93 protein-coding genes, 1 tRNA gene and 1 pseudogene are annotated in these 97,664 nt (G+C 61.4%); 36 read left to right on the top strand and 59 right to left on the bottom strand.

Going from position 1 to position 97,664, the window contains the following annotated elements; translation table 11 throughout:
- From ACH6CV_RS07855 to ACH6CV_RS07780, 16 genes and pseudogenes are all read right to left on the bottom strand, one after another.
- Positions 1 to 390: pseudogene (locus ACH6CV_RS07855) on the bottom strand (hypothetical protein); the annotation flags it as partial.
- Positions 387 to 1,739 (bottom strand): ATPase, T2SS/T4P/T4SS family, encoded by a 1,353-nt coding sequence (locus ACH6CV_RS07850; RefSeq protein ID WP_456357625.1) that lies wholly within the window; start codon positions 1,737 to 1,739, stop codon positions 387 to 389. The pseudogene ACH6CV_RS07855 and the gene ACH6CV_RS07850, both read right to left, overlap by 4 nt.
- Positions 1,736 to 2,551, bottom strand: a complete 816-nt coding sequence (locus ACH6CV_RS07845) for an AAA family ATPase (protein WP_456357624.1) — start codon at positions 2,549 to 2,551, stop codon at positions 1,736 to 1,738. The genes ACH6CV_RS07850 and ACH6CV_RS07845 overlap by 4 nt, the downstream gene beginning before the upstream one ends.
- Positions 2,552 to 3,385, bottom strand: a complete 834-nt coding sequence (gene cpaB, locus ACH6CV_RS07840) for a Flp pilus assembly protein CpaB (RefSeq protein ID WP_456357623.1) — start codon at positions 3,383 to 3,385, stop codon at positions 2,552 to 2,554.
- 33 nt (positions 3,386 to 3,418) lie between these two features.
- Positions 3,419 to 3,544, bottom strand: a complete 126-nt coding sequence (locus ACH6CV_RS07835; RefSeq protein ID WP_456357622.1) for a hypothetical protein — start codon at positions 3,542 to 3,544, stop codon at positions 3,419 to 3,421.
- A gap of 13 nt (positions 3,545 to 3,557) precedes the next feature.
- Positions 3,558 to 3,980: a prepilin peptidase gene (locus tag ACH6CV_RS07830; protein ID WP_456357621.1), complete on the bottom strand. Its 423-nt coding sequence runs from the start codon at positions 3,978 to 3,980 to the stop codon at positions 3,558 to 3,560.
- On the bottom strand, positions 3,970 to 4,200 hold the full coding sequence (locus ACH6CV_RS07825) for a DUF6133 family protein (RefSeq protein WP_456357620.1): 231 nt from the start codon (positions 4,198 to 4,200) through the stop codon (positions 3,970 to 3,972). The genes ACH6CV_RS07830 and ACH6CV_RS07825 overlap by 11 nt, the downstream gene beginning before the upstream one ends.
- Positions 4,201 to 4,242: 42 nt before the next feature.
- Positions 4,243 to 4,584 (bottom strand): SpoVG family protein, encoded by a 342-nt coding sequence (locus ACH6CV_RS07820; protein ID WP_456357619.1) that lies wholly within the window; start codon positions 4,582 to 4,584, stop codon positions 4,243 to 4,245.
- 45 nt (positions 4,585 to 4,629) lie between these two features.
- On the bottom strand, positions 4,630 to 5,178 hold the full coding sequence (locus tag ACH6CV_RS07815) for a YodL domain-containing protein (RefSeq protein ID WP_013273718.1): 549 nt from the start codon (positions 5,176 to 5,178) through the stop codon (positions 4,630 to 4,632).
- A 13-nt stretch (positions 5,179 to 5,191) separates the two neighbouring features.
- On the bottom strand, positions 5,192 to 5,752 hold the full coding sequence (locus ACH6CV_RS07810; RefSeq protein ID WP_013273717.1) for a hypothetical protein: 561 nt from the start codon (positions 5,750 to 5,752) through the stop codon (positions 5,192 to 5,194).
- Positions 5,753 to 5,755: 3 nt separating this feature from the next.
- The gene (locus ACH6CV_RS07805; protein ID WP_013273716.1) at positions 5,756 to 6,040 is read right to left on the bottom strand and encodes a division/cell wall cluster transcriptional repressor MraZ; all 285 of its coding nucleotides are present in this window, start codon (positions 6,038 to 6,040) and stop codon (positions 5,756 to 5,758) included.
- Positions 6,033 to 6,461 carry a hypothetical protein gene (locus ACH6CV_RS07800; protein ID WP_456357618.1) on the bottom strand — a complete coding sequence of 143 codons (429 nt, stop codon included), beginning with the start codon at positions 6,459 to 6,461 and terminating at the stop codon, positions 6,033 to 6,035. The genes ACH6CV_RS07805 and ACH6CV_RS07800 overlap by 8 nt, the downstream gene beginning before the upstream one ends.
- 14 nt (positions 6,462 to 6,475) lie before the next feature.
- Entirely contained in the window at positions 6,476 to 7,420 is a 945-nt protein-coding gene (locus tag ACH6CV_RS07795) for a DNA adenine methylase (protein WP_456357617.1), read from the bottom strand.
- A gap of 62 nt (positions 7,421 to 7,482) precedes the next feature.
- On the bottom strand, positions 7,483 to 8,073 hold the full coding sequence (locus ACH6CV_RS07790) for a DUF1281 family ferredoxin-like fold protein (RefSeq protein WP_456357616.1): 591 nt from the start codon (positions 8,071 to 8,073) through the stop codon (positions 7,483 to 7,485).
- The gene (locus ACH6CV_RS07785; protein WP_013273712.1) at positions 8,073 to 8,591 is read right to left on the bottom strand and encodes a hypothetical protein; all 519 of its coding nucleotides are present in this window, start codon (positions 8,589 to 8,591) and stop codon (positions 8,073 to 8,075) included. The genes ACH6CV_RS07790 and ACH6CV_RS07785 overlap by 1 nt, the downstream gene beginning before the upstream one ends.
- A gap of 281 nt (positions 8,592 to 8,872) precedes the next feature.
- Positions 8,873 to 8,949, bottom strand: a tRNA-Arg gene (locus ACH6CV_RS07780).
- Between the two features lie 230 nt (positions 8,950 to 9,179).
- Here ACH6CV_RS07780 and ACH6CV_RS07775 point away from each other — a divergent pair.
- The 4 genes from ACH6CV_RS07775 to ACH6CV_RS07760 all read left to right on the top strand — a co-directional run bounded on the left by ACH6CV_RS07775 (position 9,180) and on the right by ACH6CV_RS07760 (position 12,527).
- Positions 9,180 to 10,103 (top strand): ROK family protein, encoded by a 924-nt coding sequence (locus ACH6CV_RS07775; protein ID WP_456357615.1) that lies wholly within the window; start codon positions 9,180 to 9,182, stop codon positions 10,101 to 10,103.
- Positions 10,100 to 10,906 carry a site-2 protease family protein gene (locus ACH6CV_RS07770; RefSeq protein ID WP_456357614.1) on the top strand — a complete coding sequence of 269 codons (807 nt, stop codon included), beginning with the start codon at positions 10,100 to 10,102 and terminating at the stop codon, positions 10,904 to 10,906. Before ACH6CV_RS07775 ends, ACH6CV_RS07770 begins: the two co-directional genes overlap by 4 nt.
- 9 nt (positions 10,907 to 10,915) lie before the next feature.
- Positions 10,916 to 11,635, top strand: a complete 720-nt coding sequence (locus ACH6CV_RS07765; protein WP_456357613.1) for a segregation and condensation protein A — start codon at positions 10,916 to 10,918, stop codon at positions 11,633 to 11,635.
- A gap of 253 nt (positions 11,636 to 11,888) precedes the next feature.
- Complete coding sequence (locus tag ACH6CV_RS07760; protein WP_456357612.1) at positions 11,889 to 12,527, top strand: SGNH/GDSL hydrolase family protein; 639 nt, start codon at positions 11,889 to 11,891, stop codon at positions 12,525 to 12,527.
- A 136-nt stretch (positions 12,528 to 12,663) separates the two neighbouring features.
- Here the strand turns inward: ACH6CV_RS07760 and ACH6CV_RS07755 are convergent, their stop codons facing one another.
- Positions 12,664 to 14,247, bottom strand: a complete 1,584-nt coding sequence (locus ACH6CV_RS07755) for an ABC-F family ATP-binding cassette domain-containing protein (RefSeq protein WP_456357611.1) — start codon at positions 14,245 to 14,247, stop codon at positions 12,664 to 12,666.
- 75 nt (positions 14,248 to 14,322) lie between these two features.
- Entirely contained in the window at positions 14,323 to 15,225 is a 903-nt protein-coding gene (locus tag ACH6CV_RS07750) for a tocopherol cyclase family protein (RefSeq protein WP_456357610.1), read from the bottom strand.
- 138 nt (positions 15,226 to 15,363) lie between these two features.
- On the opposite strand from ACH6CV_RS07750, the gene ACH6CV_RS07745 reads away from it, so the two are divergent.
- Complete coding sequence (locus tag ACH6CV_RS07745; RefSeq protein ID WP_456357609.1) at positions 15,364 to 15,825, top strand: YbhB/YbcL family Raf kinase inhibitor-like protein; 462 nt, start codon at positions 15,364 to 15,366, stop codon at positions 15,823 to 15,825.
- Between the two features lie 129 nt (positions 15,826 to 15,954).
- Positions 15,955 to 18,102, top strand: a complete 2,148-nt coding sequence (locus ACH6CV_RS07740) for a Tex family protein (RefSeq protein WP_456357608.1) — start codon at positions 15,955 to 15,957, stop codon at positions 18,100 to 18,102.
- Positions 18,103 to 18,302: 200 nt separating this feature from the next.
- On the opposite strand, the gene ACH6CV_RS07735 is transcribed toward ACH6CV_RS07740, so the two are convergent.
- A complete protein-coding gene (locus tag ACH6CV_RS07735) occupies positions 18,303 to 18,737 on the bottom strand; it encodes an OsmC family protein (protein WP_456357607.1) in 435 nt (144 codons plus the stop codon).
- Positions 18,738 to 19,011: 274 nt separating this feature from the next.
- Here ACH6CV_RS07735 and tdh point away from each other — a divergent pair, with 274 nt between their 5' ends.
- Genes tdh through ACH6CV_RS07710 form a run of 5 tightly spaced genes read left to right on the top strand, consistent with a single transcriptional unit; the run spans position 19,012 to position 23,606 of the window.
- Complete coding sequence (tdh, locus tag ACH6CV_RS07730) at positions 19,012 to 20,043, top strand: L-threonine 3-dehydrogenase (RefSeq protein ID WP_456357626.1); 1,032 nt, start codon at positions 19,012 to 19,014, stop codon at positions 20,041 to 20,043.
- A complete protein-coding gene (locus tag ACH6CV_RS07725) occupies positions 20,040 to 21,221 on the top strand; it encodes a glycine C-acetyltransferase (RefSeq protein WP_456357606.1) in 1,182 nt (393 codons plus the stop codon). Before tdh ends, ACH6CV_RS07725 begins: the two co-directional genes overlap by 4 nt.
- Positions 21,218 to 21,937 carry a pseudouridine synthase gene (locus tag ACH6CV_RS07720; protein ID WP_456357605.1) on the top strand — a complete coding sequence of 240 codons (720 nt, stop codon included), beginning with the start codon at positions 21,218 to 21,220 and terminating at the stop codon, positions 21,935 to 21,937. Before ACH6CV_RS07725 ends, ACH6CV_RS07720 begins: the two co-directional genes overlap by 4 nt.
- Positions 21,934 to 22,536 carry a class I SAM-dependent methyltransferase gene (locus tag ACH6CV_RS07715; protein ID WP_456357604.1) on the top strand — a complete coding sequence of 201 codons (603 nt, stop codon included), beginning with the start codon at positions 21,934 to 21,936 and terminating at the stop codon, positions 22,534 to 22,536. The genes ACH6CV_RS07720 and ACH6CV_RS07715 overlap by 4 nt, the downstream gene beginning before the upstream one ends.
- Positions 22,533 to 23,606, top strand: a complete 1,074-nt coding sequence (locus ACH6CV_RS07710) for a M24 family metallopeptidase (RefSeq protein WP_456357603.1) — start codon at positions 22,533 to 22,535, stop codon at positions 23,604 to 23,606. Before ACH6CV_RS07715 ends, ACH6CV_RS07710 begins: the two co-directional genes overlap by 4 nt.
- Here ACH6CV_RS07710 and ACH6CV_RS07705 read toward each other — a convergent pair.
- Both ACH6CV_RS07705 and ACH6CV_RS07700 read right to left on the bottom strand, forming a co-directional pair.
- Entirely contained in the window at positions 23,596 to 24,666 is a 1,071-nt protein-coding gene (locus ACH6CV_RS07705) for an NAD/NADP octopine/nopaline dehydrogenase family protein (RefSeq protein ID WP_456357602.1), read from the bottom strand. The genes ACH6CV_RS07710 and ACH6CV_RS07705 overlap by 11 nt on opposite strands.
- Entirely contained in the window at positions 24,663 to 26,309 is a 1,647-nt protein-coding gene (locus ACH6CV_RS07700; RefSeq protein WP_456357601.1) for a cobalamin B12-binding domain-containing protein, read from the bottom strand. The genes ACH6CV_RS07705 and ACH6CV_RS07700 overlap by 4 nt, the downstream gene beginning before the upstream one ends.
- A gap of 269 nt (positions 26,310 to 26,578) precedes the next feature.
- On the opposite strand from ACH6CV_RS07700, the gene ACH6CV_RS07695 reads away from it, so the two are divergent.
- Positions 26,579 to 27,556, top strand: a complete 978-nt coding sequence (locus tag ACH6CV_RS07695; RefSeq protein ID WP_456357600.1) for a 2-hydroxyacid dehydrogenase — start codon at positions 26,579 to 26,581, stop codon at positions 27,554 to 27,556.
- 69 nt (positions 27,557 to 27,625) lie between these two features.
- Here ACH6CV_RS07695 and ACH6CV_RS07690 read toward each other — a convergent pair whose 3' ends face one another.
- From ACH6CV_RS07690 to ACH6CV_RS07665, 6 genes are all read right to left on the bottom strand, one after another.
- Complete coding sequence (locus ACH6CV_RS07690; protein WP_456357599.1) at positions 27,626 to 28,102, bottom strand: aminoacyl-tRNA deacylase; 477 nt, start codon at positions 28,100 to 28,102, stop codon at positions 27,626 to 27,628.
- 54 nt (positions 28,103 to 28,156) lie between these two features.
- Positions 28,157 to 30,409: a ribonucleoside-triphosphate reductase, adenosylcobalamin-dependent gene (nrdJ, locus tag ACH6CV_RS07685; RefSeq protein WP_456357598.1), complete on the bottom strand. Its 2,253-nt coding sequence runs from the start codon at positions 30,407 to 30,409 to the stop codon at positions 28,157 to 28,159.
- 96 nt (positions 30,410 to 30,505) lie between these two features.
- A complete protein-coding gene (locus ACH6CV_RS07680) occupies positions 30,506 to 31,591 on the bottom strand; it encodes a GerAB/ArcD/ProY family transporter (protein WP_456357597.1) in 1,086 nt (361 codons plus the stop codon).
- 23 nt (positions 31,592 to 31,614) lie between these two features.
- Positions 31,615 to 31,839: a hypothetical protein gene (locus tag ACH6CV_RS07675; protein WP_456357596.1), complete on the bottom strand. Its 225-nt coding sequence runs from the start codon at positions 31,837 to 31,839 to the stop codon at positions 31,615 to 31,617.
- A complete protein-coding gene (locus ACH6CV_RS07670; protein WP_456357595.1) occupies positions 31,836 to 32,993 on the bottom strand; it encodes a Ger(x)C family spore germination protein in 1,158 nt (385 codons plus the stop codon). Before ACH6CV_RS07670 ends, ACH6CV_RS07675 begins: the two co-directional genes overlap by 4 nt.
- Positions 32,986 to 34,524: a spore germination protein gene (locus ACH6CV_RS07665; RefSeq protein WP_456357594.1), complete on the bottom strand. Its 1,539-nt coding sequence runs from the start codon at positions 34,522 to 34,524 to the stop codon at positions 32,986 to 32,988. The genes ACH6CV_RS07670 and ACH6CV_RS07665 overlap by 8 nt, the downstream gene beginning before the upstream one ends.
- A 453-nt stretch (positions 34,525 to 34,977) precedes the next feature.
- Here ACH6CV_RS07665 and ACH6CV_RS07660 point away from each other — a divergent pair, with 453 nt between their 5' ends.
- Complete coding sequence (locus ACH6CV_RS07660; protein ID WP_456357593.1) at positions 34,978 to 35,262, top strand: hypothetical protein; 285 nt, start codon at positions 34,978 to 34,980, stop codon at positions 35,260 to 35,262.
- Positions 35,263 to 35,451: 189 nt separating this feature from the next.
- Here the strand turns inward: ACH6CV_RS07660 and ACH6CV_RS07655 are convergent, their stop codons facing one another.
- From ACH6CV_RS07655 to ACH6CV_RS07645, 3 genes are all read right to left on the bottom strand, one after another.
- Positions 35,452 to 36,951: a DUF4832 domain-containing protein gene (locus ACH6CV_RS07655; protein ID WP_456357592.1), complete on the bottom strand. Its 1,500-nt coding sequence runs from the start codon at positions 36,949 to 36,951 to the stop codon at positions 35,452 to 35,454.
- Positions 36,952 to 36,974: 23 nt separating this feature from the next.
- On the bottom strand, positions 36,975 to 38,468 hold the full coding sequence (gene thrC / locus ACH6CV_RS07650; protein ID WP_456357591.1) for a threonine synthase: 1,494 nt from the start codon (positions 38,466 to 38,468) through the stop codon (positions 36,975 to 36,977).
- A 188-nt stretch (positions 38,469 to 38,656) separates the two neighbouring features.
- Positions 38,657 to 39,079: a hypothetical protein gene (locus ACH6CV_RS07645; protein ID WP_456357590.1), complete on the bottom strand. Its 423-nt coding sequence runs from the start codon at positions 39,077 to 39,079 to the stop codon at positions 38,657 to 38,659.
- A 158-nt stretch (positions 39,080 to 39,237) separates the two neighbouring features.
- Between ACH6CV_RS07645 and ACH6CV_RS07640 the strand changes: the two genes are divergently transcribed.
- From ACH6CV_RS07640 to ACH6CV_RS07605, 8 genes are all read left to right on the top strand, one after another.
- Positions 39,238 to 39,798 (top strand): NUDIX hydrolase, encoded by a 561-nt coding sequence (locus tag ACH6CV_RS07640; RefSeq protein WP_456357589.1) that lies wholly within the window; start codon positions 39,238 to 39,240, stop codon positions 39,796 to 39,798.
- Between the two features lie 14 nt (positions 39,799 to 39,812).
- Entirely contained in the window at positions 39,813 to 41,591 is a 1,779-nt protein-coding gene (locus ACH6CV_RS07635) for a hypothetical protein (RefSeq protein ID WP_456357588.1), read from the top strand.
- Positions 41,592 to 41,610: 19 nt separating this feature from the next.
- Positions 41,611 to 42,198 carry a GNAT family N-acetyltransferase gene (locus ACH6CV_RS07630; protein ID WP_456357587.1) on the top strand — a complete coding sequence of 196 codons (588 nt, stop codon included), beginning with the start codon at positions 41,611 to 41,613 and terminating at the stop codon, positions 42,196 to 42,198.
- A 121-nt stretch (positions 42,199 to 42,319) separates the two neighbouring features.
- Positions 42,320 to 43,189: a diadenylate cyclase CdaA gene (cdaA, locus tag ACH6CV_RS07625; protein WP_456357586.1), complete on the top strand. Its 870-nt coding sequence runs from the start codon at positions 42,320 to 42,322 to the stop codon at positions 43,187 to 43,189.
- Complete coding sequence (locus tag ACH6CV_RS07620) at positions 43,179 to 44,465, top strand: CdaR family protein (protein ID WP_456357585.1); 1,287 nt, start codon at positions 43,179 to 43,181, stop codon at positions 44,463 to 44,465. Before cdaA ends, ACH6CV_RS07620 begins: the two co-directional genes overlap by 11 nt.
- Before the next feature lie 23 nt (positions 44,466 to 44,488).
- A complete protein-coding gene (locus ACH6CV_RS07615) occupies positions 44,489 to 45,424 on the top strand; it encodes a hypothetical protein (RefSeq protein ID WP_456357584.1) in 936 nt (311 codons plus the stop codon).
- Positions 45,425 to 45,432: 8 nt separating this feature from the next.
- Positions 45,433 to 46,143 (top strand): cobalamin biosynthesis protein CobQ, encoded by a 711-nt coding sequence (locus ACH6CV_RS07610; RefSeq protein WP_456357583.1) that lies wholly within the window; start codon positions 45,433 to 45,435, stop codon positions 46,141 to 46,143.
- Positions 46,131 to 47,396 (top strand): mannosyltransferase family protein, encoded by a 1,266-nt coding sequence (locus ACH6CV_RS07605; RefSeq protein WP_456357582.1) that lies wholly within the window; start codon positions 46,131 to 46,133, stop codon positions 47,394 to 47,396. The genes ACH6CV_RS07610 and ACH6CV_RS07605 overlap by 13 nt, the downstream gene beginning before the upstream one ends.
- 4 nt (positions 47,397 to 47,400) lie before the next feature.
- Here ACH6CV_RS07605 and ACH6CV_RS07600 read toward each other — a convergent pair whose 3' ends face one another.
- The 13 genes from ACH6CV_RS07600 to ACH6CV_RS07540 form a co-directional block, all read right to left on the bottom strand.
- The gene (locus ACH6CV_RS07600; protein ID WP_456357581.1) at positions 47,401 to 48,618 is read right to left on the bottom strand and encodes a glycosyltransferase family 2 protein; all 1,218 of its coding nucleotides are present in this window, start codon (positions 48,616 to 48,618) and stop codon (positions 47,401 to 47,403) included.
- Between the two features lie 17 nt (positions 48,619 to 48,635).
- Positions 48,636 to 50,174 carry an aldo/keto reductase gene (locus ACH6CV_RS07595; protein WP_456357580.1) on the bottom strand — a complete coding sequence of 513 codons (1,539 nt, stop codon included), beginning with the start codon at positions 50,172 to 50,174 and terminating at the stop codon, positions 48,636 to 48,638.
- A gap of 31 nt (positions 50,175 to 50,205) precedes the next feature.
- Positions 50,206 to 51,300: an FkbM family methyltransferase gene (locus ACH6CV_RS07590; RefSeq protein WP_456357579.1), complete on the bottom strand. Its 1,095-nt coding sequence runs from the start codon at positions 51,298 to 51,300 to the stop codon at positions 50,206 to 50,208.
- Positions 51,287 to 52,120 (bottom strand): radical SAM protein, encoded by an 834-nt coding sequence (locus ACH6CV_RS07585; protein WP_456357578.1) that lies wholly within the window; start codon positions 52,118 to 52,120, stop codon positions 51,287 to 51,289. Before ACH6CV_RS07585 ends, ACH6CV_RS07590 begins: the two co-directional genes overlap by 14 nt.
- A 15-nt stretch (positions 52,121 to 52,135) precedes the next feature.
- The gene (locus tag ACH6CV_RS07580) at positions 52,136 to 52,945 is read right to left on the bottom strand and encodes a radical SAM protein (protein ID WP_456357577.1); all 810 of its coding nucleotides are present in this window, start codon (positions 52,943 to 52,945) and stop codon (positions 52,136 to 52,138) included.
- Positions 52,929 to 53,837 (bottom strand): glycosyltransferase family 2 protein, encoded by a 909-nt coding sequence (locus ACH6CV_RS07575; protein WP_456357576.1) that lies wholly within the window; start codon positions 53,835 to 53,837, stop codon positions 52,929 to 52,931. The genes ACH6CV_RS07580 and ACH6CV_RS07575 overlap by 17 nt, the downstream gene beginning before the upstream one ends.
- On the bottom strand, positions 53,834 to 54,619 hold the full coding sequence (gene rfbF, locus ACH6CV_RS07570) for a glucose-1-phosphate cytidylyltransferase (protein WP_456357575.1): 786 nt from the start codon (positions 54,617 to 54,619) through the stop codon (positions 53,834 to 53,836). The genes ACH6CV_RS07575 and rfbF overlap by 4 nt, the downstream gene beginning before the upstream one ends.
- Before the next feature lie 395 nt (positions 54,620 to 55,014).
- Positions 55,015 to 56,463 carry an Ig-like domain-containing protein gene (locus ACH6CV_RS07565; protein ID WP_456357574.1) on the bottom strand — a complete coding sequence of 483 codons (1,449 nt, stop codon included), beginning with the start codon at positions 56,461 to 56,463 and terminating at the stop codon, positions 55,015 to 55,017.
- 342 nt (positions 56,464 to 56,805) lie between these two features.
- Entirely contained in the window at positions 56,806 to 57,786 is a 981-nt protein-coding gene (locus ACH6CV_RS07560; protein ID WP_456357573.1) for an ABC transporter permease, read from the bottom strand.
- A gap of 10 nt (positions 57,787 to 57,796) precedes the next feature.
- Positions 57,797 to 58,747, bottom strand: a complete 951-nt coding sequence (locus tag ACH6CV_RS07555; RefSeq protein WP_456357572.1) for an ABC transporter permease — start codon at positions 58,745 to 58,747, stop codon at positions 57,797 to 57,799.
- 15 nt (positions 58,748 to 58,762) lie between these two features.
- Positions 58,763 to 60,244 (bottom strand): sugar ABC transporter ATP-binding protein, encoded by a 1,482-nt coding sequence (locus ACH6CV_RS07550; RefSeq protein WP_456357571.1) that lies wholly within the window; start codon positions 60,242 to 60,244, stop codon positions 58,763 to 58,765.
- Between the two features lie 87 nt (positions 60,245 to 60,331).
- A complete protein-coding gene (locus ACH6CV_RS07545; RefSeq protein WP_456357570.1) occupies positions 60,332 to 61,276 on the bottom strand; it encodes a sugar ABC transporter substrate-binding protein in 945 nt (314 codons plus the stop codon).
- Between the two features lie 38 nt (positions 61,277 to 61,314).
- Positions 61,315 to 62,430, bottom strand: a complete 1,116-nt coding sequence (locus ACH6CV_RS07540) for a hypothetical protein (RefSeq protein WP_456357569.1) — start codon at positions 62,428 to 62,430, stop codon at positions 61,315 to 61,317.
- A gap of 260 nt (positions 62,431 to 62,690) precedes the next feature.
- On the opposite strand from ACH6CV_RS07540, the gene ACH6CV_RS07535 reads away from it, so the two are divergent.
- A complete protein-coding gene (locus tag ACH6CV_RS07535) occupies positions 62,691 to 63,701 on the top strand; it encodes a LacI family DNA-binding transcriptional regulator (protein ID WP_456357568.1) in 1,011 nt (336 codons plus the stop codon).
- A gap of 54 nt (positions 63,702 to 63,755) precedes the next feature.
- Here ACH6CV_RS07535 and ACH6CV_RS07530 read toward each other — a convergent pair whose 3' ends face one another.
- Complete coding sequence (locus tag ACH6CV_RS07530; protein ID WP_456357567.1) at positions 63,756 to 63,998, bottom strand: hypothetical protein; 243 nt, start codon at positions 63,996 to 63,998, stop codon at positions 63,756 to 63,758.
- Between the two features lie 176 nt (positions 63,999 to 64,174).
- On the opposite strand from ACH6CV_RS07530, the gene ACH6CV_RS07525 reads away from it, so the two are divergent.
- The 12 genes from ACH6CV_RS07525 (at position 64,175) to ACH6CV_RS07470 (ending at position 74,574) form a co-directional block, all read left to right on the top strand.
- The gene (locus ACH6CV_RS07525; protein ID WP_456357566.1) at positions 64,175 to 64,879 is read left to right on the top strand and encodes a helix-turn-helix transcriptional regulator; all 705 of its coding nucleotides are present in this window, start codon (positions 64,175 to 64,177) and stop codon (positions 64,877 to 64,879) included.
- Positions 64,880 to 64,960: 81 nt separating this feature from the next.
- On the top strand, positions 64,961 to 66,262 hold the full coding sequence (locus ACH6CV_RS07520; protein WP_456357565.1) for an ABC transporter substrate-binding protein: 1,302 nt from the start codon (positions 64,961 to 64,963) through the stop codon (positions 66,260 to 66,262).
- Between the two features lie 90 nt (positions 66,263 to 66,352).
- A complete protein-coding gene (locus ACH6CV_RS07515; RefSeq protein WP_456357564.1) occupies positions 66,353 to 67,231 on the top strand; it encodes a carbohydrate ABC transporter permease in 879 nt (292 codons plus the stop codon).
- Positions 67,228 to 68,070: a carbohydrate ABC transporter permease gene (locus ACH6CV_RS07510; protein WP_456357563.1), complete on the top strand. Its 843-nt coding sequence runs from the start codon at positions 67,228 to 67,230 to the stop codon at positions 68,068 to 68,070. Before ACH6CV_RS07515 ends, ACH6CV_RS07510 begins: the two co-directional genes overlap by 4 nt.
- 12 nt (positions 68,071 to 68,082) lie before the next feature.
- Positions 68,083 to 68,538 (top strand): RidA family protein, encoded by a 456-nt coding sequence (locus ACH6CV_RS07505; RefSeq protein ID WP_456357562.1) that lies wholly within the window; start codon positions 68,083 to 68,085, stop codon positions 68,536 to 68,538.
- A gap of 12 nt (positions 68,539 to 68,550) precedes the next feature.
- On the top strand, positions 68,551 to 69,336 hold the full coding sequence (locus ACH6CV_RS07500) for a creatininase family protein (protein WP_456357561.1): 786 nt from the start codon (positions 68,551 to 68,553) through the stop codon (positions 69,334 to 69,336).
- Positions 69,323 to 70,417, top strand: a complete 1,095-nt coding sequence (locus ACH6CV_RS07495; RefSeq protein WP_456357560.1) for a mandelate racemase/muconate lactonizing enzyme family protein — start codon at positions 69,323 to 69,325, stop codon at positions 70,415 to 70,417. The genes ACH6CV_RS07500 and ACH6CV_RS07495 overlap by 14 nt, the downstream gene beginning before the upstream one ends.
- 16 nt (positions 70,418 to 70,433) lie before the next feature.
- The gene (locus ACH6CV_RS07490) at positions 70,434 to 71,330 is read left to right on the top strand and encodes an SMP-30/gluconolactonase/LRE family protein (RefSeq protein WP_456357559.1); all 897 of its coding nucleotides are present in this window, start codon (positions 70,434 to 70,436) and stop codon (positions 71,328 to 71,330) included.
- Positions 71,331 to 71,359: 29 nt separating this feature from the next.
- Entirely contained in the window at positions 71,360 to 72,127 is a 768-nt protein-coding gene (locus ACH6CV_RS07485) for an SDR family NAD(P)-dependent oxidoreductase (protein WP_456357558.1), read from the top strand.
- Positions 72,128 to 72,396: 269 nt separating this feature from the next.
- Positions 72,397 to 73,047 carry a bifunctional 4-hydroxy-2-oxoglutarate aldolase/2-dehydro-3-deoxy-phosphogluconate aldolase gene (locus ACH6CV_RS07480; RefSeq protein WP_456357557.1) on the top strand — a complete coding sequence of 217 codons (651 nt, stop codon included), beginning with the start codon at positions 72,397 to 72,399 and terminating at the stop codon, positions 73,045 to 73,047.
- Complete coding sequence (locus ACH6CV_RS07475; protein WP_456357556.1) at positions 73,047 to 74,069, top strand: PfkB family carbohydrate kinase; 1,023 nt, start codon at positions 73,047 to 73,049, stop codon at positions 74,067 to 74,069. The genes ACH6CV_RS07480 and ACH6CV_RS07475 overlap by 1 nt, the downstream gene beginning before the upstream one ends.
- A gap of 46 nt (positions 74,070 to 74,115) precedes the next feature.
- Positions 74,116 to 74,574, top strand: a complete 459-nt coding sequence (locus tag ACH6CV_RS07470) for a YhcH/YjgK/YiaL family protein (protein ID WP_456357555.1) — start codon at positions 74,116 to 74,118, stop codon at positions 74,572 to 74,574.
- Between the two features lie 352 nt (positions 74,575 to 74,926).
- On the opposite strand, the gene ACH6CV_RS07465 is transcribed toward ACH6CV_RS07470, so the two are convergent.
- From ACH6CV_RS07465 to ACH6CV_RS07405, 13 genes are all read right to left on the bottom strand, one after another.
- Positions 74,927 to 75,895 (bottom strand): ABC transporter permease, encoded by a 969-nt coding sequence (locus tag ACH6CV_RS07465; RefSeq protein WP_456357554.1) that lies wholly within the window; start codon positions 75,893 to 75,895, stop codon positions 74,927 to 74,929.
- Positions 75,896 to 75,908: 13 nt separating this feature from the next.
- On the bottom strand, positions 75,909 to 77,435 hold the full coding sequence (locus ACH6CV_RS07460; RefSeq protein ID WP_456357553.1) for a sugar ABC transporter ATP-binding protein: 1,527 nt from the start codon (positions 77,433 to 77,435) through the stop codon (positions 75,909 to 75,911).
- A gap of 12 nt (positions 77,436 to 77,447) precedes the next feature.
- Positions 77,448 to 78,473, bottom strand: a complete 1,026-nt coding sequence (locus ACH6CV_RS07455) for an ABC transporter permease (RefSeq protein WP_456357552.1) — start codon at positions 78,471 to 78,473, stop codon at positions 77,448 to 77,450.
- A 351-nt stretch (positions 78,474 to 78,824) separates the two neighbouring features.
- Positions 78,825 to 79,880 carry a sugar ABC transporter substrate-binding protein gene (locus ACH6CV_RS07450; RefSeq protein WP_456357551.1) on the bottom strand — a complete coding sequence of 352 codons (1,056 nt, stop codon included), beginning with the start codon at positions 79,878 to 79,880 and terminating at the stop codon, positions 78,825 to 78,827.
- 118 nt (positions 79,881 to 79,998) lie between these two features.
- On the bottom strand, positions 79,999 to 81,504 hold the full coding sequence (gene xylB, locus ACH6CV_RS07445) for a xylulokinase (protein WP_456357550.1): 1,506 nt from the start codon (positions 81,502 to 81,504) through the stop codon (positions 79,999 to 80,001).
- Between the two features lie 370 nt (positions 81,505 to 81,874).
- A complete protein-coding gene (locus ACH6CV_RS07440; RefSeq protein WP_456357549.1) occupies positions 81,875 to 82,831 on the bottom strand; it encodes a sugar-binding transcriptional regulator in 957 nt (318 codons plus the stop codon).
- 15 nt (positions 82,832 to 82,846) lie between these two features.
- On the bottom strand, positions 82,847 to 83,896 hold the full coding sequence (locus ACH6CV_RS07435) for a hypothetical protein (protein ID WP_456357548.1): 1,050 nt from the start codon (positions 83,894 to 83,896) through the stop codon (positions 82,847 to 82,849).
- Between the two features lie 9 nt (positions 83,897 to 83,905).
- Positions 83,906 to 84,970: an L-ascorbate 6-phosphate lactonase gene (ulaG, locus tag ACH6CV_RS07430; RefSeq protein WP_456357547.1), complete on the bottom strand. Its 1,065-nt coding sequence runs from the start codon at positions 84,968 to 84,970 to the stop codon at positions 83,906 to 83,908.
- A gap of 64 nt (positions 84,971 to 85,034) precedes the next feature.
- Positions 85,035 to 86,501: a xylulokinase gene (locus ACH6CV_RS07425; protein WP_456357546.1), complete on the bottom strand. Its 1,467-nt coding sequence runs from the start codon at positions 86,499 to 86,501 to the stop codon at positions 85,035 to 85,037.
- Positions 86,502 to 86,523: 22 nt separating this feature from the next.
- Positions 86,524 to 87,561 (bottom strand): ABC transporter permease, encoded by a 1,038-nt coding sequence (locus ACH6CV_RS07420; RefSeq protein WP_456357545.1) that lies wholly within the window; start codon positions 87,559 to 87,561, stop codon positions 86,524 to 86,526.
- Positions 87,562 to 87,564: 3 nt separating this feature from the next.
- The gene (locus tag ACH6CV_RS07415; protein ID WP_456357544.1) at positions 87,565 to 89,076 is read right to left on the bottom strand and encodes a sugar ABC transporter ATP-binding protein; all 1,512 of its coding nucleotides are present in this window, start codon (positions 89,074 to 89,076) and stop codon (positions 87,565 to 87,567) included.
- Positions 89,073 to 90,089, bottom strand: coding sequence for an ABC transporter permease (locus tag ACH6CV_RS07410; RefSeq protein ID WP_456357543.1), 1,017 nt, complete (start codon positions 90,087 to 90,089; stop codon positions 89,073 to 89,075). The genes ACH6CV_RS07415 and ACH6CV_RS07410 overlap by 4 nt, the downstream gene beginning before the upstream one ends.
- Positions 90,090 to 90,216: 127 nt before the next feature.
- A complete protein-coding gene (locus tag ACH6CV_RS07405) occupies positions 90,217 to 91,182 on the bottom strand; it encodes a sugar ABC transporter substrate-binding protein (RefSeq protein WP_456357542.1) in 966 nt (321 codons plus the stop codon).
- Between the two features lie 335 nt (positions 91,183 to 91,517).
- Here ACH6CV_RS07405 and ACH6CV_RS07400 point away from each other — a divergent pair, with 335 nt between their 5' ends.
- Positions 91,518 to 92,732: an MFS transporter gene (locus tag ACH6CV_RS07400; RefSeq protein ID WP_456357541.1), complete on the top strand. Its 1,215-nt coding sequence runs from the start codon at positions 91,518 to 91,520 to the stop codon at positions 92,730 to 92,732.
- A 491-nt stretch (positions 92,733 to 93,223) separates the two neighbouring features.
- Here ACH6CV_RS07400 and glpK read toward each other — a convergent pair whose 3' ends face one another.
- Positions 93,224 to 94,714, bottom strand: coding sequence for a glycerol kinase GlpK (glpK, locus tag ACH6CV_RS07395; protein WP_456357540.1), 1,491 nt, complete (start codon positions 94,712 to 94,714; stop codon positions 93,224 to 93,226).
- A 12-nt stretch (positions 94,715 to 94,726) separates the two neighbouring features.
- Positions 94,727 to 96,706, bottom strand: a complete 1,980-nt coding sequence (locus ACH6CV_RS07390) for a hypothetical protein (protein ID WP_456357539.1) — start codon at positions 96,704 to 96,706, stop codon at positions 94,727 to 94,729.
- A 477-nt stretch (positions 96,707 to 97,183) separates the two neighbouring features.
- Between ACH6CV_RS07390 and ACH6CV_RS07385 the strand changes: the two genes are divergently transcribed.
- Positions 97,184 to 97,429: a hypothetical protein gene (locus tag ACH6CV_RS07385; protein ID WP_456357538.1), complete on the top strand. Its 246-nt coding sequence runs from the start codon at positions 97,184 to 97,186 to the stop codon at positions 97,427 to 97,429.
- Positions 97,430 to 97,664: the final 235 nt, after the last annotated feature.

Genomic DNA, 97,664 nt, shown 5'->3' with positions numbered 1-97,664 from the left:
GTCTTTTTTGAAATGGCTGGCGGTGAGTTGCACATACCAAAAGGGCAGCATCATAAAGCCCACCGCCATCACCGGTGCTAAAAAGAAATTGCCCATCACAATGGCGATAGCGGCACCGATGGCAAACAGCACCAGAGAGCAGGCGCAAACCAGAGAGAACCGATTGCTCCTGCCGGTCATGGCCAGCACCTCCTGCGCCATCTGGATTTGCCGTTTCAGAAATCCCGGTTTTTGGCGGCGCTGTGCCGCCTTGATTTCATCCCTAATGGACTTCTTTTCTCTGGTGAGAAAGGAAAACAGCCCATCGGTGAATTCCATCGGCTTTAGGCCGAGTAAAAGAAAAAAGCCTGTAATCATACCGATACAGGCCAGAAGTTGAATGGTTGTCATACGGCTATTTGCCCTCCTTTCTTCAGAAGATTGATGCGTTCCTGCGGCATTCCGTTTTCCAGCAGCCGTTTGCACAGGCTGTCGGAGATGGGATTCTCCGTTACATGGTGTCCGGTAATGAAAAACTGGTTGTCCTCATAGCGGTTTTCAGTAATCTCATACCGGAACAGGGTACGGTAATTACGGCTGTTATCCGGCAGAATTTCACATTCCATGATTTCCATAAGCCGCCTTTGTTTATTTTCCAGCTGCTTGCAGAATACCACAATGGGATAGGCCTCCGTCACATAGCCCATCAGGGTTTCATCCGACATATCCACGGCTCGCTTGCACAGAGAAACCATGCGGCGGTAGGTGGATTCGCAGGAGTTGGAGTGGATGGTGGTCACTACTGCCACACCGGTTCGGGCGACCTCTTGAGCGGCGTTAGCCTCCTCACCACGCATCTCGCCGACCACAACAATATCCGGGTTGAAGCGCAGGGAGATGTCCACAAGGTCGATCTGCTCGATGCGGTACAGTTCGTTCTCGCTGTTGCGGGTGAGGGTATGCACCACGGAATTGGTGACCCTGCCATCCTGTTCCCGGATAAGGGAAAGCTCCCGGCTGCCGTTTTCAATGGTGAAAATGCGCTTGTTATCGGGGATGGTGGTTAAGAGCCAACCTGCCACCGTGGTCTTACCGCTGCTGGTAGCTCCGGCAATGCACACCGAAATGCCATAGCGGATGAACTCCGAGAGCAAATCCAGCATTTGGGCGGTAGCCGTGCCGCCGTCTATAAAATCTTCCTTTTCCATGTGGTTGGGATTGACGATACGGATGGAGGCGGCAGCGCCGACATTGGCATCCACAATGGGGCTTTTCATGACGGCAATTCGGATATTTTCTGCAAGAGTGCCGACCACCAGCGGGGACTGATCATCCAGAATCGTGCCGGACACATGGAGCATCCGGCGCAGCACGTTGATGCAGTGTTCAGGACTGTCAAAGTGTTCCGTGAGCTTTTCGCAGCGCCCACCGGCGTACTGGATTTCAATATCCCGCCAGCTGTTGATGTCAATTTCTTCGATGCCGTCCGCAAAGATGTACTTGGTGAGAAAGGAATACTCGGCCATTTCCGTATACAGGGCATCCACCAGCTGCTGCTGTGTCATGCCTTTGACAGCCACACGGCTGTCCTGCACAAATTTGGCGATATACCGCTTGATATTGGCCTTGGCTTCGGCGGCGTTTCCGTCCGACAGCAGCTCGCTGTGCTGACCGGCGATATATTCCTGCACCTGCTGCAGCACGCTGTGAAAATCCCCGGTTGCCTGCTCTGGAGTAAAGAATAAATTATGTCTGCTCATACGCCGAACACCTCCTCCGAGATTTTCTGTATCTCTTTTCGGAAGCCCCGGCTGTCTTTCAGGGATAAATCGGCGAACAGATTCCCGGCCAGCACCTGCGCCTCCAGCTCCGGGGAATGCGGGAGGGTAAATACAGCGCTGCCCAGCACCTGCTCCATGTTCTGGCTGGCTTCGTTGGATTTCACATTGCTGACCGCCTTGTACAGCTTGTCAAAATCAAAGCCTGCCATCCGCAGATATTCCTGCTGGCTGGACAGGTAGCTCACCGATTTGAGATCACAGTTTATGAGCCGCAGCACCGCATCGGCCTCCAGAATGGCGATGGTGGACAGCTCGTCAAAATAAATGGCGCTGCCGCAGTCGATGATGACATGGCTTTCCATATCACGCAGCACGCCCATCAACTCCCTGAGTAGCTTCTCATTCACAGGAGGATAGCAGTTCTCGTTTTCGCCCTTTTGTAGGCCGATGACCGCCAGATGGCTCATCCGCTTATGGGTGTTGCAGTTGTTTTTCACCAAGGACTCCGTGATGGAATTGGCAGCCAGAATGCTACGTAGGGAATGATCGCCCTCCAGCTCACCGGGCGGACAGATGCAGGGAAGCATTGGCGTGGTGCAGTCGCATAAAAGCAGTACCACGTTCTTTTTTCTGTCTGCCAGATATTTGGCCAGCTTCACCGCCACGGTGGTCTTGCCGCAGCCGGGACTGCCCCAAACCGCCAGCACCTGTGCGCCGTTGTCTGGTTCTATTTCCTGAGGTTCGGAATCGTTTTTGCGGCTGAACAGGCCGCCCTTTTTGAAGTTCAGCATTTACTCAGCCCCGCTTTCTTCCGGTGGTTCCGCAGGCATTTCCGGCTGACTGGCATCCTCGCTTTCCTGAGATTCTGATTTTTCCGAATATAATTTAGAAAGCACCGAATCCTGCGTTTCGGTAAACTTTGACGCATTCTCTTTGCTGCCACGGTAAACGAGGGACACATGAAGAGTTCCGTCTGCTTCCAGCTCGGCAAGGAGTTTGCTCTGCTCCGGTGTGACCAACAGCGTAACGGTGGCAGGCAGCTCCTTTTCATCCGCATCTGCCTGCTCCGAAGACGGATCGGATTTCCCATTCTGCTGGTTGGCATCATAGCCGGTTTCTGCGGTGACGGCGATGACCTCCACATACTGCAGCTCAGGCGGGATCACCGTCACGCCCTGCTTTTTGTAATCCGGGGCAACGATGGACACGATATCCCCTGAGATTAGCTTACCAGACAGCCCTGCGGCAAAGCTCTTGACCGATACGGAGATGGCCTGTTTTTCTCCGGTCAGGTTGTAGAGATAGGCGTTCTCCGCAGCAGGGGCATCGGCGATTTTGGAGGCGATGATATAATCTCCCGGCGCTAAGTCTGCGGAGGCAAATTTACCGATGACGGTATCCATCTGCCTGACTACATCCTCCGGCAGATTATAGCCGCCCACCTCCACAGTCTGCACCATGTCCTTGGTGATGGCCTCCCCAATTTGGATGGGCTGTATTACCCGCACAATCTCGGTTTTCTGGCTGATGCTTTGGTTAAAAAGCGGCGTAACCGCAAAACAAATCAGAAGCGACAGCACAATGCAGATCACACCGATAACCGTTCTATTCTTAAAAAAGCTCATGGATTCGTTCCTCCTTTGATTGATAAAAAATCATTACTGTACAGCATATTTTCTAATCTTGTGCCTGCGGATAACGTGTGGAACGCCGACAGCCACAGCTGCAAGCGGCAGCACCACGCACAACAGCTTCAGAACAGTTCTTTTATTTGATTTCTTCATATCATCCATCCTTTCACGAAATGAAATAGGCGAGCAAGCAGCCCGCCGATAAAAAAGGCGCAAGGGGGAAAGCTTTTTTTGCCTCCCGCCTTTGCACCCTGCAAACAATCCGGTATATAGCTACATAGATGAGCAGCAGGCTGAGTCCGGCCATCGCCGCAAGCAGTCCTTTCGGCAGACCCAGCACCAAGCCGCAGGCTGCCATCAGCTTGATATCGCCTCCACCAATGCCGCCAAGGAACACGGCGGCCAGCAGGAACGGCAGGGCAATCAGAATTCCCAGCAGCTTGACCGGTGTAAATCCGATTACGGAAATGCCTGCGATTCCAAGGCAGAGCCAGTTTGGAACCATGCGTTTTGTCAAGTCCGTTACCGATGCCGCACACAGCAGTAGGGTAAAAAAGACCGCCTGCACAGCGGCCAGCTTATCCGGCATAGTTGAACATATCCTTAATGCGCTGTACGAGAGTTGGCAGCACAGTTTTGTCGAAGAGCATATACAAACCGGCCAGCACCAAAGCGCCGATGACTACGGCCATCAAAATCTTAATTGCTGTATCCACGAAGCCCTCGGCGTGGTTGTTGGTGAGCGCCATTTTTGCCTTAATTGCCAGCATATTGGCCTTATGAGTTACCTTGTTCATGATTTTTTTCATGGTGTTTTACCTCCAAATTTTTTTGTTGGGTTGATAGAATTCTTACATCCCGCCCATCTGCATGGGCGGCTGGGACTGCTCCGGTGCGGTTTCCTGCGGCTGCGCCGGGACTTGATTCATGGCTACGGCCTGCTGGTAGCTGTCCAGCACCGCCTTATGGAGCTGCTCCCGGAACTCTTTGGTCACCGGGAAGCAGATTTCTTTGTAGCCGTTTTCTGTCTTACGGCTTGGCATGGAAACAAAGAGACCGTCACGGCCTCCCTCTACTACCTTGATGCCCCGGATACCGAGGCAGCCGTCCACCGTTGCCGAAGCGTAGGCACGGATGCCACCGCTGGCTCCGGGCGGGTACATGGAATTGATTTTTACTTCTACATCAGGCATGATTTCTTTCTCCTTTCGCATTTTGGCAATAAAAAAACAGCCCCTTTAGAGCTGCATGGTCTGTGTCTGTTCTGGTGGCATGAAGCCGATTTCTTGAAATCCGAAGCGGTCACAGTAGAAGAAGCTGCTGCCGTTCTCATCGTACAGCTCCAGCACATCCGACATGGACAGGGAATGCCCCGCATAGCCGGGAGGATGGTCTACATTGAATTTGGTGTACAGCGCCTCCAAATCGTTGGTTTCCACCTCTCCATCATAGACGGTTTGATAATCGGATATTTGTGGTTCTCCGAACTCCTTACAAAAATTCGCAAGGCTGATGAAGCGCATCCGGAGATCTGATTCGGGCTTTAGCTGCCATACCCGGCAGCTTTTCAGCAGCGTGAGTTCTTGAGTATCTCGCTGGCCATTGACAAGGCGGTCATACACACCGTCCGTCCACTTCACCTCGCCGATATCCTTTTGGCGGCTGAGAAAGGCATTCAGTTCCTCCGACTGAAAGAGGGGGTCAACCACCGCCTTGCCGCCGCTGACATACCCGGCAGGGTTGTTGTAGTACAGAATAATGTCTTTTTCCATCCGGATATTTCGCATGAGGTTACCTCCTTTATGTCATGGTCATGCCTCCATCCTGAGAATTCTGTTGAAGGGCTTCTATTTCTTTCTCTGTGGGATGAATGAGCTTACCATCCTGTAGCTCCAGCACACAGAAGTCATCCCGGTCGCAGAGCATGATGCGGTGCTGGTAGGTCTTCTGCATCTCCACATAATCAAGCGCCTCCTGCTCGGTGCAAAGCCATACGCCGGAAGCATAACGGCCATCGGGCAGAAAGCTGTAGCCGCTGTATTTCGGCTCATGATTCTTCAAATCCAATGCGCCCACCGGCCTGATTTGGGAGAGCTGCAGTTTGGCGCTGTCCGGCAGAAGCTCCGGCTTCAAAATGCCGATGACCTCGCTGCGGTTTTTCAGGGCAAACTCTCCGGTACGCAGGGACACCAAAAAGACAGCAGAGCCGCTGGGGTTGGCACCGGCTCCGTTTCCGCAGAGGCAGAAATACAGCTGTCGTTCAGGGTTATCGTGGCTCAACACGACAACCTTTCCCTGAATATTGCAGCCCAAGCCGGTTGCCGAACAGTCTGCTGCTGTATATGTCGATCTTCTTTCCATCCGTCAGACCTCCTTTTTCTGCTGCAGCAGGGCGGTCAGGTCGGAAATGAGGGAGAGCCTTGTATCATCCGGCATGGTCTTGAAAGCAGCACGGACATAGGCCTCCACCGCCTCCGGGGACTGGTCGCCGATTTCGATGATATCCACCTTTTGTACGCTGACCGTACCGTTTGACAAGCCGAGCCGCACAATATCGCCGTAATCCATGCCGCTGGCGGTGCGCAGCTCCTTGGGAATCAGCACCCGGCCTTTGCCGTCAATGAGTTTGTAGAGGGGCTTCTTATTCATCCTCCACACCTCCCTCCAGCACACAGCGGATGGTATCGTGGCTCATGCCGAGGCTGTCGAACAGCTCCATGAGCTGGGGCGGCAGCTGCTTTAAGGGATCGGCGCTGCCGATGATGATGGCACCGTCCTCGCAGCGGATATCCAGATTGTCATCCAGCGGAATGCCTGCCGCCTCCAAAAGCGCATGAGGCACCGACAGCTCTGCGGAATCCGGTGACTCTACGGTTTCGCCGATGTTGTCAATGCCGTCCTTGGTGAGAAAAAACTCGCCATAGCTGTTGATCTGCTTCACCGGGTGGTGGGACAGGTACGCCAGATGCACGGTATCTCCTGCAGTGACGCACATGGTTTCCAGCACACCGGGCGGCAGGATGATGCTGCCGTTATCGGCAATCCGACCTTTCGTTTCAATGATTTTCATAGTGTAAGCCTCCTTTAATTTTCTTGGTCGATCCTGTATTCCGGGGAATTGTCCTCATCCATGCTGATTCCATAATCAAATAAGTTTAACTGACATGAGGAATTTTCCCGCTCCTTGGGATCGTAGTTGGTAATGATGACCTCCGGGTATTCGCAGCCGCCCTCATACCGCTGCGCCAGATTGCTCAGGCGGGTAACAGGGGTGATGGTGTACTCCTGATACAGCCCCCGGATGAAATCGCAGTCGTTATAGCTGACCATCCATTTGCCCTTGCAGCGTGCCAGCGTATCCCGGAGCCGCTGATGGTCGGTTTTCAGGAATTCCACCGCATAGTGACCCTCGGTCATATAGTAGGGCGGATCGCAATAAAAAAAGGCATCGTCCCGGTCGTACTGCCGGATCAATGCCTCAAAGTCTTTGTTTTCCACCACGGTATCCGCAAGCCGCCTTGATGCCTGCCATATTACGGCGAACACCTTTCGAATGTCAAAGGGCTGGCAGCCGTAGGAGGTGCAGCCGCTACCGTAGCTGTAGCGGATGAGCTTGAAAAATGCTGCCGCTCTCCACACATCACTTGGTTCGGCCTGTTCCATAAGAATGGCCTTGATTTCCTCAAACTCAGGCGGCGGGAGATTCTGCTGTGCCAGATCCAGTTCTTTTCCAAGATATTCATTATCGAATTCGCCTTTCTCAAAGAACCGGCGCAATACATTGAATTCATGCCGGGAGTTGAGGGGCAGAAAGCCCAGCTCCTTGAGAAATGCCAGCGTCCTGTTTTTTACGCAGTAGAACAGGTTGGTCAGGTTGCCGTTAAAGTCGTTGTAGACCTCCATGCCCTTGCAGTCCGGCGGCCTGCCGAACAACACCCAGCCCCCACCGCCAAAGACTTCGATATATCTGCCGAAGTCCTTAGGGAAGAGCCGGTAAATGATATTGCGGAGGGCTTTCTTGCCGCCCACCCAGCTGATAAAGCTATTGATATTCCATCACCTCCCCCTAAAAAGAGAAGAGCCGATGATCACTACATTTTCAGTGACATCGACTCGTCTGGATTACAGAATTCGTATTCGCCGGTTTCCTCGTTAAGCAAATAGCCAATCTCTGAGAGGTTTAAGCCGTGAACCTCGGAGGCCAGCTCCAGTGCTTCCTTGGAACCACCGGGAGGGACATGACAGAATGTTTCCTCGCCGTTTTCGTATTCCTTTTTCCCTGTGTTGTACCCGAAGTCCTCGTCTGCCCATATGACTTCAAATTGGAGATTAGGATATTGTTTTGACAGTGCCACAATGAGCGGATCGGGATAGCTCCATGCGGTCTGAAATTTGATATGCTCCCCGTCAAATTCCTTTGGGGTATAGACAGGATCGTAGCCGTAGCTGTTCCATTTGGTTCCCCAATTGGAAATCGACCAGTCGTACCAGTTGTCTTTTCCGTACTTTTCACGCTCGGCCATACCGAGATTTCCACGAAAGATATGCTCAGGCATCGGAATGACCTTGTTGAAGTCAATGCTGCCGAGGCCGATCTTATCATCCTTGATGGCCTCAAACATTGCCCTTATCTGTTCCTGATCGCCGGATACTCTTAAAATGTTGGTTACATGATTTGGCATTACCTCATTCCTCCCATCGTCATGCCAAAGCCGAAGGATTGGCTGCCTTTCAGCTCATCCTCCGGCTTGATAAAGAAGCGGTCACTGCTATCCCAAAAGCTAAGATACAGTTCACCGTCATCCACCTTGATTTCCCGCTGCTCCATCCCCTCGCCCCAGCCATCACTAAATTGAGAAGAGAGCCATTCGGTAAGCTCCGCAAGCTCAGAGGGGGAAAGCGTGCCATGAGTTTGCACCTCGGTCACGCCCCACAGCTCGCCGTTCCATTCCTCTACGGTAGGATTGATGCTGTGTACCTTCTGACTGAGATCATCATTGAGGTAAACGGCGAGACCACGCTCACCCTCATCGGGCAGCTTTTCTTTTTCGATACGGTCAAGAATGACATCTTCGTATTCTAAAAGCTCGGAAGCATCCAGATCCTCCGACTCGTTTTCATAATCGCCCCATTCGTTTCTCCTGTAGATGTGCGGGAAGAGAGGGCTGAACAACCGCAGGGTTTTCAGTTCGTTTTTCATGGTGCATTCATCCTTTCTTTTTGATTTTGGGCGCAAAAAAAGCGGCTGTGTTTTTCAGTTACGAAGAACACAGCCGCTTCAAAATTGCCCTGTAGCGTATTGGCTTTATGAAATTGTTTACCGGACTGATTCCGGTCAAAAACAAGAAACACCCCGCTTTCTTGTTAAAAAGCAGGGTGCATCTATGAAAAACGAGGGTCTTGATTTTTTCATTCAAAACCCTCGTCAGGCCGCATAAACACTGGCTTTTTCAGCCCTGTATCTATTTTGACCTAATCTTCTGGCGTGCCTGGAGGGATTCGAACCCCCGACCTTTTGGTTCGTAGCCAAACACTCTATCCAGCTGAGCTACAGGCACACATCGCTTAGCGCCTATGTATTATATCGCGCCCGCCCTCTCGTGTCAAGGAGGAATCGCTGGATCGGCGGGGAATGCAGGTTAATTTTATCTGATCCGGCAGATATGGTCATCTGACCTTTTGGACGCAGTCAAACACTCGATCCGGCCGAGTTACGGTTAACTTTGAAATGCTCGCACGGGAGGGGCTCATGTGTTATAATGAAGGGGTATATTGGGGAGGGTTGCGCATGGGATCGGTGGTTGCGTTGGACGTGGGCGGGACGGACGTCAAGTATGCGGTGGTGGATTCTTCGGGCGCGCTTTCGCAAGAGGGCAGCTTTCCGACCCGCGCCCACGAAGGCGGCGAGGCCTTGGTTCGGCGGATGGCCGAGCGGGTGAATGAATTGCGCGCGCAGGACGCAAGCATTCGGGGCGTGGCGGTGTCCACCGCCGGGCAGGTGCTGCTCGACCACGCGACCGTCAGCTTTGCCAGCAACATACCGGGCCTGAGCGGCCTGAACCTGGGCGAGGCGCTAGGCGAGGCGACCGGCCTAAGGTGTCACGTGGAAAACGACGTGAACGCGGCGGCGCTGGGCGAGCAGTGGTTGGGCGCGGGGCGCGGGGCGCGCGCGTTAATCATGCTGACGCTGGGCACCGGCGTGGGCGGCGCGGCGATCATGGACGGTCGGCTGTTCACCGGCGCGCGGGGCTCGGCGGGCGAGTTCGGCCACATGACGCTCTATCCGGGCGGCGACCCCTGCCCCTGCGGGCAAATCGGCTGCTTTGAGCGCTACGCCTCGGCGGGCGCGCTTGAGCGCGCCACGCACGCGCTGCCCGATACGCATCCTGCGCACGGCAACCTCAGGGCGTTGTTCGACGCCTGCCGCGCGGGCGACGCGGACGCGCTTCGCGTGCTCGACCATTGGGTGGACGACTTGGCGAGGGGGCTTGCCAACCTGGTGCACGGCTTCAACCCCGACGTGATTTTGCTGGGCGGCGGGGTGTCGGCGCAGGGAGCCTATCTGTCGGAACGAGTGTATGCGCGGCTGACCGCGCGTGCGCTGCCCTCGTTTATGGAGGGCGTGCGGGTGGAGACCGCGGCGCTGCACAACAGCGCCGGGCTGCTGGGCGCGGCGCGCGCGCTGTTTGAGAAAGAGAGAATGCCATCATGATTTGGGACCTGTTCGGGGGCGGTTTTGATGCGCGGGCATTCCTGATCGACCTGCTGCTCCGCCTGCCCGCGTTCCTGCTGGCGATCTCGCTGCACGAGGCGGCGCACGCCTATGTGGCCGACCGCTGCGGCGACCCGACCGCCCGGATGCTGGGGCGGGTGACGGTCAATCCGATCAAGCACCTCGATCCGTTCGGGCTCATGATGATGGTGGTCGTCGGCGTGGGCTGGGCCAAGCCGGTGCCGGTCAACCCGCGCAATTTCCGCAAATACCGCCGCGACGACCTGCTGGTGTCGATCGCGGGCGTGACGGCCAACCTCTTGCAATTCGTGGTCGGCTGCCTCGTGATGTACGCCGTGGTGGCGGTGGCGTTGCGCCAATTGCCGGCCTTGACGGGCGGCGGCTACAGGGTGACCGTGGGCGGCGAGGACTTTCGCCTCATGGCGCGCGACGCTTTTCTGTTCGCGCCCGGGATGCACACCTACCTGATCGAGCCGGTCATGGGCATCACGGCGGGGTACGCGTTCCAGATGCTGGTGAACTACGTGGTAATCAACATCTCGCTCGCGGCGTTCAACCTGCTGCCGGTGCCGCCGCTGGACGGCTACCACGTGGTGAACGACCTGCTATTCAAGCGGGCGCTGTTCACCTCGCGCCAGATGGCGGGGCTGGGCATGGTGCTGTTGCTGGTGCTGAGCCGGACGGGCTTACTGAGCCGCGCTCTGTCGTTCGTTGTAAACCACGCCCTGGACGGCGCGGCCGTTACCGCCCACGCGCTGTTCGGCGCGCTACATATCGTATAGGAGGACGGCATGTCCTACGTGGTGTCGCTCAAACAATTTGACGGGCCGCTCGATTTGCTGCTGACGCTGATTACGCGGGCGAAGATCGACGTCGTGGAGATATTCGTGTCGCAGATCACCGAGCAGTACCTGGAATCGATGACGGGCGTGGACGACCTGGATATGGACGCGGCGAGCGAATTCTTGCAGATGGCGGCGACGCTGCTCGAGATCAAGTCGCGGGCGCTGTTGCCGACGCCGCGGGCCGAGCCCGAAGAGGGCGAGGAATCGCCCGAGCAGGCGCTGATCCGCCAGCTGACCGAGTACAAGGCGTTCAAGGAGCTGTCCAAGCGGATGCAGTCGCTCGAGGGCGAGGCGCGCGCGCTCTTGACCAAGCTGCCCGAGGAATATCCGCTGCCGCCGCCCGCATTCGAGCTGACGGGGCTGACGCTCGACGCGCTGGCGCGCGCGTTCGCGCGAGTGCTCAAGCGGCTTGAGGATACGAGCGAGGTGGCGGAGCCGCCCCGACGCGAGATTGCGCGCGACAGTTACACCGTGCAGAGCTGCATGGTGCGCATCCGGTCGCGGCTGCGCAAGGGCGAAACGCGCTTCTCGCAGCTGTTCGAGGGCGTACCCGGCAAGAGCGAGGTCATCGCGGTGTTCCTGGCGCTGCTGGAGCTGCTGAAGCTGGGCCGCGTCCGCGCGCAGCAAAAGGGCGTCTATGCGGACATTCTGCTGACGGCGGCGTGAGCGGGGGCATTCAATGTGGACGCCAAACCTTGCGTAGGGGCGCGTGTCAAGCCCGACATGGTTTACACCAACCGAAACCATTCATGCGTTCATCAGGCAAGTGAATTTTTTGCCCTGGCGTAGCCTTACGGCGCAGGCGTAGCGGCGCTGCGCCGGGGCTTTCAGGCGACGCCGGGGCGGAAAGGACGCCGCCGGCGGATGCGGGAATGGTTGAGATCGGTATAAGGCGCGATGGAACGGGAGGATGAATTTTATGCGGCGAATTTTGGTTTTTGGCGACTCCAACACCTGGGGCTACCGTCCGGACAACGCGCCGGGCGAGCCGCCCCGGCGGTACGACGACGCGGTGCGCTGGACGGGCGTGTTGGGCGCGCTGCTGGGCGATGGGTACTGCGTGCTGAACGAGGGGCTCAACGGGCGCACCACGGTGTGGGACGACCCGATCGATCCGTACCGCCGCGGTAGAGATCACATCGTGCCGCTGCTGGAGACGCATGCGCCGTTCGACCTCTTGATCGTCATGCTGGGCACCAACGACCTGAAACAGCGCTTTGGCGCGACGGCGCGCGACATCGCAGGCGGCGCGCAGGTGCTCGCGGAGATGGCGCTCGCGCGGGCGTGGGTCTTTGTTGGGAATCAGCCCCGGGTGCTGCTGATCTGTCCGCCGCCGCTCGGGTCGATCGAGCCCGACAGCAGCTTCAGCGGCGGCGGGGAAAAGTCGCGCCGGCTGGCCCCGCACTTCCGCGCCGTGGCGCGGGAGTCGGGCGTCGATTGGCTGGACGCGGGCGAGTTCGTCGCCTCGGCCGAAGCCGACGGCGTACACCTGACCCCCGAAGCCCACCGCGCGCTGGGCGAAGCCGTCGCGCGGAAGGTGAAGGAGATGCTGGGGTAGGGGATTTGGGCGGGCCCCCTGTCTCCCTCGCCGGAGGGAGCCGAGACAGCCTCTGTAGCAGGTCAGGGGGCCTGCCCTCAGGTTCGCCACCCCGGCGCTTCGCGCCACCCCTCCAAGGAAGGGAATTTCTGCTGCGTCAGCGGTTCGCCAAATACTCTTCGAAGCTCCCGCGCCGGTCGATCAGCCCGTCCGGCGTCAGTTCCATGATGCGGTTGGCGACCGTGTCCACCAATTGGTGGTCATGCGATGAGAACAGCACGGTGCCGGGAAAGTCGTTCAGGCCGTCGTTGAGCGCGGTGATGGATTCCAAATCCAAATGGTTGGTGGGCTGGTCGAGCAGCAGCACGTTCGCGCCCGACAGCATCATGCGCGACAGCATGCAGCGCACCTTCTCGCCGCCGGAGAGCACGTGCACCGGCTTGAACACGTCGTCGCCCGAGAACAGCATGCGCCCCAGGAACTGGCGCAGATAGCTCTCGTGCTGGTCGGTCGAATACTGGGCCAGCCACTCGACCAGCGGCACGTCCAGCCCCTCGAAGTAGGCGGTGTTGTCCTTGGGCAGGTAGGCCTGCGAGGTGCTGACGCCCCACTTGAAAAAACCGGCGTCCGGCTTAAGCTCCTCCATCAGGATCTTGAACAGCGCCGTGTGGGCCAGCTCGTGCTCGCCCACGAAGGCCACCTTGTCGCCCTTGTCGAGGATGAAGCTGATGTTGTTCAGCAGCGTCACACCGTTTTCCGACTTGCTCAGACCCTCGACCTTGAGGATGTCCTTGCCGGCCTCGCGGTCGGGCTTGAAGCCCACCCAGGGGTAGCGCCGGGACGAGGCGGGGAGCTCGTTGAAGGTCAGGTTTTCGAGGAGCTTGCGGCGCGAGGTGGCCTGGCGCGCCTTTGACTTGTTGGCGCTGAAGCGCGCGATGAAGGCCTGCATCTCCTTGGCCTTTTCCTCGGCCTTGCGGTTCTGGTCGCGCAGCATCTGCTGCATCAGCCGGCTGGACTCGTACCAGAAGTCGTAGTTGCCCACGTACATGCGCACCTTGCCGAAGTCGATGTCCACGATGTGGGTGCAGACGGTGTTCAGGAAATAGCGGTCGTGCGACACGATAATCACCGTGCCGTCATACTCGAGCAGGAAGTTCTCGAGCCAGGTGACCGACGGATAGTCGAGGTTGTTGGTGGGCTCGTCGAGCAGGATGATGTCGGGATGCCCGAACAGCGCCTGCAAAAGCAGCACCTTGACCTTCTGCCGGCCGTCGAGCTCAGCCATATCGGTCTGATGCAGCGCGACCGGGATGCCCAAGCCCTGCAGCATCTTCGACGCGTCCGACTCGGCCTCCCAACCGTTCATCTCGGCGAACTCGCCCTCGAGCTCGGCCGCGCGCACGCCGTCGGCCTCGTCAAAGTCGCTCTTCTGATACAACGCGTCCTTTTCGCGCATCACTTCATACAGGCGCGCGTTGCCGATCAGCACCGCGTCCATCACAGTCAGGGCGTCGTATTTGTTCTGATCCTGCTTGAGCACCGACATGCGCACGTTTTGCTTGACGTATATGCTGCCGGTGGTGGGGGCGAGCTCGCCCGAAAGCAGCCTCAAAAACGTGGACTTGCCCGCGCCGTTCGCACCGATCACGCCGTAGCAGTTGCCTTGGGTGAAGCTCAAGTCTGCGCCCGCAAACAGCCGGCTCGCGCCGAAGCTCAGGCTGACATTGTCGACGGTAATCATGGGTGTTGGTTCTCCTTATCGCTGAATCACCCCACAGTATAGCGCATTTGATCCCCCGATGAAAGGCGATTCGTGTTATATAGATTGTGCGCGCTCAAACCCCGCGCACCGGCCCGGCGCGTCCAGCAGCGTGCGACCGTCGAGACTCAGCAGCGCATGCGCCCTGCAGCTTGGGTATTCGGTGATCGTGCGGTCCATGCGCCCGAGCACCGGCGCGCGCAGCGCGCCGCCCCGGTCGTAGTCGACCGCAAGCTCTAGCCGGTAGCCGTCCTGGATCAGCGCGATCTCACAGCGGCCGGGCATGTCGACGCTGCGCTGGACGCGCGCGCCGCGGTAGGTGGCTACGCGGTGCTGACGCCCGTCCACGCGGCACACGGCGATGATGCCGGTGAAGTGAAGCCCGAGCATCGGAATCTCGGCCACCGCCAGCATCAGCGAGTCGCCGGGCCGGCCCTCGAAGTCGTGGCATTCGAACCAGGTCCAGTCGCGCGGGAACGAGCGGCCCCAGTCCATCTCGAGGTAGCCGCTGCCGCCGTCGAAACGGTGGACCGCGCCGCCCAGCTCGACATAACCGTCCACCGGGTGCTTCAGGCTGATCACGCTGTGATTGCACTCCATGAACGGCACGAAGCGGAACGGCCCCATGATGTCGCCGCCGGAAAGCTTCGTCATCGCCCCGTAGGTGAGCTCCGCGCGCAGGCCGGGCAGCGCGAGCGACACGCCCCGGTCGTCAAACCGGTTGGCCCCCACCTCGACCGACAGCCGATCGGCCCGCGCGTGAAACGCCTTACAAGGGAACGCATGGAACGCCGCGCCTTCGTTCGAGATCACCTGCACGAACGCCTTGCGCCCGCCCGCGCCGTCCGACGCCAATCCCGGGATCACCGCCAGCACCCGATCGCCGATCCGGTGCTTGAAATACCAGCCCTCAAACGACGCCCGCCGTCCGTCCTGCCCGCCGCCGTGATACATGCGCATGTGCTGCCCCCCCTTGCATTTGTTTTAGTATGGATCGCGCGGGCGGAATTATTTTGTAGAAGCCTTCGTGTTTTTGTGCTATACTATGCGGAAAATGGAAATCCGGCGGGCGGATTGCCAAATAAAGGGGCGAACAACATGAACGAGCTCGTTGTGAAAACTCCGGCCTTTGAAAACGAAGGCCTGATACCCAAGGAATATACGGGATACGGCGAGGATATATCGCCTGAATTGCGCTTGACCAATATAGACGAACGCGCAAAGTCCATCGCCATCATCATGGACGATATGGGGCATCCCGTGCCCGCGTACAATCACTGGATTATATGGAACATCCCTGTCATGCCCATAATACCGGCACGTATACCGCACGGTAAAACGGTTGAAACGTTGTCAGGCGCCGTACAGGGACGAGGGTATGGCAAGCACCGGTACAGGGGGCCAAAGCCACCGTTTGGCTGGTCGCACAGATATCGGTTTCATGTGTTTACAATGGATTGTGTGTTGGATCTGCCAAGCACTTCGAAAAAGCGCGCTCTGCTTAAAGCAATGGATGGGCACATACTCCAACAAGCGGAGTTAATTGGTCATTACAAATAAATGCTTCATGCGATTTGGCTTTCTCCTATGTAACCAAGGGGCATGGCATGAAGCTGATAATTTCCCGTTTAGCGCTGACAATAGGAGCGGTCGACATGCGCCGCAAACAATTGACGAAAGGACGCATCTATGAACATCACGCAATCGCTGGCCCGCGCGTTTTCGATCGGCGAGGCGCAGGTACAAAGGACCGTCGAGCTGATCGACGCGGGCAATACCATCCCGTTCATCGCGCGTTACCGCAAGGAAGCGACCGGGGGCCTGGACGACCAAGTGCTGCGGGAACTGGGCGAACGGCTCGCCTATTTGCGCTCGCTGGACAAGCGCCGGGGCGAGATCGAGGCGGCGCTTACCGGGCAGGGCGTGCTGACCGAGGAACTGACGGCGGACCTTGGGCGCGCGGGAACACTTTCCGAGCTCGAGGACATCTACCGCCCGTTCCGGCCCAAGCGCCGCACGCGCGCCACGATCGCGCGCGAGCGCGGGCTCGAGCCGCTGGCGCTCCGGCTGATGCTGCAGGATCCAAGCGACGGCGCGCCCGAGGCGCTGGCGCAGGGCTTCGTCGATCCCGAGAAAGAAGTGCCCGACGCGCAGAGCGCGCTGGCGGGCGCGCGCGACATCCTGGCCGAGACGATCAGCGACGACGCCGCGTCTCGCGCGCGGCTGCGCAATCTTGCGCGCGCCACGGGCCGGCTGGTCTCGGAAAAGACGGGCGACGAGGACAGCGTGTACCGGCTCTATTACGCGCACGAGGAGCCGCTATCGCGCATGCCCGGCCACCGGGTGCTGGCGGTCAACCGCGGCGAGCGCGAGGGATTTTTGAAGGTATCGGTCGCGGTGGATGAGCGGCGGGCGACGGACGCGCTGATTCGGGCGTTCGTGCGCGCGGACACGCCCGCCGGCGCGCAGGTGAGGCTGGCCTGCGAGGACGCGTGGGCGCGGCTGATCGAGCCGTCGCTCGAGCGCGAGATGCGCGGGGAACTGACCGAGCGCGCGGAGGATGCGGCGATCCGCGTGTTCCGCGACAATCTGCGCCAGTTGCTGATGCAGCCGCCGGTCAAGGGCCGGGTGACGCTGGGCGTCGATCCGGGGTTTAGGACCGGCTGCAAGCTGGCGGTGGTCGATCCGGGCGGCAAGCTGCTCGCGACCGGCGTCGGCCACTTCACGATCCCCGGCCAGACCCGGCTGATCGCGGAGGCCGAGCAACTGGTGCGCGCTCTGATCGAGCGCTACGGCGTGACCGCGGTCGCGATCGGCAACGGCACCGCCTCGCGCGAGGCCGAGGCCTTCATCGCGCGGCTGATAAAGGATACGCCCGGCGTCAGCTACATGATCGTGAGCGAGGCGGGCGCGTCGGTGTATTCGGCGTCGAAGCTGGCGGCCGAGGAGTTCCCGGATTACGACGTGTCGCTGCGCAGCGCGGTGTCGATCGCGCGGCGCATGCAGGATCCGCTGGCTGAGCTGGTCAAGATCGACCCCAAGTCGATCGGCGTGGGCCAGTACCAGCACGATTTGAAGGGCGCGGCGCTGGACGCGGCGCTCAGCGGTGTGGTCGAGGGCTGCGTCAACTCGGTCGGCGTGGAGCTGTCCACCGCGTCGGCGGCGCTGCTCGCGCACGTGGCGGGCATCGGGCCGCATCTTGCGAAGAACATCGTGGCCTACCGCGAGGAGCACGGCATCAAGAGCCGCGCGGAATTGAAGAAGGTACCCAAACTCGGTCCGCGCGCGTTCGAGCAGTGCGCGGGGTTTCTGCGCTTGGCGCTCTCGAAGCAGCCGCTCGACCGGACGGCGGTGCACCCGGAATCCTACGCGGCCGCGGAAGCGCTGCTGAGGCGGCTGGGGCACGGCGTGAAGGAGCTGGGCCGGGATACGCTTTCGGGGCTGGGCGAGCAGGCTCAGGCGGCGGGGTTGGGCGCGCTGGCCGGGGAGATCGGCGTGGGCGAGCCGACGCTTAAGGACATCCTGCGCGAGCTCATGCAGCCGGGGCGCGACCCGCGCGACGATCTGCCGGAGCCGCTGCTGCGCAAGGACGTGCTGGATATAAAGGATTTGAAGCCGGGGATGGAGCTGACGGGCACGGTGCGCAACGTGGCCGATTTCGGCGCGTTCGTGGACATCGGTGTGCACCAGGACGGGCTGGTACACGTATCGCGGCTGGCGAACCGCTTCGTGCGCCACCCCTCGGAGGTGGTCAAGGTGGGCGACGTGGCCCGGGTATGGGTGATCGAGGTGGACGAGAAGAAGGGGCGCATCTCGCTAAGCATGGTCGCGCCGTAACCCGCCGTACGCGTTCGCCGAAGGGATTCTTGAGGGCGAAGCCCGTAAGCCGCTTGGCGGCGAGGGAGGCATGCTCTGCTTGCGCAATGCGAAGAGGCCGCCTTTCGCAGCCTCTTTGATGAAGTTCCGCATCCGGCGGCGGCGGGCTGATTAACCGATCCGACTAACGCTCAGCCGCCTTACAAGCCGCCTCAAAGGAACTACGCGAGGGTGATCGAGACCGGAGTGACGTTGCTCAAGTTGTCGCTCACAGGGCAGCGGTCACTGATGGTCGCCCTCCACTTCTCGAGCGTCTGTTTGTCAACATTCGCTTCAGGCTTAAGCTTGATATGAATCTCCTTGTAGCCGGCGCGTTCGTTGTACGATGTTCCCTGGAACCGCGCGGGGTCAAGGACACCTTCGGCTTCAATGGCGAGCCCTTTCAACTCAAATCCCATCTCGGACGCTACGACATGTCCGACCACGTTCAGACATCCTGAAACGGAAGCCAGTACATACTCGACTGGATTGGGGCCGTTATCAGAACCGCCCAGCCCTTTTGGCTCATCGACGACGATCTTGAACTGCCGCGCGGTTACAAGTGTTCTTGTGGGGGTCTCGGCTATCGCTGATGTGGTAAATTTCACATTGGCCATGGTCACTGCTCCTTTCACCAAATAGAATCGGCTACCTTCTCTGAGGGTGTAATCCGAGATTTGCATCTCACATATAAAATGCCCGGATTTCGCCGGCTTTATCAATCCTCTTCCGACGAAAGACCCATCGGTCATCCAAATCTGCCAATCCCACCAAGACCGATCCTTTCGTTGAAAATCTCCTCTCTCCGCTTTCATGATCGGCCGCGTTGTGTTATAATCGATGCGTCCGAATCAACCCATCTGACATGGAGGGACGGCTATGACAGGCATGATGGACGCGCTCGTCAAGGCGCGCGCGGGCGTGGGGCTCACGCTTTCTCGGGTACCGATTCCGCAGCCGCGGCACAACGAGGTGCAGATCAAGATCCATAAGACCGCGATTTGCGGCACCGATCTGCACATCTACAACTGGGACGCCTGGGGTCGGCAGCACATCGCGCCGCCGCTTACGATCGGGCATGAATACGTGGGCGAGATCGCCGAGCTCGGCGAGGAGGTAGAGGGCCTTAGAGTAGGCCAGCGCGTGAGCGGCGAGGGGCACCTGGTGTGCGGCCATTGCCGCAACTGCCGCGGCGGCAACGCGCAGTGGTGCTCGCACACGCTGGGCGTGGGCGTCGGGCGGGACGGCGCGTTCGCCGAGTACCTGTGCCTGCCCGCCAGCAATGTGGTGCCGCTGAGTGAGGCGCTGCCCGAGGACCTGGTGGCCTTCTTCGACGCCTACGGCAACGCCACCCACACTGCGCTGCAGTTCGACGTGGTGGGCGAGGACGTGCTGGTCACCGGCGCGGGCCCGATCGGCATCATGGCGGGCGCGATCTGCAAGAAGAACGGCGCGCGGCAGGTCATCATCACCGACATCAATGAATATCGGCTGGACCTGGCGCGCAGCATGGGGCTGTTCGGGGTGAACGTGGCCCGGGACGACTTGGCCGCGGTGATGCGCGAGAACCACATGGTCGAGGGCTTCGATGTGGCGCTCGAGATGTCGGGCAGCGATGCGGCGCTTACTCAGATTTTGTCGCACATGCGCAACGGTGGCAAGATCGCGATGCTGGGCCTGTTCAAGAGCGCCGCCGCGATCGACTGGAACGAGGTGGTGCTCAAGGGCCTGACGCTGACCGGCGTGTACGGGCGCAAGATGTACGAGACCTGGTACAAGATGGTCGCGATGGTCGAGGGTGGGCTGGATCTGATGCCGCTTGTGACCCACCGGCTGCCCTACACCGAGTTTGAGAAGGGTTTCGAGGTCATGAACAGCGGCCGGAGCGGCAAGGTCGTGCTGGACTGGAGGAAGGAACAATGAAGCAGGCGCTGACCTATTTTGAAGCGCAGCTCGCGGCCATTCGCGCGGCGGGCACGGCCAAGGACGAGCGGATCATCGTGACGCCTCAGCGCGCGCGGATCGACACCACCGAGGCGCGCGGCGTGCTCAACCTGTGCGCCAACAACTACCTGGGCCTGTCCGACCACCCGGCGCTGATCGAGGCGGCGAAGGCGAGCTACGATCAATGGGGCTTCGGGCTGTCGAGCGTGCGGTTCATCTGCGGCACACAGCAGCTGCACAAGCAGCTGGAGGGGCAATTGGCGCGCTTTTTGAAGATGGACGACGCCATCCTGTATTCGAGCTGCTTCGACGCCAACGGCGGGCTGTTCGAGACGCTGCTGGACCCTACCGACGCGGTGATCTCGGACGAGCTCAACCACGCCTCGATCATCGACGGGATCCGGCTGTGCAAGGCCCGGCGGCTGCGCTACCGCAATAACGACATGCGGGATCTGCGAGCGAAGCTCGAAGAAGCGGGCGACGCGCGCATCAAGCTGATCGCGACCGACGGCGTGTTTTCGATGGACGGGTTCATCGCGAACCTCGCGGCGATCTGCGACCTGGCGGACGAGTTCGGCGCGCTGGTCATGGTGGACGACAGCCACGCGGTCGGGTTCATGGGCGAGCATGGGCGCGGCACGCCCGAGTACGCGGGCGTAATCGGTCGGGTGGACATCCTGACCGGCACCTTCGGCAAGGCGCTGGGCGGCGCGTCGGGCGGCTACACCGCGGCGCGCCAGCAGATCGTCGACCTGCTGCGTCAGCGCTCGCGTCCCTATCTGTTCTCCAATACGGTCGCGCCCGCGATCTGCGCCGCGACGGCCAGGGTACTCGACATGCTCGAAGAAAGCACGGCGCTCAGGGATCGGCTGGAGGACAACACGCGCCACTTCCGCGAGGCGCTCGCGCGGCTGGGCTTCACCGTGCCCGAGGGCACGCACCCGATCGTGCCGATCATGCTGGGCGACGCGCGCGTAGCCCACGAGATGGCGGCGCGTATGCTTGCCAAGGGCGTCTATGTGGTCAGCTTCAGCTACCCGGTCGTGCCCGAGGGTAAGGCGCGCATCCGCACCCAGGTCAGCGCCGCTCATACGCGCGAGGACCTCGATTTTGCCGTCCGGTGCTTCGCCGAGGTCAAGGCGGAGATGGGTATTTGACGCGGCTGGACAAGTACCTGGGCGCGGCGGGGTTTAGCCGGAGCGAGGCGCGCTCGGCGATTGCGCGCGGGCGGGCCGCGATCGACGGGCGGGTGGAGGCGGATGCCGCAGCCAAGGTGCCGGAGGGCGCGCGCGTTGCGCTGGACGGCGTGGTCATCGGGCAGCCGGGGCATGTGCATCTGATGATGAACAAGCCCCCGGGCGTGATAACCGCCGGTTCCGACGCGCGCCACCGCACGGTGTTTGATTTGCTGGACGCGCGCGAGCGCCATCTTCCGGGGCTGTGCGCCGTGGGGCGGCTCGACCGGGATACGACGGGGCTTTTGCTGTTTACCACCGACGGCCAACTGGCGCATCGGCTGATCTCGCCGCGCTTTACCGTCGAGAAGGTGTATTTGGCGCGCGTAGACGGCGCGCTCGACGAGGCGCATGTGCGCGCCATGGCCGAGGGCATAAAACTCAAGGATTTCACCGCGCAGCCGGCGCGGCTGCGCATCATCGAATCCGACCTCGGCGAACTGACGGTGACCGAGGGCAAGTACCACCAGGTCAAGCGCATGTTCGCGGCGCTCGGGCGCGAGGTGATCGCGCTTAACCGCGCAAGCCTGGGCGGGGTTGCGCTCGACGCAGCGCTCGCGCCCGGCGCGGTTCGGGCGCTGACGGGCGGGGAAGCGGCGCTGCTGTACGCCATTACGCGGCTGGAGGAACCATCGTGAACGATCACTATTTCACCCCCAACCCGTCCGCGCGCAGCGACGAGCGGCTGCATAGTTACCAGGCGCTGGGGCGGACGTTTGACGCCTACACCGACGCGGGCGTCTTCTCGAAGCAGGGGCTCGACGAGGGCAGCGCGCTGCTGCTCGAGTCGCTGCCGAAATTCACCGGCCGGGTGCTCGACCTCGGCTGCGGCTGGGGCGCGATGGGCATGGCGCTGGCCGCGGCCAATCCGCTCGCGCGCTTCATCCTGTCGGATGTCAACGAGCGCGCGGTGGCGCTGTGCCGGAAAAACCTGCTGGCGAACGGCATCGCAAACGCCGAGGCCGTGGTGAGCGACGGCCTTGAGCGGGTCGAGGGCGCGTTCGACGCCATCGTCACCAACCCGCCGATCCGCGCGGGCAAGCATCTGATCTACCGGCTGTTCGAAGAGGCGTACGGCCGCCTGAATCCGGGCGGCGCGCTGTACATCGTCATCCGCAAGCAGCAGGGCGCGCCCTCGGCGGGGAAATTTTTGGAGCGGCTGTCGGGCGATGTACAGCGGATCGCCCGCGGCAAGGGTTACTGGGTGCTCAGATGCGGAAAGGGAGAGGCACAATGAAGCAAAACCGGCTGGAGCGCGTGCTGCGGGGCATGGAGCGGATGGGGCTCGATCAACTGCTCGTCACGGCGACCGATTCGGTCTACTACCTGACGGGGCTGTGGGTAAACCCCGGCGAGCGGCTGTTCGCGCTCAAGGTCGACCGGAGCGGCGCGTGCGCGCTGTACGTCAACCGCATGTTCGCGCTGGGGGCGCAGCAGGGGCTTGCGCTCGTCGAATTTGACGACCGCGACGACGCGCTCCGGCTGCTGGCGGGCGACCTCGCGCCCGGTTGCGTGGGCGTCGACAAGCTGTGGCCCAGCCACTTCGCGATCCGGCTGATGGAGCTGCAAAGCGATGTGCGGCTGGCCGTCGGCTCGAAGCCGGTCGACGAGGCGCGCATGCTCAAGGACGAAGAGGAGCTTGCGCGGCTGCGCGCCGCCTCGCGCGCAAACGATCAGGCCGTGGCGGCGGTGGCGCGTTCGCTCGCCTCGGGCGACAGCGAGCTTTCCGTGGGCCGGCGCTTCGCCGACGAGGGCGTGCGGCTGGGCGCGCAGGGCGTAAGCTTTACGCCGCTCGTGTGCTTCGGCGCAAACTGCGCCGAGCCGCACCACAGCTCGGACGGCACGCGGCTCAACAGGGGCGACGCGGTCATCCTCGACCTCGGGATCGACGTGGACCACGCCATGAGCGACATGACGCGCACGGTGTTTTTCGGCACACCCACCGACGAGCAGCGCCGGGTGTACGAGCTGGTCCGGCGCGCGAACGCGGCCGCGAAGGCGGCGGTCAAGCCGGGCGTTCCGCTCAAGGACATCGACCGGGCCGCGCGCGCGGTGATCGAGGACGCCGGTTACGGCCCCGCGTTTTTGCACCGCACCGGGCACGGCGTCGGCTTGGCGGTGCACGAGCCGCCCGACGTCAGCGCCTCGAGCGAATACGTCGCCCAGCCGGGCATGGTGTTCTCGATCGAGCCCGGCATCTACCTGCCCGGCAAATTCGGCGTGCGCATCGAGGACCTGGTCGCGGTCACCGAGGACGGGTGCGAGGTGCTGAACGAGTTGAGCCGCGATTTAATGGTCATCGAGTGACGCCCCGCACGTCGGAAAGCAATTTGCCGATGTCGAGCAGCCGCTCGTTTCGGCCTTGCGCGTAGAAGTCGTAGTTGTAGACGCAGCTCGCCCACTGGATCACCGAATCGATGATCGGCGCCTTTACACCCAGCGCCTTGCCGACGCAGCTGACCGGCACGCAGCCGGTCAGGATGTCCTCGTAGATGTAGCGCGTGTCGATGTCGGTCGGGGCCAGCACGTCGCGGTAGGCCGCGGTCGATTGGATGCAGCTGTACAGGTCGTCTCCCTTCGAGCCGTAATGCAGTTTCAGCCAATCCATCGCGCCGAGCACCCGCGCGCCCGCGGCGCGCGCCACCTGCACCCGCTCGGCGTCCAACCGCGTGAGGATGTTGGCGACCAGCGGCGATATGCCCTCGGTGTAGAAGTGAAAGCCCTCCTTGGCCTCCACGCGCGTGATGTTCATCAGGATCGGCAGCGGGTGGAACACCATGCCGACGTTGGAAAACCCCGTGTCGAACACGCTTTGCGCCGCGATCACCTCGGGGAACAGCGCCTTTATGCGCGCGGTCGCCTCGGCCGTGCGCGACGGATCGTGCGCGGCCAGCTGCACGCGGCGCTTCTCGGCGTACAGGATAGGCCGGCCCGGCACGACGCAGCGGCAGGTGAACAGGAAGGTCTCCAGCTCGCACAGCGTGATGTCGGCCGCGCAGCCGCACTCGCGCAGCACCTTGTCGAACACGTAGGTGCCCAGCGTACGGCCCGGATTGAGCGACACGATCTGCCCGTCCGCGAGGTGCGGCGCCATCGCGCGTGCCACGATCGGATGGTACTGCGCGGGCGTGGTCACCAGCACCAGCGCGGCGTCTTTCACCACCGCGCCCATGTCGCAGCTAATCAGGTCGAGCTCGGCCTCGCCGCGCACCGCGCCCGTCAGCGCGAACCGCGCGGATGGGAACATGTCCACGCGCTCCTGCTCGCGGGCGTACAGCGACACCCGATAGCCCTTGAGCGCCAGGTAGGCCGCCATCGTCTGCCCGCCGTTGCCGGTGCTGATTACCGCCACCTTTGTGTCGGTCATACGGCCCCCTTTCGCGCCGCGAGCCGCTCAAGCCGCTCGGCTTCGTTCATGGGCCGGCCGGCGTCCGCGTCCCAGGCCACGCACCTACCGTCCGCGATGCGCGTCTTGAGCGTACCGCGGAACCGGTCGTTCTTGAGGATGTGCGGTGCGTCCAGGATGCCGCGCCGGATGGCGTCCTCAATCACCGCCGGGTCTGCGAGCGGGTCCGGGCTGGTCGCGCGGTAAGTCGATTCGATGAAGTCAAGCAGTACGCGCGCCTCACTTATGAGTTCCTGCTTGCGCGCCTGCACCTTCGGATCGCTCCCCATGTCGGCCGCGCCGTCCAGCACCGAGCGGATCACCCCGCGCGTTATCTTGCAGCTCTCGATCACCACATCGCTCGTGGCCGCGTGCTCGGCCTCCGAATAGCCGACCACGTGGATGATGTGGGGCTTTACGGTCATTTGCAGCATCGTGGACGCCGCCAGCTGCCCCTTCGCCGCGTCCAGGTCGCTGCGCAGAAACGGCAGCCCCGCGCGCGTCTGGCGGTACAGCCGGAACGTGGGACTCGCCAGCGACTCGGCCAGCTCGATCTGCGCCAGCACCTTCGCCAGGTCCATCGAGAACCTAAGCGCGCCCGGGATGTTGAACATATACTGCGCCACGTAGTCGGTGAGGCCGCACGCCCTGGCGTTGTAGGCCGATAGGTAGGCCATCGCGACCGAGATCACGTCGTGCGCGTCGCGCAACCCCCAGTGATGCGGTTCGTTGAGCTCGACCGGCACGCCCCGTTTGTCGTGCAGCCGGATCAGCGCGTGCGCGTCCGACACCGTCTCGGCGACCGTGCGCTCGCCCCGCCCGTCCAGTTCGTTAAACCAGCACAGCGGCGTCGCGCACCAGGCGTTGTCGATCGTCTCGAGCAGCATCTCGCCAAAGCGCAGCACGTCCGCCGTGCCGCAGTAGCAGCGCATCAGCGGGCAATTGCCCCGCTCGGACGCGCGCTTGAGCCGCCGGAACGCCTCGGCATTGTGGACCGGCACCCCACCCGCGCCGTCCATCTTGGGGTCGCGCCGCTCGGGGTGGAAGAAGTGCTGCTGTGTGTTCTGGTCGATACCGAGCGAGATGACGTCGAGCACGTGCGCCTCGGCGATCGCGGCGATGCCCCGCTCGGTATCGGCCGGGGAGGGCAGCCCGAAGTGGTGCCGCAGCAGCGGGTAGGGCGATTTCTGCCCGATGCGCGCGATCAGCCCTTGGGCCGGGCGTTCGACGCCCTGCGCGCGCGCCTCGCCGCGCAAAAACGCGATCGCGTCGTCCACATCCTCGCTGCCGTCGTAGACGGTGTCGAAGAAGCCCAGCGCCCGCACCGCCTCGGCGACCGGGCGCGTGCCCCCGAACAGCCAGTGCGGCCGGAACGTAAGCGACTGCGCGCCCCGCATCAGCCGCTCGATGAGCGGGATCACATTGGCGGCCGTCAGCCGGTAGCCGAGCGCCACCACGTCGGGCCGCGCTTCCGCCACCGCTTCGAGCACTTTTTCCACCGGCACCGCCGGCCCGAGGAACAGGGTCTCCCAGCCCTGCCGCTCGGCCAAATCCAGAAAATGCTGTACCCCCGCGACGTGCACGCAGTTGCCCATCGACGCGCCGATGATGCGCCTTACGCCCATGAATGCCTCCTTCCAGCCGGACGCCGGCGCGCTCGTGCGGCGTCCCCCCCCAACAAAAATAGGCTCCGTGTCTTTGCGCGGAGTCGTCATCTGTAAAACGCAGATAAATTCATTATAGGGCGCGTGCCCCACGCTGTCAAGCGCGCTCTTAACAATGGACGGCGATCCCTTTACACAACAAATCCCGGCTGCCGACGGCGGAAATTTATCAATTTTGGCGCATCGGGGCAAACTGCTCCCGCGCGGCATCGCCGCGCGGGAGGTTTTCGATGATTAAGGTGGGGGTTTTTGACGCCAAGCCCTACGACGTGGCTTCGCTCGACCGGGTGCGCGGGACGCAGATCGATTTTCGCTACCACGAATACCGGCTGGGCCGCGACACTGCGCCGCTGGCCCGCGGGCTGGACGCCGTATGCGCGTTCGTCAACGACGACCTGGGCGCGCCGGTGCTCAAGACGCTGGCCGAGCTGGGCGTCAGGCTGGTGGCGCTTCGCTGCGCCGGGTTCAACAACGTCGACCTGGCCGCCGCCCGGGGCAGGATCTCGGTGGCGCGCGTGCCTGGCTACTCGCCTTACGCGGTGGCCGAGCACGCGCTGGCGCTGCTGATGACGCTCAACCGCCGGGTGCACCGCGCCTACAACCGTACGCGCGAGCACAACTTCAGCCTCCACGGCCTGACCGGGTTTGACCTCAACGGCAAGACCTGCGGCGTGCTGGGCGCCGGCCGGATCGGGCAGGTGTTCGCCGCGATCGCCCGGGGGCTGAACATGAACGTGCTGGTCTGCGACCCGCGCCCGGATGAGGCGCTGGGGCTTCACTACGTGCCGCTCGACGAGCTGCTGGCCCTAAGCGATGTGCTGTCGCTGCACTGCCCGCTGACCGCGGACACCCGCCGCATCATCGGGCGCGAAGCGCTCAAAAAGATGAAGCCGGGCGCGCTGCTCATCAACACCTCGCGCGGCGCGCTCATCGACAGCCGCGCGCTGCTCGAGGCGCTGCGCAAGGGGCGGCTGGGCGGCGCGGCGCTCGACGTATACGAGGAAGAAGAGGGCTACTTTTTCGAGGATTTTTCGGGTGAGGTGCTGACCGACGCAGTGCTGTCGCTGCTGCTCACCCTGCCCAATGTGCTGATTACCTCGCACCAGGCATTCCTGACCGAGGAGGCACTCGGGCAGATCGCCGAGACGACGCGGGACAATCTGCTCGATTTCTTCGCCGGCCGGGCGATGGAGAACGCGCTGACCTGAGGGGACGCGGTACGGGGCAGGGCTTCTCTCTCCAAGCACCGGCCAACGGGCCGCCCGGACGTCCTTCGCCTACACGAGCGGCGCGAAGGCCGCGTTCAGGTAGTGCGCGAGGGCGTTGGGGTTCACTTCGAGCGACACGCCCTTCTGCCCGCCGCTGATGCGGATGCGCTCGAAATCGGCGGCCGACCGGTCGATGAAGGTCGGGTAGCGCTTCTTCATGCCCACCGGCGAGACCCCGCCGCGCTCGTAGCCGGTGAGCGCGTTCAGTTCCTTGACCAAGGTCAGCGACACCGCCTTGTCGCCGAGCGCCTGCGCCGCCAGTTTCAAATCGAGCGCGCCCGAGATCGGCACCACGAACACCGCCACACCCCTGCGCTCTCCGCGCGCGCACAGCGTCTTGAAGCTCGCGCGCTCGTCCGCGCCCAGCGCGCGGCACACCGCCTCGCCCGAGAATTCCTCCCCGCCCAAGTCGTAGTAGAGCGGCGTGAATGGGATTTTGGCCTGCGCGAGCAGGCGCATGGCGTTGGTGACTTGCGGCTTGGACATGGGGATACCTCCGGTCGTTTATATGGGCACGATTTTACACGGCGGGGAAGCGCCCTACCGCACCGGGCACGCCCCGTTGACGCAGTCGTCGTCCTCGGCGTCCGACGGGATGCTGACGCTCTCGTACTTGGTCAGCACCGCGGGATCGAACGGGCTGTATGCCTTGCTGAGCGCTTCGTAGTGTTCCCGAGTGATCTCCTCGTACGGCGCGAGCTGATAGGTGCCGCCGTCGTAGGCCAGGAACGCCACGCCCACGAAGTCGTCCCACACCTCGGCGATCGCGCGCTCGATGGGCGGCCATTCGTCCGGCTTGACCGTGATCGTGTTGCTCGAGTTGTGCTGGGTGTAGTGGCGCTGGAACTGGATGTAGCGCGCAAGCTGCGAAAGCGCCGGCACGTCGCCCTTGGTCACCCGCGAGCGCGACTTAACCGGGAAGTCCAGCACCAGCGTGCGCGCGTTCTCGATCCCGCCCACGGTGCCCACCTCGGGCTGCAGCTTCCAGTTAAACTCGAGCGCCGCCTTGGCCAGCGCGTCGTCGGAGGAGACGCGGATGCGCCGGATGAAGTAGGGCGCGTGCGCGTTGTGCAGCCCCGCCGACACCCCGCCCGCGACCAGCGATAGCGTACCCTCCGGCTTGATCGTGGTGACCAGGAGCGGGGAGGGAATGCGCAGTTCGTGCGCGTACTGCGCCGCCGCCTCGCGCGCGACGCTTGACAGCGATTCGAGCGCCGCGTCCTGCCCGGCCTCGTCCATGCCGGCAAACGCGTCCTGCACGCCGGTCAGGCTGCAGCCGGTCAGCCGGTCGCGCTTGTGCTTTTCGTTCCATTCGTTAAGCTCCAGATCGATCAGCGTCATGCGCAGCCCTGCGCGCGCCGACAGCGCCTGCGCGCGCCGCGCGGCTTCCAGATCGAAGCCGTCTTCCGTACGGAAGGCGCACAGGTTGACCGTGGTCAGGTTGCACTGCTGCTTGGAGTCGAGCAGGATCTCGCCGCAGGGGTTCACGCCCTCGGCATTGTCGCGCCGCCGGCGCGCGGCCTCGAGGTTGATGAAGCCGGGCTCGCCGTCGAGCTCGATCATCAGGAAGATCAGGTGCAGCATGTCGGGCGAGGGCTTTGAGGTCAGCGCCATCGAGTTGTTGGACAGCCGCCTATGTCCGATGCCCGGCCGGCCGGGGTTGAACGGCGCGCCGCCGCCCACTTGCGGGTCGACGTGCCGCTCCGACAGCGCCCCGAACCAGGCCGGCGGCTCGATGCCCATCTTTTCAAGCTGCCGCTTGACCTTTTCGTGCTGCGCAAAGTGGCGCTCCGACCAGAAGCCGTTGACGCCGTACTTGGCGAACAGGCACTCCATGTCATCGGGGTCGAACAGGAAGATTTCCGCCGTGCGCCGCACGCCGCCCGCCACCACGTTGTTGCCGATCAGGTTGCCGATGTCGAGGATGTGGATGGGCCGCACGCGTCCGTAGCCGCGCGCGTCGTGCTCAATCGGCGCAAGGCTTGCGTCGATCTGATTTTTCAGCACCGCGTCGATGCCGGCGAACATCTCCTTGAGCGGCTCGGGGCCCGACGCCGTGCCGCCGAAAGTTTTTAACCGCTCGCCCTTGGGGCGCACGGAATTGAACGACACCTTGATCGTGTGCACGTGCTCGTAGCGCGGGTCGGTCAACAGCAAAAGGTACTGCCCCAACGCGTCGCGCCAGCCCTCCTTGCTGTCGCCTACGTAGATCTTGGCGAACCCGTTTTCGAGGTGGCGCACGTCGGTGTGCTCGAGCCGGTAGTCGACCGGCACCGGGTTGTAAGGAGACAGAATCAGCCGGGTATTGACGCGGATCGGAGAGAGGCGCTTCGCCATCTCGGGTGTGCACTTGAAGCCCACGCCGCTGCCCAGCATCAGGAGATAGAACAGCTCGCACAGGTCGTCCCACTTTTCGATGTTGGTGAAGCTGCAGTTGAAGTTGGCCATCGGGTAGTCGCGCGCTACCTGCGTGCCGCCCACCCATAGCGTGCGGCCCGACGGGAACTGGCGCAGGTTGAAAACATTGTCAAACAGCGAGCGCGCCTCCTCCGTAAGCCGGGCGCGGGGGATGGGCAGGCCAAGTTTCGCCCTGTGAATCTCGTCCAGGCCCACGTTGTACTCGACGGCGCGCGCGACCGTCTCCTTCCACGTCTCCCGCCGCCCGCGTTCCGGCAGGAAACGGGCGTAGGTGCGGTAGAAGGTAAACAGGCCCAGTTGCGTCATGTGGGCGGGATGATCGGGGTATCGTTTCAGGAAGTCGTTGCTGAGCAGCTTCACGGGCGCATCCTCCATTCGTACTTCGCATGCCAACCGTCGAAAAACGGCACATATAGTATGCGCCGATTCTCATGTGCACAATATATATTATATAAACCGGCGGACCATCCGTCAAGCAGTCTTTGTGCGCCTCGCGCCGATTTCGGACGCAATCCACAAAATCGCCGGCAGCAGCAACTGGAACAGCGAGGCGTACAGCGGGTAGTATTTGATGAACGCAAACATCTCCATGGTGTTTTTGTAAAGGATGAAGGCCAGCGCCATCGCCAGCAAGGCCGTGGGAAGCGCCACTTGGCGGTAGTCCCCGGTCCCAAACAGCTTTGATATGCCCTTGCTGGCGGCGATCAGGCACACGGTGATCTTGACGATGCCGGCCAGGATGAAGTTGACGGAGATCGAGCCCTCGATCCGCGACAGAAAGTCGCCCAGATTGATGATGCGCGCCGCCACATAGGAGGGAAAGTATTCGATCGCTATCATCGACGCGCCCAACACAAACAGGTTGCGCAAGATGATGATGTGCAGCACAATGCTGCTGAGCAGCATGCCGGACAAGTAGATGTTCCTGGGTTCGTCGCCCTTGCGCAGGCAGTCGGCGAAGCTCATGAACAGCACCGTCTCGCAAAACGGGAACGCAAAGATGCCGAACGCGTCTTGTGCGATCTCGACGAATGAGTGTTCGAATACGGGCAGGATGTTGTCAAAGCGCATCACGTTGAGCGACAGCAGCACGGTCAGCAACACGATGCCCAGCACCACCTGCACCATCACCACCGACCACTTGCCCAGCGCCTTGCAGCCGTAGCGGGCCAGGAAGCATACCGTGATCACCAAAATGACCAGCACCGGCAGCTGCGGTGTGTCGAGCAGGCTGGAGATCTTGATGAACTCCGAAAAGTTGCGCATGACCAACGCGCACAGGTGCAGCGCATACCACGCCATCAGCATGGTGACGATCTTGCCGGCGACCTTGCCCAACCGCGCCTCGATGGCGTCAAAGAGGTCTTGACCGGGATTGAGCTTCAGAATCCGGGCGTACATCAGAACCGCCGGGATCATGAGCAGGGTGGCGAGCAGCAGCGAGAGCCAGTTATCCTGCCCCACCGTGGTGCTCACGCCCATCACGACGCTGCTGCCGAAATTGAATAAAACGATCACCGAGATGGCCTGGCGGCTGGTCAGGGGTTGTTCAAGCAAGGGACATGCTCCTTTCCGCGGGGTCACGAGGCGCCAAAGAGCGATTGCACGGCCTTTACCGCTTGCACAATGGGCTTGGCGGGGGACGGCAGGGTCACGCCCAGCTCGCTTAGCATGAGCGCCGCGAAGCTTATGACCAGCAGCGACAGGTACAGCACCTTCATCCCCGGCGCGCAGGTCTTGCGGATGGACCCAAAATCGATGAACAGCACGCACAGATACAGCACGATCAGAATGGCGATCGTCATGAGCGGAGGGCCTCCTCGGATTTGATGAAGGCGCTGTTCTTGATGTTGACGCGGCAGGACACCTCGACACTCACCGTAGGAAAGATCGATGCCCAGTTGGATTCCAGCTGTTTCCACAGGCGCACGTCGCGCTGGTATACGCGGCGCCCGAGGCCCAGAATGTCGCTCTTGAACTCGGACTGGGCCTTGCGCACCAGGCGCTCAATGGCGTCGTTCAGCTGCCGGCCGGCCTCGCGCTCTACCGACTCAATCTGCGCGGCATCCATGACGTCGATCTCGGACTGAACCTCGGCCAAATAGACATCGGTTTCGACTTCGATGCGGAAGGCGGGCTGCCGGTCCCGAACCGAAAAAGAGGTTTTGGCTCGGTTTCCCGCGATTTCGAGCGCGATGTCGGGCGCGCCCGAGCCGTGCCAGTCGAGCGGCAGCACACCGCCCTTGCACTGATCGGTGGCGATCAGGAAGGCCTTGCTCTCCTCGGGCGTCAGCAACCCGACCAGCTTGTCGCCGGCAAAGGCGGCGATGCCGTTGGATTCAAACGTGGGCTCGCCGTCGTTATCCACGATATGGAACACCGGCAGGGTCAGCGATATACCCGGGCATTTCAGCGTATCGTAGATGCGGTACAGCTCGATGTAGGCGGTGGACGAGGTCAGGCTGTGATCTTCACCGACGATTCGGTCCATTTCAATCGATGTGATGCGCTGGTCGATGCCGGGTATCGACAGTATCTCCTGGGCGCTGACGCCTTGGGCGAGGACAATGTTGAGGGTCTCGCGGCTTTCGCCTTCGCGCATGAGCCAGTCCACCAAAGGCGCGACGCCCACGGTGCGCGCCACATCCTCGCTGATCACCACCATCTGAATGTTGCCGATGTAGAGCCGGTTGAGCAGCCGTCGCTTGGCGTTTCGGGCGGCATCGAACAGCGTCTTGCCCGTGGACACCACCACCTTCGAGCTCGGCGCGCTGCTCTTGGGCGGCTTGGTCAAGTCCAGGATCTCCGACGACAGCCGGTAGTCGCCGGTGGCCGCGTCGCGATCCACACCCATGCCCACGACCAGCGCCAGCTCGCTCAGGCTGCGATAGCTCCAGCAACCGCTGAGCAGCAGCGCGGGCACGAGGCAAAGCGCCGCAATGCTCAAGACTCTACGCATGGCCGCCTCCCCCCGGCTTCATTCGGGTGCGGTTGTCTGTCAGGGCCTTCGGGCGAAGGATCATGGTCCACCAGGGTGCGCGAATCGCGATGTCCTTGGTCTGCTGAAGCCGCGTGCCGCCGTCGAGGGAAATGAGCGGAACGCCGAACGAGTCGAGCGCGATCAGGTGAACCAGGATCAGCGACAGACTGATGGTCAACCCGAAGAAGCCGAACATCGACGACATCAGCAGCACGAACAGGCGCAGGTAGATGACCGGCGCATTGAGCTTGGGCACCAGCAGGTTGGTGATGCCGGTGACCGCCACCACGATAATCATGGGCGCGGCCACCAGCTTGGCCTCCACAGCGGCCTGGCCGATGACCAGCGCGCCCACGATGCTCAGCGCCTGGCCGATGTTGGTGGGCATGCGCACCCCGGTTTCCCGCAGAATGTCAAACACGATCAGCATCACAAACGACTCGACCGCCGCCGGCAACGGCACGCTCTGCCGCTCGGCGGCGACGTTGATGAGCAGCGGCGTGGGCAGCATCTCGTGCTGGAATGCCACGATGGCGATGTAGAGGCCGGGCACGGTGATCGTCATGAGAAAGCCCAGCATGCGCAGTATGCGCGAGAACGAGCCGTAGTAAAAGCTCATGTAGTAGTCCTCGCTGCTCTGAAAGTTCTCGACGAACAGGTAGGGCAGCGTCAGCGCCATGGGCGTGCCGTCGAGCACGATCGCCACCCGCCCCTCGAGCAGGCGGCCGATGACCGTGTCCGGGCGCTCGGTATAGCCGATCGTCCGGAACAGCGAAAAGCGGTGCTCGCGGATCAGCTCGGCCAGGTAGTTGGTGTCCAGCACGCCGTCGATGTCGATTGCCTCGAGGCGCTTGAGCAGGTCGTCCAGCACGCGCCGGGTGACCACGCTGTCAAAATAGCAGATGACGGCGGAGGTACGCGTCTTCTTGCCAAAGCTCATCTGACGGATCTTGAGGTCGTTGGTGCGGGCCCGGCGGCGCAGCATCGACACGTTTTGCATCATTGATTCGGTAAAGCCTTCGCGCGGGCCGAGCAGGCTCTTTTCGCTGTCGGGCTCGTCGATCGAGCGCAACGCGAAGCTCTTGGTGTTCAGGATGGCGGCTTCGGCGCAACCGTCGGCGAACAGCACGGTGTCGCCGTAGGTCACCGCGCCCACGATCTTCTTGAAGTCACCCGTCAGCTCGGCCTCGCTGATCTGCACCACCTCGGCCGTCAGCCGCTTCATCAGGTCCTTGTCCCTGATCTGCGCGGGCGCGCTCATCAGCGGCTGGAGGATGTGCTCGTTGATGATGGTCGCGTCGACCATGCCGTCGGAGAAAACGATGGCGTACGCCCGGTCGCCGTCCTTGGCGACGAACCTGTAGCGCATGATGTCCACGTTTTCGAACAGTCGCTTCATCAGATCCACGTTGTCATCCACCGCGTCCGAGACGGGCAAGGCGGTCAGACCCTGATTGAATGCCTCGACCGCTTCTGAGAAGTCGGGTTCTTTTTTCGCCCTTTTAAACATGTTGCACCGCCCTCTTGGCTGGCATACCGAATCCCAGTATTGCATGTTCCGGCGGAAATTATTCGGCGGACCGGATCAGGTTTATTTCACTCAATACGGCTCAAAATTCCGCGATTTAACACTCAAAACTACTTCGGGAGTATTGACACCGCCACAAGACCGCGGTAGTATGCAGCCGTGAGCCACACGACTGTGGCAGTTAGCTGGAGGTATCTCCTGTGAAGCGGTTTGATTCTGAGCTGAAAGTCATTGAAGCGGCTCAAGCGGATGCTCAATGCGCTGGAATGCGGTGACGAATGCGGGCCGACCGAAGCGCTTTTCGCGCAACGGAACACGCTATGCCCAAAAACGGCGGCGCAGCCCCTTCGTTCCTTTCGATAACCCGAAACCCTTGACCGCCGAAAGGCGGCAAACAAGGGGTGCGTTTTGCTGAGAAGGAAAAGAGAGGAATGAATGATGAAGATTCTGCTATGGCCTAAAGCAACGGCCGGAAGGTGGGCGGCTGGTTTAACGCTGACTTTTATCGTATGCATGGCCTTAAAATTTGCGGATCCAGCGGTTCCGATCAGATTCCCTTTGCCAACTCCATTCATCGCGGGTTTGGGCGTAATCGGCTTTGTAATGGGGGTCATATCGGCAATAAAGAACAAGGACAGGGCTTTATTGACATGGTTGTCCATCCTGATCGGACTGCTGGTTATTATTTGGGTGGCGGCGGAAATAGCATTCCCTCACTAGGTAACCGCCGATCAAATCCCACGCGCGGAGACGGATGCTTTTCCGCCCCGGTGCGCCTGCAAAAACACTTGAATTAGCGCTGCTAGTCCCGCGGTTTTTGCAGGCACACCGGAACGAAAAATCACCTCGCCATCGCACGCGTACTTTAATCAGCGCTTACCTAGGTAAGCGCTGATTTATTCAGGCGCCTCATGGCGGCGTCACTTCGATCTCGCCCAGCAACGTGCGCAGCCCGATGCGCTTCGCGTTCATCGCAAGTTCCACCGCGGGCTCGCCGCTCGTCGGGTCGAGTATGGCGATCGCGAGATCGTACCGCCCGGCGGGCAGCGCGCGGGGGAGGTCGATCGTCGCCGCGGCGCGCGTGACGCCGGGCGCGAGCTTGCGCACGTCGAGCTCGGTCTCCTGAGCGTAGACCTTTTGCCCCGCGTCAAACAGTGAAAGCTCCACCGGCCAGGGTTGGCTGAACGCCTGCGCGCCGTCGTTGTGTACGTCGAGATCCACCTTGAGCCGGTAGCCGGCGCGCACCGCGCGGGGCCAGGCGGCCTCGCGCACCCACAGCCGGTAGCCCATGGCCGACAGCGCCACCGCCATGTTATTGCGCATGGCCTCTGTGAGGCCGGTCGCTTTGACGCCGCCGACGTAGGTGGTGTGGCTCTCGCTCAGTGCGCGCAGCAGCGCGCCCATGCCGCGCCCGAACAGCACCTGCTGGTCGATCGAGCGGGGGATGTGCGCGCCCGACGGCGCGGTGCGCCGCTGCGCGCCCACGCCGCGCAGCTGGGCGCCCACGGCCTCGTCGTAGCCGCCGTATTCCAGCGTGTCCAGCCAGTCCCAGGTGGCGCCTTCGTCGCCCAGGCGGTCGTTGTACAGCCCGATGCCGGTCAGCCGCACCGGCTGGTAGGGCGCGCTGGCCAGCAGAGGCGTGCGCTCAAACGCGCCCGTATAGGCCCCGACCCAGGTCTTGAGGTCGGTGCTGGGCGGCATGTCCCAGTCGCTGTCCACGTGTTGCGTGGTCCAGCCGCCGTTGTGGCCGAGGCTGCCCAGCTCCACGAACGCCACGCCCTGATGGCCGTCGTAGCGCGCGCCCAGCGCCCGGATCGCGGCATTGTGCCTCTCGATCAGCAGCCAGTCGGCGTAGTTGGGCGAGAAGCCGCGCCCGAGCGCGTTCTCGTAGTATTGGCCCGCATTCTCGCCCATGGCTTCGTAGAGCCAGTCGGGGATGTCCCGGTGCCGCTCGGGCCCCGGCGCGTCCATCACGAACCGCAGCACCACCCGCTTGCCCGCGCGCCACCAGCGTTCAAGCCGGTTGCGGCGCTCGAAGCCCTCGAAGTCGAAGACGCCCTCCTCGCGTTCCAGCTCCTTCCAGGTCAGCCGCGCGTACACCAGCGAATGGTCGATTTCCACCTGGTCGGGATCGGTGGCGGCGTCCACCGCCCAGCCCATCAGCGGGTTCACCCGCGTGAGCGCCGCCGGACGGAAGCGATGCACCGCGCGCCCCGGGTCCTTGCCCCAGGCCGCGAGCGCGATCATAATCAGCAGGACGGGAATGAAGAACAGGTAGCGTTTTTTATTTACGCCAAAGTCGCGCATCCGGCCGCGGTGCTCGCGGCGCGGCCGTCGCGCGCGCGTCGCGCGCATCCGCCGGCTGAGGGCGCTCAGCTTTATCTTGTTGATGATCGACGAGCCGCCCATGCGCTATCCCCTCTTGGCCTGATTCATCGGTCCACCAGCGGCTGGAGCGCCTGCCACAGTCCGTCCGCCGCGCAGACATCCCGGTGCAAGACCGGCTTTGACTTCAGCGCAGCGATGGCCTCGGGCACCTGCTGAGCGGTGATCTCCGCCAGGCGCTCGCAGCAGGCGAAGTCGTCCGTGCCCGAAACAGGGCCGGTCAGCGCCTCGAGCACCGTGCGCCCGAACTTGTAGGGGCTGGCGGTGGACACCACGAGCATCGGCCGCCCGGCCCCCTCGCGCGCGCGAAAGGCGCGCGCCGTGCGCATAGCCACCGCGGTGTGGGGGTCGAGCAGGTAGCCCTCGCGCGCCCAGGTTTCCCGAATCTCCCCGGCGACCGCGTCCTGCCCGGCCCAGAGAGCGGACATGGTCGCCTGAAGCCGTGTAAACGGCTCGCCAACGAGCCGGTAGCGGCCCTCGGCCGCAAGCCGCGCCATCCAGGCGCGCACCTGCGCGTCGTCCCGGCCCGACAGCTCGAACAGCAGCCGCTCGAGGTTGGACGAGATCAGGATGTCCATCGAGGGCGAGCTGGTCAGGTGGAACGGCCGGTTTCGGTCGTACACGCCGGTCTCGATGAAGTCAAAGAGCACGTTGTTCTCGTTGGACGCGCAGAGCAGCCGCCCGATCGGCAGGCCCATGTCGCGCGCGTATTCGGCGGCCAGGATGTTGCCAAAATTGCCGGTCGGCACGCAGACGTCGATCGCCTCGCCCATCGCGATCGCGCCCGAAGATACCATGTCCACATAGGCCGAGCAATAGTATGCGATTTGGGGCGCGAGCCTGCCCAGGTTGATCGAGTTGGCGCTCGACAGCACCACGCCGCGCGCGTTCAGCGCCTCGGAGCACTTGGGATCGGCGAAGATCCGCTTGACGCCGGTCTGCGCGTCGTCGAAGTTGCCGCGCACGGCGACCACGCGCACGTTGCCGCCCGCCTGGGTCACCATTTGCAGAAGCTGCGCCTCGGATACCCCGTTTTCGGGGTAGAACACGCAGATTTTTACGCCGGGCACATCGGCGAAACCCTCGAGCGCGGCCTTGCCGGTATCGCCCGAGGTGGCGACCAGGATGCAAATCTCGCGCCTCTCGCCGGTTTGCCGCGCCGACGCGGCCAGCAGATGCGGCATCAGCTGCAGCGCCATGTCCTTGAACGCCAGCGTCGGGCCATGCCACAGCTCGAGCATATACAATCCATTCTCGAGCGCTACGACCGGGGCGACCGCCGCGCTGTCAAAGCGCGCGTAAGCCGCCCGGCACATGGTTTCGAGCGCCTCTTCCGGGAAACCGGTCAGCCACGGCGCGAGCACCCGCGCCGCGCGAGATGGATAATCGAGCCCGATCAACGCCTCGAGCGCCCCCGGCGCGAACGTCGGAATGCGCTCCGGCACGAACAGCCCGCCCCCCGGCGCGAGCCCCGACACGATGGCCTGAGCGGGGGTAAATCTAACCGATGCGTCGCGGGTGGAAAGGTATTTTATTGACATATGCGCACATGCTCCTTGCCTTTAAGGGAAGGGATTTGGGGGATTCCCAATTCCCCTCCAAGGAGGGATGCCCGCAGTCGGGGTGGCGAACCCTTTGGCCGCACCCGTGAGGCCTCGCCGGGTTCTGCAACCGGGTCACCGCCTCGCCCCTTGGGCACCCCTCCAAGGAGGGGAATTGGGCTGCGCGGTTATACCGCGTACCGGGTGATGAATTCGGGCAGCGTCTCCGGGTCGCCGCTGACGCTCAGCACCAGATCGGCCTTGTGCTGGTTGCTTAAGCCTTCCAGCCGCTTGAACAACGCTTCCATTTCGCGCCAGTCGGTGTTGTTGATGAGCTTGGCAAACGCATCGACGTAGACGCGCGTAATATCAAAATTAACCGCCAGCATGCCGCCCAGCAGCCCGTAGAACCAGTCGGCCGAGCGATGCTCGCCCAATGCGAACTCGCCCGCGTTCACAAACCGGATTTCATGGCGGAGGTCATACATGTAACGCGCATCATCGTCGACAAACACGATGACGCCGTGCTCGGTCTTGAGCGCCTCGTTGGCCAGGTCGATGAGGCGCTTGGTCTTTCCGCTGCCCTTCTTGCCCAGAACCACCTGTATCATGGCGATGAACCCCCCTTGTCATTGAGTCTGCCCTCATTATACATCATTTCGATGGGGTTGACAATTCAAAAAACATGCGCGCTATAGCAGGATTGCGGCGGCCGCGCGGCGAATTATATAGAGTTTAAACAGAATTGGCGGGGAAGGCGGCGCGAGGCATGGACGATCGGGCACTGACGGAGCAGATCATCTCAAAAGAAGTCCTCTTTGACGGCAAGGTGGTGCACCTCGAGCGGTGGCAGGTGCGCCTGCCCAACTTGAAGACGGCCACCCGCGAGGCCATCGCGCATGTGGGCGCGGCGGCGGTGGTGGCCGCGGACGACGCGGGCCGCATCGCGATGGTCCGGCAGCACCGGGTGGTCGTGGGCGAGGTGATGCTCGAGGTCCCGGCCGGCAAGCTGAACTTCAAGGGCGAGGACACGCTCGTGGCCGCGCAGCGCGAGCTGCGCGAGGAGACCGGCCTGACAGCCGAGCACTGGACGCGCCTGGCCCATGTCGTCACCACGCCCGGCTTCTGCGACGAGCGCATCGCGCTGTACCTGGCGACCACGCTCACGCAGGGCGAGCTGTGCCCCGACGAAGACGAGTTCCTGAACGTGCGGCTCTACCCGGCTGCGGAGCTCTACGGCATGGTCTATCGCGGCGAGATCGCCGACATGAAGAGCGTGGCCGCGCTGCTGCTCGCCAAACCCATACTTGAAGAGATGAAACTGATCTGAGCGGAGGGTACATCGTGGCATATCTGAAAACGCTATCGGAGAATTGGACGCTGAAGGGCGGCGTGTTCGACCCCTTTCCCATCGAGGGCGCGCTCGAGGTGCGCCGCGCATTGATCCGGCAGGGGCTGCTGCAGCCCCGCCCGGTCGGCCTGGACGCGCTGGCGGAGGCGTGGATCTACCGCTGCCGCTGGGTCTACGAGACGGCGTTCGACTGGTCGGACGAGGACGAGCGCTGCCAGCTCGAATGCGAATACATGGCGGGCGCGGGCAAGGCGGTCCTGAACGGGCGGGCATATCCGTTTGAGGCGGGGAAGCTGCTGATCGACTGCTCGGAGGCCGCGATCCCCGGCGAGAACCGGCTGTCGATCTCGTTCGAGCCGGCGTCTCCCGGTCAGCGTCGCATTGGCCCGCTGGGCGCGGTCAAGCTGCGCGCCGGCGTCGGCATGACGCTCGAGGGCTTCGAGCTGACCGCAAAGGACGAGGCGATTATCTCCGTCGTGCGGCTGCGCGCGCATGCCGCCGGACGCTACCAGTTCCGGTACGTGGTGGCGCTGGCCGACGAGGCCGTCGGCAACTTCGAGTTCGCGCAATCGCTCAGGCCGGGCGCGGCCGAGGTCAGCCATGCGCTGAGCGTCCCCGGCCCGACCGCCTACGACCCTCAAAAGGCGGACGACACGCTGTACACCGTGCGGCTGTCGATCGAGCGCATGGGCGTCGGCTGTCAGCTGGCGTTCGGGCAGGCGGCCTTTGACCCGCCGGGCCCGACGCGCATCGTGCGCGTACCTGCCGACATCACCCGCGAAGAGATCGAGGCGCGCCTGCCGCTGCTTCGGCAGTTGGGCGTGGACGGCCTGGCGGCGTCGGACGGCCGGGCGCTGCCCTACGCGCCGTCGCTCGGGTTCTGCGCCTATGCCGGGGACGGGGAGGCGCGCGAGGTGGACGCGTCCGCCCCGCTCGAGGGCGAGGACATGCACCTGCTCTCGGGCGGTGAAAAATACTGGCCGCCGGGTGGCCCGGTATGGCGGCTGACGGACAGCCGCTGGCCCGATGAATGGGACTTTGAGGCGCTGTTCGGTACGAACGCGCTGGGCGACATGGCGCGCGCGGCGCGCCTGGCCCGCTTTTTGCAGGCCGAGAAAGTGCGCCGCCAGGCGTATGCGGCGCGCATCGCGGACAAGCCCGCTTTGATCGACTGGCCGTTTGAAATGGAACCGAAATTTGCGGGCAACGCGCTCGTCGAGTTCAGCGGCGAGGCGCGTCCGGCCTACGACGCGCTGCAGGAGGCGTGGGCGCCGATCGCCGTGTGCATTGCGCTGCCCGACGACATGCAGTGTGTACGGCCGGGCGTACAGCTGAACATCGGCGCGATGCTGCTGGGCTCGCGCGGCCTGCGCAAGGAGACGCTGAAGGTCGAGATCGCCTGTCGCGACGGACGCGGCGCGCTTCTGGGCGCGATCACATTGCCCGCGATGCTGGGCGCTTCTCCGCGCGCGGGCTCGCTGGCGGTCACGATGCCCAAGGAGGAAGGCGTGGCCGTGGTGCGCGTCGTTGCGTCGCGCGAAGGCGAGGTCGTGGCACAGTCCGACTGGACGCTGTCGGTCTGCGCGGCGCTCGCTCCGCTCGCGCCGCTCATGACGCTCAAGGCCGCGCAGCTTACGCAGAAGCACGGACGGCTGGTCAACGAGGGCGACGAAGTGGCGCTGGGCGTATGTTCGCTCGGCTACCGGGCGCTGCTGCCGGGCGAGGAGATGCGCGCGGGCGACACCTACGAATGCTTAAACGGTCTACTGTAGGCGTGTGGGGGGTTTTTGCTTGAGGATCGGCGGCGACGAAATCTTTGACCGGCTGACCGCGATCGCGACCGAACGTGTGACCATCCGCCGGATGACCATGCGCGACGTAGGAGACATCTTTGAATACTCAAAGGACCCCGAGGTGGCGCGCCATGTGCTGTGGGACGCCCACCGCACGATCGGCGAGACGCGCTCCTACGTCCGCTACACGCTGCGCAAGTACCGGATGGGCGAGCCGGCGAGCCTCGCCATCTGTTTGAACGCAACCGGCAAGGTGATCGGCACGATCGGCTTCATGTGGTACCAGAGCGACCACGCCTCCGCCGAGGTGGGCTACTCGCTCTCGCGCGACTACTGGAACTGCGGACTGATGACCGAGGCGCTTGGCGCGCTCATCCAGTTTGCGTTCACCGAGCTCATGCTGCACCGCATCGAGGCGCAGCACGAACTGCAAAACCCGGCCTCGGGCGCGGTCATGCGCAAGGTGGGCATGCAGCGCGAGGGCACGCTCCGGGGAAGGCTGTTCAACAAGGGCAAATATGTGGACGTCGAGCTGTATGCCATACTTCGCGAGGATTTCTTTGCGAATTCTTCAAAAACAAAATAGCCATTGGCCGCGTCCAAGAAAAGGTAGGCTTTTTCGGGCGCGAATTAACACGCGCCCATCTGGAAAAAGCTAGCTCTTGCTATATAATGTTAATTGGGGCATCATGTCGGGAGGTGGTCGTTTGGCGGGACTTCGAAACGCGGGCGTTACGATCGCCTCGCTGTTCGCCAACCTGTTCGACCTGCCTGATTGGCGCAACGTGCTCGACATCCTGATCGTGGCCGTCGTGATCTACCAAGTGCTCAAGATGTTCAAGCACACGCGCGTAGGCTCGGTGGTCAAGGGTGTGGCGATCGTGCTGCTGTTCACCTGGCTCAGCGAGGTGCTGGCGCTGAACGCCATCAACTGGCTGCTCCAGCAGGTGCTGGGTACCGGGGCGGTGCTGCTGATCGTGCTGTTCCAGCCCGAGCTTAGGCGCACGCTTGAACAGATCGGCCGCCGGCGCGACTGGTCGCGGCTGGTGGGCTCGGGCAGTCGGGAGAACCGTCGCATTTCCGCGCTGGTCGAGGAGTTGGTGAACGCGCTGATGGAGCTGTCGCGCAAGCGCATCGGGGCGCTCGTGGTGGCGGAGCGGCGCACCGGCCTGTCCGACATCGTGGAGAGCGGCACGCGCCTGGACGCCGAGATCTCGGCGGCGCTGGTGGAAAACATCTTCGAGCCCAACACCCCGCTGCACGACGGCGCGGTGATCCTGCGCGACGACCGGATCGTGGCGGCGGGCTGCATCCTGCCGCTGACCGACAACAACGCGCTCAGCCGGGAGTTGGGCACGCGGCACCGGGCGGCGCTCGGCATATCGGAGATGACCGACGCCGTTTCGCTGATTGTGTCGGAGGAGACCGGCATCATCTCGACCGCCCGCGACGGGCGGCTGACGCGCCATCTCGACCGCAAAACGCTGACGGCTCTGCTGACCGAGCTGTTCCAGCCTACGGAACTGACCGTCCGCCAACTGCTGGCCCGGTGGAAGGAGGGACAGCGTGAGGAATAACCTTGAGCAGATCGTGCGCGCGACCCTTCACTTCCTCAAGGCGCTGTGGGGCCTGTTCTCCCAGAACCTGGGCATGAAGCTGCTCAGTTTGCTGTTCGCGCTGTTTCTGTGGAGCTATGTGATTACCTCAAACCCCTCGATCACGCGCGAGAAGGCCCTCTCCAACCTCGACGTGATCGTGACCGGCCAGGCGGTGCTGACCAGTCGGCGGCTGGCGGTGCTCAAGCTCGACGAGCTGCGCGAGGCGCAGTTGCGTGTGCGGGTGTCGCAGTCGCTGTTCCCGCAGGTGACAAACGACAGCGTGCGGGTGGAGCTCGACCTGTCCAGCATCCGCACCTCCGGCCGACAGCAGGTCAAACTGCGCGGCATCACCACCTACGGCTCGGTGGCGCAGGTGCTGCCCGAGTACGTCGAGGTGGAGGTCGACGCGCTCGACGAGCGCGTGGTGCCGGTCAACGTGGCGCTGCAAAACGCCGATCCGGCCCGCTGGTACGCCTACGCCCCCAACCCCTCTCAAATCACGGTATCCGGGCCCGCCTCGGTGGTCAAGCAGGTGTCGAAGGCGCTGGTCGCCCCCGACGTGACGGGACGGTTGGAGTCGTACAACAGCACCGCCGAGCCGTTCATTCTGGTGGACGCGCAGGACCAGGAGGTGGCGTCGTCGCTCTCGGCCTCGACCAGCTCGATCACGGTGGGGCTGTCGATTTACCCGACGCGGCTGGTGGACATCACCGACAATCCGGCCGAGCTGATCCGCGGCAATGTGGCGCGGGGTTATGAGGTGACCTCTGTCGAGGTGTCGCCCAAACAGATTCGGGTGGCGGGCGAGCAGTCGCTGCTCGACGGGCTGACGGAGCTCGCGATCGAGCCGGTGGACGTCACGGGCCGCAACCACACCTTCCCGGCGGTGGCGCGGGTGACCGCGCTCAAGGGCGTGCAGAACCTGTCGAGCGTGGAGGTATCGGTGACGGTCGCCATCGACGAGATGAAGGAGACCCAGCGGTTCAAGAACATCCCGATCGACTTCATCAACGAACCCGGCGGCAAGCGCGTCAGCTACTCTGCGCAGGCGGTGGACGCGCTGCGGGTAACCGGCCCGGCTTCGGTGGTGCAAAAGCTGCGGCGCGAGCATGTGCAGGCCACGGTCGATTTGAGCGGGCTGCTCTCGGGCCAGTACGAATTGCCGATCGTGTTCCAGGTGGCCAGCCATCCGGAGCTGACCTTCGAGACCAAGGCCGCCACGGTGTCGGTGACGGTAGAGGATATTACCGGCTAACATATGTAAGGTGAGGATCATCCATGGGACAATCTGGCTACGCCGAGGGGTTTATCAACGCCATGCTGGGCTGGATTCGCGGCCTGGCCGCTTCCGTCGCGGCGGGATTTCAATCGACGGGCAGCGGCGCGTCCGGCGGCGCGGCCTTCTTGAGTTGGCTCGGCGCGCATTGGCTGAGCCTGCTCGTGGTGCTGATCGCGATCGGCATCGCGATCGACTGGCTGGTGTGGATGCTGCGCTGGCGGCCGTATTGGCTGTGGGTGGGCAAGCGCCGCATCGTGCTCGACGACGAGCTTGAGGATGACCGCGAACCCCCGCGCCGCTTCCGCAGCGCCGTGCTGCACCGAGACGAGGAATACGCCCGCGAATACGACCGGTACGACGCGGAAGACCGCGACTACGCGGACGATTATTACGATGGCCTTGACGGCGACGCGTTCAACAACGCCTTCGACTTGGCCTTTGACGAGGCGGCGGGCGACGATGCGGACGACTGGGCCGAGCTTGAGGGCGACGCCGTGGAAGACGGGCGCGAAGACCTCTTCCCGGACTACGACGCGGGCGAACCGGACGCGGCCTTTGAGGAAACGCCTGCCTTCGCCGATTTTGCCGATTTCGACGAGGAATGGGACGACGCGCCGCGCAAGCCGCGCGAGCGCAAGTCGCGCCTCCTGTCGCTCAGCCGGCGCAAACGCGCCGAGGACGAGGACCCGTTTGCCATGAACGACGCCGACCTCGGCGACCTCGACGACGACTTTTATTCGGTGCTGTCGGGCGCGCCCGGCGACGATCCCCTCATCCCGACGGACAAGGACGACGCGCCGGCGGCGACGCTGCTGCCGCTTGACGACGACATGGACGGGGGCGATTACGACGAGCGAATCGGCTACCGCTCGAGCTACGCGCCCAAGACCGGTACGCCGCTCAGCCGGAAAGCGCGCAGAAAAAGTCATTCGTGAGGTGCACAATGACAAATCGGTTTGAACCCTGGCGCGCGGGGCCGCGCATCCAGGTCATGGTGGGCCACTACGGCAGCGGCAAGAGCGAGATCGCGCTCTCGCTCGCGATCGGCGCGCGCGCGGACGGGCGCGCGGCGGCGGTGGTAGACCTTGACATCGTGAATCCGTTCTTCCGCAGCGCCGAGCAGGGCGCGCTGCTGAACGAACGCGGCGTGGAACTGATCGCGCCGCCCTACGCGCTGACCGGCGTCGACCTGCCGGTGCTCGCGCCCGATGTGATGGGCGTGTTCGCGCGGCCCGAGCTGTTTGCCGTGCTCGACGTGGGCGGCGACGACGCGGGCGCGGCGGCGCTCGGCGGCTACAAGCCCTACTTCGACGCACAGAGCGCCGCGCTGAACTACGTCGTCAACCCGTTTCGACCCTATTCCGCCACGCTTGACCAGATCATCCGCCTGATGGGCCGCGTCGCGGGCCGGGCGCGCATGAAGGTCACCGGCCTGATCAACAACGCCAACCTCGGCCGGGAGACCGAACCCGCTCACCTGATCGAGGGGCAAAAGCTGCTCGAACAGGTGTCGGCCGCGGCCGGGGTGCCGGTGGTGTGCGCGTGCGCCTTGCCCGCCGTGCTGGCCGAAACGCCCGACCTCGGCGTGCCGGTGCTCGCCATCGAGCGGCGGCTGATGCCCGAATGGCTGGAGGACGCGGCGTGGCCAAGCTGATCGCGCTGTGGGCCGTGCCCGCACTGGCCAGCGTGCTGATGGGCCTTCTCACGGTCGTGCTGCTGGCGCGCTACTTCGTATTGCCGTTTCGCGCCGACGTGCTGCCCCGCCTGGCCGGCCCGCCGCCCGCCAAGCGCCGCGCGCGCAAGCGCGCCCCCGTCCGCGACGTTCTGATCTCGGTGGGCGCGGCTTTTTTGCTGTCGCGCTCGCTGATCCTGCTGGTCGCGGCCATCGCCACGCGCGGCGAGGCGCTGAGAAGCGCCGAGCTATGGTCGCGCTGGGACGCCAACCACTACCTGGGCCTGGCGCGCTCGTGGTACGTCAATGAGGGCGACGCGCGGCTGCACCTGGTGTTCTTCCCGCTGTACCCGCTGATCCTGCGCGGCTTCGTCGCGCTGGGCATCGACGCGTTCGCCGCGGGTGTGCTGGTGTCGAACGCCTGCCTGTTCGGCGCGGGCTGGGCGTTGTACCGCCTGGTCGAGCTGGACGGCGGCGCGCAGAGCGCCGCGCGCGCCGTGCTGCTGATGATGCTCACGCCGCTGTCGTTCTTCTTCTCGATCCCTTACAGCGAATCGCTGTTTTTGCTGCTGACGCTCGTCAGCGTGTTGATGGCGCGCCGCCGCCGCTTCGCGCCGGCGATCGCGCTGGCCGCGCTGGCGTCGAGCGCGCGGCTGCTCGGCCTGCTCGCCGCGGTGCCCATCTTCTACGAGATGCTGCTCGTCGTACGCGAAAAAAAGGGCGGCGAGCTAAAGCGCGCGCTGATCTGCGCGCTGCGCTGCCTGCCGGTGGCGCTGGGTTTTCTCGCGTACCTGTACCTAAACTTCAGCGTGTCGGGCGACCCGCTCCGGTTTTTGACCTACCAGCGCGAGCATTGGTCGCAGCAGATGGGCAGCCTGTCGGGTACGCTGCGCTACACGCTGAGCAACGCGATCCACTACCGCGACGCCACCCTGCAATGGGGCACCTGGATCCCGCAGCTGCTCTCGATCCTCGCCTCGATCGGCATGCTGACGGCGACCTACCGCAAGCTAAACGCCGGCGACGCCGCCTATGCGCTGCTGTACATCTACCTCGCCATCTCCCCCACCTGGCTGCTCTCCGGCCCCCGCTACCTGACCGCGATGTACCCCCTCTACCCGATGCTGACCGCGCTGACCGAGGACAAGCGCGCGGAGGCGTCGGTCATGGCGCTGAGCGTTGTCGCGACTTGCGGGATGGTCTATCAGTATTTGGTTTGGGGGGGAGTGATGTAGGGGACTATTGAGACAGTTGTGCCCGAAAAGCCGCCAGATCGACATCTCCGGGCAAGACTTCCTCAAGCTCGCCGAGCTTCGCGCGCCCTTCCTCGGCGCGCCCCTGGTCGATCAACAGCCGTATCCGCAGCTTATTGAAGAACACCCATCCATCGGCATGCTCGGCAGCGGCACAAGCGAATTCGCCCATATCGCAAAAGCTTTCTACCTGCTCGTCCGGGACTTCTTGTAGGGAAAGCAGCCAATCTGCCACGTTTGCGAACAAATCCTTTCGCCCTTTTGTCGACGACATAGCATCGCCGAACGAGGCACCAAAGTTCTCCTTTGCCGCGAGCTGCTTTGTGTACTCATGCGAAAGAATGCCGAGTACCCCACTAAGTTTCTCGTCCACCGGCACCCTTGCATTCAGCACCACATTTAGCGTGTCTTTAATGGCGTTCATGTAGACCAGCAGCAAAAATTCTTCGTTATGCGCGGTGACATACCCGCACTTCTCAAGCAAAAAACCCCTTGCAATTTTATAAAGGCATCGATCTGCTTCAAAGCGGGCAGGGTCATACGTGTAGGAATCGGATTTCGGGTTTACATAGTATTTGTAGTACGAACCCGCCAATATGCCGAATCTATCGCAACGCTTCGCCACATCAAGGCAGAATGCCGTATCCGCGCCATATCTGATATCGTACAAATAGCCATAATCTATCTGCCTCAAGATATCCAGCGAAAAGAACTTTGCCCATACCGGTCGAAGCAAGCCATAATAGGCTTCGAGATACGAAAATCCCGTCTCGACGCATATCACATGCTCAGAGAATGCCCTGTTCCCCAAATGGCTTCCGTCTGTGGCACTGATGAACTCATTGCCAGTAGTCGCAAAATCCAAATTATGTTCCTGCACAAAGCAAAGCATATCTTTGAGGAAACTCGGTTTGTATTCGTCATCGCTGTCAAGAATGGCCAAATAGTCACCCGCATCGGCCCTCGCAATATCTTGAATTATATCATAACTTCTATAAACATAATTTTTATCGTAGTTCCACTGGACAATTCGTGCATCTTCTTGCGCATACTCCGCGATAATCTCTCTGGTATCATCAATCGATCCATTGTCAATGATATAATATGTCCAATTGTGGTAGGTTTGCTTTAGTATGCTGTCCACTGCGCGACGCAGCGTTTTTGCAGCATTGTAGGCTACGGTCAACACAATCAACTTGCTCATGTTACGATCTCCCTTTCCTAAAACACCCATGGCACATCGTCCGGGCAATGCAACTTCTCAATGTGGATACCATCCCGCTCATAGCACTTTATCGTGGCATATATTTCATCCTGATAGATGTAATTGCTGACAACAATGATCTCAGGCTGCAATGCCGCGATCTGGTCCGGCGGGTAGACTGGAATGCCCTCATTTGAGGAGTGCCACAGTTTGGGGTTGCTGTCAAAGAAGATGATCTTGAAATCCGGCTGCCCGAAGAAGCTTTTATATAAGCGGACGACCTCGTTAGAGTATCCCGCTCCGGGATAGAAGCCCACCAGTTTGTACCCTTTGTTATGCAGCAAAGCCCCTAGCCGTTCTTTGCGCGCGTCTTGGCAGAAGGCCCTTCTTTGCATATTGGCATGTATTTCTTCCAATGCCTTCATGATCTTTAACCCCTGCGTACAGCGCTTTTCGCATCTCCCGCATTGGATGCAAGGATTGTCGCTGCACTCAGGCAAAATGTGAAAGTCCAGGTACAGCTTGCGGAACAACTGGATACTCTTCAGGAGTTCTGGCTCCGATCGGTTGTATGCCGGAGTTGGCTGAAACAGTCTGGCATTGTTGCTCTGCATATAGGACGAAATCGGAATCCCAACCGGGCACCCATCGCAATATCCGCATCCGGTGCAAAAGCCATCCAACCCGCGCAAACCCGCGTACACGCGCTTAATCCTGTCGCAATCACTCTCTGCGTTGTCCGCCTGAAACGCGCGTAAATTGTGCCGAAGCTCTTCCATGGTGCTCATGCCAGACAATACGACCTTTACCGCCGGATGCGCCGCTACAAATCGGAGCGCAGCGGTGGCCACATGATCTTCATCGGCGTTCTTCAAGAAGGAATAGTACTCACTGTTTTGCGGCACGATACCCCCGCCCAGCGGATTCATGACCACAATGCCGACATCGTTTCGGGTGGCACATTCCAGAACGGGTTGCATCACACTGCTGTTCAGTACGGAAAGCGATATGGTCGCGCCCTCAAAAGCGCCACTCTCGATGATTTTAACAATCTCCGCTGCGGGAGCATGGGTAGAAAAGCAGATATGGTCGACCAAGCCACGCTCCTTGGCCTTCAATGCGCCTTCATACAAAGCACCTTTACGCATGATTGCCCCAAACTGCGCATAGCTTTCGATGTTCCAAACGACAAAATATGCGGCATGGTCGATCTCCATATGGGAAAAGGAGGTCTCCACCCTTCTCAGAGCGTCATCCGCCCTCATATCCGCGATAAAGGAAGACTTGATGGTTACATTCCGCTTCGCTTTTGTGCGCTTGAAAGCAAGCTTACAAACTGTTTCGGCCATTCCCCTAGAATAACTATACCCTACGTCAACATAGGATACACCGGCATCCAGTGCCGCCGCCACGATGGCCGCAGCGGACTCAACACCTCGCTCGTCATCGGGGCCATCAATCTTAAATCGATTGGTGCCCATGCCAAGCGGAAAAATACCATCAAATATCGTCATAGTTGTTCCGCTGCTGGGAAGCGAGGTGCGTTTTTGTTTCAAAACCCATAAGTCCCTCCAAATATTTTTCAGCTCATTTCACCCACGCAAACAGCTTTTCCCACTTATGTACAACATGATATTTCGGATTTGCTTCCCTGATGATCTCCTCCAATACCTGTAGATCATCCGGTAAATGATAGGTGCATATGGCAAGCTTTGGCGAAAATCTCTTAAGCGTCTCCTTTGCCCCGGCAAGCATTAGGCGCTCAGCGCCTTCTATGTCCGCCTTAATAAAGTCAACCCTGTTCAGCCCTGATTCCTCAACAAAGCGATCGATTGTCGTAACCTTCACCATTTCGGTAGATTCAGCATGATCAGCACTGACTAAGGATGCACTAACATCGGGAGAGGGGGCCACGTTGATTTCCATTTGACCTATACGATCAGCGAGCGCATATGGAACCGGTTTGATTAGTGGGTCATAAAGACGAGCGTGCTGTTTGAGTATCGTTGTCAAATTTCCTACCATAGGTTCAAACGCATAAGCAGTACACCCCCTGGAAGCGGCGCAGCAACTAAACAAACCGATATTTGCGCCGCAATCCAGCACAATATCTCCTTCTGTCAGCACGACATTGTCATACTCGTAAGTTCCCTCAGTCAAGAAATCATAATTGTTGAAGATTGCAGGCAACATCAAATCTCCAGCTTCCAGAAAAAAGCTGGTCATATTGGAATGTATATACGGGTTCAATTGGCGATAGTTTCCTATTTCTAGCAATTCTCCAGACAAGTCAATCCCATTTTGCTCAAATAGACGAGCAAATACATCGGCAAAAAAGTAATACTGAAACTCGACAAAGCTATCGTCGATGCATGTGATGCCCCTGCTGCGCAGTGACGATATCACTTGCTCATGATACATCTGGTTCAGCGTAAGAACAACAACGGTATTTTTAGCCGGTACTTCCGGAAGATCGTCAAGACCATATATCGGTATACCGTTCATATACCCTTCTTTAGGCGTCTTCCCAGATACGATATACCCCATCACCCCGACATGGTAATGCTGCAGAAGCTTATGGGCAATTCTCCCCATATTCTTTGCGCCATATAAGAATATACATTTCCCTTCAAACTCTTTGAGCTTTGCTTTTAACAGTGCCTTATAGTCATTTATGTGCATAAATACTTGCCCCTCGTTTTTGCTTTTGTCTTGCCGCTGGATAGCGTTGTGCATTCTCGCTGTCAAATCCTTTACAGTAATGGCAGGCTTGAATTGGTTTATCACAAAAGCTCGTCGCAATTCCCTTCTTTCGTGTAAGCGCTATTGCATCGTCCATCAAATCGATATACTCGTCTTCTTTGGGCAAAATTCCTTTCACCAAATATAAAGACATAGCATAGCAACACGAAAATGCTTTCCCATCATTTACGCAAGTAAACGCATTCTTCGGCGCGATACACCGCTGGAATACACCGTCTACCTCTTCTGCAGAATAGCCGTACTCCTCGTAATCACCAAAGTGTATCCATCCATTGTAGCGCTGATCTTCACCATGGTATACATCCACACGATAGGGTATAGCATATCGCTCCAGCTTCTCTATGAGTGGCCTCAGATTTTTTGAATGCTCACCATAATCGTCCACAATAAAGTCAAAATACTTCCCGCAGCTGCGCGCCAGTTCTAACAAATCATCCTTTGGTACAATGGTGGCATTGGTCGTGATTCTTAGACGATCAAACTGATCGCGGTATTTTAGGGTCTCTTCGACGATCTCGAGTATTTGAGGATGCATCAAAGGCTCCCCTCCGATAAACTCAACCCGCTCGGCAAAGTCCCAAATTTGAAAAAACTCTTTGATTTCCCGAAAAGCACGCTCCTTTGGGGTATGGCAAGGATTGGGGTTGTACGGGACAGCCGCCGCGCAGAGTTCGCAGTTCATTGTGCATTTCGTGGTGATAAAGAAATCAAATATCTTCGCCGTCAGTTTTTCTGCCATTGCTGCACCCTCCGCTCAAAGCTGTTCCGCCGCCGGGTAACGCTTTTCGTGATCCGACGTGCCCGCATCGCCGCTGCAGCAATCGCAGGCAGAAATGTACTTGGCATTCTCGATCTTTGCAAATTTTGTACGCTTGACCTCACGGCTTTCGGATCGATCCAGCAAATCCACATAGTCGTCGGGGTTGTCGGGGAGCAAGCCCAATTCCATGCCGCGCTGGGAACGCGTGCACCAATGCACCTTGCCGTCCCGGGTGCGCCAATTCCCTTGAAGCACTTGCGTCACCGAACAGGTGTGAAATACTCTTTCTAGTTCTTCCGGCGTTCTATGGCGCGGCTCCCATCCGCCAAAATCCACCCAGCCCCCGAAAGACTGGTCGTCGCCATAATACTTTTCTACCTTGCAGGCTACGCCGTTTTCGGTCAACAGCTTCAACGTCGCTTCTTCCCGATCGGGTTTGACGTGGTACAAGGACGTTTGCACGAGGATCTTCTCTCTATAACGCTTCATCACGCCCAGCAACTCATCGGGAATCGGGATAGTGCTGTTGGTGAACAGCATCAATCGATCAAATCGATCCTGATATTCCATCGACGTTTCGATCAATTGAGCCAGTTTCGGATGCAAGAAGGGCTCGCCGCCACCCGTGAGATGCAGCGTTCCAATTCGATCGATCACGGCAAAAGCGGATGACAATATCTCCTTTGCTTCTTCGACCGTCATATCGGGGAAAGGCTTGTTTTGCGGCACATACTCGCAGCACAGCCTGCACCGCAAATTGCAGCGGGTTACGATGACCAGAGAGAACTTAGCCAACTTTAGCATACATTTCCATCCATTCGCTTTCAAAGGTTTGAATCCATTCGCCGGAACAGAATTCATCTCTGTTTTGGGTAAGCGTCCGCAACATCTCACTCAGTTGTCCATTACAACCCTTGATCCCCAACCGGCTGATTTTCTCCACCATCGAAATCATAAACGACCACTCAAAATAGCGCCAAGCTGCTGCGCTTTCTGGAAAGCGCTCCGATAACCACTCCGTCCGCGACCGGTAGGCGCGCAGATATTCATCGAGCGTCGCGCTGTCCAGCAATTCGTGCGCAGTCGTCCATGCAGAATTGTTGCCCTCGTGCCGATGTGCGGTGTACTTTGGCAGTCCATGGTAGGCGATGCGATTCGCAAGAGCCAGCAGCCAGTGCATTTGCGAGATATCATCGTATTTATCGCCTTCGGGAAATCGAATCTGTGTCGCAAGTTTGCGCGCGAGCATCTTCGTCGGAAACCCCATGTTGTACCGCTTGCGCCACATGAGCTCAATCAGTGCTTCTTCGGCGGTCATGATCTTCTTCTCGTCAAACGCCTTGTCGGCCGCGCCGCAGATGGCCACGTCGGCGTCGTTCCCAAGCGCAAGGTTGTAAAGGAATTCCAGGAAATCCGGCGTGCAGGTATCGTCGTCATCCACAAAGGCGATATAGTCTCCCCGCGCTACATCAAGCCCCGCGTTGCGCCCGCTGCCGATATTCCCACGCTCACGGTGAATGACGCGAATACGGCTGTCTTTCGCAGCGTATTCATCGGCGATCGCGCCGCTACGGTCGGTTGAGCCGTTGTCCACGATGATAAACTCAAAATCGCGGTGCGTCTGGGCGAGGACGCATTCGATCATGCGTCCCACCATATGTTCCCGGTTATAGGTCAGCATGATGACGGAGATCATGCGTCCGCCCACAATTTCCACGGCGCATGGCCGCTGTTCCAGTGGTGTTCCAGCGCGGCTTTGTCGCGCTGGGTATCCATGCACTGCCAGTAGCCGTAGTGGAGGTATACGCCCAACCGACCGGCGGCGCTCAGGTCCATCATGGGTTCCCGCTCGAAGGGGGTGGCGTCCCCTTCTATGTAGTCGAAGACGGTCGGTTCCAGCACCATGAAGCCGGCGTTGATCCAGTTGGAATCCTCTTTGGCCTTCTCCCGGAAGCCGACGACGCAGTTCTTGTCCTCGTCCAAATCCAACACCCCGTAGCGACCGCTGGGCTGAACGGCGGTGAGCGTGGCCGTCATGCCGGAGGCCTTGTGCTGATCGAGCAGGGCGTGAATGTCGATATCGCCCACGCCGTCGCCGTAGGTCATCATGAAGGTCTCATTGCCGATATAGGACCGGATCCGCTTGATGCGACCGCCGGTTTGGGTTTCGAGCCCCGTGTCCACCACGGTCACCTTCCACGGCTCGGCGACGTTGCTGTGCACGGTCATGCCGTTGCCGTTGGCGAAATCGAAGGTGACGTCGCAGCGGTGCAGATAATAATTCGCGAAGTATTCCTTGATGATATGACCCTTGTAGCCGCAGCAGATGACGAACTCGCTGAGGCCGAAATGGGCGTAATATTTCATGATATGCCACAGGATCGGCGCACCGCCGATCTCGATCATGGGCTTGGGCCGCAGGTGGGATTCCTCGGAGATGCGCGTGCCCAGCCCGCCAGCCAAGATGACCACCTTCACCGGGCATTCACCCCATCCATTGTTTCATTTACCTTTATATCGGCTCAAATTACAAAAACTTAAGCTCCGGCGCAGCCGATTTGGGGCCGGCAGTTCTTCATCCGGGGCGAGCGATTACAGAATCCCGGGAAGCTTGGATGGCCGCGGGGCCAGGTTGGGATAACCTTCGAAGACGAATTCTGAGCGGAAGCCGGGGCTACGGTGCTGCATCCCTTGTGTCATGCGACGGGAACGGGCCCGTCCTGAAACATAGAAGCGCCGCCTGTCGGCAACGCGCAGAGCGCTGACAGCTTTGTCAGCGCTCTGGCGTCGCGCCGCTAAGCCTGCGCTTTCGGGCTTGGCCAGTACGAAGAACCCATCCGTCCGATGAACGTGGTGGTGATTTCGATGGAAAGCTACCCAATCCGCGCAAAGATGGGGAACGCGTCGTTTGCGGACCAGGCCATCATGTTTTGCGGATCGGCACCTTCCTCTCGGGTCCAGTTCAAGATGCGGGGAGCGGCGTAGTCGTAGGTCTCCCTGAGCGACAGGCGGCCGTCGCGGTCGCTGTCGCCCGGCATGTAGCCCATGTCTTTGAGCGACCGTTCGCCCGTGATGCCCGCCGCCTCGCACAGGAAATAGGTGAACACGCCGTATCCGGCGCCGGACGACCAACTCGACTGGCGCGGTCGGGACGCGGCCAGCACCATGTACTTGCCGGGTTGGTTTTCGAACAGCGGCTGGTCGGCCTTGGACCGCGCGCCCGAGGCCGTACTGCCCGGCCGAAACGCGTCGATCACGGCTTGGCTGTAGGCAATCCAGTCCCGCTCCCCGGCGTTCTTGGGCTCAATCGACTGACCGGACAGGCAGCTGTCCAGCATCACCACCACCGTGCCCGGTACCTTGTCCAGGTGGCCGCGCAGCTCATCGAGCGAAACCACAGCATCGTCGATGCCGACCAACGCGCCGCGGTAACGCCGGGATTCGCTGTCCGCGCCGTGCCCGGAGTAATAGAAGAAGGTGATGTCGTCATCGGTCATGCCCATCGCCGACAGACTTTGAAGCGCCGCGCGCAGGCGGCTGCCCGTCAAATCTTGCAGCACCCGGCCGGATGCGAAGGTCGGAGGCCGGCCCGGCGAGGCGGTATCGATCGTCTTCTTGAACCGTTTCACATCCTCCCGGGCATCGGGCAGCGCCTTGTCTGCGCGGTAGCCGGCTTGCCCGATTGCCAGATAGTACACATCGGGCGTATCGCGCCCGGCAGGGCGCACGGTTACATTGCAGTACGCCGTGAGCTTGCCCGCGAGCGTCCAGGCGGCGATCGTGGCGCTGCCCGCCTTGACGCCCGAGACCACGCCGTCCGCCGACACGCGGGCCACGGCGGGCTGCGAGCTCAGGAACATCACGCGCTGGTCGTAGGCGTTGTCGGGCGACAGGGTCCAGCCGAGCGGTTTCTGCTCGCCGGGGGCCAGGGTCATCGAGGGTTCGGACAGCGTAAGGGCGGTGGGCACGAGCGGCTTGACCGTCACCTTCACGGTGCGCTTCAAACGGCTGCCGTCGAGGGTCCTGCAGGTAATCACGGCCTTGCCCAATTTGAGCGCCGTTACCATGCCCTGACCGTCCACGCCGACCACGTCAGGCTTGTTGCTGCTCCACCGAAGCGCGCCGTCCGCCCCGCTCGGCGCAACCGATGCCTGCAGTTGCGCGCCCTGCCCGGTGCCGACCGCGCCGAGGTACAGCGTCAGCGCCTTGTGCGACAGCGTGAGCTTGCGCGCGCGCGGCGACGCTTTCGCCCAAGCGGGTGCGCAAAGCAACGTCAGCGCCATCAGCAGCGCGCCCATCCGGTGCATCAGGCGAATGCTCATGTCGATGCATCCCCTTCCATAATTAAAGTAACGACAGCAGACAGTATCCGTTTTGGAAGGTTTCGGTGTAAGGTACGCCACGGCGTCGCCAGCGCCAAAGGCCAGGCGGCAAATCAGGCTTGGCAAAGGGAAGCTTTCGGGGTTCTATGATTATATCACCAAAGGCGTGTATGTACAATATGGAAATAGAGCGCGCTGTTGCTGTCGGCGCTACTTGTCGGCGCGCGCTCCGGGCGGTCGTCCGGGCGCGGCCGGATAAGCGCTGGGCGGGGGCGCGGTCACGGTCGGTTTGGCGGAGATGAGCTATGCGTGATGGGTTATGGCGGGTCGGTGGCCTTCTGTTTATACCGCCTCGCGCTTGCGCTTTCTGCCGAAGCAGTCCGACCAGATGATGGCGATGATGATTGCGCCCTTGCAGACCTGCTGCACATAGGCGCTGATGCCGAGCATGTTCATGCAATTCTCCAGCAACTGGATCGCCAAGAGACCGACAAAGGTCTGCGGTACGCCGCCGACGCCGCCCGCGAACGAGGTGCCGCCCACGACGCAGCCGCAATTGACCGTCAGCGCGGTGGCGTCGCCGTAGAGCGAGGAGCCGGTGTTGAGCTTCGAGGACAGCAGCACGCCGCCGACCGCCGCGATCATGCCGCACAGCACATAGGTGACCCACTTGATGCGCACGGCGTTTATGCCGGAGTTTTGCGCGACGGCATAGTCGCCGCCGATCGCGTAGCAATTGCGCCCGAAGGCGGTGTAGCGCAAGAGGCCGTGCACCGCGATGAAGCACAGCGCCATAATCACGACCAGGTTCGGGACCGAGCCGATGAGCTTGCCGTTGGCGAGCTTCATAAACGCAAGATTCGGCGCGGAGATCGGATGGGCGTCGGTCAGCTGCTGGCCGATGCCCTTGAGCAGCATGCCCATGCCCAGCGTGATGATGAACGGCTCCGTCCGATGCCGCGCGACAAAGAAACCGTTGACGAACCCGATCAGCGCGCCCGCGAGCACCGCGGCCGCGATTGCCGCCCACAGCGGCAGCGCGCCCATCATGAGGATCGTCAGGATGCCCGCGAGGCTCATCGTGCCGCCGATTGAAAAATCACAGCCGCCGCAGAGGACGGGCATCGTCACGCCAAACGCCAGGATCTCCACGATGGCCGCCGATTTCAGCATGTCCATCAGGTTGTAGGGCGTGTAAAACTTCGTGTCGAAGAACAGCATGCCCACGAGCATCGCGCCGATCGCGACGACGGCCTTCTGCCGGGTGAGATGGCGCCAAGCGCGCGCCGCGAGGTGGGCTTGTTCCCTCAAGCGGATATCCATACGCACGAGCCTACCTTTCTCTGCGGTTGTCCAGCCAGATCGCGACGATCAGCACCGCGCCCCGCAGCACCGACTGCATATAGGTTGACACGCTCAGCAGGTTCATGCAGTTGGACAGCAGCGTGACCAGCATGACGCCGAGCATCGTGCGCACGACGCTGCCCTTGCCGCCCGCCATCGGCGTGCCGCCGACGACCACCGCGAGGATGGCGTTGGTCTCGTACCCCTGCCCGAGCAGCGGGGAGGCGGTCGTGATCCGCGAAAACAGCACGATCGAGCCGATGGCGCTCATCGCGCCGGAAATGGCGAAGACCGTCGCGATCGCCCGCTTGACCGGGACGCCGGCCAACGCCGCCGCGACCTTGTTCCCGCCCGTCAGGCAGATTTCCCGACCCCGGCGCGTGCGCGTCTGGAAGAAAAAGAGCGCCGCCATCATCGCGAGGAACAGGAGAGACGATACCGACAGGATGCCCACGCCGCCGGAGCCGATCGCCTCGAAGACCGTCAGCTTCGAACTGAGCCATGACATGTGCCGCGTCGCGCCGTCGGTGTAAAGCAGCGCGGCCGCGCTGTAGACCGAGCTCATGCCGAAGGTGATGAACAGCGCCTCCGCGCTCGTGAGCGCCCCGCAGCTCAGGATCAGCAGGCTGTTGAGCAGGCCCATGCCCGTCCCCGCCGCGACGCCCACCGCGAGCGCGCCGACCTGCCCGATGGGGTCGATCAGCGAAATTGTCACTACCGCGACCAGCGATATGATGCCCGCGACCGAGAGGTCGATGAACCCGCCGATGATGACCATCGTCATGCCCAGCGCGACGAAGCTCAAGGGGCCGAACTGCCGAAGGATGTTGACGAGGTTCGCGGACGACAAGAAGCCCGGCTCGACGATGGCCGTGACGGCGGCCAGCAGCACGATCGTGAGCAGGACCAGGTTGTCCTGAAGCAGTCTTTTGATGCGCATGCGTCCGCCTCCCTCCTAGCCGATGGCCCGGCTCATGATCTCCTGCGCGGTGGCCCGTTCGGGGTCGAACTCGCCCGTAATGCGCCCGCCCGTGACGGTCAGCACGCGGTTGCTCATGCCCAGCACCTCCGGCAGCTCCGACGAGATCAGGAGGATCGCCCCTCCGCCCTCGGCGATGCGCTTCATCAGCAGGTAGATTTCGTACTTCGCGCCGACGTCGATGCCGCGCGTCGGCTCGTCCAGGATCAATATGTTCGGCTCAGTCTCCAGCCACCGGCCGAGCACGCACTTTTGCTGATTGCCGCCGGACAGACTCTCCACGCGCGTCAGCTGCGAGGGCGTCTTGATCGCGAGGCTCGCGATGTGGCGGTCGGCGATCGTCCGCTCCCGCGCCATGCGCAGCACGCCCCGCGGGCCGATCTTGCCAAGGCTTGCCATCGAGATGTTGCTCCGGACCGAAAACGGCAGCACCAGCCCCTGGAGCTTGCGATCCTCCGGCACGAAGCCGATGCCCAGCCGCTTTGCGTCGACGGGCCCCCGGATGCGCACGCTCCTGCCGTTCAGCGTGACCTCGTGCCCCCGCACTTTGTCCGCGCCGAACAGCGCGCGTACGATCTCGGTGCGCCCCGCGCCGACGAGCCCCACGAGGCCCAGGATCTCGCCGCGCCTCAGCGTGAAGGATATGTCGTGGAGCTTGCGCGTGTTGAGGTTGCGAACCGTGAGGATCGCATCGCCGACGCAGCGCGGCCGCTCCGGGTATTCGCTTTCAATGGGACGGCCGACCATCATGGCGATCAGCTCGGCGCGGCCCAGGTCGCGGGTGTCCCGCGTGTCGATGACGCGCCCGTCGCGCATGACCGTCACCCGGTCGCAGTATTCAAAGATTTCGTCCAGCTTGTGGCTGATGTAGATGATTGAGATGCCCTGATCGCGCAGCGTGCGGATGATCGCGCCCAGGCGGCTCAGTTCCTCCTCGGTGAGGCTGCTGCTCGGCTCGTCCATGATGATGAGCTTTGAATTGTACGAAAGCGCCTTGGTGATCTCGACCATCTGTTTTTCCGAGCAGCTCAACTCCGAGACCAGCCGGCGCGTGTCGATGGTGCTGCCGATGCTGTCGAGCAACGCCCGGGCGCGGCGGTGGGTGCCCTTCATGCCGCCCACCTCATGGAAGCGCCCGAGGAAGATGTTCTCCCCGACGCTCATCGAGTTTACGAGGTTGAACTCCTGGTAGATGATGCTGAGCCCGCGCCGAATCGACTGGATGGGCGTCGTAAAATCGACGCTCTCGCCTTCGAAGACCACGGTGCCGGCGTCCTTCTCATAGACGCCGGACAGGATCTTCATCAGCGTCGATTTGCCCGCGCCGTTCTCCCCGACGATGCCGTGCACGTCGCCCCGGCGCACGCAAATGGAGACGTCGCTCAGCGCCTTGACGCCCGGAAAGGCCTTGGAGACGTTCTCAACGGACAGGATGATTTCGGACGGGTCGTGCTTCATCGTCTCGCTCCTTCTCCCGTAGGGGCCGATTTAAGCATCGGCCCCTACGAAATGTTGCGTCGTCTCACCTTGGCGCGGCGGGGTCTGCTACCACTCCGGATAATCGAAGGTATCGATGTTCTCCGCGGTCACGACGTCGAGCGGGATGAAGTTGACGGCCTCGAAACTCTGTCCGTCGGCGGCCGAGCGGATGCACTCCAGCGTGCGGATGGACATGTTCTTAAAGCTCTGGCTGATGCAGACGCTCTGTGTGCCGGCCTTGACTTGGTCGAAGCCCGCGCGGCAGCCGTCAACCGCCACGACGTACACGCCTTCCATCTTGGCGTTCTTGAGCGCCTCGATGACGCCGGTCGCGCCGTTGTCCCAGTGGCAGAACACGCCCTGGATCTGATCGCCAAACTTGACGATCATGTCCTCCATGATGGCCATGGCGCTCGCGGTCGCCCAGGCGTCGCACGCCTGATACGACAGCACGTTGATCTTCGAGCCGGCGGTTGCGGCGCCAAAGCCGTCGTGCCGGCGGTTCTGGGCGTCGGTTCCGGCCTGGCCGCCGATCTCCACGACGTTCGCCCCATCCGGGAAGCGCGCGACGAACGCCTTGCCGGCCTCCTCGCCGGCGCTGTTGTCGTTGACGCCGCAGAAGATGTCGCGCAGCGACTGGTACTCCTCGGCGAGATCCGCCGCGTACAGCGCGACGATCAGGCCCGCTTCCTTCGCTTCCATGACCGCGGGGATCACGGCGTTGATGTCGCTCGGGCACAGGATCAGCGCGTCGTAACCCTGGCCGATGCAGTTGGTGATCGTCGCGACCTCGACCTGCGCGTTGAACTGGCCGTCGAAGGCCGTCACCTCGATGTTATAGTCGGCGGCGTACTGCTGAAGCATCTTGAAACCGTAGGCGAGCGATTCGTTGGACATCGAGTTAGGGATGTAGGCGACCTTCAGGGCCTTGCCCTCTTGCGCGAGCGCGGCGCCGGGCAGCATGCCAAGCGCGAGCAGCAGGACGAGCGCGATACCGAGGATCCTCTTCATGGTTCTTCTCCCTCCATCAATTAACAGATTTTCATCTGTCAGGATACGCTGTGATGCCTTGCCGCGATGCGGTCAATCATGCCGTCCTCCATGCGCAGCACGTCCCACGAAAGCACGACCGACGCGCAGCGCGCGCTCTCCGAGCGGGCGATCAGGTCGAGCGCATATTCGGGCGTCGCGTCGCAGATGCCGTCTATACGGTTCACGTCGATGCCGGGCGCGGCGTTGCCGCGCACGCCGTTTAGCCATTGCGTCTGCCGCTCGAACGCCTCGGTCCCGCCAGGGCATACGCCCCAGAGCTCGCTCAGCCGTCCGGCGACGGCGCTTCCCAGTGCGTCCAGCTCGAACGAAACGCCCGCGGGCGCGTAGGTCCGAAGGTACATCATGGGCTTGATGAAATCGGCGCGCCGAGCCAGCTCGAAACTGTCTTGCCCGACGAAGTCCGAGACCACCGGCGCGAAGGTGTCGATACCGAGCTTTGCGCCGCGCCGTCCGAGGGCTTCGCGGAGGAAGTCGACCGCCTCGAGCACCGTCCGGCGCTTGACGGCGAACAGCGCGTCGACATCCGCGTCGGCAAACCGGCAGCGCCCCGATTCCAGGCGGTCGGGGACGAATGGATCAAGGCCCTCCGCCGCGAGCGCCTCGATCCGCCCGGCGTCGATTCCGGCCGATTCGCAGCGCGCGCGGCAGCGGTCGCACCAGCACCCATAAAGCGCGGACGCGGAATGCGCGGCGGACGCGTAGCGGATGCGGTCGATGAACGCGCCGTCGATGGGCAACGCCGCCGTGAGCATGTCGAACGTCGCCACCGCGGCCTCGAGGTTGGCCTTCGAAGAGGGGCACACGAAGTCGAACGTCTCCCCGTCGCAGACGCGCATCGGTCGGTCGTTTCCGCCGCGGATCGGCAGGAGCGGTTCCGCCCCCGGCAGGTCGCGGACCTCGGAAAACACCGGGAGCCAAATGTACTTCTCGACGCCCTTATCGGTAAGCGCGCTTATGATCGCCTCGTTTACCGCGCGCTCCGGCGACCAGCCGAAGATCACGCGCTCCACGTCCAGCGCGTCCAGGCAGCGCCGGAACTTGTCCAGCGAATCCCCCCGCAGCGCGGAGGGGCGGATGAAGGACCCCGTGTTGATCTGCAACGTGTATCGCATCGCTCAAACCCCGGCTCGTATGGATTGATGGTCAATGGGTTTCTGAAATAATTATAGTATATTGCTGAAAGCAAGTCAAGGGGATTTGAGCCGTAAATAAAAATACATAGGTTGCACAAATTTTAAAAATAATATTGGTGCAATACGCGCATATACATAATGAAACCAAGAAATATCGCTGAAAGTGCTTGAGAATTTCATGAATTGCTGTATAATGGACAGCAGGGTGTGCGCAGTTCATACGACGGAGGTCGTTTCGGTTGGGAAAGAAGATGGGTTTTTCCGCCGCGGAAATCGCCCGGCGGGCCGGGGTGTCGAGCGCGACGGTTTCGCGGGTGCTCAACAACAAGGGCATCGTGCGCCAGGAGTTGGTCGACCGGGTCGCGGCGGCGCTCCGGGACATGGGCATCGAGCCGCACGACGCGATCAGCCAGAGCCCGCCGCCGGGCAAGCTGATCCTGTTCACGCTGCCGTTCGACTTCAATTCGTTCTTCAACGAGATCATCCGCGGCGCGAAGGCGTCCGCGGTGCTGCACGGCTATCAGCTGCTGATCCTGCAGGAGCACATCAACCAGAATACTTTCCCGGCGTTCAAGAAGCTGTTGCGCGACGCGAAGATATCGGGGCTGATCGCGCTTAACCATATCGAGAGCGACGTGCTCGGCAAGATCAATGCGCTCGCGCCGCTGGTGCAGTGCTGCGACTACGATCCTGCCAGCCGCCAGGTTTCGTCCGTGAGCCTGGACGACGTGAAGGCCGCCAAGCAGGTGATGGACTACTTCGCCTCGCTTGGACGCAGGAAGATTGCGTTTCTGTCGGGCTCGCTCAAGTACAAGGACAACCGCTGCCGCAAGCAGGGGTATCTGATGGGGCTGAGCGACATGGGCGTCGAGCCGAACGACAGCTGGATGGTTCACCTGCCGGAGATCAACTACAACATGGCGCTGTCGACCGCGACGCAGATATTGTCCCAACCCAACCGGCCGGAGGCGTTCTTCGCGATCTCCGACCTTTTCGCGAGTGCCGTCGTCAACGCGGCGCGGCGGCTGAACATCCGCGTGCCGGAGGATCTGCTCGTCGTCGGCTTCGACAACGTAGACTATTCGGAGATATCCTCCCCCACGATTACGACCGTCAATACGCCCAAGTTCCAGTTCGGCTACGCCGCGTGCGAGTTGCTGATCGAGAAGATCCAGAACCCGGACGCCTACACGCAGCACATCTTCCTGCCGTCGGAGCTGATTGTGCGCGAGTCGACCGCCGCGCGGTGATGTCTGGGGCGCGAAACCGCAACAAAGAAATCAGATTGCAAGTCGGCTGCAAGGCTACAAAGTAGCTTCCTTCACATCATAGAGCACCTCGTTCGCCTTTTCCGCCGTCAAAGCGCGATCCAGCGCGTAGATGATCACCGAGTCCCGGCGATTGCGGGGGTCGAGCTGGGCGGTCTGCGCGATTCGCAGCAGCAGCTGCGCCTCGGCGAGGGTCAGGCCCATGCCAAGGGCGATGGCCAGCAGGATATCGCGGCTCGCCTTGCGCTTTCCCGCAAAAACCTTGTATACGTAATGCATTGGGCGTGCCACCTGCCTTTTTTCGCTCCGGACTTTGCGGGAACGGCGGGGCGGGCAGGCTCTTGGGTTACTATTCCAAATTTATTTTAATTTCGGGTATTTACATCAGACAAAAAGTATGTTATAATGCGGTCGAAAAACAAAAAAATAGTTTGGACTAGGGCGGGGGTAACCATATGAAGAGCATTCACGATGAAAGCGCGTTTTTCGCCCAACTGCTGGACATGCTGGAATCCCAGTTGAGCAGCCACAACGAGATTCTGTTGCACGATCTGACAAACGGATATGAGCACACCATTGTCGATATCCGCAATGGGCACATCACCAACCGGAAGATCGGTGACTGCGGAAGCAACCTCGGACTGGAAGTGCTGCGCGGCACCGTGGAAAACGGGGATCGCTATAACTATGTCACGCATACGAGGGATGGAAAGATTCTGCGCTCCTCCACGATGTTCATCAAGGGCGACGACGGGCGCGTCATTGGCGCGCTTTGCATCAACAAGGACATCACCGCCTCCGTAGAGATGGAAAAATACCTGCATGAGCAGAACAATTATCCCTTGCTGTACGAGCAAGGGGAGAACGACGGGCATGTGATCAAGGAAGTGTTCCTAAACAATGTTGGGGAACTCTTGGATTACCTGCTGCAGGAGGCGCTTCGCTTTGTCGGCAAACAGGCCGCCCTCATGGATCGGGAGGACAAGTGCCGCTTTCTCAAATACCTGGATGACAAGGGCGCCTTCGTCATCTCCAAATCCGGTGACCGCGTCTGCGAGTTTCTGGGCATCTCAAAATATACGCTATACAACTACCTCGACGCGGTGCGCAACCAAAACGGGGGCGGCAAGCCCTCGGGCGACGCGCAGAGCATTAGCTGAAAACCAGTGCGGATCAACGCTGGCGCAGATAGCGCGCATTTGCGTCGGCTTGAGTTGTATACTCGAAAGGGAGGAACCAAGATGAAGAGGATTATGCGAAACCTGGCTGTGCTGTTGGCTGTGCTGCTCATTCCCTCCTGTGCCTTTGCGACCGACTCCGATCCCCGGAAGGCTTATTCGGGCACCGAGTTGAACATCCTGCTCAAGACTGGCTACGAGACCTCCGCCATCACCGAATTCAAGAGCGACTTTGAAGAGGCTACCGGCATTACCCTGAACATCGAGATTTACGACGAAGCCACGATGCGCAACAAGTTCATCCTCGACTGCAACGCGCAACAGGGCAACTACGATGTTGTGGCGACCCAGTTCTGGTACATGCCCGAATACATCAACGCCGGCTGGCTGGAGTCGCTGGACGACTACAACCAGACCAAGTCCGACGCGGACTGGAACTCCCTTCCCAACATCCCGGAGAACGCTCTGGGCATGTTCCGCGGCAGTGACGGCAAGCTGTATTCCATCTGCGTGTCCTGCACCGGCGGCGTGCTGATGTACCGCACCGACCTCTTTGAAAAGCACGGCATCGCCGCGCCCAAGACAATGGCGGATGTGCTGGAAGCGGCGAAGGTTATCAAGGCCAACGAGCCGGATGTCTATGCCTTTGTCGCAAGGGGCGATTCCTCCAGCGGTTCCTTCGGGACTTCCGCGGGCATCGCCTGGGCCTACGGCGGCCGCGTACTGGACGATCAGGGCAACGTGACCGTCAATACCCCGGAAATGACCGCCGGCGTCGCCGACTTTGTCACATTGATGCAGGAATACGGCCCGGAGGACGCGGCTGCCATGGGTTGGGATACCATGTCCGAGATCTTCCGCGCCGGCAAGGCGGCCATGTGCTTTGACATGAACGGCTTCGTGAGCGTGTTTTCAAGCGCCGAAGTCTCGACTGTCGCCGATAAAGTGGGTTGCGCCGTGATCTCCGGCCCCGACCACTACGCCCAGTGGATGTACGGTGAGGGCCTGGGCATCAGCGCCTTCTCCCGCAACAAGGAAGCGGCCTGGCTGTTCCTCCAGTGGCGCAACAGCCTGGATGTCATCCAGGAGGAAGCGGCCCAGAGCATCCGCTTCGACTTCCCGGACATGCGCATCTACGAAACCGACGCATACAAGGAAAAGACAGCAAGCATCAGCTTCTTCACGAATCAGCTGCCGGACATTTTCAAGTCCATCGACGCCTCTTACTGGCCCAAGACCACGCTCTTTGAGAAGGTGGGCGCCGCCTTCCAACAGCAGATTTCCCTGGCCATCGCCGGGAAGGCTACCGTTGAGCAGGCTTTGGCCGGCGCTCAGGCCGACATCGAAGGCGTTGTGAAGAAATAGCGCCCGCACATCGGCGTTTTCGTTTTCGGGTACCTTGCCCTCATGCGGGGTACCCGAAAGCCATTTTACGGCCCGCAAGGAGGCTATACGATGCAAGAGAAAAAGTTCATGCGGCTGATGACGCTCCCTGCGCTCCTGATCTTTCTGTTCATGGGGGTTTACCCCACGCTGCAGGCCATCATCAACAGCCTGACTTCCTACAACATGACCAGCACCGACCCCAGGGCGTTTATCTGGTTTGACAACTACATTCACATGGTTACGGAGGTTCGGTTCTGGGAGGCGCTGGGCAGGACGGCGGTCTTCGTCCTGTTGAGCGTGACGCTCAGCTGCGGTATTGGCCTCATGATCGCGGTTCTCCTCAACAAGGTGGACAAGCTGCGCAACACCTATCGCATCATTTACCTGATGCCCATGGTCATCGCGCCCACGATCACCGCGTTGAACTTCAAATTCATGTACAACTACAACTTCGGGATCATCAACCACATTCTGAATTCCTTTAACGCGGCCAGCATGGATTTTCTGGGCAACCCCGCCATCTCGCTGTATTCCTGCATGGCGGTGGACGTGTGGCTTGGCACGCCGCTGGCGATCCTGGTGCTGCTGGCGGGCCTGGAAGCCCAGCCGGAGTCCCTGTACGAAGCCGGCATGATAGACGGCGCCAACCGTTTTCAGATTTTCCGGCATATCACGCTGCCCCTCCTCAGGAAATTTGCGATCATCGTAATTATGCTTCGCACCATGGACGCCCTCAAGGCTTACGAGGTGATTCAGCTGCTGACCACGGGCGGCCCCGGCACGTCCTCGGAAACGCTGAACATCTACATTTCAAAGGTGGGATTCAGCTGGTTTGAGATGGGCTACGCCTCGGCGCTGGGGATTTTTACGCTGTACTTCATTATGTTCCTCATCAAGTTCGTCCTGGACAAGGCGAAGATCTTCCAGGCAGAGGAGGCAAAAGCATGAAAGTCACATCCGGCTGGATCATGAAAAGGGTGAGCGCGGGCGTCCGCCATCTCGTCCTCGTCTTCTTCGCGGTTGTGTGCCTGTTTCCGCTGTACTGGCTGCTGACCACCTCCTTCAAGCCGCCCGCGGATGTGTTTTCCACGGAACTTTTGGGCTTTTTCAAGCCCACGCTGGAGAATTACAAGACCGTGCTGGTCAAGGACAAGTTCCCCCATTACCTTCTGAACAGCGCCACAATCAGCGTGCTGACGGTTCTGGTGACGGTCCCCTTCGGCAGCATGGCGGGCTACGCTTTTACACGCCTCAGGATGAAGCGGAAGAACAGCTGGTTTTTTATGATCCTCACGACGCGCATGGCGCCGGCCGTGACGTTCGCCGTGCCCATCTACCTGATGATGGTCGGGCTGAAGCTCATCGACAACTTCCTGGGGATGGTCTGCGTATACACCTTCTCCAACCTGGCGCTGGCCACATGGCTCAGCCGGAGCTTCTTCGAGGACGTCCCCAAGGAGATCGAAGAGGCGGCCATGGTGGACGGCGTGTCCTACTTCGGTGCGTTTATCCGCTTTGCCGTACCCATCGCCAGCGGCGGCTTAGTGGCCACGGCAATTCTCGTGTTCATCTTCACCTGGAACGAGTTCTTCTTTGCATCGATCCTTACGCAGCGCAGTGCAAAGACGTTCACCATCCACCTGACGTCGTTTTTCGGCTCCAAACGGATCCTGTGGGGCGAACTCTCCGCCGCCTCGGTGGTGGGGTCCGCGGCGCCGATCCTCTTTGCGCTGATTATGAAAAAATACATCATTCGCGGCCTGACAATGGGCGCCGTGAAGGAATAGAGGAAATAGAAAATGACTGCTGAACAAATGTTGGACGCCATGAATCTGAAACTTCCCGAGCCGGTGCCCCCCATTGCCATGTACGTGCCCGTAAAGCGCGCGGGCAACCTGCTCTACGTTTCCGGGCAAGCGGCCATCCGGGATGGAGCGCTTGTCTATGAAGGGAAATTGGGGCGCGAGCTGACGGTCGACGAAGGTTATCAGGCCGCCCGCATCGCGGGCCTCAACATACTGGCGATTCTGCGGGCGCACCTGGGCAGCCTGGACCTGGTGAAATCGGTTGTCAAAATCAACGGATATGTCGCCTGCACCCCCGATTTTGTGGATCAGCCCAAGGTAATCAACGGTGCGTCTGATCTTATGACACGGGTGTTTGGCGAAAACGGGCGGCACGCCCGCTCCGCCATCGGCCAGAATGTGCTCCCCCTGGATACGCCGGTGGAGGTGGAAGGCATTTTTGAGGTCTGAGGAGGACTGGAAATGAAGCAGCTTTATTGGGGCGACTATACGACAAACGAGCTCGAGGAGCTCGTCCGGCAGGACCCGGTCGTTCTGATCCCGGTGGGGGCCTATGAACAGCACGGCCCACACCTGGCCCTGAATACCGACATGCTCATCGCAACAAAGCTGTGCGAGGGCATTGTAGCCGCTTCCCAGGTGCCCTGCGCCATGCTCCCGTGCATTTGGTGCGGGATCTCCGAGCACCACATGAAGTTTTGCGGGTCCCTGACGCTCAGGCACGAGACCATGGCCGCCCTGATGTTCGACGTGCTGGACGGCCTCGCCCGCTCCGGCGTACGCAAGGTGCTGGCCGTCAACAGTCATGGCGGAAACGCGGTGGCCGCCAACGAGGCGCTGACAAAGGCGGCCTACAAATACGGCGGCACCTTCGCGCTGCTCACCTATTGGAGCCTGATCGGCGAGGAGGTGGCCAGACACCGGAAGTCCGAGTTCGGCGGCATCAGCCACGCGTGCGAGATGGAGACGTCCCTGCAGCTGTACCTCGCGCCGGCCAACGTCCGCCCGGACAAGCTGCCCCCGGCCAACAACCTCAAAGGCGGGCGCTTCTGGAGCCCCGCCATGTTCGCGGCCAACAAGATCACCATGTACGTTCCCTACGATCAGCTCTCCAAGCAGGGCCATATCGGGGATCCGCGAAGCGCCACCCCGGAGTTTGGGAAAACCATCTACGACGCCGTCGTCGGCAAAGCTGCCGAACTCGTCGCGCAGATACAGAAAGGGGAATTGCTCGATGAAGATCACTGACGTCAGGGTATATCCCGTCCGCGTTCCGCTGCTGCACGTATTCAAGGCGTCCTATGGCGTCCGGAGCACCGCGGATTTTGTGCTGGTGGAAGTCGTCGGCGAAGGCGTAAGCGGCTGGGGCGAAGCCTCTACCATTCCGATCTACGACGAGGGCAGTCAGGCGGACGTGGCCTTCGTCATCCGGCATTACTTCAAACCTCTGCTCCTCGGCCAGGATCCCACCGACATCGCCTCGCTGATGGCCAGGCTCGCGGGCGCCGTCAAGGGCTCCCGCTATGCCAAGTGCGCGGTGGATTTCGCGCTGCACGACCTGGCCGGCAAGATCTACGGCCTGCCCGTTTACAAGATGTTGGGCGGCGGAGCCAGGGTACTGCGCGTCTGCTGGGTGCTCAGCGCCAAATCCCCCGAGGACATCACCCGGGAGGCCGGCGAAAAGGCGACCGAGGGATATCGGGACTTCAAGCTGAAGGTGGGGACGGACGCCCGGGCCGATCTTGCCAACCTCAAGGCGCTCCGAGCCGTTGTGGGCGATGAGGCGGTGATCCGACTGGACGGCAACGAGGGATGGAACCCCAAGGAAGCCCTCGCCATGATCTCGAGGTTTGCCGAGTACAGGCCGGACCACGTGGAGCAGCCCGTGCCCGCCTGGGATCTGGAGGGCCTCAAATTTGTGCGCAGCCATGCCGATATCCCCATCGTGGCCGATGAATGCATCCTGACCCCCAAGGATGTGATGCGCGTGGCGCGCCTGGAGGCGGCGGACCGCATCAACATCAAGGTCTCCCGGGATGGCGGCATTCTGTTGTCCCGGAAGATCGCCGCGGTGGCCCAGGCCGCCGGACAGACGCCCTTTGCCGGCAGCAACCTGGAGCTGGGCGTGGGCACGGTCGCCAGCGCGCATCTGTTCAGCGCCCTGCCTGAGTTGACGCTGACCACGGAACTGGTGGGCCCGCTGCTGCTTAAGGAGGACATTTTGAGGTCGCCCGTGGAGTACAGGGATGGGAGCCTGTTCCTTTCCGATGCACCTGGCTTCGGCGTGGAGCCGGACATGGAGCGAATGGAAAAATACGCGGCGCAATAGAGAAAGGAGAAAGCCCATGCAGGACATCGCTCGGGATATGACAGAGATCGTCGCGCCGGATTCTCCCGTGGAAAAGGTCAACGATGCGCCGTTTGTCTTTCTGGAGGGCCCGGTCTGGGACGCGAGGCGCGCCCGGCTCTTTTTTACCGACCCGCTGGCGCAAACGGTTCACGCGCTGCGGGAGGACGGCACGTTTGCCACCGTGATGGAGAACTCCGGCTACGCCAATGGCATGTGCCTGTGTCCGAACGGAAACCTGGCCATCTGCAAGATGGACACCGGCAGCCTCAACGAGCTGGATCCCGACACGGGAAGGCTCGTGCGGGTGATCGCCGACGGGTACGAAGGCCGGCCGTTCCAGGCCACCAACGACGTCGTCTGCGACGCGGGGGGCGGGTACTACGTCACCGATCCGATCTTCCGGTATGGGCCGCGGGGGCAGTCCGTGGAGGCGACCTATTACTGCGCGCCGGACGGCCGCGTCCAAATCGCCGCCCGGGACAGCCTCAAACCCAACGGTCTGGCATTCTCCCCGGATGGAGGAACCCTATACATCGACGACACCGGCTCCGCCAGGGTGTGGGCTTATACGGTGGGCGCGGATGGAACGCTGACGGATCCCCGGGTGTTCTGCGAGCTCGTCCTGCCCGAGAATGCCACCAATCTGCCCCCTGTCCAGCGATATGGCGAGGCGGACGGCATGAAGGTGGACAGCCTGGGCAACGTCTATGTGACCACAATCAGCGGCATACAGGTTTTCAACGCGCTGGGCGGGTACCTGGGTATAATCCGGATGCCGGGCGAATACAGCCCCGCCAACATCGCCTTCGGAGGCGGCGACCTCAAGACTTTGTACATCACCGCCCGCATCTGGCTCTACGCCGTGCGCGTGCGGATTGCGGGGCTGGCCTGAGGCGGCTCCGGGAAGAGGGGAGATTGCTTATGAGACTCAAGGACAAGGTGGCCATCGTAACCGGTGCCGGCAGTGGAATCGGCCGCGCCATTGCGATTCTGTTCGCCGCGGAAGGCGCCAAGGTCGTCTGCGCTTCGCTTCAGGAAAACAACTGCCGCCAGACCCGGGACGACATTCTTGCGGCGGGCGGCGAAGCCATCGCCGTGCCGACGCAGATCGCTGACAGGGCCGACGTGGAGCGCATGGTAGACGCGGCCATCGAGGCCTATGGAAGGATCGACATCTTGGTGAACAACGCGGGCATCATCAACTGCTTTTGCAAGGTGGGCGAGGTCACCGACGAGCAGTACGACGCTATGTTCAACATCAACGTCAAAGGCCAGTTTCTGGCCGCCCGCGCCTGCATCCCGCACATGATTAAAAACGGCGGCGGCGCGATCGTAAGCACCTCTTCCGCCTCCGCCATGGTCGCCCAGTACGGCACGGGCGTCTACAACGCCACCAAGGCGGCCGTCATGTTCCTCACCAAGAACATCGCCGTGGATTATGCCATGGACGGCATCCGCGCCAACTGCCTGGCGCCGGCGCTGGTGGACAATACCGTGATGAACAAGGATGTGTTCTCCCATGCGGAGGCTGACCCCGAAGATTGGCAAAAGACCCTGGAGAAATATCCCATGGGCCGGATCGCCCGACCCGAGGAGGTTGCGCAGGCGGCGCTGTTCCTGGCCTGCGACGAGTCGTCCTTTATGACGGGCACGTCCCTTGTAATCGACGGTGGCTTTACGTGCCTGTAGTTCCTGTGATACCAATCTCAACCGTTTTTGCGCCCATCAGGCGGCGCCTTTCCCCCCGCCGCATCATGCGGTATGCGGTGCCGAACGACCGGGCGGCGCTGAGGTTCCGGCCCGGCGTCGCCTGAAGGCCTCGGCGTAGCGCCGCTGCGCCTGCGTTGTAAGGCTACGCCGGGACAAAAACCCGCTCGCCTGATGAACGCATGAATGGTTTCGATTGGTAAGACACACGGTACCGAGCGGGCCACCGGGCTTGAAAGGAGAAAATGACAATGGTCAAAGACGTCATGGAGCGCGTCGGGAAAGACCGGGTGATCGTCATCGTGCGCGGCCTTGAGCCGGAGCATATGCTCCGGCTGGCCGAGGCGTTGCATGCGGGCGGCATGCGTTTGATGGAGGTGACCTTCAACCAGGCCAGACCCGAGACCTGGAAGGATACGGCGGCGGCTATCCGGGCGGTCGGTCGGCATTTTGACGGGGAAGTGTTGACCGGCGCGGGCACGGTCATGGACATGGAGCAGTTGCGCATGGCCGCGGACGCGGGCGCGCGGTACATCGTCACACCCAATACGAACCCCGCCATCATCCGGGGGATCAAGGACCTCGGTATGGCGGCCTTCCCCGGCGCGCTGACGCCCAGCGAGATCGCGGCCGCCCATGAGGCGGGTGCGGACGCGGTGAAGGTGTTTCCCGCGGGCAGCCTGGGTCCGGGCTACATCAAGGCGGTCAAGGCGCCGCTGTCCCACATCCCGTTAATGGCGGTGGGGGGCGTGAGCGAGAAAAACGCGGCGGATTTCCTGCGCGCAGGCGCCATCGGCGTGGGCGTGGGCGGGAATATCGTGAACAAGGAATGGATTGAAGCCGGTGAATGGGACAAGATTACGACACTGGCGAAGGAATACGTAAAGGCGGTGCGCGTGTAATGGGCAAGGTCGTCTGCTTTGGTGAAATCATGATGCGTCTTAACCCGGAGGGATACCTCAGATTTGTGCAGGCCGAACGATTCGAGGCCAGCTACGCGGGCGGGGAAGCCAACGTGGCGGTGTCCCTTGCCAACTACGGAAATGACGCCTGCTTCGTCACGAAGCTCCCCGCCCACGGAATCGGCCAATGCGCCGTCAACGCGCTCCGGAAGTTCGGCGTGGACACCTCGCGCATCGTGCGCGGCGGCGACCGGCTGGGCGTGTACTTCGTGGAGAAGGGCGCGTCGCAGCGGGGCAGCAAGGTGATCTATGACCGGGCACACTCGGCCATCGCCGAAGCCCGGAGGGCCGATTTCGATTGGGCGGAGATTTTCAAGGGCGCGGACTGGTTCCATTTCACCGGCATCACGCCGGCGCTGGGAGGAGAATTGCCCGAAATCTGCCTGGAGGCACTCCGAGTAGCCAAGGAGCAGGGCGTCATGGTCAGCTGTGACCTCAACTACCGAGCCAAACTCTGGTCCCGTGCGGAGGCGGGCGAGGTGATGGCAGAGCTTATGCCCTTCGTGGACGTGTGCATCGCCAACGAGGAGGACGCCAAGGACGTGTTCGGCATCGAGGCTGAAGGCAGCGACATCCAGGCGGGCAAGCTCAACCATGAGGGCTACGTCAGCGTCGCCCGGCAGCTCAAGGCGCGCTTTGGCTTCAAGCGTGTGGCCATCACGCTTCGCGGCTCGATCTCGGCCAGCGACAATGACTGGGCGGGTATGCTGTTCGACGGCGAGGCGGCGCATTTTTCGAGGAACTACCGCATCCACATCGTCGACCGGGTCGGCGGTGGCGACAGTTTCGGCGGCGGCCTGATCCACGCGTTGCGAGGCGGGCTTTCCGCTCAGGACGCCATAGAGTTCGCGGTGGCCGCCAGCTGCCTCAAGCAGAGCATTGAGCACGATTTCAATCTGGTCAGCGAAGCGGAGGTCATTGCTCTGGCCGGCGGCAACGCCTCAGGGCGCGTACAGCGGTAGCCCGGCATCCCCCTTGCCGGGCGCGGGAAAAGGAGGAGAGCATCCAATGATTCTGGATCAATGCGTTTCCCTGCACAGGTACATGGGACTCGGCCCAAACTTTGAAACGGCCATCCGGTTCTTATACGGACGGGCATTGGATTCCTTTGTTCCCGGCAAACTGGCCATTGATGGCGAGAAGGTATATGCCACCGTACGCGAAGCCGACCTGACGGGCCGCCCTGAGCGCTGGGAAACGCACAGACGCTACGCGGATATCCAAATTCTCCTTGAAGGGAGAGAAGCCATCCTCTACGCACCGCCGGCCGAGGCGCTTCAGCCGTCTACCCCGTATAACGAGGACAAGGATGTCGCATATTACGAGGCCATTCAGGGGATACGATGCCCGCTGAGGCAAGGCGATTTCATGGTTTTCTTTCCGGGTGAGCCGCACGCGCCCGACCGTCCCGACGGACCGTGCGGCAATTCGAAGAAGCTGGTCATCAAGGTAAAAATGGAGAAGTAGCATCGCTTTTCTGTTTTGACTCGGGGAGCATTTCGTCGATGCGCACTACCGGGCGGAACCATTTCCCCATCCATCAGGCGGCGCCTTTCCCCGCCGCACCATGCGGTACCGGACCGCCGGCCGGCGCTAACGTGCCCGCTCCGGCTAAGCCAGAAAGCCCGGGCGCAGCGCCGCTGCGCCCGGGCTTTCTGGCTGCGCGGTGGCGCCCCCCTCGCCCGATGAACGCGTGAATGATTTCGATCGGTATGATGGCAGTGAGGGCTTGTTTCAATATCGGGCGTGCGGGCGCACAGGTGATGGATTCCGATGACCGCTCCCATGTTCTGCTTCTCCCGATGTTTGTTTATCCAGACTACTTGATGATAAGATCCCGGCCGCCCTTGTCGGAGTTGATGGCGACGGCGAAGATCAGCACCAGGCCAAATACGACGTCCTTCCACAGCGGATCGACGCCGGCCATGTTCATGCCCGACGAGATGGAGATTACGGCGATGACGCCGATTAAAGTGCGAAGCGCGCTTCCCCGACCGCCCGAAAACAGCGTGCCGCCCAGCGCGACCGAGGAGATGGCCATCATGAACAGGCCGTCGCCGATGGTCGGGACGCTGCTTTTCAGCTTGTAGGCGTACATGACGCCGCTGAGCGCTGCGCCAAGGCCGCACAGGACAAACGCCAGCATCTTGGCCCTGTCGGTGTTGACGCCGGTGAGCCGGGAGGCTTTCTCGTTTGCGCCGGTCGCGAAGATGGACTTGCCCAACTCAGTCTTGCGTTCAATGAACACGCACGCGAGGACGAGCGCCAGCGAGATCCAGATCATCAGCGGAAACTCAAGTACCTTTGCCGAAGCCCAGTTCACGATGACGCGCCGCTTCAATGGGATGCTCGCGGAACCGCCCCCCGACAGAATGATGGCCCCCGCCCGCCAGACGCTTTGCGCGCACAGCGTCACGATGAAGGACGGCAGTTTGAGCTTGGCGACCAGAAACCCGTTGACGAGGCCAGCGACCACGCCCAGAAACAGCATATAGGGGATCATGATGTTGCCGATATCGGCGATGAACATGCCTGTGATGACGCAGGTGATGGACGCGACCGCACCGATGGACAGGTCGATGCAGCCGGTGTACAGGACAAAACCGATGCCCAGCGCCATTGGCAATAGCGGCGCGATCTCCAGCGTGATGTTCTGAATTGAGTAGAGCGACAAAAAGCTCGGGTTGATTAGGAAAAACGCCGCAATGACGATTACCGCGCTAAAAAGATAGATGTTGTCGATGAGGAAGTCCCTTAGAGACAGTCCGGATGGCCGCGCGTTCTGCATGGTAGCACCTCCCTCAAAGCATCCGCTTGACAACATCCACCTGATCGGGCTTATTGTCAACCGGACAGTCATATTCCCCGCACATCAGCCCGTCCTTCATCACGATGATCCGGCTGGATAGGCCGATGCATTCATCCAGCGTGTCTCCCATCAGCAGGATGGAAACGCCCTTTTCAGTGATATCGCGGATCAGCCGGTAGATGTCCTCCTTGGAGCCGACATCCACGCCGCGCGTTGGATGATCGAGGATCAGGATGGGGCACTCACTGTCGAGGACGCGCGCGAAGATCACCTTCTGGGCGTTGCCGCCGGACAGGTTGTTGGTGCGCTGGCTTACGCCGGAGCACTTGATGCCCACATTTTTCACCCATTCGCGGGCGTTTCGATCCTGCCGCCGGTTTGAGATTACGCGCATTCTGGCGTTTTTCTGGTAGTTTGTCACGGAGATATTCTCGCTGATGGAGAGGATGCCGATGATGCCTTCCTCGCGGCGGTTTCTCGGGACGGACAGGATGCCCGCCCTGCGCGCCTGCGTCGGCGAAGAGAATTCGCGGTTCTTGCCTTTGACGGTGATCGTGCCGGACGACTTGGCTTCGTCGCCTGAGAGCACCGCGCAGACGTCTTCCTTGCCGGATCCCTCCACGCCCGACAGGCCGAGGACTTCTCCTTTCCGGAGTTGGAAGGATACGTTCTGGAAGGACCCGAACATGCTCAGATTGTCTACCGCCAGAACGACTTCGTCCGTTGGCACCGTCTGGCGCGCGGAGACGTAGTACTCGCCGTCCGTCTCGCGGCCGACCATCTTTTCGTAGAGCAGAAACTCGTCCGCTTCGCTGGTCAGCACCTCCGCGGTCTGGCGGCCGTCCTTGAACACGTAGATGCGGTCCGCGATTTCGAGCACCTCCGCGAGGCGGTGGGATACAAAGATGACCGAGTTACCCTTGTCCCGCATGCTCCGGATCTTGTCAAACAGCACCTTGATCTCCGCGTCGGACAGCACCGTCGTCGGTTCGTCCAGTAGGATCATCGCCCGGCCGTTCGCGGTTTCGGAGATGATGTCCAGAACCTTTGTGATTTCCACCATCTGGCGCATCGAAAACGAGATGTCGCGCACCTTGGCCCGGGCGGAGATGTGCTCGAGGCCCATGCCGGCCAAAACGCTCCGCGCGCGCTGATTCATCTTGCGCCAGTTGATGAGCTTTCCGACTTTAAATGCCTTTTCGCGCCCCAGATAGATGTTCTGGGCAACAGTCAGGTTATTAATTAGCGACTGTTCCTGGAACACCATGCCGATTCCGAGGCGGTTGGCGTCCATCATTGACGAGGCGCGGAAGGTCTCTGCGTTCATCTCCATGGTGCCTGTGGACGGCTTCTCCACCCCCGCAATGATCTTCAGAAGCGTCGATTTTCCGGCACCGTTTTCACCGATCAGCCCCACGACTTCGCCGCGGTTGATTTCTATGTGGATTCCCTGCAAGACCGTGTTGGAACCATAGTTTTTTCCGATGTCGCGTGTCCTGAACAAAAGTTCTTTCTTCACGCTTTTCCCTCCTTATTTGGCGATCGTCTTGCGCGTACGGGTGAGGGTCAGCGCGACGGCCACGATGATGATGATACCTTGAATGGCCTTTTTGTAGTTCGCGTCGACGCCGATGATCGTCAGGAAATTAATCAGCTCCAGATAGATCAGAATGCCGACAATCGTCTGAAGCATGCCACCCTCGCCCCCGGTGAGCGATGTGCCGCCCACCACCAGCGCGGTGATACACGGAAACATCTGATCCGTTCCCAGCGAAACCTGCCCGAGCTTCAGCCGGATTAGTGCCACGAAGCCCGCGAGGCTCGCGGCGAAGCCGCTGAGCGTATACACGAGAATGGTCACCCGATCGACGTTGATGCCGGACGCGCGCGCTGCGGACTCGTTGTCGCCGATGGCGTATACCGCGCGGCCGAAGGCCGTATAATTCAGGATGACACAGCCGAGCAAAAAGAACGCGATCGCGATCCATGTAATCAGCGGAATGTGTAAAAGGGATGTGGCCGACGCGTCGATGATCCACTGTTCCTTGACGGTGGCCGGTTTGCTTTCATAAAGAAGGACGGCGATGCCGCTGATGATCGTGCCGGTGGCGTAGGTTATGATGAATGAGGCGATGCGCAGCTTCACATGCAAGAAACCGGTGATCGCGCCGAAGAGGACGCCGATGGCGATGGAAACCACGACGCCCCAGACGCCCTGGTTGTTGCCGTTTCGGGAGTTGATGACCAGCAGGGAAATCACCGAGCCGACAAAGCCCATGACGCCCTCGATGGAAAGGTCGATGCTGCCAATGAGCAGCACGAAGGTGAGACCGGTCGCAAGAATGAGCGGAACCGCCATCTGACCGAGGATGTTCACGATGTTTTTGATGGAAAAAAAGTGCTGATCGAAGATGGAGAAGCCGATCGTCATGACGACCAGCAGAATCATGGGCGCATAGATCCTGATCAGATTCCTGCGGGATTCGCTCTCAACCTTGGAGACGAATTGCTCCGCGATCGTCGATCCTCCGAGTTTTCTCTTTTGAAGCATGTGCATGCTGTTTCCTCCTGAGCAAAGATTCCCCCCCGGTCTACGCCGGAAGCCGGTTGGTTTTCTGGGTAGGCGCTGATTTATTCCGACGCTGCCTGACGGGTGCTCTCCGCCCGCTCGTTCCTGCAAAACGCTTGACGCAGCGCTGCTGCGTCCGCGCATTTTGCGGGACATTCGAACGAAAAACCCCCTCGCCATGAGGCACCCGAATCAATCGGCGCTTACCCGGATGTACGTCCGTAAAGGGAAGCCCTTTGCGATTTTGGGTTTAGATGGCGGGGTTGAAATACGTCCATCTCCGGAAGCGGACTTCCGGAGATGGATCCAAATGCGTCCGGGGAACCAGGCCTGCGCAGATCAGCCCTTTGCCGCGGCCAGTTCCGCAAACGACGCGTAATCCGACAGCACGGGGAACCTCAGGTCGGAATAGTCGTAGGAGGGCATGCCGTCGATGAACATCGCCTTGTACTCCTTGACGTTGTCCTTGGTCACGAGCACGGCCTGGGTCTTGATGACGGGCTTGTCGAATTTCTCGACGGCGCCGGTCGCCACCGCGTAGGCATAGGCCGCGCCGTAGCCCATCAGCAGGTAGCCGTTATTGGCGATGGTGCAGGCCATGTCGCCAGCCTCGATCGCCTCGTAAGCCGCCGCGATGCCGTCGCAGCCGTTGACGAGGATCTTGCCGTTCTTGCCTTCCAGCTTCAGCGCTTCAATCGCGCCCAGGCCCATCGTGTCGTTCGCCGCCCAGATCGCGCCGATGTCGTCATGGGCCGCCAGCCAGGTCTGCGTGAAGCTCATTGCCTGATCCTGGCTCCAAGACGCGACCTGCATGTCAAGCATCTCGATGCCCGGATATTCCTTGAGCGCCGCCTGGAAGCCCGCATAGCGGTTCGCGGCGGAGTCTTCGCCCTGGTTGCCGTACAGCGCGCAGACTTTGCCCTTGCCGCCCATCAGGTCAAACAGCGTTTTCGCGGTGTTGTAGCCCGCCACGAAGTCGTCCGGGGACATGTGCGCCACAAAGCTCGGATAGTCCGCGGGCTCAAGGCCGTCCGCGTGATGCCACAGGATCGTCACCTTGCAACCGGCCTCCTCGCAAACCTCAACGATGTTTGCCGTGTTGGCCTTGGAGGCGGGATCCGCTATGAAGAACGCATGATCGCCATGCTGTGCGATATAGTCCTTGATGGCCTGGATTTCCTTGTTGTCGTCGCCGTCGGTCACCAGAACCTGATATTCCACGTCATCCTTGGAGTCTGCGAACAGGGTGCCGCCGTTGGCTTCCTGCGCCCAGAACTCGTTGTCCAGAGAATGAACCAGTATGCCCAGATACCATCTCTCGCCCTGCGCGGAAGCAACAGACATGATGCTCAACGAAAGAACCAGAATCAGAGCCAGCGCCAAAGCCTTCCTCATGAATACGCCCTCCTGTTTGATGATTATCTCTGCACATTCGGCTGGGATGCGCTTGCGGGGAGGATGCCCGTTGACAGCATCCAGTCCCGGTTTCCGCCCCATAGTCCGATGAACAAATTCAGCAATCAGCCAGATCGCTCAGGCGCGAAAACAGACGCTTGTTCGCGGGATAGAGTTCCCGGAACACGTCGTACAGGCCGCGGTACGCGCGCGAGGCGCGCTCGTTGGGATGGAACGCCTCCGTACTTGGGCGGACGGCAATTGCGCAGGCTTCCTCAAACCCGGAAAACCCGCCGACGCCAACGGCCGCCGTCAGCGCCGCGCCCAGGCATGCCTGCTCGGAAGACGCGCTTCGGTACACCGTGTGCTCGAAGATGTCCGCCTGCATCTGGAGCCAAAGGTCGCTCTTCGCCCCGCCGCCCGCGGCGACAATTTTCTGAAGCGGAACGCCCAGTTCCAGCACCACCTGGAGGCAGTCCTTCAGTGCGAAAACCACGCCCTCCATCACCGCGCGCGCCATTTCCATGCGGCCGTGGTTCAGCGTGAGGCCGAAGAACATCCCGCGGGCCTTGGGGTTCAGGTGCGGCGTGCGCTCTCCGGTCAAATATGGCAGGAAAACGAGGCCGCCGGACCCCGGCCGAATCCCGCGAACGCCCGCATCCAGCTTCGCGTAGTCTGTTTCCAGCAGGATGTCCCTGGCAACCCACCTGAGCGAAATGCCGCTGTTGAGACACGCGCCCATAATGTTCCAGCGCTCCGGCACGACGTGGGCAAAGGTGTTGGTTCTCAGAAGCGGATCAAAGACGGGATTTAGGGCGGTCGTCGAAATCTGACCGGCGGTACCGATGTTGGAGGCAAAAACGCCCGGCGAGACGATGGCGTTGCCCACGGCCTGCATGCATTGGTCGGCGCCGCCGTTGACGACCAGCGTGTCAACAGAGAGGCCCGTATTGCGCGCGGCTTCTTCGGTGATGGTTCCGGCAATCGCCGTCGAGGGCAGGCATTTCGGGAAGAGCTCCCTTCGAAGACCGAGCGAGGCGATCATCTCATCCGCCCAACAGAGGCGGTTATTGTCAAACGCGAGACTGCCGGCGGCGTCGGAGGGGTCGGTCAGAATCGCTCCGCATAGCCGGTACTTTATATAGTCCTTCGGGAGGATCGCCCAGCGCATGGCGTCATAGAGCTCCGGGGCGCGCGTCTTTGCCCAGTAAAGCGAGGCGATGAGAAAGCCCGTCGAGATCGTATTTTGCGTGTACGCGGTCACCCGGTCTTTGCCAAGGTTCCGATAGATTTCCTGGATTGCGTCTTCAGAGCGCTGATCCAGCCAGATGATCGCGTTGGCCGCCGGCGAACCGTTCGCCTTTAAGGGGACGAGGCCGTGCATCTGCCCGGAGAAACTGAGGGCGGCAATGTCCCCGGGGGACACCCCGGAAGACGAGACGATTTGGCGAATGACTTCACAGGTTTTTTGATACCACGCTTCGGGATCCTGCTCCGCCCTGCCCTGGCATGGAATCAGAACCGCGTACTGCGCGCCTTTGACAGAAATCTGAATTCCGTCAGAATCGATCATGATTGCTCGCACGCTGGACGTCCCGAGATCAACGCCGATATAATACTTCATGGCCGTACCTCTGCCATAAACGCTCAAGAAGTAATAATTTTCTGTTGCAGTATAGCATACTCTGGATAATATTGTCAACAAGTATATTTAAGGATACACAATTTCCGACGGATACCATTCGACGGCGTGGGTCGGGAAATCGGCGGGAGAATAGGCGCTCTGTTCCGGGTAAGCCCGAACGAAGATTCCGCTTTCCCGCGGCTTATCTCAGCGCAATAAACGGCGGATAGAAATGGACGGCGCCTGTTCCAGACGGGCCTTTGGTGCTCGGCCGGATCGATTTGTTGTTCTCGGATTTGTTCTATTGAGCGTCAAGTTCCCGAGTTTACACAGCTCCCTTGACGCGGCCGTGATAATGGCTTTATCCGCATTACAGGCTTCGCTTTCTGACGATTTCCATCAACTTCTCCGAGAGCGGATGGGTAATCATCAGTGTGTCGATCAGACCACCCCGCAGAGCGCCATAGACCGCCTCCGCCTTTTGCTCCGTGGCGGCCACGCAGATCACGTTGCGGCTGGCGCGGATCTCCTCCAATGTCAGGCCGATCAGCATCTCCTTGAAGTTGCCTTCGATCTCGTGTCCGCCGATGTCGAAAAAGTGTCCGCCGATGTGGCCGACGCATCCGATTTCCCAGAGCCGGGCCAGATTCTCGAAACCGATGACGGTATTCCAGCTTCGGCTGATGATGGATCCCACGCTGGTGAGGATAAAGTCCGCTTTGCGGGCCATCTCGATGGCCTCGGCATTTCCGGGATTTTGGATCAACTGCCGGTACTGCTCCCCGGAAGACGCGTACAGCGGCGCGTCCAGCGGGAAATAGCGCCCGCCGAAGATTTTGGAGAAGCGGTAGCTGAGCTCAAGGCTCTTCGGATTCGAACTGGGCCAGGTCATGCTGCCCATGATCGGAACAACGGTAAACGGGATGTTCTTGCTGATGCCGATGGAATCGACCACATGGGCAATGGTATTGCCCCAGGAGAGGCCCAGAATCGAATGGCTCTCGGCGGTACAGCTAACGTAGTAGGAAGCCATCTGGCCCAGCGCTTTGAGCACGTCGGATGGGTCGGACGTATCATGCTTGAGCACGCGGACCCGGCTGATGGAAAAGCTGGTTTTGATCTCATCCTCCATTGTCAAATCCCGCTGCCAGGGTTCGTTGATTTTCAGCTCGACCACGCCGCTCTGCCGGGCCTTCTTCAAAAGCCTTGACACAGTAGATCTGGACGCGAACAGCCTGTCCGCAATATCAGACTGGTTCATATCCGCATAATAATACAGATAGGAAACAATGCTCATCAATTCCTGCTCGTTCTGATCCTTATCCATAATTCCCCGTTCCCGTCAAAATCTGTACGCGGCCGCCTCATGGATCATCCGGTTGGCGCTCAAGAGCAAGTCGCCCGACGAAGTATTCAGAATGGCGAGATTGCTCGGCCCGGGCCCTTTCTCAATCTGCTGCGCGCAATACGCCTTGCTATCCCCGTCCCAGCGGATCAGGAACAGGTCCGCCGCCAGCTTGCGGGCTCCCCCCACAAACATCAGTTCCTTGCCGATCCGGCCGCTGATTACGGCATGATAGAAGTCATTCTCCACCGGATAGGAAAAATCCCCCCGGTACTCTTCCCCTTCCCGTTGAAAAATTCTGAATTCATTCCCGTGGAAGGGCATCAGGGCCGCGATCTCCTGCTTCCCATCGCCGTTCACGTCCGCGACGGCGATGTCGCTGACCGGAAAATCAAGCAGCCGCTGCGTCTGCCACGCATTTCCCCTTTCCTCCGGCGGCAACGTGACGAACACACCCTCCCGGCTGGCGGTAAACGCCGCCTCGCGTCCCTCCCACGTTCCTCGGCAGAAGCCGTGGTTGATATAAAAATCTCCGGGAAGCCGATCAAGCGCCACGCGAAAGGGGTCGTCCAGATCCCCGGGCAGAACGCCCCAATACAGGTGGCCGGGCCTGGACCAGTCCTCCTTGTCCGCCTTGCCGCCATGGAGCGTCGCCGCGAAGAGATAGCGCGTGCCGTCGGGGGCCTTTAGCGTATCGAAGCGGTGCAGAAAGGGCAGCGCCGCGACGGTCTCGTGGGAGAACGCGCCGCCCCGGTAACGGATGATTTCCACGGTGCTGCCGCCGCACTCGATCATCGAGTAAAACCCGCGCGAGGCCAGCGCCCAGCCGTCGTATCCCGGGAGGGGGACGATGGACATCGTGCCGCCGCCACCCTCCCAGATCACGTCGCACCGGTCGAATCCGTCTCCACGAAAGGCCCGGACGGAACCCGTTCCCTCGCCTCCGAAGTACAGGCAGGGTTTGCCCTCCAATTCCACGCCGAGTACAGCGTAACACTTTTCTATACTGCCCAGGCGGATTTTTTCAAACGGAAGCGTTCTGGTCATAATTTCTCCTCACAGCATGGATTTGAAGGGCAGGTCAGGCTCCACGGCAAAGGCGTCCTCAAAGCCCCGGTCGTACATGTATTGCAGGCGATCCCTGTCCTGCGGCCATACGAATTTTCCGCCAACCTCCCAGATGAAGGGCTTGAACGCGTATTGCAGGCGGTAACGCCTCAGGTCGTACAGCGTCAGGATCTCGCCGGGATCCGCCTTGAAGTTGGTCCAGATGTCGTGATGAATTGGAATGACGACCTTGCAGCGCAGGCATTCGGCCATGCGCAGAATGTCGATGGAAGTCATCTTGTCCGTGATGCCGCGGGGATTCTCCCCAAACGAGCCCAGCGCGACGTCGATCTCATGATCGTTGCCGTGCTTTGCGTAGTAATTGGAATAGTGTGAATCGCCACTGTGATAGAGCGAACCACCCGGCGTTTGAAAAAGGTAATTCACCGCGCGCACGTCCATATCCTGCGGCATCGTGCCCTTGAGGATAGTCTCCGGCGGCACGGTCACCAGTTCGGTGCGGTCGAAGGAATCCAGCGCCTTGATCGCGACGTCCTTGACGGTGACAACATCACCGGGGCGCACGACGGTGCACCGCTCGGCGGGCACACTCCAGTCCCTCCATTTTTTCACGCAATTTTCCGGGCCGATGAAGCGGCATTCGGGACAGTTCTTCAGGATTGCCGCCGCCACGTTGACATCCATGTGGTCGGAATGGTCGTGGGTGGCCAGCAGCGCGTCCACATGCTTCATGGCAAAGGGATCGATGACGCAGGGCACGTTTCGGAGATTGGGCTGAATCTTCAGGCAGCCGATCATCTTCATGTGCTGGTGGCCCTGCTTCATCAATCCGGTGCCATGGGACTTTTTGCCCGTACTGCACCACAGGTCCGTCACAAGATTCGTATTGTTTTCCGTTTTGAGCCAGATCCCCGTACAGCCAAGCCACCACATGGCGAAGGTTCCGGGCTCGACATGCTCCCGCTCAATTTCTTCGTTCAGCCATACGCCCCATTCCGGGAAAGTCTCCAGAATCCAGCTTTCTCTCGTGATCCCCGAAACTGTGTTTGACATGTTTTTCCTTCTTTCTGCCTTACTGGAATGGATGCCGTTTATTTCAATCGGCGATGCGGGCGGTTCACGGTTTTGCGGCGAGGAAGAGCTTTTCGGTCGTGGCCTTGTACGCCTGATAAAAGCGCGTCCGCTCGGGATCGGGCTGAAAAACACGGCCGCCCTCGCCGGGGCGCACCACCGCCAGCGCATCCCCATAGTCCCGATAATGCCCCAGCGCGACCGCGGCGGACACAAAGGCGCCCACCGCGGTCGCCTGCGCGTTACGGCCGCGCACGAGCGTGCGTCCGGTCATGTCGCAGAGGATCTGGTTGTAGATATCGGACTTCGACAGCCCTCCGGCCACGGCGATGGTCCCCGCCTCCCGGCACGGGCCGGGCAGCACGTCGATGCTCTTGGCGATTTCCGCCGCGATGCCCTCGTACAACGCGCGGATCAGGTCGTCACGGCGGGAACTCAGTGAAAGTCCCCAGAATCCGGCCCTGGCCTCCGGGTTCCAATTCCGGGAGCCGCAGCCCTGAAAATGCGGCATCGCGAAGAGCCCGTTCGCGCCGGGAGGCGTCTGCGCCGCGATACAATCGACCGCGGCGAAGTCGGGGGGATCCCCCCAGTACTCGGGGAAGAATTCGCGGATCAGCCAATTCAGCGCCGAGGCGCTGGCGATGACGTTCATCTCCTGGATGTACATGCCCGGCACGACCGCCACGTTGTAGATGACCGAGGGGTTTTGCAGATACAGCCGATCCGCAAGCGAAATGACGAACGAGCCCGTCCCCGAATTGACCTCGATGGTTCCGCCATCCAGCACGCCCAGCCCCAGCGCACCGCACTGCTGGTCGCCGCCTGCGCTGACCACCGGCGTTCCTTCGGCGACGCCTGTCAGGCGCGCAAACTCGCGGTTGACGCGGCCATGCACGGCGCTCTGTTTCCGAATCTCGCACAGCTTTTCCGGATCGACGCCAAACAGTGCGCAAAGCCCCTCGTCCCACCGGAGCGTGCGGATGTCCATGAGGAGCGTACGGCTGCCGTAGGTGGGGTCGGTGGCGAACACGCCGGTCATGAAGTGCATGACGTAGTCGGGCACGACCATCGCCTTATACGCCCGAGCGTAGGTTTCCGGCTCATTTTCCTTCAGCCAGGTCAGCTTGGAAGCCGTAAACACGGTGTTGATGGACGCGCCGCACGTCCGGTAGACGTCCGCGTTTGCGTAGCGGAGCCGTTGACAGATCTCGCGGTTGCGGGTATCCTGCCACATGATGAAGTTCCTCAGCGCATTGCCCGTCCGATCCACCAGCGTAGGCGCGGAGCGGAAGGCAGTTACGCTGATTGCGTCCACCTTTCTCCGCGCCGCTATCGCTTTCACGATGGCCAGCGTCCCGTCGGTATAGACCTCGGGCCGCTGCTCAATGGTGTTTTTTTCCTTGTCGATAAGCAGCGGCGTAGACTCCCCAACCGTCTCCAGCACCTCTCCAGCGGGACCGAACAGGATGCCCCGCATGCTCGTCGTGCCTATGTCAAGCGCCAGAATGTTCATGGTATCCCTTCTTGCGTTCATGCTATGCGCCCATACTGACGCGGCTCTCGCGCGGCGCGCGCTTGCGCATCATGCGCTTCAGAATGGACTTGCGCCTGAGGCCGCTCATCTTGTAACTGGTATACATGTCGACCGCGACCGCCGCGATGATGATGAGGCCCTTGATGAGATCATGGTATACCGAGGCGATGCCCATCAGCTGCAGGAAGTTGGTCAGTATGCCGATCAGCAGCGCGCCGAACATGGCCCCCTGGATGGTGCCGGCGCCGCCGCGCAGCGAAACACCGCCCACCACGATGGCCGCGAGCACATCGTTCTCATAGCCCTTCGCCTGACCTGCGGAGGCTTGCTGGTTCATGCTGGAGAGTATGAGCCCCGAAAGCGCGCCCATCGCGCCGGAAATGACGTAGGCGATAATGATGATCTTCCGGACGTTGATGCCGGAGAGCTTCGCGGCCTCCCGATTGCCGCCGACGCAGTACAAATACCGGCCGTACACCGTGTGGTTGAGCATGATATACGTAAAGACAAAGCAGATCAGCAGGACGTAGACGGGAATCGGCACGCCCAGCAGCCACGAGTTGCCCACGAAGTTGAAAGGGTCCGCCCGCATCACATTGATGAGCTGGTTGCCCGTCACGGTCTGCACCAGGCCGTAGAGGATCTCGGATGTCGCCAGCGTAAGCAGGAACGCAGGGATGTTGAAGCGACTGAGCACAATGCCGTGGAACAGGCCGCTGAGAAGACCTACGCCGATCCCCAACAGGGCGCCCAGCACAATGCCGACCGTTGAAAAGCCGCTTCGGACGATGACCGTGCAGCACACCGCGCCCGAGAGCGCCGCGGAACCCGAGACCGTTCGGTCGATGCCGGCAAGCAGCACCGGGAACGTTGCGCCGCAAATCATGATGCCCTGCAGCGAGATCGCGTAGAGGATATTGCGAAAATTCCCGATGGTCAGAAATTTCCCCGGAAGCATGATCGTAAACACCAGGCACATCAGGGCCAGAATCAGCACTTGCCTGTTCCCGCACAGCCGCGCGAGCCCCTTGCTTTTCATGGATCACGCTCCCTTTCCCTTGGTATGAATGCCCGAGGCCGTCAGCAGGATATCCTCCTGCGTCGCCACGCCGTCGTTGAACTCGTGGATGATCCGGCCCTCTTTCATGACGATGATCCTGTGCGCCACTCGGAGAACCTCCGCGATATCGGAACTGACCAGCAGCACGGCGACGCCCTGGCTTGCGACGGTGTCGATAAAATTGTAGATCTCGTCTTTCGCGCCGATGTCGATGCCGACGGTGGGCTCGTCCACAAGGATCACTTTCAGATCACGGGTAAGCCACTTGGCGAGCACCGCCTTCTGCTGGTTGCCGCCGGACAGGTTGCCCACAGACACCAGCGGGTTGGCGGGCCTGAGATCGACGAGCTTCACGGCCCTGCGCCCAAGCGCCCGCTCCCGATTGCGCTGTACAAAGCCCCTGCGGCTCAGTGCGTCATAATTGGTGCAAGCCACATTGCGCTCTACCGAGAGAAGCGGTATGAATCCCTGAGTCCTGCGATCCTCCGGAATAAGCCCGAACCCCAAAGCGATGACCTTGGCCGTGCCGAACGGCAGCTTTTCCCCCTCGAACAGTATTTCTCCGGAGTCGTACCGGTCGGCGCCGAATATGCTTCGGAGAATCTCGGTGCGGCCTGACCCCACCAAACCGGTCAGCGCGACCACCTCGCCCGCCTTCACCTCGAAGGAGACATCCTCAAATCTTCCAAGGCTCGAAAGATTCCGCACCTCCAGCACCGTCCGGTTGGGCGATATCGAAAGGCGGCGCGAAGCGGTGGCGTCGCTGAGCTGCTTGCCGATCATCATCCGGACGATCCGATCGGGTTCGATGTCTTCGTGATCGATTGTGGCCACCAGCATGCCGTCCCTCAGCACGGTGATCCGGTCGGAGAGCGCAAAGACCTCCTCCAGCCGGTGCGAAATATAGATGATCGCAACGCCGCGGTCCCTCAGCTGCCGGATGATCTTGTAGAGCATCTCGCTCTCCTTTGCGCTCAGGGAGGCGGTCGGCTCGTCCATGATAATCAGCCGCGCGTTGGTCGAGAGCGCCTTGAGGATCTCGACCATCTGCTTCTGGGCGACGGACAGCATTTCGATGATATCGTCGGGGTTGAGCGGGAAGTCGAAGCGCCGGATCAGCTCCGCAACTTCCTGGCGCATGGCCTTCTTCCGCAAAATACCCAGCTTGCGCTTTTCCCTGCCCAGCAGAATGTTCTGTGTCACGCAAAGCGTGGGGATCAGCGAAAACTCCTGGAAGATGACGGCGATGCCCAGCCTCATGGCGTCGTCGCGGGAGGCGATCTCGACGGGCTGGCCGTCAAACCATATCTCCCCGCCGTCTTTGGGGTAGACGCCCGTGAGAACCTTGATAAGCGTTGATTTTCCCGCGCCGTTTTCGCCCAGCAGCGCGTGTACTTCGCCCTTGCGGACGCTGAAATCGACGCCCTTCAGCGCATGCGCATGGGCGAAAACCTTTTCGATTCCCTTCATTTCCACGATCCGGTCGGCGCTCATTTCACCACCGCCACTTCGCGCAGCGCGGCTCCGCGTCTGCGGGTGCGCTCCGTCATGAATTCGTTGTAGAAAGCGTCGAAGATCAGCATCAGCACGATCACGATGCCCGTCAATAGCTGCTGCGTCTGCGTCGGGAAACCGAATTTGAGGATTCCGTTTTCCAGCACGCGCATGAAAAGCACGCCAATCACCGTTCCGACGATGTCGCCGCGCCCGCCCGAAAACGCGCAGCCTCCGATGACCGTCGCAGAAATCGCCTTTAGCTCGTACCCCACGCCGCCGCCCGCCTCGGCCGTCCTCGTCTTTCCGATAAAAAACAGCGCGGCAACAAAGGCGCAGACGCCGGAGATGAGGAACGCGGCCATCTTCGTCCGCACAAAGCTGATGCCGGAGATCTCTGCGGAATTCCGGTTGGCGCCAATCGCGTACAGATTGATGCCCAACTGGGTGCGCTTGAGGAGGAACTGCGCCATGGACGCCAGCGCGACGAACGCGATCGTGCAATAATACAGCCCTTCGAAGGGCCCGGAGGCGATCTTGCCGCCGAACCATTTGATGACCGGGTCGCGGATGGAGACAGTGGTCAGCCCTCCGTACTGGTCGTGTATCGCCAGCACATACATGAGGCCAACAAACACGAATTTTGTGGACAGTGTCGCGATGAAGTCCGGAATCCTCAGGCTGGAGACCGCAAAGCCGTTGAACAGCCCGCCTGCCACCGCCATCAGGAACGCCAACAGGATGACCCATCCGAGCTCAAGCGACGTGTAGTGCAGAAAGTGGGCGATGACCATGCAGCATACGCCCATCAGTGCGCCGCCGGACAGGTCGTTGCCGCCGGTAATGATGACGAGCGTGACGCCAATCGCCAAGATACCAACGAGCGAGCACTCCCGGAGCATGTTGTAAATATTCGCCGGCGTAAAGAACTTGTCCGATGCAAACCCGAACACCAGCAAAAGCAGAATCAACAGCCCCAGTGAAATCAGCCTGCGCAGCGTCTCTTGTCTCACAGCATACTTCCTCCCTGCCCGTTGCGCATCACATCGCCGCGGCCCTCCATACCCGGGAGGGCAGCCCCTTTTCAACAGGAACCGGACGGCAACCGGAGGAAGCCGCCCGGTTCCACGCTGAGCGGAATTACCAGCGCATATCCGGCGCGATGGCGGCGACGTTTTCCGCGGTGACGGTGATGGGCGGCATCTTGATGACCGGTGTCTGGGACCAACCGGAGATGTCGATGCTGCTGCCGATGTACATGTTCAGAAGCCGCAGCGCCGTTGCGCCCTGATCGTAGCAGTTGGTGTACACGGTGCCGGTGATGATGCCCTGTTCAATGTACTCCAGCGCCTTGGATTCGCCGTTGGCGCCCCAGATGACGACGCCTTCCACGCCCGCAGTCTTGCAGGCCATGCCGGCGCCCTCGGCCATCTGGTCATTGTGCGCGAATACGGCGTCGATCTGATCGGGATAGGAGGTCAGGAAGTTGGTCATGGTGGTATTGGCCTTCTCCATATTCCAGTCCGCGGCCTGCTCGTCGAGGATCGCGATGTCCGGGTACTTGGCGATCGAATCCTGGAAGCCGGCTTCGAGGTTGATGCCGCGCGCCGCGCCGGGCGCGGCCTGAATGACGACGATGTTGCCCTTGCCGCCCAACGCGGCGGCGATTTCATTCGCGATCACCGCACCGGCCTCGTAATCGGTCATGGAGACAAGACCGTGGCACACCGCGTCGGAGTCCATGTTGATGCACACGACGGGGATGCCCGCGGCCTCCGCGTCCTCGATGGCGGGGGTTAGCGACGCCTTGTTGTAGGTCTGGATGATAATGCCGTCATACTCCTGGGCGATGCAGTCGTTCACCAGGGTTACCTGCTTGTCGGCGTTCTTCTCGCCATCATAGATATCGACCTGGATGTTGCCCCAGTATCCAGCTTCGTGCTTGATGCCATTTCCCCATGCAGTGCAGTTGGCTTCCGTGGCTGCGGTGGGGATCCATGCGATGCGAATCGGGTCGGTATAGGGGTTCTTCGCCGACTCGGCCAAGGCAGAGCCAAGGGGCAACACAATGAGGAGAGCCAGGGCAACCACAATGAGCTTCTTCAAGAACGCTTACCTCTTTTCTTGTCTTTTTATAGGCGACTGTTACCGTTGGAACGCGCCCATCATCACTCGAAGAATAGCACGTCCATATTTTTCCGTCAATAATCACAGAGGTCATTGCACAATTTCTCATTTTTCACTCCGGGAAAATCGATGGGGCCAACAGCGTTCGCAATCAGAGGCTTTCCAAACGCGGAGGCTGGGCGAACAGGGATCGCATCGCGCCCCCCGCATTACCATCAATCGGGGGATCGATCAGCAATTGTTTTCTTGCGACATGCGCTCTCGGGGAATATAATAGGAGGAGCGCGCGGGGTTTCGCCGGAAAGGAGAGCGCCGTGGATACCAGAAGAATCTCGCACAACATCGTTTGGGTACAGGGCACGTACACCGCGATGGTCTGCGTCAGCATCGCCTTTTTTGTCCAGGCGTTTCAGCGGTTCGGCATCGACAAAATGACCATCGGCCTGATTACCATGGCCTGTAACATCACGAGCGTAATCACCCAGCCGGTATGGGGCTTTCTGGCCGACCGGTCGGGCCGCCAGCGGGAGATCGTCATCGTCGCCTGCACGCTGGGCGCCGCGCTGTATTTTTTGATGATGTATAGCGGCGGCGCCCTCCGGGTGATCGTCGCTTGCGCGATGGGCATCTACGCGAGCTTTTATGGCATGATGCACCTAATCACGTCCTGGATCGCGAAGCTCATGGTTGAAAATCCGGACATCAATTACGGTGCGACGCGAAGCATCGGATCGCTCACCTACGCGGTTACGGCCGTCGTGCTTGGGTTCTCGGTGACGAAATTTAGCCCCATCATCGCGCCCTACTGCTTTTTCGGGCTCAATCTGATCCTCTGCGCGGCGGTGGTCCGTCTGCCCAATCCCGCCCGCGGGTTTCTGCGCGGGCAGGGCGCGTCGCTTCGGGATACATGGGGCTACCTGAGGGGCAATCTGCCGTTTGTCGTGCTGGTCGCGGCGTACTTTCTGAACACCTTCTGCGTCAGCACGGTGAACACCTTCTATTCGGTGGTCATGTTCGAGCTCGGCGGCAACGAGGGGCACGTCGGCATCGGCCTGTTCTGTATCGCGATGGTGGAGGTTCCCTTCATGTTTTTCTACAAGAAGCTCATGAGCCGCGGAGCGTTTTCAAACGCGGCGCTTCTGTGCGTCGCCATGGTCTCTTACGCCTTGCAATGCTTCCTGACCTCCTCCGGCCGCAGCGTGACCGCGGTGATGCTGGCGGGGGTGCTGCAAGGGCTCTCCTACGGCGTCATTATGCCTGCGACGGTTGCGTACATGGTGGAGTTTGTCGACAAGCGTCATCTGGGTTTTGCCCAGATGACCTTGGGCGCGATGGGGCAGAGCTTGGGCGCGATCATCGCGAGCCCCCTTGCCGGTGCCCTGTCCGCAAGCTGGGGAACACAGCCCATGATGCGGCTTATGTCCCTTTTTTCGCTCGCGGGCGCGGCGCTGCTGCTGCTGGGGAGCACGATCGTCAGGCATAGGGGAGGATACCCTGTGGGCGGCACTTCGACGCAAAGCGGGGTTTAGCGTATGGTGCGCGCAAGCGGGATGCGGGCCGTTGGATGCTTGACGCCGGCGAAACCAGGGCATGCGGTTCAGCGCAGCAGGAACGGACTCGTCCTGAAATGATCGAAGCGCTGCCTGCCGGCAACGCTTCGATGATTTTAGGACACCGGGAACGCCGCGCCGCCCTGTGCTCGGATTCGGCGTCCCTTTCCCGGGCAACCGCCGATCTATTCCGACGTCCGGATCGATCGGCGCTTGTTCAGTGTTTCGATACCGGATACGGCGGCGCGGGGAACGGGGTACGATGGGGCCTCACTCAATTCGCAATCGTCGCCCCGGCCCTTCGGGATCGGTGCACGCGTGATGCCCTTCGGCATCGCGTGCTCCTTGAGCTGGCGCCCTCCCTTCCTCGCCCGCCGGGCGCGGTCGGGTGCGTCCCCCCAAACCCCGCCAAAGGGCTTTGCCCTTTGGACGCCCATGACCGCCCACGCGGGGAAGCCCCCGCCCATAACTCAGCCTTCCTCAACCCACCCTTTCGCGCGCGATACGGCGCGCTGCCAACCGGTGAGCATCCGCTCGCGCTGCGCGGCGGGCATCGAGGGGGTAAAAGTGGCCGAGCTTTGCCATATCTGTTCGAGCGCGCGGTCGTCCCACAGCCCCACCGCGCGTCCGGTCAGCATGGCCGCGCCCAGCGCCGTGGTCTCGACCACGCGCGGGCGCACTACGCTGAGATCGGCGATGTCGGCCTGGAACTGCATCAGGAAGCCGTTCGCCGACGCGCCGCCGTCCACGCGCAGCGCGCTCGGACGCAGCGCGCTGTCGCGCGCCATGGCCTCCAGCACGTCGCGCGTCTGATACGCGATCGACTCGAGCGCCGCGCGCACGATGTGCGCCCGGCCGCTGCCGCGCGTCAGCCCTACGATCGTGCCGCGCGCATACATGTCCCAATGGGGCGCGCCCAGGCCGGCAAACGCGGGTACCACGTACACCCCGGCGCTGTCCTTGACGCTTTGCGCCACCGCTTCGGATTCGGCGGCGGTTCCAATCAGCTTCATCTCGTCGCGCAGCCACTGCACCACCGCGCCGCCGATGAACACGCTGCCCTCGAGCGCGTAGGTGGGCTGACCGTTTATACGCCACGCCAGCGTGGTCAGCAGGTTGTTTTCCGACAGAACCGGCGTGCGCCCGGTGTTCATCAGCATGAAGCAGCCGGTTCCGTAGGTGTTCTTGACCATGCCCGCCTTGAAGCAGCCCTGCCCAAACAGCGCCGCGTGCTGGTCGCCCGCCATTGCGGCGATCGGGATTGGCGCGCCCAGGATGTCCTCGCGCAGCGTGCCCACCACCTGCGCCGAGTCCACCACCTCGGGAAGAAGCGCTGAGGGGATGTTGAGCACCTTGAGCAGCATGTCGTCCCATTGCTGGCTGTGCAGGTTGAACAGCATGGTGCGCGAGGCGTTGGTGGCGTCGGTCACGTGCACCCTTTCGCGCGTCAGATGCCAGGCCAAAAAGCTGTCCACCGTGCCGAAGCACAGCTCGCCCCGCTCGGCGCGTTCGCGCGCGCCCTCGACATTCATCAGCAGCCATTGCAGCTTGGTGCCCGAGAAGTAGGCGTCGGGGATCAGGCCGGTCTTGTCCCGGATGACGTTCGACAGGCCGTCCTGCCTGAGCCGCTCGACCAGCGGCGCGGTGCGCCGACACTGCCACACGATGGCGTTGTGCAGGCATGCCCCGGTGCGTTTATCCCAGAGCAGCGTCGTCTCGCGCTGGTTGGTGATGCCGATCGCCGCGATGTCGCGGGCGGCGATGCCCGAGCGCTTGACCGCCTCGCGCAGCGCGCTGATCTGCGTGTCCAGGATGTCCTGCGGGTTATGTTCCACCCAGCCGGGCCGGGGGTAGTGCTGCGCGAACTCAATGCCGTGCGCACATACCTGCGCGCCCCGCTCGTCAAACACGACCGCGCGGGAACTGGTGGTGCCCTGGTCGAGGGCCACGATGTACTTCATGCGTTGCGCTCCTTAATCCGTTGATTCCAGCGGCTCTTCCTCCACGAACTGCGCGGTGGCGGTGGCGGCGGGCGTGTCCCCGCCGATCGCCACGCCCTGCGACGGCGGCCGGACCTCTGCGGTCGGCTCGGGCGTCGGCAGCGGGCCGACTGTGGGGCTTTCAAGACGCGCGAGGCCCTCGGGGGCTACGGTCGGCTCGGGCGCAGGGAACACGCCGTCCAGCGGCACCAGCACGCCCACCGAGCGGCGCATCCAGTTCAGCGACAGAGTGCCGTTGGCTTCGAGTTGGCGCAGCGCGATCACCGCGACGAGCAGCAGCAGCGCGACGATCAGCAACCCCTTGAAGAAGCGCAACACCCGCTTGCCGAAGCTCATCGGCGCGTCGTATTCGTCGTACTCGTCGTACTCCTCGTCGTCGTAATCGCCGTCCCGCTCATAGTCGCCCTCGTAATCGTCGTCGTAGTCGTCCTCGTCCTGATACACACGCACACCGCCGCGCGCCGCGCCGCGCGCGTAGCGGCGCACCGGCAGGTCCTCGTCGTCTTCGTCGTCTTCTTCCGGCTCGATCGGCTGTGCGCCGCGGCCGAACAGACCTCTGCGGCGGGGCGGCGGCGCGTCGTCGGCCTCGTCGCCTTCGTCGTCTTCTTCCGGCTCGACCGGCTGTGCGCCGCGGCCGAACGGGCCCCTGCGGCGGGGCGGCGGCGCGTCGTCGGCCTCGTCGTCTCCGTCGTCTTCTTCCGGCTCGACCGGCTGTGCGCCGCGGCCGAACGGGCCCCTGCGCCGCGCCGACCGGGGCGCGGGGGCTTCGTCCTCGTCGTCCTCCGGCTCCGATTGCGCGCGCACGGGGCTGAACCGGCGCGTACGCTGGTCGTCCTCCGGCTCTTCGCGCCGACGCAGCGGCTTGAACGCCATGGTGGGCTCATCCACTTCGGACAGAGACGGCCCGTCTTCCTTCGAATCGCCGTCTTCCGGCCCGACCGCCGCAGCGCGGCGGCGGCGCCTACGCGAGCGCGGCGCGTCGTCGAGCGCCTCGGCCAACTGCTCGCTCAGGCCGATCGGCTCGTCGGGCGCATCGCCTTCGTCGTATTCCTCGGCTGCGGCATCGTCCTCGGCCGCGCCGCGACCGAACAACGGCGTCCGACCGCCGCTGGGCGTGATGTCCTCGTCCTCGTCGTCGTCCTGATTGGCCGACGCGCGGTTGGGGCTGCCAAACAGCGAAAAGCGCTTGCGCTGCGGGGCTTCTTCGTCTTCGTCGGATTCGTCCGGCCGGGCATAGGGCGACTTGACCTCGGCGGGCACGTCGATCTGCGCTTCGGCCCGACTTGCAGCCGCGCGCCGCGCGCGCCGCGACAGGCCGGCGTCCTGCGCCGCATTGTCGGACGGCGCGGCCGATACGACCGGCGTCTGCGGCTCGATCCGGACGGCCTGCAGATCGTCGAGCACCGCCTCCTGCGCCTCCGGTGCAGCCGATGCCTCCGGTGCGACCGGTGCGACCGGTGCGACCGGCTCGTCCCCGTCTTCGTCCGTTTCCTCCTCGACCGGCTGCGAACGACCCACCTGCCGCTTGAGCGCGCCGCCCAGGTTCCTGAGCGCGCCGCCCAGCTTCTTGATGCCCATCAGCGCTCCGGCGAACGGATTGTCGCTGTGCGGCTCCTCTTCATCCAGGTCGTCGTCGTATTCGTCCCAGTCGGACGGTGACGGCTGATCCGCCTTAAGCGCATCGGGCACGTGCGCCGCTTCTGGGATGTCGATCGCGTCGACCGGGGCGCCGATTGTGCTTTCGACGGACTCTGAGGGCAGGGCCTCGGCATCCGCCGGCTCCGGCGCGGGCACGTTATCCACGCGCGCGACCAACTGCGCTTCGGCGTCCAGCGCGCGCGGCGCCGCGGGCCGGGGCGGTTCGGGCGCCCCGACCGGCTCCGCCTGCCGCGCTTCGGGCATCACGCGCCGCAAGCGCTCCTCGTGCAAGCGCTTATATTCATAATAATCCATCTGAGGCCGGCCCTGCTCGCCTCGTGGACGCCGATCTCTGGCCATCCGTCATCGCCTCCCAGTGGTATTCCAGTGCCAGGGTATACCCATATAGCATACATTATATACGGAAACTTAAATGCTGGCAAGGGAATATTATGCCACGCGCATCCGGCGGTGCGTACGGTGCCGCTCCGGTTCGCGTATCTGTCGATATGCCCGGCGTCCTGTGCAATGATCTTCCCGGCCCATTCTCGACACCTCGGTTGCTTTGCGTTTCGCAGCCTCATCGCAATCGATCCGTCGGGCTTGAGCCGGGCGGGCGGCGGGGCGGCCGGGTCTGCGGGCCCTCTCGGGCGGCATTTGGGCTGGCCGAGCCGCTTTTCTCCGCTTGCGCAGGGCTTCTTTTGCGTTTCGTCTGAATCCGGAAAGCCTCACCATATGAGGCCCCCGGGCATAGTGTGGCGTGCAACCATCTTGCATAAGGAGGAGATTTCCTTGATTAAGGTCACCGACATGCTGGCGCGCGCCCGGCAGCGAACGGGCCCCGCGCCCGCGCAAGGGCATCGGCCATCGGAGCCGCCCGCCATGCCTACATACGCGGCCCCCGCCCAACCGGCGGCGCAGATCCGTGTGCACCCGCCTGAGATTCCCCCGATGGTGCCCCCGCCCAAGCCGCGCACGGGCATCTACAGCGGCTTGATGCAAAAGCACGACCGGATGGGGACGAGGCACGTCCTATAGTAGATAAAACCTGGAAGCTCTCCGTATGCGAAACGTTGCGGGGAGCTTCTGATTCTTTGTTTACGGATTGCCTTTGCCGGACCGGCTCTGGCGTTGCTTCGATGTGCCCATATTCTCTCCTTTCAGCGCGCCCCGGCGCCCCCCGCCCCGAAGCCATCGCCCCCGGCCCGATTTGCGCTTCCGGTCGTCCCGGTTTGCGCCCATATTACATCACGCCCCCCATTGCGCGCAAGTT

It is taken from the genome of Anaerozeibacter quisquiliarum (genome assembly GCF_051162045.1).
In the GTDB taxonomy this organism is placed as follows: domain Bacteria; phylum Bacillota; class Clostridia; order Christensenellales; family Aristaeellaceae; genus Anaerozeibacter; species Anaerozeibacter quisquiliarum.
This window is presented reverse-complemented; position numbering and strand designations above follow the sequence as displayed.

Coding starts and splice junctions, on each gene's coding strand:
- ACH6CV_RS07785 (WP_013273712.1), bottom strand. CDS start 8,591: ATGAAAAACGAACTGAAAACCCTGCGGTTGTTCAGCCCTCTCTTCCCG.
- glpK (WP_456357540.1), bottom strand. CDS start 94,714: ATGAAGTACATCGTGGCCCTCGACCAGGGCACCACCAGTTCCCGCGCG.
- ACH6CV_RS07750 (WP_456357610.1), bottom strand. CDS start 15,225: ATGCGCATGTATCACGGCGGCGGGCAGGACGGACGGCGGGCGTCGTTT.
- ACH6CV_RS07600 (WP_456357581.1), bottom strand. CDS start 48,618: ATGAGCAAGTTGATTGTGTTGACCGTAGCCTACAATGCTGCAAAAACG.
- ACH6CV_RS07850 (WP_456357625.1), bottom strand. CDS start 1,739: ATGAGCAGACATAATTTATTCTTTACTCCAGAGCAGGCAACCGGGGAT.
- ACH6CV_RS07565 (WP_456357574.1), bottom strand. CDS start 56,463: ATGAGCATTCGCCTGATGCACCGGATGGGCGCGCTGCTGATGGCGCTG.
- ACH6CV_RS07740 (WP_456357608.1), top strand. CDS start 15,955: ATGAACATCACGCAATCGCTGGCCCGCGCGTTTTCGATCGGCGAGGCG.
- ACH6CV_RS07670 (WP_456357595.1), bottom strand. CDS start 32,993: ATGCGTAGAGTCTTGAGCATTGCGGCGCTTTGCCTCGTGCCCGCGCTG.
- ACH6CV_RS07555 (WP_456357572.1), bottom strand. CDS start 58,747: ATGCGCATCAAAAGACTGCTTCAGGACAACCTGGTCCTGCTCACGATC.
- ACH6CV_RS07475 (WP_456357556.1), top strand. CDS start 73,047: ATGGGCAAGGTCGTCTGCTTTGGTGAAATCATGATGCGTCTTAACCCG.
- ACH6CV_RS07835 (WP_456357622.1), bottom strand. CDS start 3,544: ATGAAGAAATCAAATAAAAGAACTGTTCTGAAGCTGTTGTGCGTGGTG.
- ACH6CV_RS07480 (WP_456357557.1), top strand. CDS start 72,397: ATGGTCAAAGACGTCATGGAGCGCGTCGGGAAAGACCGGGTGATCGTC.
- ACH6CV_RS07610 (WP_456357583.1), top strand. CDS start 45,433: ATGACAAATCGGTTTGAACCCTGGCGCGCGGGGCCGCGCATCCAGGTC.
- cpaB (WP_456357623.1), bottom strand. CDS start 3,385: ATGAGCTTTTTTAAGAATAGAACGGTTATCGGTGTGATCTGCATTGTG.
- ACH6CV_RS07810 (WP_013273717.1), bottom strand. CDS start 5,752: ATGGAAAGAAGATCGACATATACAGCAGCAGACTGTTCGGCAACCGGC.
- ACH6CV_RS07485 (WP_456357558.1), top strand. CDS start 71,360: ATGAGACTCAAGGACAAGGTGGCCATCGTAACCGGTGCCGGCAGTGGA.
- ACH6CV_RS07805 (WP_013273716.1), bottom strand. CDS start 6,040: ATGAATAAGAAGCCCCTCTACAAACTCATTGACGGCAAAGGCCGGGTG.
- ACH6CV_RS07845 (WP_456357624.1), bottom strand. CDS start 2,551: ATGCTGAACTTCAAAAAGGGCGGCCTGTTCAGCCGCAAAAACGATTCC.
- ACH6CV_RS07440 (WP_456357549.1), bottom strand. CDS start 82,831: ATGGATAAGGATCAGAACGAGCAGGAATTGATGAGCATTGTTTCCTAT.
- ACH6CV_RS07390 (WP_456357539.1), bottom strand. CDS start 96,706: ATGGATTATTATGAATATAAGCGCTTGCACGAGGAGCGCTTGCGGCGC.
- ACH6CV_RS07765 (WP_456357613.1), top strand. CDS start 10,916: ATGTCCTACGTGGTGTCGCTCAAACAATTTGACGGGCCGCTCGATTTG.
- ACH6CV_RS07755 (WP_456357611.1), bottom strand. CDS start 14,247: ATGATTACCGTCGACAATGTCAGCCTGAGCTTCGGCGCGAGCCGGCTG.
- ACH6CV_RS07560 (WP_456357573.1), bottom strand. CDS start 57,786: ATGGATATCCGCTTGAGGGAACAAGCCCACCTCGCGGCGCGCGCTTGG.
- ACH6CV_RS07770 (WP_456357614.1), top strand. CDS start 10,100: ATGATTTGGGACCTGTTCGGGGGCGGTTTTGATGCGCGGGCATTCCTG.
- ACH6CV_RS07815 (WP_013273718.1), bottom strand. CDS start 5,178: ATGCGAAATATCCGGATGGAAAAAGACATTATTCTGTACTACAACAAC.
- ulaG (WP_456357547.1), bottom strand. CDS start 84,970: ATGTCAAACACAGTTTCGGGGATCACGAGAGAAAGCTGGATTCTGGAG.
- ACH6CV_RS07525 (WP_456357566.1), top strand. CDS start 64,175: ATGAAGAGCATTCACGATGAAAGCGCGTTTTTCGCCCAACTGCTGGAC.
- nrdJ (WP_456357598.1), bottom strand. CDS start 30,409: ATGGAGGATGCGCCCGTGAAGCTGCTCAGCAACGACTTCCTGAAACGA.
- ACH6CV_RS07585 (WP_456357578.1), bottom strand. CDS start 52,120: ATGGCAGAAAAACTGACGGCGAAGATATTTGATTTCTTTATCACCACG.
- xylB (WP_456357550.1), bottom strand. CDS start 81,504: ATGAAGTATTATATCGGCGTTGATCTCGGGACGTCCAGCGTGCGAGCA.
- ACH6CV_RS07710 (WP_456357603.1), top strand. CDS start 22,533: ATGAAGCAAAACCGGCTGGAGCGCGTGCTGCGGGGCATGGAGCGGATG.
- ACH6CV_RS07760 (WP_456357612.1), top strand. CDS start 11,889: ATGCGGCGAATTTTGGTTTTTGGCGACTCCAACACCTGGGGCTACCGT.
- ACH6CV_RS07420 (WP_456357545.1), bottom strand. CDS start 87,561: ATGAAAAGCAAGGGGCTCGCGCGGCTGTGCGGGAACAGGCAAGTGCTG.
- ACH6CV_RS07830 (WP_456357621.1), bottom strand. CDS start 3,980: ATGCCGGATAAGCTGGCCGCTGTGCAGGCGGTCTTTTTTACCCTACTG.
- ACH6CV_RS07510 (WP_456357563.1), top strand. CDS start 67,228: ATGAAAGTCACATCCGGCTGGATCATGAAAAGGGTGAGCGCGGGCGTC.
- ACH6CV_RS07495 (WP_456357560.1), top strand. CDS start 69,323: ATGAAGATCACTGACGTCAGGGTATATCCCGTCCGCGTTCCGCTGCTG.
- ACH6CV_RS07520 (WP_456357565.1), top strand. CDS start 64,961: ATGAAGAGGATTATGCGAAACCTGGCTGTGCTGTTGGCTGTGCTGCTC.
- ACH6CV_RS07465 (WP_456357554.1), bottom strand. CDS start 75,895: ATGCAGAACGCGCGGCCATCCGGACTGTCTCTAAGGGACTTCCTCATC.
- ACH6CV_RS07660 (WP_456357593.1), top strand. CDS start 34,978: ATGATGAAGATTCTGCTATGGCCTAAAGCAACGGCCGGAAGGTGGGCG.
- ACH6CV_RS07450 (WP_456357551.1), bottom strand. CDS start 79,880: ATGAGGAAGGCTTTGGCGCTGGCTCTGATTCTGGTTCTTTCGTTGAGC.
- ACH6CV_RS07745 (WP_456357609.1), top strand. CDS start 15,364: ATGAACGAGCTCGTTGTGAAAACTCCGGCCTTTGAAAACGAAGGCCTG.
- ACH6CV_RS07470 (WP_456357555.1), top strand. CDS start 74,116: ATGATTCTGGATCAATGCGTTTCCCTGCACAGGTACATGGGACTCGGC.
- ACH6CV_RS07700 (WP_456357601.1), bottom strand. CDS start 26,309: ATGGGCGTAAGGCGCATCATCGGCGCGTCGATGGGCAACTGCGTGCAC.
- ACH6CV_RS07490 (WP_456357559.1), top strand. CDS start 70,434: ATGCAGGACATCGCTCGGGATATGACAGAGATCGTCGCGCCGGATTCT.
- ACH6CV_RS07425 (WP_456357546.1), bottom strand. CDS start 86,501: ATGAACATTCTGGCGCTTGACATAGGCACGACGAGCATGCGGGGCATC.
- ACH6CV_RS07825 (WP_456357620.1), bottom strand. CDS start 4,200: ATGAAAAAAATCATGAACAAGGTAACTCATAAGGCCAATATGCTGGCA.
- ACH6CV_RS07455 (WP_456357552.1), bottom strand. CDS start 78,473: ATGCACATGCTTCAAAAGAGAAAACTCGGAGGATCGACGATCGCGGAG.
- ACH6CV_RS07695 (WP_456357600.1), top strand. CDS start 26,579: ATGATTAAGGTGGGGGTTTTTGACGCCAAGCCCTACGACGTGGCTTCG.
- ACH6CV_RS07775 (WP_456357615.1), top strand. CDS start 9,180: ATGGGATCGGTGGTTGCGTTGGACGTGGGCGGGACGGACGTCAAGTAT.
- ACH6CV_RS07790 (WP_456357616.1), bottom strand. CDS start 8,073: ATGCCAAATCATGTAACCAACATTTTAAGAGTATCCGGCGATCAGGAA.
- ACH6CV_RS07655 (WP_456357592.1), bottom strand. CDS start 36,951: ATGGGCGGCTCGTCGATCATCAACAAGATAAAGCTGAGCGCCCTCAGC.
- ACH6CV_RS07580 (WP_456357577.1), bottom strand. CDS start 52,945: ATGCTAAAGTTGGCTAAGTTCTCTCTGGTCATCGTAACCCGCTGCAAT.
- ACH6CV_RS07500 (WP_456357561.1), top strand. CDS start 68,551: ATGAAGCAGCTTTATTGGGGCGACTATACGACAAACGAGCTCGAGGAG.
- ACH6CV_RS07575 (WP_456357576.1), bottom strand. CDS start 53,837: ATGATCTCCGTCATCATGCTGACCTATAACCGGGAACATATGGTGGGA.
- ACH6CV_RS07615 (WP_456357584.1), top strand. CDS start 44,489: ATGGGACAATCTGGCTACGCCGAGGGGTTTATCAACGCCATGCTGGGC.
- ACH6CV_RS07435 (WP_456357548.1), bottom strand. CDS start 83,896: ATGACCAGAACGCTTCCGTTTGAAAAAATCCGCCTGGGCAGTATAGAA.
- ACH6CV_RS07735 (WP_456357607.1), bottom strand. CDS start 18,737: ATGGCCAATGTGAAATTTACCACATCAGCGATAGCCGAGACCCCCACA.
- ACH6CV_RS07640 (WP_456357589.1), top strand. CDS start 39,238: ATGGACGATCGGGCACTGACGGAGCAGATCATCTCAAAAGAAGTCCTC.
- ACH6CV_RS07545 (WP_456357570.1), bottom strand. CDS start 61,276: ATGAAGAGGATCCTCGGTATCGCGCTCGTCCTGCTGCTCGCGCTTGGC.
- ACH6CV_RS07530 (WP_456357567.1), bottom strand. CDS start 63,998: ATGCATTACGTATACAAGGTTTTTGCGGGAAAGCGCAAGGCGAGCCGC.
- ACH6CV_RS07800 (WP_456357618.1), bottom strand. CDS start 6,461: ATGAAAATCATTGAAACGAAAGGTCGGATTGCCGATAACGGCAGCATC.
- ACH6CV_RS07725 (WP_456357606.1), top strand. CDS start 20,040: ATGAAGCAGGCGCTGACCTATTTTGAAGCGCAGCTCGCGGCCATTCGC.
- ACH6CV_RS07550 (WP_456357571.1), bottom strand. CDS start 60,244: ATGAAGCACGACCCGTCCGAAATCATCCTGTCCGTTGAGAACGTCTCC.
- ACH6CV_RS07675 (WP_456357596.1), bottom strand. CDS start 31,839: ATGACGATCGCCATTCTGATCGTGCTGTATCTGTGCGTGCTGTTCATC.
- tdh (WP_456357626.1), top strand. CDS start 19,012: ATGGACGCGCTCGTCAAGGCGCGCGCGGGCGTGGGGCTCACGCTTTCT.
- ACH6CV_RS07820 (WP_456357619.1), bottom strand. CDS start 4,584: ATGCCTGATGTAGAAGTAAAAATCAATTCCATGTACCCGCCCGGAGCC.
- thrC (WP_456357591.1), bottom strand. CDS start 38,468: ATGTCAATAAAATACCTTTCCACCCGCGACGCATCGGTTAGATTTACC.
- ACH6CV_RS07540 (WP_456357569.1), bottom strand. CDS start 62,430: ATGCGATACACGTTGCAGATCAACACGGGGTCCTTCATCCGCCCCTCC.
- ACH6CV_RS07690 (WP_456357599.1), bottom strand. CDS start 28,102: ATGTCCAAGCCGCAAGTCACCAACGCCATGCGCCTGCTCGCGCAGGCC.
- ACH6CV_RS07665 (WP_456357594.1), bottom strand. CDS start 34,524: ATGTTTAAAAGGGCGAAAAAAGAACCCGACTTCTCAGAAGCGGTCGAG.
- ACH6CV_RS07415 (WP_456357544.1), bottom strand. CDS start 89,076: ATGAGCGCCGACCGGATCGTGGAAATGAAGGGAATCGAAAAGGTTTTC.
- ACH6CV_RS07515 (WP_456357564.1), top strand. CDS start 66,353: ATGCAAGAGAAAAAGTTCATGCGGCTGATGACGCTCCCTGCGCTCCTG.
- ACH6CV_RS07705 (WP_456357602.1), bottom strand. CDS start 24,666: ATGACCGACACAAAGGTGGCGGTAATCAGCACCGGCAACGGCGGGCAG.
- ACH6CV_RS07505 (WP_456357562.1), top strand. CDS start 68,083: ATGACTGCTGAACAAATGTTGGACGCCATGAATCTGAAACTTCCCGAG.
- ACH6CV_RS07590 (WP_456357579.1), bottom strand. CDS start 51,300: ATGCACATAAATGACTATAAGGCACTGTTAAAAGCAAAGCTCAAAGAG.
- ACH6CV_RS07645 (WP_456357590.1), bottom strand. CDS start 39,079: ATGATACAGGTGGTTCTGGGCAAGAAGGGCAGCGGAAAGACCAAGCGC.